Raw genomic sequence first — 115,343 nt, 5'->3', positions numbered from 1 at the left:
TTATAACGGGTCAAAATTTAAAACGTTCATCGAAAAAGAAGGTATATTATCAACCTATTATTTCGATTTTATTTTTGCACCGGTCTTCTCAGAACATAAGATAATCGGAATATCGCTTGTCGCAATCGATGTTACAGAACAAGTTGTTAATGAGATTAAATTAAGAGAAAATGAATTTCTTTTTCGCGAACTCATGGAAATTTCAGATTTCTCAACTGCAATTTATAAAGGCGAAAATTTAATCATTGCTTTTGCCAATGATCAGATGTTACAAACTTGGGGTAAAACAGCCGATGTAATCGGTATGAAATTAGAAGAGGCAATTCCTGAGTTACAGGGACAACCTTTTGCAGAGATTCTTCGTACGGTACTAAAAACTGGTGAACCGTATATTGCCACAGAAGATAAAGTAGACTTGTTTGTTGATGGTAGGCTACAAACATATTATTACAGTTTTTCTTATCGGCCGATGCGCGATGAATCGGGACAAATCTATGCGATTTGGAATATGGCCGTGAATGTCACCGAATTGGTAGAAGCCCGTATAAAAGCTCAAAAAGGGATAAAGGAATATCGTGAATTGGCGGAAGCTATGCCCCACATTGTTTGGACTGCAAATAATCAGGGTAAACTTAGTTATTATAATGAAAACCTGCTGAAACTTTTAGATATAACGGAAGAAGAGATACCTGAATTGGATTATAAGACCATTATTCATCCCGATGACTTAGCAAATTTTAAACGGTCTTGGGAAATCGCTGATTTAGAAAAGAAATCATTCGAGCTGGAATTTAGAGTTTACGATAAAACCAAAGAAAAATTCATCTGGTTTTTAAACCGTGCTACACCAGTGTTTGATGATTTAGGTACCATTATTCATTGGATTGGAGCCAGTACCAATATTGATGAATTTAAAATCCTTTCTGCCCAAAAAGATACTTTTTTAGGAATCGCAAGCCATGAGTTGAAAACACCACTCACGTCATTGAAATTGTACGCGCAAGTATTAGAAAGAATGTTGCGTAAATCAGGTGACGAAAAAAATGCAGAATTTGCTAAGAAAATGGATGTGCAGATTGTTAAACTGACCTCGTTAATTGGTGATTTGTTAGATGTTACTAAAATTAACTCTGGTAAAATATATTTAAATGAAGAAGCTTTTGACTTTCAAAAGTTAGTGATTGAGACTGTAGAGGATCAACAGATGTCTACTTCGTGCAAAATTGAGTTGCATACAAAACCCGTAGGTATGGTTTTTGCAGACAGAGACAGGGTAGGGCAAGTAATAACCAATTTATTAACGAATGCGATTAAGTATGCTCCAAATACAGACAAAATCGTGGTAGAAATTAAAGAGGTCAGTGGAAATCTAGAATTTTCCGTTCAAGATTTCGGAATTGGGATGCCAGAAGATAAGAAAGACAGAGTTTTTGAGCAGTATTACCGAGTAAGCGGAGATGAGCAAACAACATTCCCGGGGTTGGGATTGGGACTTTATATTTCTGCACAAATTATAGAAAGGTCTCATGGTAAAATTTGGGTCAATAGTGTTCTAGGTAAAGGTTCTACTTTCAGTTTTATACTGCCCCAAATAGAATTGTAAATTAAGGAAGATGAATTCAAAAAAAATAATAATAGTCGATGATGACATTGCTATTCTGGATTCTTTAGAAACGATGCTAGATTTTGAAGGTTTTCAGGTAAACACCTTCGAACGCGGTTCGGAGATATTCAGTTACGTAGAACATAGTGAGAAGCCTAATATTATCGTACTCGATATGTGGCTCTCCGGAGAAGATGGCAGAGATATTTGTAAGAAATTAAAAGAAAGCGACGATACCAAAAACATTCCCATTTTGATGATGTCTGCAAGTCGTGGATTAGCGCATACCGCGCTTGAAGCGGGCGCAAATGATTTTATTGCAAAGCCTTTCGAGATAGAGGATATTATAAATAAACTGAACCGCCTCACTGGTTAAATCATTAATATAAAGACATTGTATACGACTGTCTTTTTTATGTTCGGGGGTAAAACTTTTTTTTAAATTCTTACCACATCAAAATTAAATCCACTGGAAAAATTAAGCTGAAAATTAGAATTGAGACGATATTTTAGCTTTTTAGAAATTTCTGCAAGATAACACATCGTATCAAAAGACCCATTGGCAACGGCACGTGAAATTTCATATTCATTATTAATTTTAAAACCTGCATCATCACAACGAATAAATTCTAAACCAAATTTGGTATGCAAAATTTCTAAGAATTTTAAATCTTCTAAAGAAAGTATATTTTCAGACATGGTTTCTAATTTTAAAATGGTACAAATAACAGTTCTTCAATTTTTGTGCCTTTCTATTTCAAAATCACTCCTAATATTACTTATTCTTTAAGGTTTCTATCATCAAACATTGAGCGCGAGAAATCTCTAAAAATTTCCCTAAATTTGAACCTCAATTTATATATGCAGATGGATTATTTAAAAGGACTCAATGAACCCCAATACGAAGCCGTAACAACCCTAGAAGGGCCTTTGATGGTGCTTGCTGGTGCAGGTTCTGGTAAAACGCGTGTACTAACCATGCGCATCGCTCATTTGATTACCAATTTGGTGGATCCTTTTAATATTTTGGCGTTAACTTTCACCAATAAAGCCGCCAAAGAAATGAAAGAAAGAATAGCAAAAGTGGTGGGACAAAGTGAAGCAAGATCACTTTGGATGGGAACTTTTCACTCGGTGTTCGCGCGAATTTTGCGTTCAGAAGCACACCTGATCGGATTTCCCAGTAACTTTACCATTTACGATTCGCAAGATTCCCTCAATGTTATTAGAAAAGTCCTAAAAGAACTCAATATCGATGGTGATTTGTATAAACCCAAGAAAGTTCAGGCACGAATCTCTTCGTACAAAAATAATTTAATTACCGTAAAAGCCTACTTTAATAATCCTGAACTTATTGAAGCTGATGAACGTGCAAATATGAAAAATATCGGCCTCATTTACCAAAAATATGTCGAAGTCTGTTTTCGAAATGGCGCGATGGACTTTGATGATTTACTATTGAGGACCAATGAATTACTGACGCGCTTTCCGGAAGTGCTGGCAAAATATCAAGATCGTTTCCGCTATATTTTAGTGGATGAGTACCAGGATACCAATCATTCGCAATATTTGATCGTGAAAGCATTGGCTTCAAAATTTGAAAATATTTGCGTGGTCGGAGATGATGCTCAGTCGATTTATTCTTTCCGCGGTGCCAATATTTACAACATATTAAACTTTAAAAAAGATTATCCAGACGCCGTTACGGTTTCGCTAGAGCAAAATTACCGATCTACACAAAATATTGTTAATGCCGCCAATGTCGTGATTTCTAAAAATTTACAGCAGTTTAAAAAAAATGTTTTTAGCGATAATGAAGAGGGTGAAAAAATAAAAGTTTATCGTGCACTTTCCGATGCTGACGAAGCGAATTTCGTCGCTTCAAATATTTGGGAACAGCATAACTCTGCACAGAAAAAATTTACAGAATTTGCCATCCTGTATCGAACAAATTCGCAAACACGAGCTTTTGAAGATGCATTGCGCCGGAAAAATATTCCGTACCGTGTGTTTGGTGGGTTGTCTTTTTATCAACGAAAAGAGGTGAAAGACTTGGTCGCTTATTTGCGGATTTTAATGAATGAAAATGATTCAGAAGCACTTTCGCGAATTATCAATTATCCAGCTCGTGGTATTGGCGAAACCACACAAAATAAATTAATCGTTTTTGCTGACTCGCAAAATATTTCTGTTTCTCAGGTTTTAGATAATCTTGGTTTCTATGCACCAAATTTAAGTTTGAATAACGGAATTCTGACTAAACTCTCAGATTTTTGGTCAATGATTAAAGCCTTTCAGGTCTTATTAAAAACTGAAAACGCATATAATGTTGCCATGGAAGTGGCCAAACGAAGTGGGATCATAAAATTTTTAAAAGATGACCAAACCCCAGAAGGGATTTCACGCGTGGAGAATATTCAGGAGTTGATGAACTCCATGCAGGGTTTCATCGAAGAGCAGCAGCAATTAGAGGATGGCGATCCCTCTTTATCTAATTTTCTAGAAAACATTGCACTTTCTGCCGATACGCAAACCGATAAAAATGAGGATGGAGATCAAGTTTCATTAATGACCATTCACCTTTCCAAAGGTTTAGAGTTTCCGATTGTTCATGTGGTGGGTTTAGAAGAGAATCTCTTCCCAAGTTTTATGAGTTCATCTACCCGCGAGGAATTAGAAGAAGAAAGGCGGCTGTTTTACGTGGCATTAACCCGGGCGGAAAAACAAGTGTTTTTTACGTTTGCGGTCTCCCGTTTTCAATGGGGCAAAATTACCAGTGCAGAACCGTCGCGATTTTTAAGCGAAGTTGATGAACAGTATTTAGAATTTATTAATCCAGCGCAGGAAAATCGTTTTGTAAATCATTCCGGGCTAAAATCCAATATTTTTGATGATGAACCCTCCGAGCCAAGATTCTTTAAAAAGAAGGAACCCAAGAAAACCATTGAGCGAAATGAACCAACTCCGATACCGCAAAATTTAAAACCGGTTGCTACGGCGCGAATTATCAATCCAAGTGGAAATTCCTCTCAAGATATTGAGGTTGGCGATCGCGTTAGGCATGATCGATTTGGTGTAGGTGAAGTTATTTTCCTGGATGGAACTGATCCACAAAATATCAAAGCGAAAGTAAAATTTCAACACGAAGGTGAGAAAAATTTAATTTTGAAATTTGCCAAACTGACAAAAATTTAAGGTTTATTTAGTCCAAAATTGTAAGGACTATGGTAGCAAATCATTAGTAGAAAATTTATTTAAAAATATAATCAATAGGTTTTCGTTCTTTCAAAAAAATTCAAAAATGAGGAAAATAATTTTTGTTCCGTAATTTCAGGTATATTCAAATTGATTTGCAGTTTTTTTGACGAAAATAAAAACTACTGGTTTACAAAAATTCCTACTCCGAGTGAACTAGTGCTGGGATCACCAACTTTTTTAGCAACGCCATTTTTCCAGAATGTTGCTACACTATAGGTAGAAAATTGTTCATAGCCTGCGATGTACACCTCATTATTGACCACGATAATTTTGCTTGTAATATTAGAATTGGTGCCATCACTAAGGTTAGTTACGATGCCATTTTTCCAAAGTTTTGCAACAGATCTATTATCAGTGTTGTATTCATAACCAACTGCATACACATCATTTCCAACGATGCAAATATCGGACAAGAATGCGGTATTTGTACCATCCGTAAGTGCGACTTCTTGGCCGTTTTTCCAGTAGGTGGCGACGTTTTTGGTGCCGTTGGATTTGTAACCAGCAAGGTAAACATCGCTTCCAGAAACATCCATTGATATTCCGGCAGCATATTCGCTCTCAGAAGTTGCAAATATTTTTACCCCATTTTTCCAATATTCAGCCCTAGATTTTGAAGACGTATTGCTGGTTCCCCCCACGTAAACATCATTACCAATAACTTTTATAGAGCGAAGAATGGTATAATAAACCGCATCTGTATAATTGCTTGCAATACCGTTTTTCCAAACTTTGCCTACTTGTATGGTTCCGTTCAATTCATGTCCTACCACATATACATCACTTCCCACTACAACAACTTTATGCGCAGTGCCAGGATTTCCCACGTCGCTTAAGGTGGTAGGTTGCCCATTTTTCCAAAGTATTGGCATAAGCATCGTCCCAATTTGTTCGTATCCAGCGGCATAAACATCTTTTCCGGATACAAAAACGGAATTTGCTCTTGCGTGATTGGTACCATCTGTCAGATTTGTAGCCACTCCATTTTTCCAAATTACTGCCGCAGAAGAAGCGCCATAAGTGTGCTGTCCAGAAACATAAACAATATCTTCAGGAATTGTACTTTGATCTAACTCTTCGTCCTTTCTGCAGGAAATAGTTAAAAATAAAAATAGGATTATTACAAAAAAGGGGTTTATTAATTTCATTTTTTCTGAATTATTTGAGAAGTTTTGTCGATTTTATAGGGTAAGTGATTGAAATTATTTACGAACATACGGTTTTAAATTTTTATAAAAAATAATTCTAAAAAATTTAAAGAATAATGGGGAGCAGAAAATTCAAAAGAACATTCATTTCACCAATTCCTCAAATAACCTCTCAAAAGTCCCATCTAAATCCTTCGTTTTTCCCGGATGTGGTCGAGAAGTTTGCACTACAGAACTTCTTACTGCAGTTAACCAACGAAATCTTTCGGGAATATCAAGTTTTGCGATTTCGCCGCCATCTTTTGTTCCGTTTGCAACTTTTTCGAAACTTTCTAAGTTTTGTTGTAGGTCTTCGAAATCTATTTTGCTTTGCATCAACTGAAATTTTTTCGGACAAATATTAAATTCAATGCGAATATAATTCTGTTTTTTCGAAAACAAAACGAGCCCGATGTTGAAAAATTCTTCCCGCTCAACTTTTGGTACAAAGCGGATTACGGCGTATTCGTATAATTTATCCTCTTGCATTTTGGGCTTCTTTTAAAAAGATTTCGGAATTGGCTAATCTCGTTTTCAAAAATTGAAAATAAATTTCTCGTATTTCTTCTGGCGTTTCTTCGGCATCATTCCACTGTAACCAATCGTCGGGAATAAGATTCACCAAATTTCGGAAAAATTCATCGTTCAAATGTTCTTTTGCAAACAAATCTGCTTCTTCTAATTGAGTTGCTAGAGGAAGCAAAACGTGGTCTTTCACATATTTAAAAGGAGTTTTCGCAGCAGCATCAAAATTTTGCCAAGAATGATGAAAATAAAATGACGCTCCATTATCGATGACCCACAATTCTTTGTGCCACATCAAAAGATTGGTATTCTTGAAAGTGCGATCGATATTGGTAATAAAGCAATCTAACCAAACTATTTTTGAAGCTAAAAGTTCATCAATTTTTACGGAAGAATCATAAGCAATTGCTCCGGAAAGAAAGTGCATTCCGAGATTCAAACCTTCTGAAAATTTTAGCAAATCCTGAATTTCTTCATCAGCTTCAGTTCTTCCAAAATCGACATCCAGATTTGCGAACACCAGTTCTGGAATGGGCAAGCCGATTTGTTTGGCGATCATTCCACCTAAAAGTTCTGAGATCAACATTTTTACACCATGTCCGGCACCACGAAACTTCAAAACATATTTAAAATCGTCATCGGCTTCTGCAAGTGCGGGCAAAGAGCCGCCTTCTCGTAGTGGCAAAATATAGCGCATCACCGTAACTGTTCGAAGGGATAAATCTGGAGTCATGAGACAAAAATACGAAAATTTTGATGTGATAATGCAGTAATGTGATGATGAGATAATGAGTTGATGTGATGTGATGATTTGAAAATGATAGAATTACTCATCAACTGTCAACCATCAACTAATCATTATGATACGGTTTTCCCTGAAGAATTTGTTCGGCGCGGTAAATTTGTTCTACAAAAAAAAGGCGGATCATCTGATGGGTAAAAGTCATTTTGGAAAGTGACATTTTTTCATTGGCTCTTTCGTACATTTCCTCAGAAAAACCATAAGCGCCACCAATAATTAAGGAAACTTTCTTCACGGAGGAATTCATCCAATTGTCAATTTTGGAAGCAAATTCTCGGCTGGTAAATTGTGTTCCTTTTTCGTCTAAAAGAACGATGGTGTCAGAATTCTCAATCAGATTGAGAAATAATTTTCCTTCTTCTTTTTTGAGTAAATCGGGACTTAAATTTTTGGCATTTTTTACATCTGGAATTTCAATGATTTCAAAATTCCAATATTTTGGCAACCGGGATTGATAATATTTTACCAAGTTGGTAATTTCTTTATCGTCAGTTTTGCCCATGCAGACTAAATTAATTCGCATTTGTTATCTTTGTTTTGCAAATATAAAATAATGGGCATCAAAACTCCGCAATTCATTATCAAAATTAGAAATTTTCTGGATGAGATTCATATTCCTTTTTTAGGAATTTCTCTTTGGAAAATGTTTGAAATTTACGGACAAGGGGTTTTTAAAATGCAAATCGGAAGAAGTGCCGCCAGTATCTCTTGGAGCTTTTTTTTAAGTTTATTTCCCTTTATATTATTTCTACTTTCATTATTGCCATATCTTCCGCATTACGATAAATTGCAGTTCTATATTTTTGAAGTTTTATTGCAAAATATTTTACCCGCAAGGATGCAAAGCGATGTTTCAGACTATATTCAGAATTTTATTATTCCAAATATGAAGAACATTTCTAATTTAACTATTGTTTTTGCAATGGTTTTTGCGGTGAATGGCACGCATTCATTAATCAACGGGTTCAATATTAATACAAACTTGCAAAGAGGAGCCGTAAAAGAATACTTGGTTGCCTTTGTAATCACAATCGCCTTTATTGTACTGATCATTGCCTCTTTATTGGGGGTGTATTATAGTGAAGTGGTGCTGAAATTATTTACTCCAGAAATTAATATTTCCTGGTTGGTTGATAATATGTCGAGGATTATCGGATTTATATCGTTTCCGATTTTCTATTTTATTTTGTTGGCGTTATTTTATTGGGTAGGATGTTTGAAGATCACCACTTTTAAACAATCTGTTCCTGGTGCTATTTTAACCACGATTTTATTTATGTTGCTTACCTATTTTTTTGCTATCTACGTGAAAAATTTTGCAAGATATAATGTTCTTTATGGCTCGATTGGCACCATTATTTTGGTCATGGTGTGGGTAAACATCAATATTATTCTTATTCTTTTAGGAAATGAATTGAACATTGCGATTAAAAAAGTAAGAGTTGATAAAATGATTGCCGAAGAAATGCTTTCAAATGATTTATTGGTTGATGCTGAATTTATTTCTAGTGCTGATGAATTTGGCGAAAGCCATCATATTACTCTGGAGAAATAAACTTTTAGATGAAAGATTACTTCTCCATTACAATACGATAATACCTCAATTTAATCTTCTAATAATTCCTTGTTTTCTTTCTTTTTTCCTACAAATTTTAATAAAGAAAAACCAGCAAAACCTGAAATAACGGATGCAATTAAGATGGCAAATTTGGCTTCATCCTGAATTTCTGCTTGTCCTTTAAAAGAAAGTAAAGCGATAAAAATAGACATGGTAAAACCAATTCCTGCCAAAAGACCGGCGCCCAACATTTGAGACCAAGAACTCTTATCAGGTAAATTACTTATTTTTAATTTAATAAATACCCAAGAAAACAAGTTGATTCCTATGATTTTACCAAATACCAACCCGAAGATAATTCCATAACCAAAGTTGCTGAAAAGATCATCTACCATCCCATCTTTGAAGGTAATGTTGGTATTGGCCAAGGCGAAAATAGGCATGATTAAAAAATTGACCGGTAGGTGTAATTTTTGCTCTAGTTTTTCTAAAGGTGAAATTTCTGTTACCGAAACATTGGTCGGCACAGTGAAGGCCAGCAAAACTCCTGCAATTGTCGCATGAATACCCGAGTGATGCATGAAATACCACAGAAATAAACCGGGTATAATATAGAAAATGTGTTTCTTAAAATTAAAGAAATTCAGCAAGATTAAAATCACCACCATCACAGCACTTAAACCTAAATAATCCCAGTGAAGTTGGTCGGTGTAGAAAATGGCAATCACCATAATCGCACCTAAATCATCAACGATGGCCAAGGCCGCTAAAAATATTTTTAATGAAAGTGGCGCGCGTTTCCCCAACATGGAGATAATCGCTAAAGAGAAAGCAATATCGGTTGCCATCGGAATCGCCCAACCGCCTGCGTAGGCAGTCCCATGGTTGAAAAAATAGTAAATTAAGCCTGGAACGACCATTCCACCTACTGCTGCAACGATGGGTAAGGAAGCAGATTTAAAGGTAGAAAGTTCGCCTTCTACAATTTCTCGCTTGATTTCTAAGCCTACGAGTAAGAAGAAAATAGCCATTAGCCCATCATTAATCCAAATGCTTAAAGGGTAATTGAGATGAAAAATCTCCGTGCCAATTTTGGTATCTAAGATGTTTTGAAAGGAAGCCGCAAAAGATGAATTCGCAACAAGGAGCGATACAAGAACACAAAGAATCAAGATGATTCCGGAGGATTGGGAACTGTGGAGAAATTTTCTAAAATAGTCAGTTATAAGCATAGATTTTATTTTGTGGTAATTTTACATTCGCTTTACACGAGATACACCGTTAATATTTTTTAGTTGTTTAAATGTTTCATCAAGCTGAATACGGTTTCTAACTTCGAGGTTAATATTTCCTAAGAAAACCCCATTATTCGATTCGATCGACATGCTTTTCATATCCATGTTCATGTTATTGCTGATGACCGCCGTAATGTCATTAATCATTCCCATGCGATCCAAGCCTTCAATTTCGATTTTTATTCTGTTTTTAAAGCTTTCTTCATTCACCCATTTTGCTGGTAAAACTCGATAATCGTATTGTGCACGGAGGTTAATCGCATTAGGGCAATTGTCATTGTGAACTTTAATTCCTTCAGAAATCGTGATAAAACCGAAAATTTTGTCACCCGGAATTACGGTACAGCATTTTGCATACGAATAAGTCATGCTTTGCTCATCTTTCCCGAAAACAATCATGTCGAGATTTGTTTCTGGCGTTTCGGAAAATGCTACGTTTTTAGTAGGAGACTTTCGGAATCGCTGCATGATATTGCTGAAAATCCCTTTTCCCTCCGTATATTTTTTAATGTCGCCAATATCTAAATCACCATTTTGAAATTTCAGAAATAATTCCTGCGAGCTTTTTAACTCAAAAAATTTCTGCATTTTATTCAGTTCCTCATCATTGAAATTGAGTTTCGCATGACGCATCTTCCGTTGTAAAATTTCTTTACCTTCCTCAACCAAACTGTTTTTTTTCGGAATTAAGGATGGCTTTAATTTTCGATTTTGCTTTAGAAGTAACAACGAAGTCTAACCAGTCAACTTTGGGTTTTTGATTCTGCGACGACAGTATATCAACCTGATCACCATTTAATAAAACATAGGAAATTGGCACCAATTTTCCGTTTACTTTTGCACCTAGACATTTTGTACCCAAATCAGAGTGTACTGAAAAAGCAAAATCCAACGCGGTAGAGCCGATTGGTAAAATTTTTATTTCACCTCGTGGCGTAAAAACAAAAACTTCTTTGGAGTATAAATTAAGTTTAATATCATCTAAAAGTTCTGTTGTAGAAAGTGATTCTTGGTTTTCTAAAACTTCCCGAATTTCGGTTACCCACCGTTCAAAGTTTTTTTCATCAGAACTTTGGCGAAATCCTTCTTTATATTTATAATGAGCCGCAACCCCTTTTTCAGCAATATCGTCCATTCTTTCGGATCGGATCTGCACTTCAATCCACTTTTTGTCTGGACCTAAAATGGTGAGATGCAAACTTTCATACCCTGTAGAACGAGGTTGCGAAATCCAGTCGCGCATTCGCTGAGGATTACTGTGGTACAGGTCTGTAACAATCGAATAGATTTTCCAAGCTAGGAATTTTTCGTTCTTCGCGTCGGATTTATAAATAATTCGGATGGCGTAGTTATCAAAAACTTCATCGAAAGCTACACCCTGTTTGAGCATTTTCCGATAAATGGAAGAAATCGCTTTTGCCCGACCTTTAATAGAAACATTTAGGTTTTCGTCTTCTAACTGTTCGAAAACTTCTTTTCTGAATTCTTCAATGTATTTTTCACGACTTTCCTTGGCAAGTTCTAATTTCTGTGAAATATCAATGTACACTTCAGGATTATTAAACTTTAAAGAAAGATCTTCTAATTCTGATTTGATATTGTACAAACCCAGTCTGTGTGCAAGCGGTGCGTAAATATACACCGTTTCAGAAGCTATTTTTTTCTGTTTTTCCGGCGTCATGCTTTCCAGCGTTCGCATATTGTGAAGCCGATCGGCAATTTTAATTAAAATAACGCGGAAATCTTCGGAAAGGGTCAGCAAAAGTTTACGGTAATTCTCTGACTGTATCGATATGTTTTGATGGTTCATGACCGAAATCTTGGTCAGTCCATTCACAATATCTGCTATTTTTTTTCCAAATATTTTTTTTAGATCCTCGTAAGTGTAGTCAGAATCTTCGATAACATCGTGAAGCAGGGCACACGCAATGGATGTTGCGCCCAACCCAATTTCGTTGGCCACAATTTTTGCCACCTCAATCGGATGATAAATATAAGGTTCGCCAGTTTTTCTGCGCTGATCTTTATGCGCATCTAAGGCGATATCAAAAGCTTTTCTAATAAGCTTATTTTGCTCCTCATCTAAATTGCGATAGGTGTTCGTAATTAAGTCTTTGTATCGGGCGAGTATTTCTTTGTTTTCCTGTTCTAAATCGTAAACCATTTGTGTAAGCCAATTAGGACACGAAAATATGAAAAAAAAGTGCAATATTGGGGATAAAACAAAAAAAATATAAGGAATAACTTAGAGTTTTTGCAGCTGGGATTATTATTTTAAGAACTAATAATAAAGTTGTTAATTTAATAAACTTTCCGTTTTAACGGTTTTCCAGCAGACGGTTTCGAGGATCAATTTAAATCTTAAAGTTTAAAAACTATATGTTTTGTACGATTAAAATGTTAAATAGTGAACCTTTCGTTTCCAATGGCAAAAAACGACGAAACAAATCGAAGAGAATTAATCCTCTCAAAAAAATGAATTTTAATTAGAAAATTATTCTAAAAAACCTTTCCTGAAAGTTGAAACGGAATTATTACTCTGGCTTAGAATTACCAAAGGTAACCTCGGAATTAATGCCGGTCGATTGGCCGCGGTAATTAATGCCAGGTGAATTATAAATCTCAGCTCTGGCACGCAGGGCAACTATTTTTTTTAAATATTCCAATGATTGTGAGGCGCGAAATTTTATATTTTCAAAATAATTTTGATGAATACATTTGTTTTTGGAGAATACCTCTTTAATTTTTTCAATTTCACCAGGATCTTTAACTTTTACGCTAACCACTAAACTATCATCTTCTAGTTGGGTTTTATCTTTAAAAAAAGACTGCCAAACCGAGGTTTTTATATCCTTATTAATTTTTTCATCATGCATGTATAAGATGTAATCTTCATTTAGAATACCTGCATTTTCTAAGTCTTGGCCAATCGTGCTAGACTGATTTTGGCTTTGAAATAAGCCAGTGATTATTGATGCCATGGTTAATTATTTTAAATTTATAATACAAAGTTTACGAAAATTTTGTCAAATATGCAAGCGAAATTCATTCTTATTGTCTATTCATTAAAATAGCAATCTTCTAATGTTCTTTATTTTACCCCATAAAAAATTATATTTCTTTATATTTGAAATCAAAATATTCTTATGATGAAATTAATTCCATTTATACTGCTTATATCGCAAACTTATTTCACCCAAAATATTGCCCAAAATTTAGAGAGTACGACCAAGAAACTGTTAAGCTCTGCACCTGCCTACGCTGCAAATTTATCGATTTATGTCGCGGATGAAAATGGCAACCTCATCTATGAAATGAATGGCAACAAAGGTCTTTCTAGTGCTTCTACGCAAAAGATTTTTTCTGCTGCCGCAGCTTTAGAAACATTAGGTAAGGACTATCAATATGTGACTTCCGCCTATTATTCCGGCACTTTATCTTCTGGTTCTTTATCGGGTAATCTGTATATAACCTCGACCGGTGATCCCACTTTGGGAAGTTGGCGATATGACGGCTATAAACCTGAAAACTTTAAACAGAAATTAATTCAGTCTTTAAAAGAAAAAGGAATTTCTACCATCAATGGCGACTTAATTATCGATGATTCTTATTTTGATTTTCAAACCATTCCCGGAGGATGGCCTTGGAATGATCTCGGGAACTATTACGGAGCCGGAGTTTGGGGCGTAAACTGGCGCGAAAATCAGTTCGATATGCAACTGGTTGGTGGCGAAATTAAAAAAGTAAATGTAGAATTACCACAGGTAAGATGGGTGAATGAGGTTACAACGGGCGGAAGCGCTGATCAAAGCCTTATTTTTACTTCACCCCATTCTGAGGTCGCCTATATTAACGGAAAATTGCCAGCCAAATCGATAACTGTTTCGGGTTCTACACCAAATCCACCGTTAACTTTGGGAGTGGAAATTCAAAAGTGGTTGGAAGAATCGGGCATCGAATTCCAGGGGAAAATAACCTCTACGTCACAGCAAAAAATCGCGGGTGAAAATAAATTAATCATTCCGAAAAATAATCTTTTATTGGAGTATAAATCGCCGACTTTGGATAAAATAATCTTTTGGTTTATGCGAAAAAGCGTGAATTTTTATGGAGAAACTTTAATTAAAACCTTGGGTAAAGAAAAGAAAAATGAAGGGAGTTTTGAAGCCGGTATTTCTTATTTAAAAGAATTTTGGAAAGGCAAAGGAATTCATTCTTCGATGATCAACTTTGCTGATGGAAGCGGACTTTCTCCCCAAAATTATGTTTCCGCCAAAGCAGAAGTCCAGGCACTGTTGTGGAGTAAAAAGCAACCGTGGTTTAATGAATTTTTTGAGGGTTTCCCCACCCAAGGAAATGGTATGAAAATGAAAAGTGGAACCATGAAAGATACCAAATCTTTTGCAGGCTACCATAGCGCGAAAAATGGAAAAAAATATGTTTTTGCCATCATTGTTAATAATTACCAAGGCGGTAATATCAGTGATGCACTTTACCAAGTGCTGAACATTTTAAAATAGTTGTATTTTCGTACGATGAAGAAAAGAGGAATTTTTTCAAAACTTAACAATTGGATTATCTATATCTTGCTCACCTCTGCAATTGCTGGAGTCGTGGTTGCCTCGGTGATTCTAATCGATTATTTGCGTAAAGAGGAAATTAAAAGGATTGAACTTTTTGCGACGACTATAAAATATCAGCAAAACGAAATCATCGAAGATCCGATGACTTTAGATTTGATTTTACGAATCAATGAATCAAACAATACCATTCCCGTTATTGTAACCGACAAGAATAAAAAGCCACTAGGGTTAGACTTCCAAAGAAATATACCGGAAACCATTCAAAATAATCCCAAGAAAATGCAAGATTTAGTCAATAAAATGGCGGGATCCTATAAACCTATTGAATTGCAAATGCCCGATGGAAATAACCAATATGTTTACTATACCAACTCGGATTTATTGAATAATTTAAGGTATTCTCCTTACATTTTAGGCAGTCTTATTTTGGCGTATATTTTCTTTTCATTTTGGTTTCTTAGAACCATTAAAAAAACAGATGAAGGCTACGTGTGGGCTGGTCTGGCGAAAGAAACAGCCCATCAAATCGGAACACCACTATCTTCGATGATTGGATGGATCGAGATTCTAAGGATGGAAAATGAAAATAGCGACGGGGTAAAAGAAATTGAAAATGATATTAATCGACTTAAAACAATTTCTGAACGATTTTCTAAAATTGGATCTGTTCCGGAATTGAATGATCTTAATATTAATGAAACAATACAACAAAATTACGACTATTTGAAATCCAGAATTTCGAAAAAGGTCAATTTTATGCTCATCTTACCCAAAGAGCAATTGCTCATTCCGCACAGCAGAATCCTGCTAAGTTGGGTAATAGAAAATATCGTAAAAAATGCGGTTGATTCTATGAAAGGCGAGGGCAGGCTTGAAATAGAACTCTACGAAAAAAACAAAAATATCGTCATTGATTTCAAAGATTCCGGCTCGGGAATGTCCCGAAGTCAGGCAGGAAATGCTTTTAAAGCAGGTTATTCTACAAAGAAAAGAGGTTGGGGATTGGGCTTGTCGCTAGCAAAAAGAGTGGTTAAAGAATACCATCGAGGCGATATAAAAATAGCACATACTGAAATTGGGGTAGGAACCACTTTTAGAATTACCATGAAAAATTCTTAGGGCTCCATAAGATTTTTATTTTTTTAAAAATAGGGTTAAAAGACGGTGGTTTTTTCTGATTAATTTACATAATTTCGTAGCTAAGTATATTAAAACGAATTAATTATGAAAAAGTTTATACTTCTTTTTTTCCTTTTAAGTTCATTTTTCGCTAATTCTCAAATTTTCGATTTATTAAAAGACAAGGTAAAAGATAAAGCCACTCATCTGGTAGGAGACAAAGTAATAGACGCAATAACTACGGAAGCGATTACCACTAATTTTAAAGATTGCAATAAAGTCGATGTTAAAAATCCCGACTTTGGGGTCAATGAAAAATATACCAATCTGTGCAATGCCACTTTTTCTGCCACGGATGGATATGCTTTAAAACCTGGATTTTATACCATAGAACTGAAAAGCTTTTGTATGCATGCCGGAACGTATGCACCAAGCAAAGGAGACGGTTATTTGTATGCACCATTGAAAGGTCAGAAAAAAGACCTCATCAGTTCACTAATTAAAAATTGGTACACCAATCAAGATATTCCGCAACAAACCGTGCAGGCATTAGTTTGGGGAATTATCGCAAAATCTAGTTTTAAAAATATGAGCCCAGATATGCAGTTGGCAGCCACCCGCCTTTTAAGTAAAAACGAATTGCTTTCATTATCTAAAATGGGTTTAGACTTCGTTCCGCCAAGTGTGATGTCTAAAGCCAAAAGAAATTTGCCACCTGCTGTGCAAACGGTATTAGAAGCGGAAAATAAAATTAGAAATTTCTTCAGCTCCTCTTCATCCAGTTATGCAGAATTGGAGCGATTGGCCTTACTTGGCGGCGTAAATCCGGTAACATCTGAAATTTCATACGGAAGCTGGGGTTTGCACCCCAAAGGATACTGGACTTCTTATCAACCTCATGGTTACAAGCAAATGACGGTGCGGATTTACGTCCCAAGTTCTCTAAATTTTGTTAATTATATCCCTTCTGATGATGTTGCGGTGCCTGCAAATACAGGAAGTCAGCGGCTGAAAGTTTCAGATATTTTATATTGTAACAATTAAAAATCTTAAAAGAGAAAGAAAATTGCCGTTCATAAAAAGAGCGGCATTTTTTGTGGTATTTACGTCGGTAAGTTATCTTTTAAAGTTATTACTTTGCCGAATAATTAATATAATAATTGGAGTCAAATCGAACCAGACCAGCAGCAGATAATTTTATGGTTTGCCAATTCTGGGTGGGACTAATCTCTTGATTATCATTAATTCTAATTGGTAATTTTAAATTTTTTACCGTGTTCGTATATCGGTATTTGAGTTCATTTCCGTTCTGTGAATATTCTAAAGTTGGAATTGGTGTGGTTCTTAAATATTGATCAAAAACCGTAGAGAAATCAATGCCAGATTTTTCAGAAATATAATCTTCAACCTGTTTTGTAGTCACTGTTTGATGGTAAAAATCAGCGTTCAGGCCTCGCAATATTTGTCTGAACTTTTCATCATTATTGATGACCTGTCGAATAGTATGAATCATATTTGAACCTTTATAATACATATCGCTGCTCCCTGATTTCCCTAAGCCATAAGGCCCGATAATCGGTTTGTCATTGGCAATGTTTCTTCGGATCCCAACTACGTATTTTTCCGCCGACACTTTATCCATATACTGTTCTACAAATAATGTTTCAGAATAGTTGGTAAATCCTTCGTGAATCCACATATCCGCTTTGTCTTTGGCGGTGATGTTGTTGGCAAACCATTCATGCCCACTTTCATGTACGATGATGAAATCCCAATTTAAACCGACACCTGTTCCAGATAAATCACGACCCAAATACCCATTTTCATAATTATTTCCGTAAGCAACCGAACTTTGATGTTCCATTCCAAGATAAGGACTTTCTACCAATTTATAGGAATCTTCATAAAAAGGATAAGGACCAAACCAATATTCAAAAGCTTTCATCATGGGTTTTACTTGTTGAAATTGCTTTTTGGCTTTATCTAAATTATAATCTAAGACCCAATAATCTAAATCAAGCGGTCCTTTCTCACCTGAATAGGTTTCTTTAAAATTTACATATTTCCCAACATTAGGCACAATAGAGTACAGGTTAATAGGATTCTTTACCTCCCAAGTGTAGGTGCTTTTGTCTTTTTCCGTGGTTTTTGCAATCAATTTACCATTTCCAACACCGACCAAATCTTTAGGAGTAATAATTTTCATAATCATCCCATGATCCGGCTCGTCACTCCACAAATCTTTTGTAGGCAACCAAACCGAAGTGCCAATTCCTTCTTGAGCAACTGACATCCAGGGATTTCCCATATCATCTTTTTTGAAAACCCAACCACCGTCCCACGGCGCATTCTTAGCTACAATTGGATGCCCAAAAAATTGAAGGGTAAAGGTGTGAATTTCTCCTTTTTTGTAGGCTTTTTTCGTTTCAATGAAGATAAAATCACCTTCTCTTCTGGAAGCACATAGTTTCTCATCAGTAGCAATAATTTTATAATTCATGGGTTGCTGCAGATCAATTTGAAATACCGGGTTGGTTACATCTTTTGTAATTTCAAATGTAATTTTGTTTTGTCCAGAAACCGATTGGTCTACAAATTTGGGTTCCACTGTAATTTCATACTTCTTTACATCCCAGAAATTTCGAAATTCGGTATTAGAACCTTTCAAGGTATCTTGTTTCGTAAATTCTTGAGCAGATATAAGTCCCGAAACGAAAGTAAGTAGAGCAAGTGTTTTTTTCATTTTAAAATCAATAAGAAAACAAATATAATTATTATTTTGTTGGATAATTTTTTCATTTCATAATTCGCTCGCTAGGTGTTATTAAATTTCAGTATTTTTGAAAAAATTTTATTTAATGAAAATTAGACTGCTCTGCACCGTTTTTGCCCTTGTTTTTCTTAGTTCTTGTAATAAAGATAAAGAAATACTCAACACTTTAAATGACTATAACCTTTCGATGGAAAGCAAAGGATATCATTTTGGTGATGTACTGGAGCTGCCAAAAGAAGTTACTGAAAATGCAGAATCCATTTCCATTAGTTTCGGTGACAAGGAAACCTCGAAACTCGTGGTCGATCCTGCATTCTTTACTTTAGGCGACAATCCTGTTACGTTTAACATTACCAAAAAGGGAGGTGAAGTATTAAACCAAGATGCTACAATTAATGTTTTTGCCAAAAATCCAGAAGCGAATTTAACCTATGAAATCATTAAAGAATATCCGCACGATTCCAAAAGTTTTACCCAAGGTTTTCTATTGGAGGGCAACACCATTTATGAGTCAGACGGGCAAATGGGAGAATCCCGAATTTGGAAATATACTTTAGGAAATACCACGCCGATTGCAGAAACAAAACAAGGAAATGATGTGTTTTCTGAAGGCTGTGCAATTGTTGGCGACAAAATTTATCAATTAACATGGCGAAATAAAATAGGATTTGTTTACGATAAAAATTCTTTAAAATTAGTTAGCGAATTTCCTTATCCTAACGTGATGGGCGAGGGTTGGGGTTTAACTTATGATGGGAAAAATCTGATTGCCTCAGACGGAACCAAAAATATTTATTTCCTGAATTCTTCTGATCCTTCTAAAATGGTTCGTTATATTTCAGTTGCAGGTCATACAGAAGCTTTCGATCAACTGAATGAGCTGGAATATCACAAAGGATTTATTTATGCAAATGTGTGGCAGAAGCCAATTATTCTCAAAATTAATCCCGCGAATGGTGAAGTTGTGGGTAAATTTGATTTCACTGAAATTGCAAAAATTAATACCAAGGATGAAACCAATGATGTGTTAAATGGCATCGCCTTCAAAGGTGATAATATGTTGGTTACCGGGAAGCTATGGTCTAAAATTTATGAGATTTCGGTAAAATAATTAAATGCTGAACATTGCTAAAACGATCTGCTTATTTTTATTTTGTTCACTCGCTGCACAGAAAACACTCACGTTTGATACTTTTAGGTTAGAAACCTCTAAAGATCTTTTCGTAGATGATTACGGCAATATCTATCTCTATCAAAACAAAGATTTTAGTTTTATAAAATTTGATTCGCTTGGCAAACAGCAAGCGAAATTGATGTTAACCTTGCCCTTTCGTATTCAATCCGTACAAAATCCTTTAAATATTCCCTCGTTCTCAGAAAATGCTCAAGAATTAAAGTTTTTTGATCAAAATTTAAACGAAATTCAAACCCTCAATTTCCGACAGAAATTTGGTTTTATCAGCGCTGCATATGTTGAAGATTTACAACAAGCCTGGGTGTTGGATGAAAGCACAAAACGCTTAATCCAATATAATTTTCGAGACGATCGCGCAGTTCATTCTTTTACGATGAAGATCAATTTTGAAAATATTAGAGATTTTTTGGTTTTTGAAAAGAAGGTTTATATTTTATATGATGACCACTTGTTGGTTTATAATTTTAAATCAGAGAAAATTTTAGAATTTGCAACTCAGGACGCCCGAAAACTTCGTCGTGAAAATAATGAAATACTTATTATTTCTAAAAGCACCATCCGTAAAATCGAGCAACAAACTTTAAAAACAATTTTTACAGCTGAAAATTCACAAATTGTGGATAAAAACTCTGCTACTTATTTTGTTATCAAAGAGAACAAACTTTATCTTTACCCCATCGAGAAAGAGGTCGAAATTAAATAACAATTATTCTTTTAGTTGAATTATTAACTAATAATAAAAGTTGATTATTAATTTAATTCACCAACTTTTCGATAATAAATTACTGATTCATTAAATAAAATTTAGAAATGCATATTGCGGTTACAGGAAATATTGGCGCAGGAAAAACCACTTTGACGACCATGTTGTCAAAGCATTACGGTTGGGAAGCGCAGTTTGAAGATGTAGATCATAATCCCTACTTAGAGGATTTCTATGCCGATATGAGCAAATGGAGTTTTGCACTGCAAATATATTTCTTGGGAAGCAGATTTCGCCAAGTTAAAGAAATTCGCGACAGTGGTAAAAACATTATTCAAGACCGCACAATCTATGAAGATGCCCATATTTTTGCAGAAAATCTAAATGATATGGATTTGTTGAGTGATCGTGATTTCAAGAATTATTCTTCTGTTTTTAATTTAATGAAGAGTTTTGTTTCGGCACCAGATTTGTTAATTTATTTAAAGTCAGATGTTCCAAATTTGGTCAAGAAAATTTACAAACGAGGGCGTGATTATGAAGCTTCAATTTCAATAGAGTATCTATCGAAACTCAACCAGAAATATGAAAGCTGGATTTCTGAATATCAAGAAGGTAAATTATTAATTATCGAAGTTGATGATTTAGACTTTGTCGAAAGACCGGAGGATTTCGGCTTAATTCTTGAACGAATTGAAACTGAATTGCACGGATTATTTTAAAACTCCTTTGATATAAATCGACGAAGAATAAATAATCTGATTTTTTTGAACCTATCCAAATGGTAGGGCCAATCTTTTAAATCCCAAAAAAATGATTAAAATTCTTCATAATAATTCCTGTTCGAAAAGTCGAGGTATTCTAGAATATCTCGATGAAAATGGGGTTGCTTTTGAAATTATCGATATTATAAATGAACCTTTAAGCGAGCTGGAACTTCGAACAGTTTTGAAAAAACTCCATTGTTCTGTCCAAGATTTAGTAAGAACGAACGACAAAATTTACAAAGAGCAATTTCGCGATCAAAATCTAAGCGATGACGATTTAATTCAAATCCTGTTGCAACATCCAGATTTAATCCAAAGACCAATCATTATTAAAGGTTCTGTGGCAATGATTGGCCGACCATTAGAAAATGTAAAATTCTTTATTGAAAAATGATCGTTGTAAATGAAATAGTCTTAGAGATTTTTAAAATTTATTTTAAATCAGATCATCAAATGCGTCCTTAAGATGTGCATATTTAAAATCAAATCCCAGCGATTTGATTTTTTTATTGTCTGCGCGGGTACCTTCCAAAATGATTGAGCTCATTTCACCAAAAACCGATTTCATTACAAACGCAGGAACATTAAAAGGTAGAAAAAATTTCCGAGAAACTTTGGCAAGCTTTTTCATAAAATCTTTATTCGTAGGAATTTCGTCAGCCACTGCGTTATATTTTCCCGTAATTTCTACATTTTCAACCGCAGCCACGTAAAGATTAACCAAGTCGTCTATATGAATCCAATTCATCCATTGTTTACCTGAACCCACCGCAGAAGCAATGTTCAAATCGACGGTTTTTTTCAACATGGGAAAAGCGCCTCCTGATTTTGCCAGAACTACTGCTGTTCTTAAACAAACAACCCGGTCTGCTATCGTAGAAAACTGATCTGCAGCAGCTTCCCAGTCCTCGCAAAGTTTTGCCAAAAAGTCGTGTTGTAAAATCCCGGATTCTTCGGTTAAAATTTGATCAGAGGTAAATGTTCCGTAATAATTAATTCCCGAGGCAGAGAGGAACGATTTTAAGTGAATATTTTTCTTTACACAATATTTATAGAGTAAATTTGCAGAATCAATTCTACTAGAGAGCATTTCTTTTTTGTACTCTTCGGTCCATCTTTCACTGATATTTGCCCCTGCTAAATGAATGATGCAGTCTAAATTTTCAAACGCCTTTTCATCGATTTCTTTTTCAATGATATTCCAATAGAATTCATTTTCTTCTTCAGTTTTTGAGCGGGTTAAAATCCTTACCTGATGCTGCTTTTCTGTAAGTTTCGCAACCAAATTGCGGCCGACCACCCCTGTTCCACCGGTGATTAAAATATTCATACTGTAGATTTATAAAGACATTACGCCTTCGATTTCGCCCACTTTTTTATAGACCGAGATGACCTGTTCGGCATCGAGTACAAAAGCAGTAATACTCAGCGAGGTATACTTCGCATTTTTACTGTCTCTTGTTTTGAGTGTGAATTGCATATCATCAAAAACACGATAAATTTCTGTAATTTTTTTCTCTTCATTTAAAACAATGAATTTGAATTGGTAATCCTCGGGAAAGTTGTGGGTCGCCTCAAGTTTCTCTTTTAGAGAAGCGTAGAAATGATCAGGATTATTTGGGTCGCCCAAGTTACAACTGTTTGACATATTGTGATGGTTTATAGTTAAAAAAGTCTGGCTTACACCAGACTTCAAAGATAGTTAAAATATATTTTTATCTGGCTCCGGTAAGTGAATTAAGAATTGTGGTTGAGTTTTGCTGTTCGTGGTTTTCAATAATATTAAAAAGACCATTCACCATCTGCTGAGCGGCTAATTTACTAATGGCATTGGTGGCTAGATTATTGGAGTTTTGTCCGCCAAAAATACTTCCCAGGACATTTGTTCCTGATAATGCTGAATTTAAAGATTGTACCAATCCAAACTCATTCAGTTTTGCATCAACTTTCGGTGCAATCGCATCCATTAGTTGGGCTGAGGTTCGTTCTTTTAATATTTGTGTAGCTACGCCACTACCGCCTTGTACGATTCTTGCCGCATCTTCTGCGGTTAAAGAATTCACCGCATTTGTTAAAATGGGTCTCGAGGTATCAACCGTGAAGGCTGCAGCCCTAGCAATATATTCTTTTTCTTTTTGAACCAAATTTTTTAAACCAAATTTTTCTAAAGTTGAATTTATTTCTCTTAATTGTTGAGGTAAGGCCGCATCAATTAATTGATTTGCCATGAAACTGTCCTTATCACTGAAAATGTTTAAACCTTTTGTGATTCCACCTAATAAAATTTGTTTTAATACGGCTAAACCCACACTAGATGTAGCAAGTGCGACGCAAGATTGGGCAGTTGTTCCGATTGTCGTGATGGCCATGGCTGCGACTAAAATGGTGTTTTTTCTCATTGTTTTAAGTGTTTGTTTAATTTAATTATTGTTTTGCTGTCAAATAACACGCCATAAATTTAAATATATTTTAACATTACTTTAAATAAATTTATATTATTCTTAACATTGTTGTTGAAAAATAATTACATTTGATTATTAAAAGATCAGGTAATATTTTTTAGAAAACAGCAAAAGATAAAAATCTATATATGAAAAATCGCAATTTGAAGTACCCTTGCTTAATCGCTGCATTATACTTCGGTATCAATGTCAGTGCGCAGGAAACTCGAAAAGACACCGCAACCAAAGAGACACAAATCGAGGAAGTGGTGGTAATCGGATATGGAACCGCGAAGAAAAGAGACCTTACCGGTTCAATTGTTAAAGTAAAAGGTGAGGAGGTAAATGATAAACCTGCCTCTAACCCGATTAACTCTTTACAAGGTAAAGTCGCCGGACTTTCAATTGTGAATTCTGGGCAACCAGGTTCACAAGCAGACGTTAGAATTAGAGGAACCGTTACCATTGGTCAAACACAACCTGTTTATATTGTAGATGGTGTTTTTGCTTCTAATATTGATTTTTTAAATCCCGCAGATATCGAGTCGATAGAAGTGTTGAAAGATCCATCTTCGTTAGCGATTTTTGGTAGTAGAGGGGCCAACGGAGCAATTATTGTAACTACGAAAAGAGGGAAAAGTGGGAGGACTTCGGTTAACTTAACTTCATCTCTAGGGGTAAAATCTTTGGATAATAAACCCGATATTACCAATGGAGAACAATTCCGAACATTATATAATGAGGATTTGGCATATCAAGGGCTTCCTGCCTATAGTAAATTTGGACTATTTAATGCGGATACCAATTGGTTAAATGAAATTAGCAAAAAAAATGGAATCCTCAGCCAACATAATGTGACAATTTCAAATGGTAGTGAAAAAAACAGAGTGAGTTTCTCCTTTGGCTATCAGACAGAAGAGGGTTCCATTAAGTATGAGGATTATTCTCGTTTAACCATGAAATTTAATGATGATCTTAAAATTACCGATCATCTGAGAGCAGGTTTTGGGATGACAAGCTCATACGGAAAACTGCCACAACTAAGAGGGTTTGGTGGTGCATTAAATGCGACACCTGTCGTTTCTCCTATCAATATGGTTGCTGGCGATTTTTATGGTCTTTATAATTCTTTGCCTCAAGATATTGGTGCAGCACAGATCGGGAATCCTTTGGCATTAGTAGAAGGTTTTAAGAATACCCAAATTAACAGAAATTTACAATTCAATCCTAATATGTATATTGAATTTGATTTTTTTAAAAACTTTACCTTCCGGTCTAGTTATTTTGTGAATTATTCCACAAATAATGGCCGTGGCTATACTCCAATATTTAATATTTATATTCCTGAAACCAATACTGCCGCATTTTATTCGGGAAATTCTCGAACCAGCGTAAGTCAGTTTGAAAATAGAAATATAGAGTTTCAACAAAATCAATTGTTGACCTACAAGAATAAATTTGGGTTACATGACTTAACTGTTATGGTTGGATTCGAAACTTCGAATTTAGATTTTAACTCAATGTCTGGAGGTGCTAAAGCGAAAATTGGTGGAGCATTAGGACAAATACCTAATAACCCTCGCTTCTGGTATCTTGATAATGATTTTATTGATGATACTACCAAAACAGTAAATACGGCTCAATTTGGAAAAAGATCAACCGGATATTTAGGAAGGGTACTCTATAATTACGCCAATAAATATATTTTAAATGCGTCCTTAAGAAGAGATGGCTCTTCTGTACTGTCGCCAGGAAATCGATTCGATACCTTTTGGGCTGTTGGTGGAGCTTGGGATGTTTCAAAAGAGAGCTTCATGAATAATGTAAGTTTCATTAATACCTTAAAATTGAAAGGTTCTTATGGGGACTTAGGAAATCAAAATGCGATTTATAATTATTTTGGCTATCCTTATTATGTTGCAGGAGCTACAGGAATATTTGGTGGTGGTGCATATCCTGCATTAGAGCCCGCTTTTGTGGTTAATCCTGACTTAAAATGGGAGCATTTAAAATCGTACGAATTTGGTATAGAAGCTTCGGTGCTAAAAAGAAGACTTTCTTTGGAAGCAACCTATTATAACAAAAAAACCGACGGTTTACTCGATAGAGTGAATGGCATTAATAGTTTCTATTTAAATTCGGGTGCAATTGAAGCCAAAGGTTTTGAGTTTACTGCTGGCTGGAACGACCGGATTGCTGAAAACTTCACCTACTATTTTAATGGTAATTTAACAACCACTAAAACTCTTGTTAATCAAACATTAGAAGATGGTTACATCGGATATTATGGTTCCTCAATTTATCAACAAGGTTCACCAATTGGTTCTTTCTTTGGATATGAAGTTGAAGGAATATTTCAATCGTATGCTGATATTCTAGGACATGCTGCATCTACGATTGGAGATGTTGCTCCTGGAGATTTTAAATACAGAGACATCAATGGTGATGGGAAGATTTCTGCAGCGGATAGAACAGTAATTGGAAATCCAACACCAGACTTTACCTACGGGTTTAGTTTAGGTGGGGACTATAAAGGTTGGTTCCTCAATGCAGATTTCTATGGGGTTTACGGGAATGAAGTCTTTAGAAGTTGGGGGAACGGAAACACGTTCGCACCATTTAACTATAGAGAAGAAAGAATGGATCGTTGGACCGGAGCAGGAACATCCAACTGGGAACCAAGAAGTTTCTCTGGGTCTGGATACAATCAACAAGCATCAACTTACATGATCGAAGATGGTAGTTTCTTTAGAATTAGAAATGTTCAAATGGGATATAATTTTAATCGTGATCTAATTTCAGGTTTAAAATTAACCGCTTTGAAATTATATGTTAATGTACAAAACTTAAAAACTTGGGATCATGTAAATGGTTTCACCCCAGAAGGTGGTGGAGGTGCGGTACAGTTCGGCTATAATGGCAGTGGCTATCCTAATCCAAGAATATCAAGTGTTGGAATTAATGCAACTTTTTAAAAATTAAAAAAATGAATTATAAAATAATTAAAAATATAGTGCTGACCGGCGTATTATCTGTTGCAGCATTTTCTTTCCAAAGTTGTGGAGACGATTGGTTAGATTTAAAACCGGAAGGAAGACCAGTTGGCGAAGAAGTAGTCGTTGGTGGATTCGAAGCTAAGGTCTTTGGACTCTATGGTAGTTTAAGAACCAACGGCGGAGTAAGTGATTTTTCTTATGTGTGGACGCACTGTATACGTGCCGATGATAATGAAAAAGGAAGTACAGCTTCTGATGCCGCTACAGACGGTAACGTGTTCAATAATTTTGCCTACAGTGCAACCAATGGAAATATCGGTAGCAATTGGAACGGACATTATAAATTAATATTCGATGCCAATGCATTAATCAATGAAGCGGGGGCTTCAGGAGATACTTCTGCCGGAACAGCAATTAATATTGCGGAAGCCAAAGTGCTTCGGGCCTTTGCTTATTTCGAATTAAGAAGAGATTTTGGTGAAATTCCAATCAATCTAAAAACAATTACCGTACCTGCAGATGAGGTGGCTCCCAAAAGTACCGTAGCACTCGTTGATGCACAAATTATTAAAGATTTAACCGAAGCAAAAGATATTCTTCCTATTCAATGGCCAAGTTCATATACTGGTAGAGCAAATCAAGGCTTAGCAAATACCCTTTTAGCAAAATTATACTTGTATCAAAAAGATTATGCCAAGTCCTTACAATTTGCAAATGTGGTTATTAATTCCAATGTATATCAATTGAACCCATCTTACGACACAGAGTTTTCTAAAGATGGAAACAATTCCAAAGAATCTATTTTGGAAGTACAGAAATTATATGACACTCCAATAAAATATACCAATAATTTTTATGAATCTCAAGGCGTGAGAGGTTCTGGAGCTTGGGATTTAGGATGGGGCTTTAATGTTCCCTCTGCAGGCTTGGTCGCTGCCTACGAAGCAGGAGATTTAAGAAAGAAAACTACTATTTTAACTTCTGGTGGTCCAGATATTTACAATTCACCAGGTCTAACTCTGCCTGCTTTTCCAGTGGTGGTGGCACAACAATATTGGAATGGTAAAGCATATACTCGCCCAGCGGAAAGAGTATTTTATGGCACAAATAAAAACCATTGGGAAAATATTAAATTCATAAGATATGCCGATGTTTTATTAATCGCTGCGGAAGCTGCCAATGAATTGGGACAAACCGCTACCGCTACTGGCTATCTAAACAAAGTGAGAATCAGAGCAGGATTGGCAAATACTACCGCCTCCAATCAGATGGATATACGCAACGCAATCAAACACGAGAGAAGAGTTGAATTTGCCATGGAGTTTGAGCGATTCTATGACCTGGTTCGATGGAATGATGCGAATGTTGTGCTAGCACCTTTAGGCTACACCGATCGAAATAAATATTTCCCGATTCCGCAAGATGCAATCGATAAATCGCAAGGAGTACTCGTTCAAAATCCTAACTATTAATTATTATCACAATGAAAAATAAAATTATAAAAATACTCGGATTGTGCAGCATAACCTTTCTGGTTTTCTCCTGCCAAAATCTAGATCGACCAGATCTGGATAATTATCCGAAAGATGCAAACGTTCCTGGTGGACCATTAAAATTCTATGTCGCTTTTGATGGCACCTCTTCAAATGTTTTAATGAATGCCGTGGATAGTATTAAAGCAAAATTTCCGTCAGATAATCCGTTAGCGGCCATCGCTGGGATTTCAGGAAAAGCAGTCCAAGGAGAAAAATATAAATATGTAAAGTATACCAATGCAAATGATTTTGCACAAAATGCCGGCAGTTTTACCGTTTCAGTTTGGGCGAAAAAAGGAAATATGGGTACCGATCATATTTTCAGTATGCCCGCAGCGAGCGGATATCACTGGTCTGGCGGTTCTATGTTTTTGCTTACCGAAGGATCAGTTGCGGAACCAATCGTAAAATTCTTTGTAAAAGATGCATCAGGAGAAAAATGGTTTGAGTGGGTTCCTTGGGCTCCAACAGGGTTTGTAGCAGGAATATATGACGGTAATTGGCATCATTTAGCGTTTGTCTATAATGGCAGTACTTCTATAATGCAATTGTATGTAGATGGGCAACCAAAAACAACTTCTGAATGGACTGGACATGGAAATGTGCAGTTAGAATCTTCTAAAATTACTGGATTGAAAATTGGAGCTGGACCACAAGAGTTTTCTGCAGCTGAGGTGCAAAATGGTGCGTCAGATTGGTTGAAAAACTCATGGACTGGCGGCATTGACCAGTTTAGAATGTACACCACTGCTTTATCTGCTGCAGATGTTCAAAATTTGTATACTAAAAAGAAATAAATGATATTTAAAAAATACATCAACCTATTTTTAGCAACTGCCATAGTTTACAGCTATGGCAGTTGTTCTAGTGGGGAGCCTGATATACAACCTCCTAAACCAGAGATTATTGTTCCACCCAAAAATCCTGATTATACCGATGCCCAAATCCTCGATATGACTCAAAGAAGTGTAACCAAATATTTTTGGGAATATGCCGAATCAAATTCGAAATTAGCCAGAGAAAGATATCATACTGATAACCCTGGCTTAGATGCAGCGGTCATTACAACCGGTGGTTCAGGGTTCGGATTAATGACCCTTTTAACAGGCCTAAGAAATGGCTATATTCCTCGTGCAGAGGCAGTTTCAAAATTGTCAACTTCCCTAAGTTTTTTGCAAAATGCAGATCGTTTTCATGGAGCTTGGTCGCATTGGATTAATGGGAGCAACGGAAAGGTAATCCCTTTCGGAATGATGGATAATGGGGGAGATCTCGTAGAAACGGCATTTTTGGTACAAGGCCTCATTTGCGTTCGGGAATATTTCAAAAACTCCACCGATTCACAAGAATTAGCGCTAAGTCAAAAGGCAGATGACCTTTGGAAAGGGGTAGAATGGAATTGGTATACCCAAGGACAAAATGTGCTATACTGGCATTGGTCACCCAATTATAATTTTCAAATGAACCATAAATTGCAGGGATATGATGAAACTTTGTTAACCTATGTTTTGGCCGCAGCATCCCCCAATTATGCGATTGATAAAGCCGTTTATCAAGAAGGTTGGGCCAGAAATGGAGGTGTAAAAACCGCAACAGCACAATACGGAATTCCTTTGCTTGTTAATCATAATGGAGCAAGCGGAACCGTTGGGCCTATGTTTTTCTCGCATTATTCTTTCCTTGGTTTAGATCCACGCGGATTATCAGATGACTACGTAAATTATGGAGATGCCACCACAAATCATGCGAAAATCATGCATCAATACGCCATACAAAATCCAAAAAACTGGGCGGGTTATAGTACCAAAAACTGGGGATTAACAGCAAGCTACAGCCGCAATTCAGATGGAACTACCGGTTACTCTGCGCACAGCCCAAACAATGATTTGGGAGTGATTTCTCCGACTGCTGCAATCTCGAGCATGCCATATACTCCCGCAGAAAGCATGGATTACTTAAGGTTTTTATATAATGAAAATTATACAAAATATATCGGTGTTGCAGGTCCCTATGATGCCTATTCGGTTCATTTTAATTGGGTAACTCCAAGATATTTAGCAATTGACCAAGGGCCGATTTCTCCAATGATCGAAAACCATAAATCAGAGTTTCTGTGGAAATTATTTATGAATGCACCTGATATTAAAAATGGATTAATTAAATTGGGCTTCCATTCAACCAAGTATGGGTTTTAAATTTAAAAATATAATAGTAATGAGATATTCATGAAGAAAATTGTTCTTATTAGTAGTTTAGTAAGTGCGTTGTTTATTTCTTGTAAGAGTAGCACGCCTATTTCTAATGGTTCTGGCGCTACATTAAATAGTAAAACAGAGTTGCAATTGATGGATCAGGTACAAAAAGAAGTACTTACCTATTTTTGGGACTATGCTGAACCAAATTCTATGTTGGGAAGAGAGCGTTATCATGAAGATCATATCTATCCTCAAAAGGATAAACACGTGATCACAACTGGCGGTTCTGGTTTTGGCATGATGACCATTTTGGTGGGAGTTGAAAGAAAATTTATTCCCCGGAAAGAAGCTGTGAAAAGACTAATGACCATGGCCAACTTTCTCGCAAATTCTGACCGGCATCATGGAGCCTGGTCACATTGGATCAATGGTGAAACTGGAAAAACAGTTCCGTTTGGGAAAAAAGATAATGGTGGCGATTTAGTAGAAACTGCATTTTTAGTTCAGGGCATCATTTCTGTACGAGAATATTTTAAAAATGGTAATCAGGAAGAAAAAATACTTGCCAAAAAAATGGATGACCTCTGGAAAGGGGTAGAATGGAACTGGTACACCAGAGGTGGTGAAAAAACGCTATACTGGCATTGGTCACCAACCTATGGTTGGGATATGAATTTTCCTTTAAAAGGATATGATGAAACGTTAATAACTTATATTTTGGCCGCTTCTTCTCCTACACACCCAATCGATGCAGACACCTATTATAAAGGATGGACCAGAAACGGAACGTACACCACGGATCAGACCAAATATGGATTGCCGATGTATGTAAAACATAACGGTGCCGAAGAATATGGTGGGCCATTATTCTGGGCGCACTATTCTTATCTTGGCCTAGACCCCACAGGTTTGTCTGATCGATATGTTCCTAACTATTTCGAACTCAATCGAAATCAAGTCTTAATCGATTATAAATATTGTGTTGAAAATCCAAAAGGTTGGAAGGGATATGGAGCAAATTATTGGGGACTTTCCGCAGGATATACTAGAAATAATGATGGTGGTGTTGGCTACAAAGCACATACCCCCAAAAATGATTTTGGAGTAATTAATCCTACCGCCGCTCTGAGTAGTTTTCCCTATACCCCCAACGAATCAATGGGGTTTTTAAAATTCTTATATCAAGAAAAACCTGAATTTATTGGGTCAGCGGGACCTTACGATGCGACTTCAATCAACTATGACAACTGGTTTACACCAAGGTATTTAGCCATTGACCAAGGAACAATTTCGCCCATGATCGAGAATTACAGAACCGGTTTACTGTGGAATTTATTTATGAATGCGCCCGAAATTAAGCAAGGATTGAAAAAACTAGATTTTAAATCAACAAAGTATTCCTTTTAATTTTTTATTTTCTAACTTTGAGACAATAGAAAAAATGGTGCAATCCCTTTTTTAAAGTTAATAAAGAGGATGTACAAAATTTAAAATAATTAAAAATTGAAGGTTCATGAAATTAAAATATGCATTATTAGCAATTCCATTGTTTAATTTGACACTGAATGCGCAGGAAATAAAAGCTGAACTCAAAAAGGAAATCAAAAAGGAACAAAAAATTTCATATATTTTAGATTATCCGGAAAATGTGAAGGGAAAAGTACCGCTCATGGTATTTTTGCACGGATCAGGTGAAAGAGGTGACAATTTAGATTTGGTAAAAGCACACAGTCCTTTCACCTATAAAAATTTGTTTCCAGAGCCGGTGGCGATTTTAGCACCGCAATGTCCCGCAAATGTTTGGTGGGATACAGAAGCGGTTTATTATTTAATTAAAGAAATTCAGCAGAAATATCAAATTGATGATTCCCGAATCATGCTCACTGGTTTATCCATGGGCGGTTGGGGAACTTTAAAATTGGCGATGGAACATCCGGAAGTTTTTTCAGCAGTCGTTCCAGTATGCGCTCCCATCGACCGGTTGATGAAAGTAAGGTCCTCGCAATATAAAGACCTGCCCATGAAGATTTTTCATGGTGGTAATGATGATGTTGTTTCTCCTATGAATTCAATTGAAATTTATCAGGAAATAAAAAAAGTGAATAAAAATGTAGCGCTGACCATTTTCCCAGATGATAATCACAACTCCTGGGATTCCACCTACTCCGATCCGAACTTGTATCAATGGATGCTCGCTCAAAAGAAAAATAGAGAAAAGAAATAAACGAAATTTAATTAAAATGAAGAAATTAGTTCTGCTCGCAGCAATGGTTCTTGCACCGTTGGTCGTAGCCCAAGATATCGTAAATAAACCTGTACAGTCTTTCCAGACCAACCAATACAAAGCCAAGAAAAAAGCTTTCGTAGAATCGTTGTTGGCAAAAATGACCTTAGAAGAGAAAATTGGACAACTTAATTTACCAAGTGCAGGCGATTTTACAACGGGGCAAGCACAAAACTCTGATATAGGTAAAAAAATAGAAGATGGTTTGGTCGGTGGACTTTTCAATATTAAAGGTGCTGACAAAATCAGAGCGGTACAGAAAGTAGCCGTCGAAAAAAGCCGTCTAAAAATTCCCCTCATTTTTGGGATGGATGTGATCCACGGTTATGAAACAAATTTTCCAATTCCATTGGGTTTAGCTGCTTCTTGGGATATGAATTTGATCCAACAATCAGCTCGGGTAGCTGCTAGAGAAGCGACTGCAGATGGAATTTCCTGGACTTTTTCACCTATGACCGATATTTCCCGTGAACCACGATGGGGAAGGGTTTCTGAAGGTTCCGGTGAAGATCCATATTTGGGAAGTGAAATTGCGAAAGCAATGGTTTACGGGTATCAGGGGAAAGATTTGTCCCTCAGCAATACCATCATGGCTTGTGTAAAACATTTCGCCTTATATGGTGCTGGTGAAGCCGGTCGTGATTATAATACCGTCGACATGAGTCACCTTAGAATGTTCAATGAGTATTTCCCACCTTATAAAGCAGCGGTTGATGCTGGAGTAGGTACAGTAATGGCTTCTTTTAATGAGGTAGATGGAATTCCGGCCACGGGAAATAAGTGGTTACAAACCGAAGTACTCCGAAATCAGTGGGGGTTTGATGGATTTATTGTAACCGACTATACCGGTATTAATGAAATGATTGATCATGGAATGGGCGATCTGCAGCAGGTTTCAGCCATGTCTCTCAACGCTGGAATCGATATGGATATGGTGGGCGAAGGTTTCTTAAAAACATTAAAAAAATCTTTGCAAGAAGGAAAAGTAAGCCAAGCGTCCATCGATCAGGCAGCAAAAAGAATTTTGGAAGCGAAATATGATTTAGGACTTTTTGAAGATCCCTACCGATATGGAAATGCAAAATTAGCGGCCAAAGAAGTTTACAGTCTAGAAAACCGAAATATTGCCCGAAATACGGCGGCACAATCGGTCGTTTTAATGAAGAATGATCATCACGTTTTACCTCTTAAAAAATCAGGAACGGTAGCCGTAATTGGCCCATTGGTAAATAATTCTCTCAATATGGCGGGTACTTGGAGTGTCGCTGCCAAACATGCAAACGCAGTGTCTTTAATGAAAGGATTGCAAGATAATTTTGGAAAAGAGGTGAAATTTATTTCGGCCAAAGGTGCAAATATCGATTATAGCGAAAAACTCGAAAATATTTATGCTGCTCACGGCAAGTTAACAGATCGCGATGCTCGCTCCAAAGAAGAATTGCTAAAAGAAGCAGTATCTGTTGCAAATCAAGCCGATGTTATTGTACTGGCAATCGGCGAATCAGCGGAGATGAGTGGCGAATCATCTTCCAGAACAGAAATCGATATTCCAGCCTCTCAGGTGGATTTATTAATGGAATTAAAGAAAACAGGAAAGCCAATCGTAGTGGTACTATTTACCGGAAGACCTTTGGCCTTAACCAATATTAAAGAGGTTCCGGAGGCCATCTTAAATGTTTGGTTCCCAGGAACAGAAGCAGGTAATGCAATTAGCGATGTTCTTTTCGGAACGGTAAATCCTTCTGGTAAATTACCGATGACCTTCCCAAGAAGTCTAGGGCAGGTCCCTTTGTATTATAATCACAAAAATACAGGAAGACCTTTGGGCAAAGAACAAACCGATAAATGCGAATATCATAGATTCCGCTCTAATTTTATGGATGAATGCAACACGCCGCTTTATCCATTTGGTTATGGTTTAAGTTATACGCAGTTTAGCTATGGTGATTTATCGGTGTCCACAACAAATCCGAAAGGTAACCAGACCATTCAAGCATCGGTGACCGTTACCAACACGGGAAATTATGATGGTGCCGAAGTCGTGCAGTTATATATTAGAGATATGGTCGGCAGTATTACTAGACCAGTAAAGGAATTAAAAGGATTCCAGAAAATATTTTTAAAGAAAGGCGAAACTAAAAAAGTGACTTTCAATATTTCCCCAGAAGAACTGAAATTCTATAATAGTTCTTTGAAATATGATTGGGAAGCAGGTGATTTCGAAATCATGATCGGAACCAATTCCGAGGAAGTTCAAAAAGTAAAAATCACTTGGAATAAATAGATTTTAGAAAAAATAGAAAACCGTTTTCAAATTTTGAAAGCGGTTTTTTTTGTCCGTTTATTATTATTATTTTTGAAGCATTAATAAATAAATTATAATGAGAGAAAAATTCATCAGATGGGGAATCGTACTTTTGATTGTAACATGGGTCATTGCGATATTAATCAAGACTCATTATTGGATTCCGATACTGCTTTCCTGCATTTATTTGCTCGGGCTTTATAACAGTTTCCAGACCAAACATGCTATTCTTCGGAACTTTCCGGTCTTGGGATATTTCAGATATTTCTTTGAAGAAATTTCTCCAGAGATGCAGCAGTATTTCATCGAAAGAGAAACTGATGGAAAACCTTTTCCCAGAAACGAACGTTCTGCGGCGTATAGAAGAGCAAAAAACATCAGTGATACTGTCCCTTTCGGAACTCAATTAGAAATTAATAATCGTAAGTACGAAGGAATAAAACACTCCATTTACGCCCAGTCACCATCGGAAGAATTACCGACCGTTTTGGTGGGTGGCGACCAATGTACCCAAAAATACAAAGCTTCACTTTTCAATATTTCCGCCATGAGTTTCGGATCATTAAGTGATCGTGCACAGATGGCCTTGAACAGAGGCGCCAAAAAAGGTGGATTTTTTCACAATACAGGCGAAGGTGGGATTTCCCCCTATCATTTAGAAGGTGGTGATCTATGTTGGCAAATTGGGACCGGCTATTTTGGCTGTAGAGATGACAACGGCCGTTTCTCGCCTGAAATATTTAAGAAAAACGTAGCGCTTCCCGCCGTAAAAATGATAGAAATCAAAATTTCGCAAGGAGCAAAACCAGGACATGGCGGTGTATTGCCAGGTTCTAAAAACACGCCTGAAATTGCTGCAATTCGCCACGTACAACCAGGAATGACAATCATTTCTCCGCCCTCACATTCATCGTTTTCAGATGCTGCTGGCTTGTTAAGATTTGTACAGCAACTGAGAGAACTTTCCGACGGAAAGCCCGTTGGTTTTAAATTATGCATCGGTGATACCAAAGAGTTCGAAGATATTTGTGCACAAATGAATGTGTTGAAAATTTATCCAGACTTTATCACGGTAGACGGAGCAGAAGGAGGAACAGGAGCAGCACCACCAGAGTTTTCAGATGGAGTTGGAATGCCGTTAGAACCTTCCTTAATTTTCGTCAATAGAACCTTAAACAATTATAATGTTCGCAATAAATTGAAGGTAATCGCAAGTGGGAAAGTACTCACCTCACTTGATATTTTGCGAGCGGTTGCGATGGGTGCAGATATGTGTAATAACGCACGTGGATTTATGTTTGCGCTTGGTTGTATTCAAGCCTTAAGATGCAATACCAATACCTGCCCGACCGGTGTGGCAACCCAAGATAAAATGCTAATCAAAGGCTTAGATGTAACCGATAAGAGTGAGCGCGTATACCACTTCCACAAAAACACTTTGCGTACGTGTAACGAGCTAATCGGCGCTGCCGGAAAGACCTCTTATGCAGAAGTTGATGCAAGCATGTTTATGCGTGGTGATGAATTCGAGCACCTGGCGGATTTCTACTTCCCGGATATTTTAGGAAATGTAAAAACGCCGGTAGGAAAATATTAAAATTATCATATAAACCTTTTATACAACAAAAAACTTCAGCTTGATTTCTGAAGTTTTTTTATTTTAAGCAAAGAAAATATTCCAAACCTTAGTATTTGTAATTCTTCACTCATTTTCAATGGTTGAGTTTTCCATTACTATTTTTTATTACCTTTAAAAAGACTTAATTCACGTTAAGTCTTTTTATTTCCAACCTTTTTTAAAAATTTTGCATCTATACTATTAAAGAGCAAATTCTTATGAATGAACAATTATTTTTAGAATGCAAACGTAAAAACCGCAACGCGCAACGGCAAGTTTACGAAGAAATGGTGCACCAACTGAATACGGTTTGTAAACGCTATTTGAAGAGCGATGAAGATATAGAAGAAGTTTTGGCCGATACTTTTTATATCATCTTCACGAAAATGAATCAGGTAAAAGATTTCAATACTTTTGAAGCTTGGTCTAGAAAAATTGCAGTAAATGAATGTCTGCAGAAATTACGCAAAAAAGAACAATTTCATTATTCTTTAGATGAAGGAATTGCAGTGAAAATTTCTTCCGGAGAAAACGTTGTTTTTTCTTTAGAAAAAGACATTCTGAAATTGTTGAATTTTCTTCCGGAAGGTTGTAAAACAATTTTCAATCTTTTCGCCATTGAAGGTTATCCACACAAAGAAATTGCTTCGATGCTTTCGATTAGTGAAGGAACTTCAAAATCTCAACTCAATTTTGCCCGTAAGAAATTGCAGGAAATGATTCACCAACAAAATTTTTAAAAAAGTAAAAAATGGAAAATAATTTCGAAAATATAGATAAAAAATTCAGTGAAGCAAGTAAAGCTTCAGATGAAAAATTGAACACGCCAGAATTTGAAAATATCTGGAATAAAATAGAAGAAAAATTAGATAAAAAAGAAACTAAAAAAAGAATCCTACCAATTTGGCTGCCGTATGGAATTGCCGCAAGTTTACTAATAGGTTCTGGAGTTTATTTTTTTAATTCTAAAAATTCTGTTGAATTAGTGAAACCAAAAATTACCATCAATAAAAATTTACCAGTTGAAAAACCAATTGAGAATCCTGAAATTCGGAAAATTGATGAAACTATAAAATCAAATATTGCAAAGGAGAAAACAACTGAAAAAACCGAGGTTATTGCAATGCAAGTTCCGACTCCAACAAAAAGTCCAAAAATAATTGGTAATTCTTCACCTAAAGAAAATGTAGTTTATACCGAAAATGGAAAATATTTTACAGATGAATTTTTAGTTCCAAAGAAATCTACCAATAATTTAGAAGAAGTTGCAATTACTGCTTATGAAGCCAAGAAAAAACAGGCAGAATTAGCCGAAACTTCTAAAATGGCAAATTCTGAAAGTAGAGCAAAAGCGGAACAAAATGCAACTAAAAACATTCAGGGAGTTGTTGTAACCGCACTAGGAATTAAAAGAGAAAAAAAACCAATGGGTTATGCAACAAATATTTCTTCTCCACAACTTCCAAATTCTACAAATAATAATGTTTCAAATATGTTACAGGGAAGAGTTGCAGGTTTGGAAATTAGTCCTACCAAAGGAAATCCTGGTGGCAATTCCAGTTTAATTATTAGAGGAGTTGAATCATTAAAAAGCAATAATGAACCTTTGGTAGTAATTGATGGCGAAGTTTATAATTATGGAGCCTTAAAATCTTTTGATTCAAAAAAAATTAAAACTATAAATGTTTTGAAAGATGCTTCCGCAACTTCTTTATATGGAAGCAAAGCATTAAATGGTGTCATTGTTTTAACAACTAAAAATTTAAGTAAAAAAGAAAGAAAAGAATTAAGAAAACTTTCTGATGAATTTGAATCAAAAAATCCTCTTAAAATAAGAGGAAATATTGACATTAACAACGAAGAATACGACGCTTATATTGAAAACCCTTTCGAATCCACGAAAAACGAACCGCTTTCTACTTTTTCAATTGATGTTGATAAAGCCGCTTATTCCAACGTTAGAAGAATGATTAATAATGGACAAAAAGTAGATAAAAATGCAGTGAGAATTGAGGAAATGATTAATTATTTTAAATATTCTTATCAGCAACCAACAGATAATAAACCGTTTAGCGTAAATACAGAATTCAGTGGAGCAACATGGAATCCGCAACATCAAATATTGAAAATCGGTTTGCAAGGAAAAAACATTCCGATGGATAAACTGCCAAATTCTAATATAGTTTTTCTAATTGATGTTTCTGGCTCGATGAATGCCGCAAATAAATTACCACTTTTGAAATCTTCTTTTAAAGTTTTATTAAATAAAATGAAACCGGAAGATAAAGTCGGAATCGTGGTTTATGCGGGAAATGCAGGAATGGTTTTGGAGCCAACTTCTGTAAAATATAAAGAAAAAATTATCGCCGCTTTGGATAATTTGCAAGCCGGTGGAAGTACTGCAGGAGGAGCCGGAATTGAATTGGCGTACAAATTAGCCCAAGAAAATTTTATTAAAAATGGAAATAATCGGGTGATTATCGCAACAGACGGCGATTTCAACGTTGGAACTTCTTCCACCGCAGATCTTGGAACTTTAATTGAGGAAAAAAGAAAATCTGGTGTTTTCTTAACATGTCTTGGTTTCGGAATGGGAAATTATAAAGACAATACTTTGGAAACCTTGGCTGATAAAGGAAATGGAAATTATGCCTACATCGATAATTTGCAGGAAGCCAATAAATTTTTGGGAAAAGAATTTGCAGGAAGTATGTATGCGATTGCAAAAGATGTGAAAATCCAGATAGAATTTAACCCAAAATATGTAAAATCTTACCGCTTAATTGGCTACGAAAATAGAAAATTAAATAACGAAGATTTCGTAGATGATAAAAAAGATGCAGGCGAATTGGGAAGTGGACACACCGTTACTGCTTTGTATGAAATAATTCCGGTGGGTGCTCAGTCTGATTTTGATGTGAAGGAAATTCCTTTAAAATACACGAATGTAAAAGAAACTTCGCAAAATTTTGGCGATGAATTGGCCACTATAAAATTGCGCTACAAGAAACCAGATGAAGACAAAAGTGTTGAAATGCAGCAAATTGTAAAAAATTCTGCAACAAATTTTGCGAAAACTTCTGAAGATTTCAAATTTGCAACGGCTGTAAGTTGGTTTGGTATGGTAATTCGAGAATCTAAATATATTAAAAATAAAAATTTAGAGGAAGTTATAAATCTTGCAAAACAAGGCATTTCCAAAGATAAAGATGGCTATCGCGCAGAATTTATTAGATTGGTAGAAAGTTATAAAGGCATAAAATAATTGATAAAGCAGACTTTTTAAGGTCTGCTTTTCTATTTAAAATGGTTCTTAAAAAACAATTCCCAAAATCGTTTTTTTAAAAAACGTTCTAAAAAATTCTAATTTTTAAAATCATAAAATTTCCGTAAATTCGCCTTAAATTTAAAATTCATGAATTACGATATTATTGTCATCGGAAGTGGACCAGGAGGTTACGTTACCGCAATCAGAGCCGCACAATTAGGTTTTAAAACTGCTGTTATCGAAAAAGAAAGCTTGGGCGGAATTTGTCTGAATTGGGGATGTATTCCTACAAAAGCACTTTTGAAATCGGCACACGTTTTCAAATATTTGCAAAAAGCCGAAGAATTTGGTTTAAATAAAGTAGAAAATCCAGGTTTCGATTTTTCTAAAGTGATCGCAAGAAGTAGAGGAGTTGCCACAAAAATGAGTGGTGGAATCGCTTTCTTGATGAAGAAAAACAAAATCGATGTCATCATGGGAACTGCAAAAGTTGCCAAAGGGAAAAAAGTAAATGTTACCGATAAAGACGGAAAATCCACAGAATATTACGCACAACATATCATCATTGCAACGGGAGCAAGATCTAGAGAATTACCCAATCTTCCACAAGATGGCGTAAAAGTAATTGGTTACCGACAAGCGTTGAATCTTCCCGAACAACCAAAATCGATGATTGTAGTTGGTTCTGGTGCGATCGGAATTGAGTTCGCCGATTTCTATAATACGATGGGAACCAAAGTTACGGTCGTAGAATTTATGCCCGTTATTTTACCAGTGGAAGATGAAGATACGTCTAAACACATGGAGAAGTCTTTGAAAAAATCGGGGATCGAAATCATGACCAATGCTTCTGTAGAATCGGTTGATACTTCTGGAAATGGTGTGAAAGCTACCGTAAAAACCGACAAAGGAAACATCGTTTTAGAAGCCGATATTTTACTTTCCGCAGTCGGGATCGCTTCCAATATTGAAGGGCAAGGGTTCGAAGAAGTTGGGATTCAGACCGACAAAGGAAAAGTTTTGGTCAACGAATGGTACGAAACTTCCGTTCCCGGTTATTACGCGATTGGCGATATTTTGCCGACTCAAGCTTTGGCGCACGTTGCTTCTGCGGAAGGAATTACGTGTGTAGAAAAAATCAAAGGACTTCACGTAGAAAAAATCGATTACGGCAATGTTCCCGGTTGTACGTATTGTCATCCAGAAGTGGCGTCGGTTGGTTTGACGGAGAAACAGGCGAAAGAAAAAGGATACGAATTAAAAGTAGGAAAGTTTCCTTTCTCTGCTTCCGGAAAAGCTGTTGCTAACGGCGATACCGATGGTTTCATCAAAGTGATATTCGATGCAAAATACGGCGAATGGCTCGGTTGTCATATGGTCGGAGTTGGCGTTACCGATATGATTGCAGAAGCCGTTGTGGCGCGTAAATTAGAAACGACAGGACACGAAGTTTTAAAATCCATTCATCCACATCCCACGATTTCCGAAGCCGTGATGGAAGCAGTTGCAGCCGCTTATGGCGAGGTGATTCATATTTAAAATATCTCGAATAGAGTTATAGAAAACTTCAGTTTATTGCTGAAGTTTTTTTATTTGGGCAACTTTATCCGCCTTCCGTTCCCGCTTTTTTTCTTATTGCGATCGAAAAGAAGCAATCTGTTGAAAGATATCGAAATCGCAATAACAAAAAAGAGCTCCACTCAAGTCGGGTTGCAAAGTGGACGTTCTTACAAAACTGCTTTTTAATTTAGAGGACTTGTGTATATTTGAGAAGTAAAAATATCATCATCAATCAAATCGAGAAGAAATATGAATCAAGAAATCCCAAAGTTCCACGAAACTTTCAATCCCATTCTAGAAGTGTTATCTGACAAAGAGATTATTCATACACGAGAATTGCAAAAAAAAGTTATTGAAAAATATTACTCACATTTAAACAATACTTTGCTAGAAGAAAAAACTAAGTCCGGTGAAATATTAATTAATAACCGAATTGCATGGGGGAAATCATATCTAAAAAAAGGAGGTTATATTCATTATCCATCTAGAGGGAATGTCCAAATTACAGACAAAGGTTTAGCTCAAAAGTCACAGTTAAATTTAAGAGGTTTAGAAGAAGAATCTTCTTTATTAGATTTTTATCAAACTGAAAGTGATAAACATGCAAATTCTAGTGACATAAAAAGAATTTCAAGCGCATCTCCTCAAGATTTAATTGATGAAGGTTTTGATCAAATTGAAAGAGAAATTAAAAATGAACTTCTTGAAAAACTAAAAACAATTGATCCTTATTATTTTGAAAAAGTAATTCTTAAACTATTAAATAAAATGGGATATGGAGATTTTATAGAAACTTCTAAATCGGGAGATGGAGGAATCGACGGAATCATCAATGAAGACAAACTTGGTCTTGATAAAATCTATATTCAAGCAAAAAGATTTACAGAAAATAAAGTAAGAGAAAAAGATATTAGAAATTTTATAGGAGCAATGAGTGGAGATACAAATAAGGGAGTTTTTGTCACAACGTCATTATTTGATAAAGGTGCTACTGAAAAAGCTAAAAATGCACATCATAAAATAATATTAATAGATGGAAATAAATTAGTTGATCTTATGCACGAATATAATGTAGGTGTTCAGATTAAACAATCGTACGATGTAAAGCATTTAGATGAAGATTTCTTTGTTGAACAGTAAAAACGTCTGGCTCCACAAATTCTCCCCAACTTTGAGCAAGTTTTAGACAAAATCACAATCAATTTGTGATTTTTTATTTTTAAAAAAGTACTATCTTACCCACAAATTAAAATTAATGAAAGAGAAATTTAAAAGAAATGCTATTCTGTTTTTTCAACAAATCATTCCAGTAATCGCAGGTATTCTGATCGCACTTTTTATTGAAAATTGGAATTCTGAAAGAAAAGATAAAGCATATATTAAGCAAGCATTTTCAACGATAAATAGTGAGTTAAATGATTCAAAAGAAGATATTATTGCCACTATTCCTAGACAAAAATCTTTAATTGATTCATTGGATTTTTATGCTGATAACAAGGATGTGAAAGTTTTGGAAATTGTGATGAAAGTCAAAGGAATCTACGTTCCAAGTATTAAGCTCAATGGATGGAAAGCTGTTTCAAACACCAAAATCGATTTGGTTGATTACAATAAGATTATTACGCTTTCTAATATTGAAGACCTGAAATCAACTTTGAAATATAAAACGGAATATTTAATGACTTTTCTGTATGCTAACATAAATGAAACTGATAAAAATGTAAAATTTACTACAAAATTAATTCTATTAGATATTATACAAACTGAAGAAACGCTTCAAAAAACGATTGAATTATTTGATAAGAAATAGTAATTCTAGAACGAAAGATGTTTTTGCAAATGGGTTTGAAACTTGCTTCAAATACTTATACTACACACTAAATTTCTCTTCGTATCGGCTATGATAAGTCACTAACAAATTAGTTCAAACTATTTTCTAATAGTTAGCAAAAAAAATCCGCTATCAATTTAATGGTAACGGATTTTAATATTTTAAAAACGCTTATGCTTCTTCAGCAGGAGTTTCTTCTGTTTCTACAGCTTTAGGTTTTGCAACTGGTTTAGGAGCTTCTACCACTGGTGGAGCATCAGAAACAACTTCGAATTCGTAATTGTATTCTACCTCTCTGTGAAGTCTGATTAAGGCACTGAATTTACCAGTTCTCTTAATATTGTTCCCAGGGATTTTGATGTATTTTCTATCAACTTGTACCCCTACTTTAGATAATTCTTCAGAAAGGTTTGCATTGTTGATTGATCCAAACAATTTGTCACCTGAACCCACTTTCGTAGCGATGGTGATGTTTGTTTTTTTCAATTGATCTACGATGGTATTTGCAGCCGCTACCAATTTAGCTTCTTCATCTTTTCTAGCTTCTAGCGTTTCTGCTAAAGCTGCTTTGTTTTTTGGCGTAGCCAAAAGAGCGATTCCTTGTGGTAACAAGAAATTTCTTGCATAACCTGGTTTTACGCTTACGGTATCGAATTCAAGACCTAAGTTTTCTACGTCTTTTTTTAGGATAATGTCCATTGTTGTTGTCCTTTTTTAGTTAGAAGTTAGATTTCGGCGGTTAGAAGTTAGCGAACCAACGACCAACAACCAATAACCAACAACCAATGATTAATGTTATTTTAATAAATCTGCTACATATGGCAACATTGCCAAGTGTCTCGCTCTTTTGATTGCTGCAGAAACTTTTCTTTGATATTTCAAAGAAGTTCCAGTATATCTTCTTGGTAAAATTTTACCTTGCTCGTTGACGAACTGAAGAAGGAAATCTGCATCTTTATAATCTACATGCTTGATACCGAATTTTTTGAATCTACAGTATTTTTTGTCAGATTTTGTATTGATGTCTAGTGGAGTTAAAAATCTTACTTCAGATTCTCCTCCTGCTGAGGCTTGTTTAGCCATATCATCTATTGCCATGTCTTTTCTTTTTTTGAGGGGTTAAAATTAAGCTTTCGCAGTTTTCACTTTCGTTCTTCTTGTTACTGCATACTCGATCGCATGTTTGTCAAGTTTTGTAGTTAAGTAACGAAGTACTCTTTCGTCACGTTTGTAAGCAAGTTCTAAATCTGCTACTACAGTTCCTTCACCTTTGAACTCGATCAAAGTGTAAAATCCATTCTTTTTCAATTGAATAGGATACGCTAATTTTTTCAGTCCCCATTTTTCTTTGGCAACGATTTCGCAATTGTGTGAAGTCAATAAGTCTTCAAATTTTTTCACTGCTTCCTCCACCTGAGCATCAGATAGAACGGGAGTTAAAATGAAAACAGTTTCGTAATTGTTCATAATGTTAATTAATTTTGTTAATTATTTCGAGGTGCAAAAATATAACTTCTTTTGCTAACATGCAACAAAATGAAGGGATTAATAGCAGATTTTTATTGCTAAATACAAAGTTAGAACAATCACTGTGGTTGAATCTCAATAAAGTAACCTATCGGTCATTGTAAAAGATGAGATTTGTGTTTTAAAGGGATTAGTAGGATTTAATTTAATAGTTGCAATTCTTGAAAGTACTGTAGAATTATATTTTAAATATGATACTGATTCACGTTTATCAGAAATCATTTCCTTTTATGAAATGAGGCAGGTGTTTTTAATAATTAAATTCAAGATAAGATTACCAGCAGCAACGAAATTTACTAAAGTTCTTTGGAAACTAAATAAACGGTATAAGACAGGTAGAATCCAAGTAACAGAAAAGCCTCCCACCGATCCAGCATCTTTCTTTTTCCAGTCAACATCGCAAGCATCAAAAAGACTGTTCCTCCGATTAATATTAAAAATTCCTGATTAAATACCGCATTAAACTGAATAGGATTAACCAAGGAGCTTACGGAAAGAATTAATAGTACATTGAAGATATTTGAGCCGATCACATTTCCGATGGCGATGTCGCTGTTCTTTTTAAGAGCTGCAACAACTGAAGTTAATAATTCTGGTAACGAAGTTCCAGTCGCTATAATGGTAAGACCTATGATTTTTTGACTAATTCCCAAATCAGTCGCAATTCCGATGCTGTTGTCAACTACTAGTTTTCCGCCGCCAATTAAGCCGGTGAGACCGAGTGCAATAAGAGTCCAAATTTTAAAGTTAGATTTTTCCGTGTCTGTTATTTCTTCTGGATGTTCCGACTTCATATTTTTAAATAAGTAGATGAGGAAGCCCGCGAAACACACCAATAATATAAGTGCGTCCCATCTGGAAACTGCCAAAGTTCCGCCGAGATAAAAATTGTTTGCAAGAAGCAATAAGAGTAAAACCACTGTTAATGAAATCGGAATTTCTTTACGCACCATCGACGAACGAACAGAAATTGGATAGATTAATCCCGCAATTCCAAGAATGATAAACAGATTAAAATTGTTGCTTCCGATAACATTTGCCAGAACAATATCTGACAGGCCATCTATAGAAGCCACTGAATTCACAACCAACTCCGGGGCTGAAGTCCCGAAAGCGACAATCGTCAAACCAATAATTAAATCTGGAATATTATACTTTTTAGCTAAAGATGAAGCACCATCTACAAGCCAATTTGCGCCGAATATTAAACCGAAAAACCCAGCAACTATTAAAAAGGAAGAAAGAATCATTTGTGCTATCTTTTTAAAGTTCTACTAATAGATTTACACTGACCCAAAAGCTGTGACGGGTCTTATTTTGTAAGAAAGAATCAAGTCTATAATCCAGACCCATTTCTAACTTTTTCTCATTTTTAAAATTAAAGCCGAGCAAAGGAACAAGCCGAACTTCTAGATCATATTCTGAATCTTGCCAACTGTTCAGAAATTCATTACTCATTTTAAAATATAATTCATCAGCATCAACAGTTTCTCCCATCAAAGGAATCTCTGTAGCAATCCGATATCTTAGTCTAAATGAAGGTTTCTCTGCCGATGAAAATGTTTGATCGCTAGCAAACCGATGACTTAGTGGCAGTGAACGTAATTGATGGGTCAACGTATATTGCTGAATATACCTATGGGAAATTTCATCATCTTCAATTCGTAGAAGATAACCACCTGCTAATCGGGAGTGATGACTGATTTTTTTCGCGGCAAGCACAGAAAAATCTGTTAACGCGAATTCATATTTGTTATCAACAACACCTTCAATATTTCTTGTACTTAAAAGCTGTCGCGAGTCTATCTCATATATAACTGACCAATCATTAGACATTTTATCGGTCAAGACTACAGACGGTAATAAACCAACTTGAAACGTAACTTGAGCTTTAAAATAATCGATTGAAATGACGGCTATTAAAAAAAAGAAGATTTTCAATTTGAACATTTTTTTAATTTTAAGTTGGGATTAATTAGTACCAAGGATCTCTACAAGCTGTTCCGTGTTTCTGTGATTTTTTAGTAGTATTTTAAGAAGTTCAGCCGCATCGCCAATATCTTCAGAAATATTTTCCTCTGGAACGAGATTGGGAATAATTCCTATTAATTCTAATATATCTTTTGGCTGTGGTTGCAAACCGACCAAAATGGCGGTAATATTTTTGACTTTCAAATTAAAAAGAACATTTTCCAGCGCGTATAATCCAGACTGATCGATATAGGGGACCCGATCCATTCTAATAATTAATGCTTCCATTTCTAAATTTTTATTAGCAGTCATGGCTTGAAACTCGGAAGCAAAACCGAAAAATAATGGTCCATACAGATGTTTAATGTAAACACGGTCTTTAAATTCTGAATATAATAGTTGCTCATCTGCCCACAGGCCTTCTGGAATTGTTTCAGTTAAAGATCGCAATTGCGTTTTTTCCTCGGCCAAATCGCTTACTTTTTTCATGAATAGAACTGACGCCAACACAACTCCTATGCCTACTGCATAGATTAAATTTCCAAACGTAGTTATAAGTAATACAACCACAAGGACTACCGCATCTGCTCGCGGTACTTTCAATAAATGCTTGAGTGCTTTGTAGTCAATAATGTTTAATCCAACTGGAATAAGAATGCCTGCCAAAACGGTAATTGGAATGTACGAAGCTAACGATCCGGCACCTAATAATATAATGAGTAAAAACAATCCGTGGATTGCGCCAGATAAACGGGTAGTACCACCAGAATTTATGTTGATTACGGTTCCTTTGGTGGCGCCAGCACCAGGGATTCCGCCAAACATTGCCGCAACTGTATTACCAATTCCCTGTCCGATTAATTCTCTGTTGCTATTGTGCCGAGTTTTGGTAATATTATCTGCAATTACCGAGGTAAGCAAGGAATCAATAGATCCTAAAGCAGCTAAAATAATAGCAAATTCCAAAATTTGAGCGTACGCTTCAGAAGGTATCTCTAGGAAACCCATCATTTTTAATTCTGGTAATCCCGCTGGAATTGTTCCGATTAATGGAATGTCCAGCTTTAAAAAATAGGAAAGTAGAGTACCAGTAATTAACGCGACCAAAGTGCTCGGAACTGTTTTTGATATTTTGGGAAAGAAATAATACATAGCAATGGTGAAGATGCCTATGCCCAATGCAGCCAAATTAAATTCCGTAAAAATTTTGGGTAGTTCCTGCAGAACACTAAGAGTAGATTTCGGCGAGTTTAAACCAAATAAGGGAAAAAGCTGAAAAAAAATGATGATGAGTCCAACTCCGGTCATAAACCCTGAAATTACTGGATAGGGAAAATACTTGATAAAACTTCCAATCTTAAAGAATCCAAAAATTATTTGAAAAATTCCACCTAGAAAGAAGGTCAATAAAATTATCGGCAGTGCGTCTTCTATTCCACCAAATTTACTTACTGCCAAAGTTACAACCGCGGCGCAAACCACTGTCATTGGGCCAGTTGGTCCACTCGCTTGCGTTCTTGTACCACCCAAAATAGGGGCTAAGATTCCCAGAATTATCGCGCCGTATAATCCTGCAGTAGCGCCCATTCCTGATTGTACTCCAAAAGCCAGGGCGAGCGGTAAAGCAACAACTCCGGCAACTAGACCACCAGACAAATCGCCTTTTAAGTTCCTGAAATCATAAAATTTATTTACCATGGCTATCATTTTTAAAGTTTACTTATTTCCGGTGAATGAGGTATCAATTAGTAGAAAGTAACTTCTCCGCTTTTCACGTCATAAAGTCCACCCACAATCTTTAATTGTTTCTGTGCTTCTAATTCTGCGATGATTGGGCTTTCATTTTTTATCTGTTCCATCACCATCTTGATGTTATTGGTTGTTACACGTTCTACAAATTGACTGTTGCTGCCCGTTCTGTCGACTTCAGTCTGAACTTCTTGATCAATTGCAGGTTTTATTTTATTCAAAAGTTGAGTGAGTTTCCCCATTTTCACCGCATTACATGCGCCAACAATTGCTCCACATCCAGTATGTCCTAAAACAAGGATGATCTTGGTTCCTACCACCTTAGTTCCAAATTCCATGCTGCCCAAAACATCGTCATTTAATACATTCCCTGCGATTCTAATGCTAAAAATATCACCAAGGCCTTGATCAAAAATGAGTTCTGCGGAGGTTCGGGAATCCATACAACTAAGTATGGTGGCAAAAGGAAATTGGCCGTTGCTGGTTTCGTTCACTTGTTCTAAAAGATTTCTATTTGCTTTCAGGTTATTTACAAAGCGCAGATTTCCTTCTTTTAAAATTGAATAAGCTAATTCTGGAGTTAGATTTTTTTGCGTTTCTTGTGATTGTGTTTTCATCGTTTTGATTTTTTAAATCTGAGTTAAGTATATATTAAGGTCTCTATTCTACTAATTCTGCTGCTGAAATGATAGGAATGAATCACTGAGTATTAGAATCTCTATCGAAAATTATAGCATTTATATTTTTATTTAATGTGCCAAATATATAAATAATTTTTTAAATGATAGTAATACTATTATTAAAAAAAGTAAAATTTTTAATGATAGTATTTTTATTTCATTTTATATTGTTTAGCTTTGATTTATAATAAAATAAAATGGCGATAGAAATTAAAATATCTTTGAACGAAGGAATTTATTTAAAAGATCCGCAGGACTCTGCACTAGGCAGAAAAATTATTCAACACGGAATATTGTTGATTGATCAATTGGGTTTTGAAGCCTTTAATTTTAAAAAACTGGCACAAGAAATTGGATCAACGGAAGCCTCCGTTTATCGCTATTTTGAAAATAAAAAATCATTGCTTACCTATTTAGTATCCTGGTACTGGGTTTGGGTGGAGTATCTCATTCAGCGAAACACCATGAATATTACCGATCCAAAAAAGAAGCTTGAAATAATCATTCAATCGTTTGTATCTGCCTCAGAGGACAATGTGAATACAGAGTATATCGACGAAAATATTTTACATAATATCGTAATTGCAGAAGGAACGAAAGCCTACAAAACGAAAGATGTCGATGAGGAAAATGGAAAAGGTTTCTTCAAAAATTACAAAGAGTTGATCACCACCGTTGCAGAAGTTATTTTAGAAATTGACCCGAAATTTAAATATCCGTATGCACTTGCCAGCAGTTTGTTCGAGATGTCTAATGATCATATCTATTTCGCCAAGCATTTACCCAAACTGACAGATATTAAAGAACAAGAAAATAAATATGAGGAAGTTGAAAAAATGTTGAATTTTTTCACCGGCAAACTTTTGGGATTTTAAGTGAAGTACTAATTTGTACAAATTATAGAGAGACATAAGTGCTTGAATAAGAAAGGAGGGTGTTGCTCCTTATTTCCGCAATTCATCCAGATAGAGTACTTTTAACTGGTCGTATAAAGAGTGTTTGCTTACCAGCACAGAAATTAATGAGGAAACCATGCCGGCTAACATGAGATAAAAAATCAAACTGTGGCGGTCGGTCATTTCCAAAACAATGATGGACGAGGTGAAGGGCGCGCGCGTAATTCCGGTGAGAAAGGCGACCATTCCTGTTAAAATCACCACATTCGTTTCGTGGGGTGATAAATTAATCCATCCCGAAATCACGGAACCTAAACTGGCTCCTGCGGCTAAGGCTGGGGCAAAAATACCACCTGCACCGCCCGAGGTAAATGCCAAGGCAGGACCGATCATTCTAAAGAAAGGCATATACCACGCTTCGTTTTTATTGTCGGTGAAGAGCACTCTTTCCATAATTCCTTTTCCAGATCCTAAGATTTCTTGGTTGACGAAATAGGCCAGAGACGCGATGATTAAAGCGGAGATAACTAAAAAGATAATATTGGAACGATCTGTTTTAAGTCTTTTTTTCCAATTGCTAATTCCAATCATTATTCGGGATAACTGGCTGGCGAAAATTCCCGAAACCGCGGAGGTTAAAATCACGGGAAATATAATCATCATGCTAATATCACTGGTTTTTGGGTAGCCGAGATATAAATAGGATCCTGCAAAAGTTTGAGCCGTGAGGCCTGCAATGATGACTGCCGTAAATAAGGCGGTTTTGAAATAATTAATATGTGTTTTTGAAAGTTCTTCTACCGCAAATACAATTCCGCCAAGCGGGGTGTTAAAGGCAGCAGAAAGTCCGGCGGCGGCGCCGGTCATAATCATGTTTTTCTTTGAAATCTTGGGCCACCAATCGGGCAGGTATTCATTTACTTTTCTAAAAACCGAGCCAGCAATTTGAATCGTTGGACCTTCTCGACCTACAGCGCCACCACCAATTACTAAAATTATGGACGAAATAACTTTAAATAAAATAATTTTTATACTTAGTAAGAGTGATATTTTATGATGTTCTCTAGGATTTGCCAATTCTACAGCCGCCATGACTTGCGGGATTCCACTTCCTTTGGCATAGGGCGCAAATCTTTTGACCAACCACCAAGATGCAACGAAAGCCATAGGAGCGACGATGAAAATTACCCAGCTGTGCCAATTCATCATGGCATGCATTAGATTTTCTCCCCATTGAAACAATTGCGCGTAGAAAACAGCGAAGACTCCGGTAATAAATGAGCCAATCCAAAAGGGTACTGCCTGCAACAGATTGTGTTTCAGTTTTTCATTATGAATATTATCAAAAGACCGTTTGATGGAGCGGCGAATTAGAATAAATAGACTTCGCATGGTACAAAAGTAGATTTTTTTACTGGTTCTGATTGCTAAATCAGCTAAAAATTTAGACCAAAAAAAGGTCTGCATTTTTGCAGACCTTCTTAATATTGAAATTAATAAGAATTATTTTTTAACAATTTTTACCGATTGAATTCCTTTTTCTGTTTGAATATTAACAACATAAACTCCAGGAGCCAGTTTGCTAAGGTTCACTTGGTTTCTCACTTGGTTCAAATCAAATGAAGACACCGCTTTTCCAGAAAGATCAAATACTTGAACGTTGCTTACTTTAGAGTCCGCATCGATGTTTAGAACATCCACCACTGGATTAGGATATACCTTCACTTGTGATTTATTAACATTAGAAACGCCTAATGAAGTTACATTTAAGGTATAATCTTCAGCTTGTCCAAAGCTAGCTCCAAGACATGGGTCAGCAGCATTGGTAGTTCCAAATAATTTCTTAACTCTCATTCTGGTGTTTCCTAATGTTGCACCCGCAGGTACTACAAGAGTTTCAGTCGCTTGTATTGCATCTACTCCTGTAGATCCTACAATTGTTTGTGCAATTTGATAGATTTCTCCTGCATCATTCAACACTCCATTTTGATTCCAGTCTATAAATACAACGAATCGATTGGTAAATGGTCCATCTGTATTTCCTTTCAAGGTAATAGGATAAGAGCTGCCTTGGGCAACAGTTCCCGTGATTGTGGTAAAGTTTTCGTGACCTGCTCCACCGAGAGTTGCCGAAGTTGTATTATTAATTCCTGCAAAATTGACCAAGGTAATCGGTTCAACACTACTGCTGAATGGTAGTGGACCGCAATAAGGTGCGAAAGGATTTGCAGAAGTGGTAAACATAAATTCGCTACAACCTGTTGCTGAACCAGCAGCATTTTTAGATACTACTTTCCAATAATAAGTGGTTGAAGCCATAAGTCCGGTTGCATTAATCGTAAGTCCATTTACATTTCCTAATAACGTAGTAGGATTGGCAGAAGTTCCCAAAAACACATCATAACTATCAACTTGTGAACCTGCAGATGGAGCGGTCCATGATAGAGCGATTGGGGCGGTATAGTTTACGCCTGTTGCTGCGTTTGCAGGAGCAACTTGGGTGGCGCAATTTGGTGGCGTACTTGGCGGAACAGACACATTCACGTTGTCTAAATACAGTGCAGCCCCATCATTACCTACATATTGAAATGCAATTTTCACGTTGGGGTTTCCCGCGTAAGAATTTAAATTTACAGATACAGGATTCATAACCCAATTGGTAAACACGCCTAAATCATTTTCTGACCAGACCTGAGTCCACGTTGTGCCATTGTCGATAGAAACTTTTATGAAAACATCGTAATTGTTTTCAGGAGTTACAGACCAATAATAACTTAAACCAATCTGTGCTTTCAAGGTATAGCTAGAAGCTCCGGTTAGATCTAAAGTAGGAGTGATTAGCATTTCATCTTGTGCTGCCGGTGTGGCATCATAATTCACCGTCGCTTTTAAATCGGTTCCTAATAAGGGATCTTCAACATGCCAAGTTTCCAAGGCATTGGTTTGTTGGACCGTCCATGTGGCGGGAATACTACCTGACTGGAAATTTTCATCCAGAAGCGTTTGCGCAGTCGCAGTTAAAGGAAAAGCTGCCAAACTGACAATAAATAAAAGTTTTTTCATAATACTAATAATTTGGTTAAACGTAACCAAATGTAACGAATATAAAAGAAATAGGCAACAAATTAGGTATAAAATTATTTATTAGATACGATAATGCTGCAAACGCTGTAGAGATAATAATACAATTTCATTCTTCATTTTTTAAAATGCAAAATCTTTTATTCGTGCCGATGCCAATTCATTTTCATTCATCCAACTTAAAAATGCTTCCAGTTTATCATGTAATTTCTTACCCGAATTGTATTTTTTATAAAATTGAATTTCAAACGAATTGTTTTCAAAATCGGTAAACTGCCAAGAATTCAGGTAAAATAAAACAAACTCATCTTTTTTAATGGTTTCAATCACCATACTTTCATAATAGGAAAGGGGAAGAAGCTGAAAAACCAAATCGTTGTAAGGGATTTGGGAATATCTGGAAATGCTTTCGTGGAGAATACTCAAGCCATTTTGTTCACGAAAAGGGGCTTTTCGTTCAAATCTTTTAAAAGGAAAAATCAAAGCGGTATCTTCAATTAGCGAAACATAATTGAATCTTAGACGGTGAAGTTCACTTAAATCAAAGGCATTTTCTTTTATCCTAATTCCGCGAATTTGCTTGCCAATCAGAGCTTCAGTATTTTTTTTCAAAGAGTCTATTTCCTCTAAAGTAGAATCAATGTTATAAAAAGAGATTTCGTGACCTTCATTTATTATTTTCTTAATCAATTTTTCTAATTGTGAAACGAGCGAAATTTCAATAAAAAAAGTTCCCAGAATTTCTTTGCTTTCCAAACTTCTCAAAATCGCTTTGGTATTCTGAATCGTAATTTCCAAAAGTTGTTTCTCATTAAATGTACCAACATTTTTATATGCCCGCTCTGGATTGATAATATTAAAGGTTATTAAAATCATTTGTTCCTAGTATATTTTGGCGGAAATATAAAAAAAATCTGCAAAATCAGCGGAGGTATTTCCATTGATTTTGCAGACTTTAATTTTATACGATGACATTAATTTTTTGCGAGTTTCACTTTAAGGTTTTTCAGCATATCTTTTGTCATTTCGGTAATCCCATATTCATAAGAAAGTCCCCAATCTTTTTTGGCCACAGAATCATCAATAGAGGCAGGCCAGGAATCTGCAATTTGCTGCCGGAAATCCGGTTGGTAATCAATGGTGAAATCAGGCATTTCTTTCTTGATTTCTTCCGCCAGCTCTTTTGGGGTGAAAGACATTCCACCTAAATTATAGGCAGTGTGAACGGTTAAGCTTTCTTTTGGAGCCGCCATTAAATCCAGTGTTGCTTTAATAGCGTCACTCATATACAACATCGGCATTCCTGTATTTTCAGATATAAAACTGGTGTATTTTCCTTCCTCTACGGCTTCATAGAAAATTTCAACCGCATAATCTGTGGTGCCACCACCTGCGGGAGTTTTCCACGAAATTAAACCCGGATACCGAATGCTTCTCACGTCTACACCAAATTTAGAATGATAATATTCGCACCATTTCTCACCCGCCATTTTCGAAATTCCATACACAGTCGTTGGATTCAAAACCACGTCTTGTCCCACATTTTCTTTCGGAAGCCCTTTTCCAAAAACAGCAATAGAACTCGGCCAGAAAATTTTCTGAAGCAACCCTTCCTTTGCCATCTCGCAAAAGTGAAGCAGCGGTTCAATATTCAGTTTCCAGGCAAAAAGCGGTTGTTTTTCAGAAGTTCCAGAAAGGAGCGACGCAAGATGATAGACGGTGGTAATCTCGTAATCTGTAATCACTTGGCGAACCAATTGCGTATTGGTCACATCCATTCTTTCATAAAATCCTGCCGAAGTAAGGTTTTTATCCCACCGATCAAGTCCCGAGGCGACTACATTTTCTGCGCCATATAGTTCAACTAATTTATTGGTTAATTCGGTTCCAATTTGGCCGAGCGCACCGGTAATGAGTATTTTTTCCGTGTGGGATTCCATATTTTAATTTTAGATTTCGCACAAATTTAGCAAAATCGACTATCATAAAAAATAGAAGACTGAATTTATTTCTGCTTTTTTTTGGGCGCCTTTATCCGCCTTCCACTCCCGCTTTTTTTCTTTTTCCTAGGCTCAAGTCCACCCCACAAGAAAAAAGAGCTCCGTTCAAGTCGGGGCGCAGCGCAGGATTTATCTTAAAATAATCGTATTTGATGGGGATTTTCTTATTTTTGGTGAAAATCTTTGAAAAATGAAAAAACTGCTCTTGCTTTCGTTTGTTATTTCCCAATTGGCTTTTTCGCAGTTCACCGATATTAATATTGTAAAAGAAATCCAAACCAAAGACAAAGGATTGGTCGTATCGGCGCATCCTTTAGCCAGTGAAGTCGGCGCGAAGATTATGAAAATGGGTGGCAATGCTTACGATGCTGTAATCGCTACGCAATATGCGCTGGCAGTTGTTTATCCGCAAGCTGGGAATATAGGCGGCGGTGGGTTTTTGGTTGGTGTAAAAAATACTGGCGAAAAATTCACCCTTGATTATCGCGAAACCGCGCCGGAAAAAGCAAGTAAAAATATGTATCTCGATAACAATGGCAATGCGAATACGGATCTTTCACAAAATGGCAGATTAGCAGTCGGTATTCCCGGTTCTGTAGCAGGTTTATTCGCTACTTTAAAATATGCAAAACTTCCCATGGAAAAATTGATTCAACCCGCAATCGATTTAGCAGAACAAGGTTTTAGCATTACCCAAAGAGAAGCGAATTTACTCAACAGCGAAAAGAGGTATTTTGATAAGCACAATAGCACTAAAACGGTTTTTCAAAAAGATATTCCCTGGAAACAAGGCGATCTATTAATTCAAAAAGAACTGGCTCAAACTTTAAAACTTATTCAAAAACATGGAGCAAAAGGTTTCTATGAAGGTGAAACTGCGGAACTCATTACCAAAGAAATGAAACTTGGAAAAGGAATTATCAGCCTAAACGACTTGAAAAATTACAAAGTTGAACAACGAAACCCTATTGTTTTCGATTATAAAGGAAATGAAATCGTGTCGATGCCATTGCCTTCCAGCGGTGGAATTCTTCTTGCACAAATGTTGACCATGAGCTCTTTTCAAAAAATGGAGGATTACCAGCAAAATTCTACCGAAGCCGTACAGGTAATGGTGGAAGCAGAACGCCGTGCTTTTGCAGATCGTGCCGAATATATGGGTGATCCCAAATTTATAAGTGATCCTACGCACATGCTCATCTCTGAAGAATATTTAACAAAAAGATGGCGAACTTTTAGTTTTAATCAGGCAACACCGAGTGCTGAAGTTGGAAAAATAATTCCACAACCAAAAGAATCAACAGAAACAACGCATATTTCAATTATCGATAAAGAAGGCAACGCCGTGGCGGTAACCACCACTCTAAATGGGCTCTACGGAAGTAAAGTCGTGGTTTCTGGTGCCGGGTTTTTCCTAAATAATGAAATGGATGATTTTTCGGTAAAGCCTGGTGTTCCCAATATGTTTGGTGCCGTGGGTGGTGAAGCCAATGCCATTCAGCCCGGAAAAAGAATGCTGAGTTCAATGACGCCAACTATCGTCTTGAAAAAAGGAAAACCATATATCATTGTGGGAACTCCAGGTGGAACAACAATCCCGACCTCAGTCTATCAATCGATTGTAAATATTATTGATTTTAATTTAAGTCCGAACAGGTCTGTAAATTCTCCCAAATTTCATCATCAATGGTTGCCAGATTCTGTTTTGGTGGAAAAAGATTTTCCAGATACCACGATTGTAGCCTTAGAAAAGAAAAATTACAAAATACAAAAAACTGCACAAATCGGCAGAATAGAATTAATCGTTATTGACGACGAAGGAAATGCAACTGCAGTTGCAGACGGGCGTGGTGATGATTCAGTGGCTGTCGAATAAAATGAGAATAAAATGAGAAAAAAAATGGAAAAAACAAAATTTAAAGAAAAACTCCGACAAAAATTTTTGTCTTATAAACCTGATTTTGATTTAAAAGTTTTGGAAAAAGGGATCGATAAATTTCAGTTGATGGAATGTAAAGCAGGAAGTTTAATTGCTAAAAAAGGGGAAAAATGCCAAAAAATTTTTATTGCTGAAAAGTCAATCACAAGATGCTATTGTGTAGATGAAAAAGGAAACGAAAAGTCAATGTGGATCGAACCAGAAATGTCTCTTCTTACGGAATTTTATACCTTCAAAACTGGAGAGATCAGTAATGTAGACATTCATTTGTATGAAGATTCTATGGTGTATTTTATTGAACGGGAAGATCTTTTAAATCTTTATTTGGCTTATCACGATTGGTGTATCATTGGCGTTTTAATTTTGGAAGAGATTCTTCAGTATACGATGAAATTATCTCATATGTTGCATTTTAATGATGCTACTGAAAATTATAAATTGATAGAAAGTGATTATCTACGGTATTTACATGTAGTACCTCTAAAACATATTGCATCTCGCTTGAATATTTCGCCCGTTCATTTGTCGAGAATTCGAGCAAAACAGTATGATAAATAAAAATATAAACAAATGTTTAGTTCATTGAAGAAAGGAATGGGTAGATTTGCTAAATATTAATACACCTTACACCAATGATGAAAGAGAAATCTATTCTTTTTCAGATGCTCATCACTATTTTAGTGGTGAGCTTTTTTATTGAACCACGGCTATTATTATTATTATTTTGATTTTAGATTATTTCCCCGCCAGTTTTTTGAGCATTCCGTTAAATATTAAGCCATGAAACGGTAAAACCGAATACCAATATAATCTTCCTGATAAGCCCAGCGGACGAAAAGTAGCTTCCTGATGTAAAAACCCATCTTTGATTTTAAACGCTAACCAAGCTTCACCTGGAAGTTTCATCTCGGCAAATAGTAGCAAACGTTTTTCCTCGCGATTTGCATAAAGTACACGCCAAAAATCCACAGAATCGCCAGCTTCCAAATTGTTTAGATTTCTTCTGCCTCTGCGTAAACCTACGCCACCGAACAGTTTATCAAGAAAACCACGAATTCGCCAAAGAAAATCAGCGTAATACCAACCTGTTTTACCTCCAATGCTAAAAACACGGTCAAATGCTTTTTCTTCATCGTCCACTTTTTCCTCGCGAATGTCTTTGAAACAGCCTTCCTCTGGAACTTCCAAATATTGCCAAACTTGTCGACTGTGAAACTGATTGCTAAAAGAATCAAACCAACTCGATAAAACGTCATTCTGTTTGATTTTATCAAAAGCCTGGTTGATCGCCTCATGATAAGAAAAAAGATGAATATCTAACTGTTCAGCCAAATTATTTTCGTTGGCGACCACATCAATTTTCATACTGTGCACCAGATTTTTTGCCAGAAAATAACTGGTCGAGGTAACGAAATATAACCAATAAGAAGACAACTGCGGAGTCATCACCGGAACAATGAAAATATGTCGTTTCAATCCGCGGATTTCTGCGTACTGCAATAGCATTTGTTTGTACGTTACAATATCGGTTCCGGCAATATCATAATTTTGATTGTAGGTGAATTCTTGGCCTAAAACGCCCACCAAAAACTGCATAACATTCCGAATGGCAATTGGCTGACATTTGGTATTTAGCCATTTTGGGGTAATCATCACCGGTAATTTTTCGACCAAATCGCGAATGATTTCAAAAGAGGCGCTGCCTGAGCCCACGATGATGCCGGCACGAAGACTGGTGAGGCTGTAAACAGAACTTTTTAGGGCTTTTTCAACATTTTTACGCGATTGTAAATGTTTTGAAAGCTTTTCTTCATTAATAATTCCTGTAAGAAAAATGACTTGTTTTACTGCTGTTTTTTCTAAAGCTTTTCGGAAATTTTCTGCTGAAATTTTTTCCTTTTCCTGGAAATCTCCTTCGCTGGAAGACATAGAATGAATTAAATAATAGGCTGCATCAATATCTTTCGGAATATTATTTAGAGTCGATTCCTCTAAAAAATCATTTTCAATGACTTCAATTTGAGTCAGTCTTTCTTTAAACAACCGAAGACTGAAACGGTTTTGATCTCTTACCGAACAAACCACATGATGCCCTTCTTCTAATAATTGAATGAGAAGTCTTTTGCCGATATAACCGGTTGCTCCTGTAAGTAATATTTTCATGAGATCAGTGCTTTTTCTAAAATTTCAAACCGGCTTTCAAAAATAAATTTCACTTTATTGGTTACGAATTTACCAGCAAAAAAATCTCCCAAAATTCCCATGGGCAATTTAAAATTAACAAGGTCGGTCATCAAAACTTTTCCATCATTAAGTTCTTCGAAATGATGTTCGTGATGCCACATCGCGTAGGGTCCAAACCGTTGTTCATCTACAAAAAACTTTTGGTGTTCTAAGTGGGTAATTTCCGTAATCCAATTTGATTTAATCATGGGTAAAATGCCAATTTTATACGTTATAATTTGCCCTTTGTAGGTTTTGTTGGGCGGATTATTGGTAATCCGAAACTCCATTTCTTTTGGCGTTATTTTATCTAAATTGGTTGGCAAAGTAAAAAATTCCCAAGCTTTTTCTAGGGAAATTGGTAAGATTTGCTCGGAAGTCAAAGTGTAAATACCAGATTGTTTGGTGAGCTTAATTTTCATAGGTGGAACGGAAATATTTTTTGGTTTTTAAATATTCGAATAAGAGCGTAATCGAGTAGAGCAGCGCAAAGCAATAAAAGCTGTCTTCAATCGGAATAGTTCCCATTCTAATTCCAAGATTTTGGGTGTTATCATACGAAACAACAGGCAAATCGGAATAACTACCGGTTAATGCAGAATTGACGAAGAAAAAAGGAATGAAAATAATGATGAAACTTAAGTAAAATCTTTGCGCATATTTCCATTCAAAAATAATCTGAGATAACATTAATAATGTAAATAATCCCAAACAAACGAAGGTGTATAATTTATCGTAGTTAAAAATGGTCAACAGTAAACCAATGATAAATAGAACATAAGAAATCCATTTTGTGACCGCCGATGATAAGGCGATTTTGGGAAAGAAATATTGTAATGAATAGTGAATAAAAATACTCGCATACGGAATCAGTAAAAAGAAAAGCCATTCTTCAATAGGCAATTTCAGAATTCGAAAACCGATTAAATATTGATCGTTGAATGACCAAACACCTTGGTAGGCAAAATAGCTGTCCCATAAAATAAAGAAAATTCCCACCACCATAATCGAGGTAAAATACGCTTTCCAGTGTTGAATGAAATGCATTCTTTTCTTTTCAAAACTGTAGATAAACGGAATTAAAAAGCTGAAAACATCTAAAAGTAAATAGTAATAAGACTGCAAAATTTATTTTTTTAAGGTTGATAATCGGGCTTCTTTGAAGTAATGCAACGGCACGAAAAGCATTCCGAAACATTCGCCATGTTCTTTTCCTAGATGTTTGTGATGCATTTTATGTGCTTTTCTTAATCCACGAAAATACCAATTATTGGTTTTATCAAACCATTTGAATCGCCGGTGAATTAAAACATCATGAACAAGAAAATAACTGATTCCGTAAATTAAAATTCCCAGACCCACGAAAAACATCCAGTTGACTTCGCCACGCGTTCCAAAGTAAAAAAGTAAAATACTGGGAATTGCGAAAACGACAAAAAATGCATCGTTTTTTTCAAATACATGTGGATAACCCGGTTGATGATGATCTTCATGCAGATACCAACCTAATCCATGCATAATGTATTTGTGGGTGAGCCAGGTCACGCCTTCCATTGAAACCACGATGACCAGCGTTAAAAAAATATATCCTATTATTTCCATTTTATAATTTTAAGTACTCTTTAATGTAGATTTTTAAATCGTTATCTGCTGTATTTTTGTATTCCTTGGTCAAATAGCTGCGATCTTCTTTAATTTGCTTATTGTAACCGAGAATTGCCGGAGCGTTTTCTTGTGTTATCAAACGCATTAATCTAATTTCCAAATTTTTAGGATCTGATTGTAAAGCCGTTTCCATAAGTTCTTTTCCTTCATTAAAATAGGACATTTTCTTTATCGGATTAAACGCATGTTTTGCCATAAAAAAATTACCAACCGCTAAAAATCCCGCGTAGATAGGTTCTTGCGTGGATTTATAAGCCGTATTCGATTTTTTAATTAATGTTTTTGCAGATTTCTCAGATTGCTCACCTGTTTGCAAAAGCGTTCGGAATTCTTTTAAATTTTGAGAACTCATCAGTTGGCTGATTAACATTATTAAAAGTAAAAGCAGTCTGTTCATCACAGTAAATTCAAATTTTTATTCAAAACCATTTCACCGAAAAGATACATTTTTCTTGCATTTGAAACGCGTATTCTTTTGGTTAATAATAATTCTGGTTTCGTCTTTCTAATCTTTTTAAACAAATTATAGTAATATTTATACGCCATAAAAACGGCTAATTTGCTAGAGATAGGCAATATTTTAATCCCGAGTTTTGCATGTGCAAAATCTTTGGCGATATCTTTTTCAATTTCGATTTTATCAGCCGAAGAAAAATTCTTAAAATCAACGCCTGGAAAATACGTTCGGTTTAAATCGACAAAATCAGCGCTGATGTCGCGCAAGAAATTAATTTTTTGAAACGCAGCCCCTAAACTTTGGGCGTAGGGTTTTAACCGTTCGTATTCTGCATTATTTCCATTAACAAAGACTTTAAGACACATCAAACCAACCACTTCTGCGGAGCCGTAAATATACTCATTGTACTTTTCATCATTCAAATCTTTAATTTCACCCAAATCCATTTTCATAGAATGTAAAAAAGCATCAACCAAGTCCTGTGGAATATTTTTCTCGCGCTGGGTCAAGCAAAATGAATGTAAAATGGGGTTTAAAGAAATGCCATATTCTTGGGACTCTTTATAATTTCGTTCGAAATCCGACATGAGTTTTACTTTATCGTAATCATGAAAAGTATCAACAATCTCATCTGCTAAACGCACAAATCCGTAGATATTGTAAATGTGCTGCCGAATTTCGGGTTGAAAAAGTGAGGCTGCTTTGTAGAAAGAAGTACTGTATTTTTCGGTAACCATTTTGGAAGATTGTCCGCAAAATGAGTTAAATATCTCTAAATTATTCATGGGTGAATAGGGTGTTTTCATGTTTAAGAATATAATCTGTTACTACTTTTCCAGAGATCAAGGCAGGCGGAACGCCAGGTCCGGGAACGGTCAACTGACCAGTGTAAAAAAGATTTTTTATTTTTTTATTGCTGATGCTTGGTCTCAAAATCGACGTCTGCAATAACGTATTGGCTAAGCCGTAAGCATTACCACGACAAGAGTTATACCGTTCTTTGAAATCCTGCACGCCAAAACTTTTTTTGAAAAGGATGGAACTTCGTAAATCTACTCCAATGTTTTTTTCAATACGATCCATAATTAATTCAAAATATCGATCGTGTATCTCTTGATTGTCTTCCAAATCAACCGCTACTGGTATGAGGAAAAAACCGACTTCTTTTCCGTCCGGACATAAGTCTAAATCTGTTTTTGAGGAAAAATTGGCGTAAAACAAAGGTTTTTTTGGTAGTTTTGGTTCATCATAAATATCTACTGCGTGTTGTCCGAAATCGGTATCGAAGAATAAATTATGATGTTGAAGTTCTGGTACTTTTTTATCAAACGCAACATAGTATAAAAAAGATGATGGCGCGAATACTTTCTTTTGCCAATATTCAGCACTATAATTTTTTTCGTCGGGCTTTAATAATTTTTCGGTGTGTGCGTAATCCGCTCCAGAAATAACCAAATCGGTATCGAAAAATCCATGCTCAGTAATTACTCTGGTTGCCTGATTGTTTTCAGTTTGAATTTTTACTACATTTTGATTGAGGTAGAATTCTACGCCTAATTCTTTGGCAAGCTTTACCATTCCCATCGCTACAGCATTAAAGCCGCCTTTTGGATACCAAGTTCCTAATCCGAAATCGGCGTGATTCATAAAATTGTAAAACGCGGGTGTATTTTGTGGTTTTGCTCCTAAAAAAAGAACAGGGAATTCTAAAATACTTTGGAGTTTTGGATTTTTAATGTTTCGGCGTACCGTTTGTGATATATTTTGAACGAAGAGATTTAAGCGTGCCGCCGTTTCAAGATTTACCAGTTCCAGTAGTGATTTTCCTGGATTGTAAACCAAATCTTTCATGGCAATTTCATAATTCTTACGGGAGTTTTCCATGAATTTTCGCAAGTGCTTTCCGCTCCCAGGTTCTATTTCCTCAAATTTTTCGATTATTTTTTCAGGCTCATCAGAAATATCGATGTAATCATCTTTGCCGAAAATAACCCGATAGCCAGGTGATAATTTTTTTAATTCATAATATTCAGACACTTTTTTGCCAAAATCTGCGAAAAAGCGTTCGAAAATATCCGGCATCCAATACCAACTTGGGCCCATGTCGAATTTAAAACCATCAATTTCCAATATTGAAGCACGACCGCCGAGCTGCTCGTTTTTTTCTAAAACTTGCACTGAATAGCCTGCCTTAGCCATATAACAAGCAGCTGCAATCGCTGAAAAACCTGAACCAATAATTATAACTTTCTTCATTTGAATTAATAATAGAACAAAAGTATACTTTTATTTTTAAAATAGAAAATATTTTTACTAAATTTGTACTTTAATTTAAATGAAGATATGAAAAATACAGACTTAACTCAGGAAAAAATCTTAGAAATTTATTCTAAGTATGTCTTACGAAATAATAAAAAACCACTGAATGTATTTACTTTTTGTGACGATCATGAAATTGTTGAATCAGAATTTTATGCTTTCTATGCGAACTTTGAGCAATTAGAGGCCGACTATCTTAAATACTTTATGAAGCAAACGGTAATGCTTATTAGTGAAGAAGAATCTTATTTTGAAGCTCATGCGAAAACCCAATTGCTTTCATTCTATTTTACTTTTTTTGAACAATTAACCCTAAACAGAAGTTTGGTTACTTATCTGATTGGTTCGGATAAAAATAATCTTGAAAACGTAAAGAAATTATGGTCTTTAAAAAAAGAATTCCAGTTGTTTATAAAATCTTTAGCAATTTCTGAACCTTTAATGGAGAGTCAGACTGAAAACATGGTGAAGATTGAACGACTAAAAAACAAGGGCATCGAAGAATTATACTGGGGACATTTTATGGCCACTCTTAAATTCTGGCTGGAAGATACCAGTCCAAATTTTGAGAAAACCGATATTTTTATAGAGAAGTCAGTCGATACCAGTTTTGAAATTTTTGAAATCAAACCTCTAAAAAAACTCATTGATTTGGGTAAATTTCTCTTTAATGAAAAAGTAAAAAGCAGTACATGAAAACATTAGATAAAATACCAACCAGTAAAATCCAGCGCGCCAGTAAATTAATTTCTACCGGTGCTAAAGTTGGTGTCAACTACTTAAAATATTATGGTGAAAAAATCACCAAAACAGAAGAAGAAGCCAAAGAAAATCTCAATAGCAGCAATGCAGCCGATATTTATGATGGGTTGAAAGAGCTGAAGGGTAGCGCACTAAAAGTTGCCCAAATGCTCAGCATGGAAAAAAACATTCTGCCAGCCGCATATGTGGAGAAGTTTTCTTTATCGCAGTTTCAGGTTCCGCCATTATCAGCACCTTTGGTAGCCAAGATCTTTAAAACCTATTTTGGAAAGAAACCCAGTGAGCTTTTTGACCATTTCGAACCGGATTCTACCAATGCTGCAAGCATCGGACAAGTGCATAAAGCGCTGAAAGATGGTAAAGAGTTGGCAGTGAAAATTCAGTATCCGGGAGTTTCGGATTCGATCTCTTCCGATTTAGCGATGGTAAAACCAATTGCCATGAAGATGTTTAACATTAAAGGAAAAAACTCTGACCAATACTTTAAAGAAGTTGAAGATAAGCTCTTGGAAGAGACCGATTATATTTTAGAAATTAATCAAAGTTTAGAAATTCGTAAAAGTTGTGAATCACTACCAAATCTAGTTTTTCCCGATTACTATCCTGAATATTCCAATGACCGGATCATCACCATGGATTGGATGCACGGAAAACATCTATCTACGTTTTGTGCGGAAAATAAAGATCCGAAATTAGCCAATCAAGTGGGTCAAGCATTGTGGGATTTTTATATGTTCCAAATTCATCAGTTAAGAAAAGTACATGCAGATCCGCATCCGGGGAACTTTCTGGTTTCGAAGGAAGGAACATTAATCGCCATCGATTTCGGTTGTATGAAGGCGATTCCGGAGGATTTTTATATTCCTTATTTCGAATTGGCTTTGCGTGAAAATTTAGAAAACAAAGACTTTTTCGATCAAAAATTATTGGATTTAGAAATTATCAGACCAGACGATTCTTTGGAAGAGAAGGAATTTTTCACACAAATTTTCTATGAATTGTTGTATTTATTTACGACTCCTTTTCAACAAGAAAATTTTGATTTCTCGGATGGTAAATTCTTTGAAGCCATTGCAGATCTCGGACAGAAATATGCGAAAAATACGCAAATTAAAGGGAGAAATGCAAATCGTGGCTCGCGACATTTTATCTATATGAACCGAACTTTTTTTGGCTTATACAATCTGATGCACGATATTCAAGCGAATCATATTGTCATTAATAATTATAAAAATTTCGCAAAAAATTGAATATAACCCTCGCAAAGCTCGACCGTATTATAGAAATGGCGTGGGAAGACCGAACGCCTTTTGAAGCGATTTTCTATCAGTTTGGTCTGGCAGAAAAAGATGTGGTCGTTTTAATGCGCACAGAATTGAAAAGAAGTTCATTCAAGTTATGGAGAACACGTGTGAATTCGAGCGTAAGTCAGAAACATTTGTATAAACGAAGTGATGAAATAAGTAGATTTAAAAGTACGCGGCAAAGAACGATTTCTCACAATAAAATAAGCAAAAGGTAGATGGAAGAAGAAGAAATTTTGGCGATCAGTCTGGAAACCATTATGGAAACTGAAAAGCTATTCCGTACCAAATTAATTAACTCTTTGGCTGGAATTAGGCAGGTTGCGATGATTGGTACAAAATCTAAAGATGGTCACGAAAATTTGGCAATTTTTAATTCATTGATTCATTTAGGAGCGCATCCGCCACTATTTGGCTTGCTTTCCCGACCAAATTCTGTGGAGCGTGATACATTAAGAAACATCAAAGAATCTGAAAGCTACACTATTAATTTTCTCGATAAAAAATTTGTAAAAGAGGCCCATCAAACTTCAGCCAGATATGCGAAAAACCAGTCTGAATTTGAAGCAACTGGTTTTACACCAGAATATGTAGCAAATTGTTTTTCGCCTTTTGTTCAGCAGGCTTCAATTAAAATTGAAATGAAATTAAAACAAATTTTAAATATTGAAATTAATTCAACCATCATCATTATTGGTCAAATTGTAAAGGTGCATATTCCACAAGCAAGATTGGCGGAAGATGGATTGGTAAAACCTGATGATCTTTTATTGAGCGGCGGACTAGATGCTTATTATAGCAGTGAGTTTATAACGCAGCTGCCTTATGCAAAACCTTAAATTTTATTGAAAAATACTAAAAAAGAAAATTTCCCGCAGAAGGTTTGCCCGATCTGTGACAGACCATTTTCATGGCGAAAAAAATGGAATAAAGAATGGGAAAGTGTTCAGTATTGTAGTGAGAAATGTAAAAAATTAAATAATAAATCCAAGAAAAAATGAGTAATATATTAATTGTAGGCGCAGGAAAGGGGATTGGTTTGGAAACTGCTCGTCTTTTGGTCGATGAAAATTTGTTAACAATTTCCAGAAACGTTACGCCAGAGCTTACAAGTTTAGAAACAGCATTTTTTGAATTAGATGTTGCTAAAGATGATTTAAATCAAATATCTTTGCCAGACGAATTGCACGGCTTGGTTTTTTGTCCCGGTTCGATCAATTTGAGGCCTTTTAATCGACTGAGTGAAAATGATTTTTTAGCAGATTTTAATCAGAATTTTATGGGCGCGATCAGAATTGTTCAGAAATGTTTACCTGCTTTGAAAAAATCAAAATCAGCAAGTATCGTTTTATTTTCAACGGTTGCAGTGAAATTAGGAATGCCATTTCATACCTCAATTGCGGCCAGTAAAGGAGCGATCGAAGGTTTTGCCAAGAGTTTGGCTGCAGAATTGGCTACGGCAAATATTAGAGTTAATGTGATTGCACCCTCTCTTTCAGATACGTCACTCGCTGCTCAGCTGCTTTCAACAGAAGAAAAAAGAGTCGCCTCGGCGAAAAGACATCCTTTGCAAAGAATTGGTTTGCCGGAAGACAGTGCCCAGTTAGCTGCGTTTCTTCTCTCTAATAAAAGTTCCTGGATGACCGGACAAATTATTGGTGTTGATGGTGGTTTGGGAAATATAAAATTGTAAAAAACTAATCAATATGGAACTAAATTTAATCATAGATATCTTAACAGAACTGGATACTTTTCAGAAAATGCAACCAAGTACGCAAACCAGTTTAGAAGATTTTCGATTGTATTTAAACGAAAAAGCATACCATCAGGAAACGCCCAGAAATTTAACGAATAAGTATGATCTGGAGGTTTTCGATCTGGAAAACGAAATTGCCAAACAAGTGATTATGTTAGGAAGATACTCCAAACATTTGATCAAAAAATCCTTGGAAAATCATCCCGATTTGATAAATGAAGATTTTACCTATTTATTTAGGTTGATGGATTATCCGTCCTTAACCAAAATGCAGTTGATTGAAAAAAATGCCCATGAAAAACAATCGGGAATTGAAATTATTAAAAGATTGGTTCGCAACGGATTGTTTGAAGAAAGCCCAGATAAAGATGATAAGAGAAGTACCCGAATCTCGGTGACCAAAAAAGGAAAAAAAGTTTTTCAGGATTCCATGAAAGATATTACCATGGTTTCTAAAATCATGTGTGGAAAATTGAGTGAAACAGAGAAAGAAGATTTGTTGACTTCTCTGAAAAAACTCAATACCTTTCATCATACGGTTTACACCAATTTACGGAATGAAGAGCCAAAAGAAATTTTGAAAATGGTTGATAATGCCTAAAGAAGTTAGTGTTTTTTGGTTTCGGCGGGATTTAAGATTAGCTGATAATCACGGCCTTTTCAGAGCTTTAACCTCGTCGGAAAATGTTTTGCCGATTTTTATTTTTGATACCGAAATTCTTTCCAAACTAGAAAACAAAGAAGATAAAAGGGTAGACTTTATTGCACAAACTTTAGAAATTCTAAATCAATATTTGGCAAAATCCGGAAAAGCAATTCAGATTTTTCACGGAAAACCTTTGGATATTTTTCAGGAACTTACAGAAAATTTTTCCTTGAAAACTGTTTTTTGTAATGAAGATTATGAGCCTTCTGCCATTCAACGAGATCGAGCTATTAATGATTTTCTAAGCAAAAAAAACATTCAATTTCAATCATTTAAAGATCAGGTTCTTTTTCATAAAGATGATATTTTAAAAGCTGACGCAACACCGTACACTATTTATACACCCTATTCAAAACAGTGGTTAGCCAAATTTAACACGGAAAAAGTAGAATTTTACCCCAGTGAAAAACTTCTTCATCATTTCATTGGGGCAGAAAAGCCCATATTTTCTTTAGAAAAAATAGGTTTTAGAAAAACAAATTTTCAATTTAAAACGCCCATCATTGATCGTGATATCTTAAAGACCTACCATGAAACCCGAAACTTTCCGACCACGCCAACTTCAGAAATGAGTGTGCATCTACGTTTCGGAACCATTAGTATTCGAAAATTGGTGGTAGAAGCAAGCGTACTGAATGAAACTTATTTGAAAGAATTAATTTGGCGGGAGTTTTTTATGCAGATTCTATTTCATTTTCCCAAAGTGGTTCATGAATCATTTAAAAGAAAATACGACCAAATTTTATGGTTGTATGACGAGGATTTTTTGCAAAAATGGCAACAAGGAAAAACCGGCTATCCCATTGTGGATGCAGGAATGAGGGAACTCAATGAAACAGGTTTCATGCACAACCGCGTTCGAATGGTCTGTGCCAGTTTTTTTACCAAACATCTTTTAATGGATTGGCGGATCGGCGAAGCCTATTTTGCAGAAAAGTTGATGGACTACGATTTGTCTGCGAATAATGGAAATTGGCAGTGGAGCGCAGGTACAGGTTGCGATTCGGCTCCTTATTTTAGGGTTTTTAATCCAGAAGAACAACAAAGAAAATTTGATCCAGACTTTAAATATATTAAAAAATGGGTGGCAGAATTTGGAACAATAAATTATCCACAGCCTATTGTTGAGCATAAATTTGCCAGATTACGAGCTTTGGAAACCTACAAAAAAGGCTTGCAGGACTCCTAATTTATTACCGAAAAAGAGTTAAAAGCCTGAAGTGTATGTTCAATCAAAAAAACAGCATTTAATTTTATATTTCAAAATTAATCCTTAAGTTCTAATGAAGGAATTAAGGATTTTAAAATTATCTACGGAAAATATTAATCATCAAAACTTTACACTTTAGATTTAATCTTTGTGGCTTTGTAATTTATAAAACAATCAGATCAGAATTTTCAAACTTTTAGGCAATACCTTGAGGTGTATTGGTGAGGCGATTTCGTTGTATTCACCGTCCAAATGCCAATCATGAGTGTTTACCGTAAATTCTATTTCTGATACCGAAAGAAATGTGACAAATGCATTTTCTTTTAAGCTTTTCGTGAACATTCTGAATGCGAAAATCGCTCCGTAAATGAGCGGAAACTTTTTCACCAAAATGATTTCTGCCAAACCATCAATCGTACTTGCATGGGGCGCGATATACGCATTATTGCCAAACTGTCGGGTATTGGCGATGTTCAACATTAAATATTCTCCATCATATTTTTTAAATTCATCGGCGGAAAATTCTACTTGAATTGGCTGGTAACTAAAAAAAGTGGATATCGAAGTTTTAATATAATTTGCGAAGCCTCGGTTCGTTTTTTCAAATTCTTTGACTACTTTTCCATCAAAACCGGTTCCAGAGACATTGATTGATAATCGGTCATTTATTTTGAAGGTATCGATTTCTCGGTATTTATTGGCTTTTATTTTGGTTAGAAGTTCATCTAAGTTTTTGGTAAAATTGGTTTCATTAGAAAAACCATTTCCGGAGCCAGCCGGAAATATTCCCAGTATTTTTCCTGAATTAATCAATGATTTTGCCACAGAAGAAATAGTGCCATCGCCGCCTATGGCAACAAATATATCGGTGGTAAGAAAATTTTCTTTAATGAAGTTTTCTGTGCCAGCCAAAGATTCTGAGATATAGAAATTTGGATTTTCTACCTTTTTTTTAAGCGAATCTAAAAAAGGCTGATAATTTTTCTTAGCCGAGAACGGATTGATGATAAAGGCAACGTTTTTCATGGTGGACAAAAATAGAAAAAGCAAGTGATAAAACCTGCTTTTAGAAAATATTATAAATCTTGTCGTTTGATAAATTCGTCTGTTAAAAGAGGTTTAATATCCGACAATGGAACTTTAATTAAAACTGGACCCGCAGCGTATGCTGTGATTTCATATTGATTATAAAGAAAATAAAGGAATTTTTTATCGAAATAAAAATTAGAATTTAGCGGAATTTCTTTCACCAATAACATTTCAACTTGCCCTTTGTCTCCATCATTTTGAATAAAATTTTCCATTAAAATAGAATTCCATAAAGTAGAATTTTTTTTCGAAATAATATCGGTAAGTTGTACCGTATGATTGTTTTTTAAATCAAAAACTTTATAGCTTTCAACATAGTATCCATGAGCACCACCGGTGTATCCATCGGCGGTGTATTGAATGGTTAGGTAATCATTGTCTTGCGCAAATAGTTTCATATTAGAATTTTTTTCCCAATTTTGGGCAAACTCGGGTTGAAAATCTGCTAAAGAATTCTTCTCTTCCTCAAAAAAAGTGTTCTTCTTTACGTCTAATGCATTTTTCAGATTCTCTTTAGAATAATCAGGTAACCGAATTTCTGTTGGTGCATAAATAGAGTCCAGAAGCATATTGTTTTTCAAGGTGGTAAAAACCACTATTTTCGCTTTAAAATTAACGGTAAGATTTTCGTGAATTTTTAAGGAATCATGTACTTTTACCGAGTCGACCGCTAAGTTATTGTTGTTGTCCGCGATTTGTTCAACGTCTATGCTTGAAGCTACTTCGGTCGGCTTTTCTTTGTTGCAACTTACAATTGCTACTGCAAATAAAATTGATAAAGCTAAGAGATTTTTCATTCTGAAATTTAATAAATATATCTAAGGTATAAAAATAGTTAATTATTTTTTTACAAAATTAAAAAAACCGCCAAATTGACGGTTTTTATATCTTTTAAACGGTGTTATTTTCGATCGTCTGGCAAAGCATCTGGGTTGTACGCAGCATCTCCAAAAGCGAGAATTGGCAGCCCAATAAATGGTAATACGAGCAATAGTAGGGTCATTAAAATATCTTTTCCGAAGAATTTTGATAACCGATCGGTCAGCATGATTGCGAAAATAATATTAACGAACGGAATCATTAACAGAATAAACCACCAAATGGGCTTTTTAAGAATATCAACCAATACGATGGTGTTATAAATAGGTATAAATGCCGCCCAAGCATCATCTCTTCCGGCTTTTTGAAAAATTTTGTAGAGGCAGAATGAAAAGAATAAATAAACAATTAGGTAAAAAAATAGCATTCCTACGCCCATTGCCATTGCACCTGCAACATCACCAGAGTTCATCCCGTCATACGGGTTTGTTTGTAATAAGGTCATCATAATATTAATTTTTTAGTTTTATCAAATATATAATTTTATTTTAATAAAATGTAATATTAGTTATTAATTTGACATCAAAACCCTGAAATGCATAAAAAAACTGCTTAAATGATTAAGCAGTTTGAGTGCGTTTTTCAATAAAAATTATACATCAATTTTTGCATAAATTGCATTTTTTTCAATGAATTCTCGTCGTGGTGGAACTTCGTCACCCATAAGCATAGAGAATACGTTATCTGCCTCGGCTAAACTTTCGATGGTCACTTGTTTCAGAATTCTACGTTCTGGGTTCAAAGTGGTATCCCAAAGTTGTTCAGGATTCATTTCCCCAAGACCTTTGTAACGTTGTACTTCGACCCCTTTACCGTCTGGAGCCATTTCTAAGGTAATTTGTTCCCGCTCTTTTTCGTTATAGGCGTATATCTTTTTATTTCCTTTTTTCAAAAGATACAAAGGCGGTTGCGCAATATAAATATACCCGTTCTCAATCAATTCTTTCATATACCTAAAGAAGAAGGTTAAAATCAAGGTTGAAATGTGAGCACCATCAATATCTGCATCGGTCATGATTACGATTTTATGGTAACGTAACTTTGCAATATTCAATGCTTTACTGTCTTCTTCAGTTCCTACGGACACCCCAAGTGCAGTATAAATATTTTTAATTTCTTCGTTGTCATATACTTTGTGAACCATGGATTTCTCAACATTCAAGATCTTACCTCTTAAAGGAAGAATCGCTTGAAAATGACGGTCACGACCTTGTTTTGCCGTTCCACCTGCCGAATCTCCCTCCACTAAAAACAGTTCAGAAATTGCGGGATCTTTGGAAGAGCAATCGGATAGTTTTCCAGGAAGTCCACTTCCGCCCATTGGCGATTTACGTTGAACGAGTTCTCTTGCTTTTTTCGCGGCTTGTCTTGCTTTTGCAGCAAGCACCACTTTCTGCACGATTATTTTTGCTTCGTTAGGATGCTCTTCTAAGAAATTAGACAACATTTCTCCTACGATTTTATCCACCGCACCAGAAACTTCGGAGTTTCCTAATTTCGTTTTGGTTTGACCCTCGAACTGAGGTTCCATTACTTTTACGGAAATCACGGCTGTTAAGCCTTCACGGAAATCGTCACCGGTAACTTCTACTTTTTCTTTGGCTGGAAGTCCGAGTTCATCTGCGAACTTCTTCAAAGTTCTCGTTAAAGCTCTTCTGAAACCTGCCAGGTGCGTTCCACCTTCATGCGTATTAATATTATTCACATACGAATGCAGATTCTCATTGTAAGACGTATTGTATCTCATGGCAACTTCCACCGGAATATTATCTTTTTCGCCTTCCATGAAGATGACGTTGTTCATAATACTTTCTCGGTTTCCATCGATATATTCTACAAATTCTTTCAGACCACCTTCAGAATGGAAAAGATCGCTTTTAAAAACGCCTTCCTCCTCTTCAACTCTTTCGTCTGTTAAAGTAATGGTGATGCCTTTATTCAAATAAGAAAGTTCGCGAAGCCTGCTTGCTAAAGTATCATAGTTATAAATCAATTCCTGAAAAATCGTATCATCTGGTTGGAAGAAAACCTGGGTTCCTCTTTCATCTGTGGTACCGATTTCTTTAACATCAGCTAAAGCTTTTCCTTTGGAATATTGTTGTTCGTAAACTTTACCATCTTTATAAACCGTTGCAATGAGAAGGTTTGAAAGTGCATTCACACAAGAAACCCCCACACCGTGCAATCCACCAGAAACTTTGTAAGAATCTTTGTCGAATTTTCCACCTGCACCGATTTTGGTCATGACCACTTCAAGTGCTGATTTTTGTTCTTTTTCATGAAAATCTACCGGGATTCCACGACCATTATCTTTTACCGTAATCGATTCGCCTTCGTGAATGATTACAGAAATCGTGTCGCAATGACCGGCTAATGCCTCATCAATAGAGTTATCAATTACTTCATATACCAAATGATGCAGACCTCTGGATCCTACATCTCCGATGTACATTGATGGACGCATTCTCACATGCTCCATTCCTTCTAACGCTTGTATACTACTCGCTGAATATTCTTTTTGGCTCATATTTTTATCTGTTCATCAAAGCGATTTTGCTCTGAATTTTAAATACATTTTAATTAAAATTTTAGTAAAAATGGAGTCTAAATTTTCCATTTCAAAAGACCAACAAATATAGTGAATTTCACTGGAATATGAAAGTTAATGAACTCATAAAATTAGGCTGGTTTTCCACAAAAAAATCCTCAAATTTTGAGGATTCATATCATTATTTCAATTTGAATTAAATTAATTTCATCAAAACAACATCATCAATTTTCTCCACTTTTACCAAATTATATTTCGTTAAATTCTTGCTGGATTTGTCCCATTTTTTACCAGAAAGTTCGCTTTTAACTTTTACAAGTCCCAAAGTCATTGGTTCTTCCTGGCTTTTCAAAATTTCTAAAATCTTTTTTTCATCTTCATCTAATTCGAAGACTGGCGTTGGTTTTTCTGGTTTCATTTGCGGGAAGAATAAAACTTCCTGAATCGAAGGATTGTTCGTTAAATACATGATCAAACGGTCCATTCCGATTCCTAATCCAGAAGTTGGCGGCATTCCGTATTCCAAAGCACGCAGGAAATCTTGGTCGATGAACATGGCTTCATCATCACCTTTTTTACCTAATTCTACTTGTTTTTCAAAACGCTCTCTCTGATCGATTGGATCATTTAATTCTGAATAAGCATTTGCGATTTCTTTTCCACAAACCATTAATTCAAAACGCTCAGTTAAACCTTCTTTGCTTCTGTGTTTCTTTGTTAATGGGGACATTTCGATAGGGTAGTCGGTGATAAAAGTCGGTTGGATATAATTTCCTTCACATTTTTCACCGAAAATTTCATCAATCAATTTTCCTTTGCCCATCGTCTCATTCACTTCAACACCGATTGATCTAGCAAAATCGAAAAGTTCTTGTTCTGATTTTCCAGTAATATCAAATCCGGTGAAATGTTGAATGGATTCCGTCATAGAAACTCTTGGATAAGGCGCTTTCCAGTTGATGGTATGGTCGCCGAAAGTAGAATCAGTTGTTCCGTTGACTTCTATTGCAGAAAACTCTAACAATTTCTCAGTGAAATCCATCATCCAATTGTAATCTTTGTAAGCCACATAAATTTCCATTGCTGTAAATTCTGGATTATGCGTTCGGTCCATTCCTTCATTTCTAAAGTTTTTGGAGAATTCATAAACACCATCAAACCCACCAACAATCAATCTTTTCAAATATAATTCATTGGCAATTCTCAAATATAATGGAATATCTAAAGCGTTGTGATGCGTGATAAATGGTTTTGCTGCAGCTCCACCTGGAATCGCCTGTAAAATCGGAGTTTCTACTTCAAAATAACCTGCATTGTTAAAGTAAGTTCGCATGGCATTAAACAATTTTGTTCTTTTAATGAAAACTTCTTTCACTTGCGGATTCACCACCAAATCTACATATCTTTGTCTGTATCGAAGTTCTGGATCATTAAATGCATCGAAAATTTTTCCATCAGCATCCACTTTAGGCAATGGAAGCGGACGTAAAGATTTGGTTAAAATTTTGAAATTCTCGACTTTTACCGTCATTTCACCCACTTGTGTGTTGAACAATTCACCTTCAATTCCGATGATATCACCGATGTCTAAAAGGTGTTTGTACACTTCATTATACATGGTTTTATCATCTGTTTTGCAAATTTCATCTCTATTAAAATACACTTGAATTTTCCCTTCAGAATCTTGAAGTTCGGCGAAACTCGCTTTTCCTTGAATTCTTCGACTCATCAATCGACCTGCAATCGTCACTTTTTTACCTTCCTCAAAGTTTTCCTTAATGGATTTTGTGGTTGCTGTAATTTTATATTCTTCGGCCGGAAAAGCGTTGATGCCCATTTCTTCAAGGGATTGTAACTTTTCTCTCCTTATAATTTCCTGTTCTGATAACTGCATTTTTCTTGCTATTTTAAGTCTGCAAATTTAGTAATTTTTTTGGGAAGAAAAAGACCCGCTAAAGTTCAACTAAATCAATCTTTTTTCATTTTTCAACCGATTATTTTTATTTGTACTGATTCCAAATTTTTCATTTACAGGGTTTTGTAAACAATTTTCTTTAACTTTGTACTGTGAAAAAATGGTTCGTTTATTTTACGATTTGTATTTATCTCACTTCTTTTAGTGAGGTCAGACAATTAGTGAAAATGCCCAACTTGATCGAACATTTTATTTCCCATAAAATTTCCGACTCTGGAATGTCGATTTTTGCGTTTTTCAAAATGCATTATATTGATGAACAAGTGAAAGACAGCGATTACAAACAGGATATGAAATTGCCTTTCAAAACGCATGATTTTTCTAATTCCATTGTGAATCTCAATATTCCACCAGAAAGAACAACTTTTAATATTCTTAATCAATCAATTTACGTTGATTATTCTAGTAATTTTTCATATTCTGAAAAATTCTATCCTTCTGTATTTTCAAAAATTTGGGAACCCCCAAAAATTTAATTTAAAATTTTCAGTACAAATTATGATGTCAAATCTTTAGATTTCGACTGTAATTGACCTAACTTAAAGTTTAATTTTAAATTAAAAACAATGAACAATTCACACCTGCATCTGGTTGTAAACCATTTGCCTATCATATTTCCTATCGTAGGAATCATCTTACTTTTGATCGGAATTTTTACAAAATCCGAAGTCACAAAACGCAACGCATATATCATTTTTATTCTCGGTGCAATCGCTTCCATCTTGGCGATGGCAACAGGTGAAAATGCCGAAGATGCTATAGAAAAACTTCAGGGAGTTTCCAAAGATCTTATTCACACCCACGAAGAAGCAGCAGAACTTTTCGCTGGTTTTTCTTATGTTTTGGGTGGTTTTTCGCTAATTGCACTTTTTTCAAGTTGGAAAAATTATTCAATCTCCAAATTTGCTCCTTATGTTGTTGGTTTACTCGCAATAGGAACGCTATTTTTTGCTCAAAAAACCGGAACTAGCGGTGGAGAAATTAGACACACCGAAATAAGAAGCGGTTTCTCTGAAAATCAAAATGAAAATAGCGGAGATTCCAAAAAAGAAGACCTCGAAAAGAGTGATAAAAACCACGATTAATCCAATCGCTGTTAGAGTTTTTCGCTCTAACAGCGTTTTTAACTAAAAATAATATGCTTAATAAAATTATAGAATTTTCTATAAAAAATAAACTGATCATCATTTTGATGACGCTTGGTTTAATTATTTATGGATTATTCGAACTCAAAAATCTCCCTATTGATGCGGTTCCAGACATTACCGATAATCAGGTGCAGATTATTACCGTTTCTCCAAGTTTGGGTGCTCCAGATGTGGAACGCTTCATCACTTTTCCTTTAGAACAAATTAATAATAATATTCAGGGAATCAAAGAGATGCGAAGTTTTTCACGCTTTGGTTTATCTGTGATTACCATTGTTTTTGAAGATAATATCGATTTAATGTTGGCTCGTCAACAAGTTGCAGAACGGCTACAACAAGTTTCCAAAGATATTCCCACCAATTTAGGAGTTCCACAAATGGCGCCAATTACCACAGGTTTAGGCGAAATTTACCAATATGTTGTGCGTCCGAAAAAAGGATACGAGCACCGTTTTGATGCTATGGAATTGCGAACCATTCAAGATTGGATTATTCGCAGACAATTGCTGGGAACTCCTGGAGTGGCGGATGTTGCGAGTTTTGGTGGAAATTTAAAACAATATGAAGTTGCCGTAAATCCATCCGTTTTAAAATCGATGGGCGTTACGATTACCGAAGTTTTTGATGCTTTGCAAAATAATAATCAAAATACTGGTGGTGCATATATCGAAAAAGGTCCAAGTGTTCTGTTTATCCGAACGGAAGGTTTGATTAATAAAATCGCTGATATTGAAAATACGGTGGTAAAAAATTTGCCAGATGGAACACCAATTCTCATCAAAAATATTGGAACCGTTCAATACGGAAAAGCCATTCGTTACGGAGCGATGACGTACAATGGCGAAGGCGAAGTTGCAGGTGCAGTGGTAATGATGATGAAAGGCGCAAATTCTAATGAAGTAATCGCTGATGTAAAAACCAGAATTACGGAAATTCAAAAAACACTTCCAGAAGGCGTAAAAATCGATGCTTTTTTGGATAGAACCAAAATGGTGAACAACGCAATAAGCACCGTTAGCAAAAATTTAATGGAAGGCGCGCTGATTGTCGTCTTCGTTTTGGTCTTATTTCTCGGGAATTTTCGTGCAGGATTATTGGTTGCTTCCGTAATTCCTTTAGCAATGCTTTTCGCCATTATTATGATGAATATTTTCGGAGTTTCTGGAAATTTAATGAGTTTGGGCGCGCTGGATTTTGGGCTGATTGTAGATGGAGCCGTCATTATTGTAGAATCAATTCTCCATCGATTTCGGCATTTAACCAAGTTTCAAGACAAAAAAGTGTCGCAGGATTTTATGAATCGCGAAGTTTATACTTCTTCCAGCAAAATGATGAATTCCGCAGTTTTCGGGCAGATTATTATTCTCATCGTTTATTTACCAATTTTAACTTTGCAAGGAATCGAAGGAAAAATGTTCAAACCAATGGCACAAACGGTAATTTTCGCTTTGTTGGGTGCATTTATCCTTTCGCTTACCTACATTCCGATGATGAGTTCTTTGGTTTTGTCTAAAAAAATAGATTTAAAAAAGAATTTTTCAGACAAGATGATGGAAAAATTTGAATCTTTCTACCATCGATCATTAAATATGGCTTTAAAAATTCCCAACCTTATTTTCTTTAGTACCGTTGGTTTATTTTTCATCTCTTTATTTGTAATGAGCAGATTGGGTGGCGAATTTATCCCTTCATTACCAGAAGGAGATTTTGCGGTTGACACTAGAGTTTTGCCCGGAAGTAATTTGAAAACTTCCACCGAAGCCGTTCAAAAATCCGCTAAAGTTTTAATGAAAAAATTTCCCGAAATAGAAAAAATTGTAGGGAAAACTGGAAGCAGTGAAATTCCCACAGATCCAATGCCGATTGATGCAAGTGATATGATGATTATCTTAAAACCTCGCAAAGAATGGACTTCCGCAAAAACCTACGACGATCTCGCCGAAAAAATGTCCGCAGAATTGAAAAAAAATATTATTGGCGTTACTTATTCTTTTCAATATCCTGTAGCAATGCGGTTTAACGAATTGATGACCGGAGCAAGACAAGATGTAGTTTGTAAAATTTATGGCGAAAATCTGGATACTTTGAAAGTTTATTCCGAAAAATTGGGCGAAATTTCCAAGAAAATAAATGGCGCGCAAAATATTTATGTAGAACCCATTTCCGGAATGCCACAAATTGTAATTACATACAAAAGAGATGCACTTTCGCAATTTGGTTTAAATGTTTCCGATGTAAATAATATTGTAAACACCGCATTTGCAGGACAATCTACCGGTTCCGTTTTTGAAGGCGAGAAAAAATTTGATCTCGTCGTTCGTTTAGATGGCGAACAAAGAAAAAATGTGGAAGATGTAAATAATCTCCTCATTTCCACTCCTTCTGGCATCGAAATTCCTTTGAGCACCGTCGCAAATGTAGAATTAAAGGAAAGCATTAATCAAATTCAGCGGGAAAATGCGATGCGTAGAATTATCGTCGGTTTCAATGTCAGAGACCGAGACATACAATCTACCGTAGAAGATTTGCAGAAAATGGTGGAGAAAAATTTTGAACTTCCACCAGGATATTCCATCACTTATGGCGGAACTTTTGAAAATCTTCAGCAAGCGAAATCTCGTTTGGCAATCGCGGTTCCATTAAGTTTATTCTTAATTTTACTGATGTTGTATTTCGCCTTTAATTCTGTAAAATATGGATTATTGATTTTCTCCGCAATTCCACTTTCTATGATTGGAGGAATACTTTCCCTCTGGATTCGGGATATGAACTTCAGTATTTCTGCAGGAGTAGGTTTCATCGCACTTTTCGGAGTTGCAGTTTTGAACGGAATCGTTTTAATCGCAGAATTTAATCGTCAAAAAGAAAGCATTTCTGATCTAAAAGAAGTCGTGAAAATCGGTGGAAAAATAAGATTACGACCAGTTTTGATGACGGCTTTAGTTGCGTCACTCGGATTTTTACCAATGGCATTAAGTAACGGAGAAGGTGCAGAAGTTCAAAGACCTTTAGCAACCGTGGTCATCGGAGGTTTGCTGTTGGCAACTTTCCTCACGCTGTATTTATTGCCGTTAATTTACATTTGGTTTGAAGAACATTTCCCAGATCGTCGCAAAAAAATAGTGGAAATAAGCAATGACGAAGATGGTTTTCATGAGTAGAATAATAAAATCCTTCAAGGTCTTAAAAACCTTGAAGGATTAAATAAAAAATTAAAAAAAATGAAACATATAATAAAAATAGTAATCGCATTTTCAGTATTGATGGCTATTCAACTGAAATCACAAACACCCATTTCTCTTGAAAATGCCTACGAAAAAGCATTCAAAAATAATCTGAATTTGAAAAACGGAAAACTTCAAATAGATTATCAAGAAAAGATCAAAAAATCTTACGCTGTTGTAGAACCACTTCACGTTTCTGGAGAAATTGGGCAATTTGCATCTGCTTATACGGACAACAAATTTTCGGTAAGCCAAACTTTGAGATTACCCGGATTTTACAATTCCCAAAAGCAAGTTTTAATAGAAGAATGGAAAAGTTCTGTCCTCAATTTAGACCTTCAAAAATGGCAATTGAAACGGGAAATCGCTTTGATTTACAATGAATTAAACTATCAAAACGAAAAGCAAAAACTCCTTCTAAAAGCAGATTCCATCTACACCAATTATTACAAAAGAGCCGAACTTCGTTTGAAAAAAGGTGAAAGCAATATTTTGGAAAAAACCACGGCAGAAAATTACAGAAGTCAGGCAGAAATACAATTGGCAAACTTGAAAAAAGACCGAGAAACAACGCTTTTGCAATTCAATTATCTTTTGAATGATGAAACTTTTTACACCAATGAAAATTCAGATTTCTACCAATTGAGTTTTATAAACCAAGATGTAAAATATGCAGGAAATCCAGTAATTTTAAAAAAATTGGAACAGCAAAAAAGCATCGAACTCGCCAAATTAAAAGCCGAAAAATCTAAATTATTGCCCACTTTTAGCATTGGTTACAACAATTCTAGCATGTTTGGAACTGGAGCAGATGATCAATTTTACAATCGATCTGCACGTTTTCATTCCGGAATGATCGGTGTTGGAATTCCACTTTTCAATGGAGCGCAAAAATCTTTGATCGAAGGGCAGAAAATAAACCAACTGATTGCGGAAAATAATTATGAAGTAGGTTCCAGAAATTTGAAAAATCAATACAGTTCTCTTTTTAGCGAATATGAAAAACTAAAAAACGAAACCGATTACTACAAAACCAAAGGTTTGCAAAACGCTGAAACTATCTTCAAAACTGCAAATCGCCTCTATTATGAAGGCGAAATCAACTATTTGGAATGGTCTATTTTAACCAATCAAAGTTTAGACATTCAAAATAAAAATATCGACACTCAAAAAATGCTGAATGAAAAAATCATTCAACTCAATAATTTAACAGAAGAATAAAATGAAGAATATAATAATCATACTATTTGCAGGACTTTTAATAGGTTCTTGCTCCAAAGAAGAAACTGCGAAAGAAGAAATTGGAACCGTTTCTGGAAATCAGGTTAGTTTAACGGATCTTCAAATAAAAAATGCCGGTATTGAAACCCAAATTTTAAATAATTTGGACATCGCAAACAAAATAATTTTGACGGGACAAATAGATGTTCCGCCACAAGGAATGGCGAGTGTTTCTGCGCCAAGTGGCGGTTATGTGCGAGTTTCCAGATTTATGCCGGGAAATTTTGTGAAGAAAGGTCAAACTTTGGCGATGTTAGAAAATCCGGAATTGGTGCAATTGCAACAAGATTATTTGTTGGCAAAATCCAATTTAAAATATGCAAACCAAGATTATTCCCGACAAAAAGATTTGAATGAAAACAAAGCGAGTTCTGATAAAGTAACCCAAAAAGCATATAATGAAGCGCAAAATCAAAATATTATGATGAAAAGTACGGCGCAAAAATTGAGTTCAGTTGGAATCAATCCAAACACTTTGAACGCCAATAATATCCGACGGAGTTTCGCGGTTTCATCGCCAATTTCGGGATATATTTCCAGCGTGAACGTGAATATTGGGCAATATGTTTCGCCGATGGAAAAAATGTTTGAGATTGTGAATACTTCCGACATTCATTTGGCATTGAAGGTTTTCGAAAAAGATTTGAGCAAAATTTCTGTTGGTCAAAAAGTTTTTGCGTACACCAATCAAAACCCAAAAAAGAAATATGAAGCCCGCATTTTTCTTCTTGGAAAAGACTTTTCTGCAGATCGCAGCGTTTTGGTGCATTGTCATTTTGTAGATCAAGATGCGACTTTAATTCCCGGAACTTTTATGAATGCCGAAATAGAAGCAGATTCTGAAATTGGTTTTGTAATTCCCGATGATGCGATTGTAACTTGGGAAGAAAAACAATACATTTTTGAAGAAACAAAACCCAAAACCTTCAAAATGTTTCCCGTAGAAATTGGCAATTCCGAAAATGGTTTTACCGAACTTTTAAATTTCAAAGAAGAAAATAAAACCAAAAAATTTGTCACAAAAGGTGCCTATCAATTGCTGATGGCGTTGAAAAATGAGGAGGAATAAATTTTAAAATAAAAATTGCAGATTAAAAAAACATTTATATATTTGCTCCATGATTATAGCAACAAATAATACTTGGTGGTGGCATTCAAACTCCTTTAGGGTCTGAAGCAAATCTTGTATTCTGTTTGTAAAAACATATTTAAGACTTTGACGGGACTCGTTGAAGTCTTTTTTTATGCAAAAAAAACAAAATCAATAGAGTCCCACAGGGACGATTTAGCAAAGAATAGGATGAAATCTCATTAGAAATTCGTTGAAGTCTTTTTTTATGCAAAAAAAACAAAATCAATAGAGTCCCACAGGGACGATTTAACAAAGAATAGGATGAAATCCTATTATAAATCCAATTATAAATAAAGTAAAATGAATTTCAATAAAACCATAAAAATTAAAACCACGGTAAAATCCACATTGAGTGATCTTTACACGCCGGTTGGAATTTATCTTCGTTTGCGAGATCAATTTCGCGACACCATTTTGCTCGAAAGTGCCGGAAATCAAAACACCGAAAATAATTTTTCCTTCATCGCCGTAAATGCAATTGCTGGAATTGAAATTAGAAATTATACCGAAGCAGAAATCAAATTCCCCCTCGAAAATCCAGAGAAAATCAATATTGAAAATGAAAAATTGACGGATTTGCTTCAGAATTTTTCCCAAACTTTCGAATGTGAAAAACCGCTTTCCGAAATTGGTAAATCTGCACAAGGTTTTTTCGGATATACTTCTTACGACTCCATTCCATTTTTCGAAAATATAAAATTTAAAGAACTTTCTACTGAAAATAAAATTCCACTTTTGCGGTATCGTTTGTATCAATATGTCATTGCAATCAACCATCACAACGATGAAATGTTTCTTATTGAAAATAAAATTAAAGGGTTAAAATCTGAAATGTTCACTTTGGAAAATGTCATCCAACAGAAAAACGTACCTGTTTTTCCCTTCGAAAAAGTAGGTGAGGAATCGTCAAATTTAACCGATGAAGAATATCGCGGTTTGGTTGAAGTGGCAAAAAAGCAATGTTTCCGTGGTGATGTTTTTCAACTGGTTTTAAGTCGAAGATTCGAACAGAAATTTCGTGGTGACGAATTCAATGTTTATCGTGCTTTACGAAATATAAATCCATCTCCTTATTTATTTTTCTTCGATTATGGCGATTACAAATTGATTGGTTCAAGTCCCGAAAGTCAATTGATTATCAAAAATAAAAAAGCAATAATTCACCCAATTGCAGGAACTTTCAAGCGTACCGGAAATCTCGAAGAAGATTTAAAATCCGCCGAAGAATTAAAAGTCGATGCCAAAGAAAACGCGGAACATACGATGTTGGTCGATTTAGCGCGAAATGATTTAAGTATTTTGGGTAAAAACACCACCGTTTCGAAATTGAAAGAAATTCAATTTTTTTCCCACGTTATTCACATGGTTTCCGAAGTTACTGCCGAAATTTCCGACGACCAAAATCCTTATGAAATGATTGCAACCACTTTTCCACAGGGAACCTTGAGCGGTGCACCGAAATATAAAGCGATGGAATTAATCGATTCTTACGAAAAAACTTCACGCGGTTATTACGGCGGTTGTATCGGTTTTGTCGGTTTCGATGGGAGTTGCAATGTTGCGATTATGATCCGAACTTTTTTGTCGAAAAACAATACCCTTTTTTCTCAAGCCGGAGCAGGAATTGTCGCCAAATCTTCCGCCGAAAACGAGTTACAGGAAGTCAATCACAAATTAGGAGCCTTAAAAAAAGCCATTGCAAAAGCAGAAAAAATAAATTAATTTAACTATATGAAAATAAATTTTTATGACGACAAATTCCGTCTTCCGCTCCCAATCTTTTTGTTCCGCTTTGCTCCACAAAAAGGATTTCCGCTCAAGCCGGGTCGCAGATTTTCGTGAAAAACAAAATTTAGATATAATTTAGAAAAAACAACGAGCCATGAAATGGCGATATCAATAGCATAGGACAAAGAGAAAAAATAGAAGAAAATCCAACAAGCCATGAAATGGCGAAATCAACAACGTAGGACGAAGTCCTATGAAAAAGAAAAACGAACATAGGACAAAGTCCTATGAATAATACAAAACATGAAAATATTAGTCTTCGATAATTACGACAGTTTCACCTATAATCTCGTTCAAATGATCGAAAAAATCATGGGAGAAAAAGTGGAGGTCTTTAGAAACGACCAAATCACTTTGGAAGAAATAGAAAAATATGATAAAATCATACTTTCTCCAGGACCCGGAATCCCCGAAGAAGCCGGAATTCTTTTGGATTTAATTAAAAAATATGCACCTACAAAATCAATTTTCGGAGTTTGTCTTGGTCAACAAGCCATTGCAGAAGCATTTGGTGGAAGTTTAATTAATTTGACAGAAATCTATCATGGAGTTGCAACCGAATCCAAAAAAATAAAAGAACATTCCATTTTGAAAAATTTGCCCGAAGTTTTAGAAGTTGGGCGGTATCATTCTTGGGCGGTAAATCCGGATGATTTTCCCGAAGAATTAGAAATTACAAGTGTTGATAAAAACGGAATGATCATGAGTTTAAAACATAAAACCTACGATGTTCACGCCGTTCAATATCACCCAGAAAGTATTTTAACGCCGAAAGGTTTTGATATTTTACAGAATTTTTTACTCAATTAAAAAGAACGAAAGTTTCACACTATGAAAGAAATCTTACAATATTTATTCAATCACAATACGCTTTCAAAAGCCGAAGCAAAAGCAATTCTAATTGAAATTGCCCAAAATAAGTTCAACGAAAATGAAGTCACTTCTTTTGTTACGGTTTTTCTAATGAGAACCATCACTTTAGAAGAATTGCAAGGTTTTCGAGACGCACTTTTACAACTCGCAAAACCCATCAATTTAGGCGAAGATTTGGTCGATATTGTGGGAACTGGAGGTGATGGAAAAAACACTTTTAATATTTCAACTTTAGCGAGTTTCGTTGTTGCCGGAACTGGACAAAAAGTTGCGAAACACGGTAATTACGGCGTTTCTGCGATTTCAGGTTCATCGAATGTTTTGGAAGAATTGGGTTACAAATTCAAAGATAACGAAGCAGATTTACAAAAAGATTTGGACAAAGCCAATATTTGCTTTTTACATGCACCGCTTTTTCATCCTGCTTTAAAAACAGTTGCACCTTTGCGAAAAGGTCTTGGTTTACGAACTTTCTTTAATGTTTTAGGACCACTTGTAAATCCTGTAAAACCTCAATTTTCCTTGATTGGCGTTTATAATTTAGAAATTGCGAGATTGTACCAATATCTTTTGCAAAAACAGAAAAACAATTTTATGTTGGTTCATGGTTTAGATGGTTACGACGAAATTTCTTTGACAAGCGATACCAAAATTTTCGATAAAATGGGTGAAAATATATTTTCTGCCGAAGAATTGGGATTCAAAAATATTGAAATAGAAAGTATTTCAGGTGGAAAAACAAAAGCCGAAAGTGCCGAAATTTTTCTTCAAATTTTAGAAGGAAAAGGAAGTTTCGAGCAAAATGCAGTCGTACTTTCAAATGCAGCAAAAGCACTGGAAAATACGGAGAAATGTGGTAATTATGAAAATTGTTTAGCAATGGCAATAGAAAGTTTGGAAAGTGGAAATGCCTTGAAATCATTAAAACTTTTAATAGAATAAGCGATGAATATTTTAGATCAAATAATCAAGAGAAAAAAAGACGAAGTTGCATTTTCAAAGTCCAAAATATCGATCTCAAATTTGAAAGATTCTGAATTTTTCGGAAGAGAAACTTTTTCCTTAAAAAATTCCATTAAAAATAAATCGGGAATTATTGCAGAATTTAAAAGAAAATCACCTTCAAAAGGAATCATTAATGATAAATCTAATGTTTTAGAAGTCGCAAAATCTTATGAAAAATTTGGAGCGAGTGGTATTTCAATTTTAACCGATCAAGATTTTTTCGGTGGAAATTTTGAAGATATTTTAAAAGTAAGAAATGAAATTAAAATTCCAATTTTACGGAAAGATTTTATGATTGATGAATATCAGTTTTACGAAGCAAAATCAATCGGAGCCGATGTTGTGTTGTTGATTGCAGCTTGTCTTTCGCCGAACCAAGTTCAAGAATTCACCGAGCTTTCTCACGAATTGGGATTAGAAGTTTTACTTGAAATTCATACCGAAGAAGAATTGAATCACTTTAATAAAAACATCGATTTGGTCGGAATTAACAATCGAAATTTAAAGGATTTTAAAGTAGATTTGCAACATTCTGTTCATTTGAAAAACCAACTTCCAGGAGAAGTTTTATCAGTTGCAGAAAGTGGAATTTATAGGGTAGAAGATTATCAATTTTTAAAAGAAGAAGGTTTCGATGGATTTTTGATGGGAGAATATTTTATGAGAAATCAAAACCCGGAAATTGCTTTTGAGAAATTTATTTTCAATATAACAATTTAAAAATGTAACAATTTACCAATGGAGTTGCAGAATAATCAATTATCAATTATCAATCATCAACCAAAACTAAAAGTTTGCGGTTTAACTAAACTGAATCAAATCAAAGATTTAATTTCTTTGAAGACCGATTTTTTTGGCTTTATATTTTACGAAAAATCACCACGTTTTGTTTTAAATCATTTGACTTTAGAAGAAATAAAATCCATTGATCATCAAGGAAAAGTAGGAGTTTTTGTGAATGAAAATGTAGAAAAAATCATTGATATTTCGAAAAAAGCAGGATTAAATTTCATTCAGCTTCACGGAGATGAAAACAACGAATATATTTCAAATTTAAAGGAAAACTTGGAAAAAAATATAGAAATTATTAAAGTAATTAGAATAGGAAATAATTTGTTGGAAGTTAAAAATCAACTTAAAAAAATCTCAAATCTCAAATCTCAAATCTCAAATCTTTTGTTCGATACCGATTCCAAATCTTTCGGCGGAACAGGTAAATCTTTCGATTGGCAGATTTTAAATGAATTAAAAATAGACCAACCTTATTTTTTAAGTGGTGGAATTTCAGAAGAAAATATCACTCAATTATCAAGGATCAATGATCAACCATTTTCCCTCGATATTAATTCAAAATTTGAGATCGACCCCGGAAATAAAGATTTAGAAAAAATAAAGAAATTTGTAGATGAGTTGAGTCGCGAAGCGACGGATTAACAACGGATAAGATGAAATCCTATTAAAATAAAATTTTAAAAAAATGCCACAGTCATTAGTCAAAAATTACATCCATATCGTTTTTAGTACAAAACACAGAGTCGATTTTATTGATGAGAAAATTGAGGTAGAATTATTCAAATATATTGCAAGTATTTGTAAAGATTTTGAAAGTCCTGCTTTACAAATTGGAGGAACCGACAATCATATTCATATACTATGTTTGTTATCAAGAAAAATTGCTCTAATGAAATTGGTGCAGGAAATAAAAGCACATTCTTCAAAATGGATAAAAACGAAGGGCGAAAAATATAAAGCATTCTATTGGCAAGATGGTTATGGAGGATTTTCTGTAAGTCGAAGAAATTTGTTTGCGATGAAAAATTATATTATTAATCAGCGAAAGCATCATGAAACGGTTACTTTTAAATCTGAATTTCTGGATATTTTAGAAAAACACGAAATGGAATATGATGAAAAATATCTTTGGGATTAAATGGTATGAAATAGCAATAGGATTTCATCCTATTCTTTGTTAAATCGCCACTTCGTGGCTGGAAAAATTAAAATTATGAATTACAAAAACCCGGATAAAAACGGCTATTACGGAGAATTTGGTGGCGCATTTGTGCCAGAAATGCTCTATCCTAACGTTGCAGAATTACAGGAGAAATATTTAGATATAATCAATTCAAATGAATTTCAAGAAGAGTTTCGGGATTTATTAAAAGATTATGTTGGTCGCTCAACACCATTATATTTTGCCCAAAATTTAAGCGAAAAATACCAAACTCAAATTTATTTAAAAAGAGAAGATTTAAATCATACCGGAGCTCATAAAATCAACAATGCTTTAGGACAAGTTTTACTCGCTAAAAAATTAGGAAAAAAACGGATTATTGCAGAAACTGGAGCCGGTCAACACGGTGTTGCAACGGCAACAGCCTGTGCTTTGATGAATTTGGAATGCATCGTTTATATGGGCGAAATCGATATTGCGCGACAAGCTCCAAATGTTGCGAGAATGAAAATGTTGGGAGCGACCGTAATTCCTGCGACTTCAGGTTCGAAAACTTTGAAAGATGCGGTGAATGAAGCACTTCGAGATTGGATTAATAATGCAACGACAACGCATTACATTATTGGAAGTGTAGTTGGACCACATCCTTTTCCGGATTTGGTGGCAAGATTTCAATCCGTGATTTCGGAGGAAATTAAATGGCAGTTGAAAGAAAAAATTGGTAGAGAAAACCCTGATTATTTGATTGCATGTGTTGGAGGAGGAAGCAATGCTGCCGGGACTTTCTACCATTTTGTGAATGAAGAAAATGTACAATTAATTGCCGCCGAAGCAGGAGGTTTTGGTCTCGATTCTGGCAAATCTGCAGCCACCACTTTTCTCGGAACTTTAGGTGTTCTGCACGGTAGTAAAAGTATTGTGATGCAAACAAAAGACGGTCAAGTTATCGAACCACACTCGATTTCGGCAGGTTTAGATTATCCCGGAATTGGTCCTTTTCACGCAAATTTATTCAAAGAAAACCGGGCAGAATTTTTCAGTATTAATGATGATGAAGCCTTGAAATCTGCCTTTGAACTCACGAAAATGGAGGGAATTATTCCAGCGTTAGAATCTGCCCATGCTTTGGCGGTTTTAGATAAAAAGAAATTCGAGAAAACTGAAGTTGTGGTGATTTGTTTGAGTGGAAGAGGAGATAAAGACATGGAAATGTATCTGAAAAATCTTTCAAAATGAAAAGCAAAGAAATTTTAAATCTTTTAGAATGGTCGTTTTCGCTTTACGTTGCTGGAATGATGATCGTTTATGGCATCGGAAAGTATTACCAATTTGATGGCATCGGCGATGATGTATCAGACGGGATGAAAGTGATGTGGACTTTTTATTCGTTTTCAAAACCATTTGTTTTTATTTTGGGTTTTTTCGAAATTTTGGGTGCTATTTTACTGTTGATTCCTAAAACCAGAATTATTGGTTCTATAGTATTAACAACCATTCTTTTCAATATTATTTTGCAGGATTATTTTTATGAAATTCCTGCACTTTATACCGCAATCAGTCTGCAAATACTTGTACTTATTATTTTGTGGTTTAACCGAAAACCTTTGGTTAATGGAATTAAATCCTTTAGTTTAATCTCAACGAAAATCAATGCTGAAAATCGAATTTTAAAAATAATTGCGGTCTTAATCATGACCATCTTTATATTTTTTTTCGTCTCTTATTTAATAAAAAACCTTAATTCATTTAGCTATTAAAATGAAAAAACTCAATATTTATTTCACCGCCGGAATTCCCAATTTAGAAGATACCACGGAAATAATGAAACTCATTCAGCATTCAGGTGCAGAATATATCGAAATAGGAATGCCTTATTCTGATCCGGTTGCGGATGGTCCGGTGATTCAAAAAGCGCACGAAATTGCATTGAAAAACGGAATGACCATCGTTGAACTTTTTAGACAATTAAAATCGGTGAAATCAGAAATGAACATACCAGTTGTTTTAATGGGTTACATTAATCCCGTTTTAAGTTTCGGATTTAAAAACTTCTGCAAGGAATGTCGGGATTCGGGAGTTTCTGGGTTGATTATTCCTGATTTACCTCCCGTAGAATTTGAAAATAATTATCGCGCAATTTTAGAAGAATTTAAGCTCAACTTTATCTTTTTGGTTACCCCAGAAACTTCGGATGAACGGATACGATATTTGGATTCGCTTTCTTCTGGATTTTTATATGCGGTCTCAAGTTCCTCCACCACAGGAAATAATGCCAAAGAAATTAACAATGAAGAATATCTGAGCAGACTGGCTAATCTAGGTTTAAAGAATCCTGTGATGATTGGATTTGGAATAAAAAATAAAGTAGATTTTGATAAAGTCACCGAAAAAGCAGCTGGTGGAATTATCGGAACTGCATTTGTGAATATTTTATTGCAAAATAAAGATTGGAAAGCAAAAGGACAAGATTTTATCCGCAGCATCATAAACTAATTTTATAAATTTGCGCCAGAAAATTTATAATCTGCCTGCCAAGATCTAAGATTGATTAAAGACAAAGGCGATAAAGAAAATATTTAAAAGAAAACAAAAAATGCAAACCGATTCGTACTCCTCTTTTGTACTAAAATAAATTTTTGTTCTTAAAATAAAAGTTGAAAGGGAGCAGGATCTCGCAATAGGGATAGAAGTGGAAATCCCGGAGTAGAGGCGCNCGAAGCGAGCACCGAAACGAGGAATTGTAACGGATAGCCCGACCCGAATTGGGGTGGAAGACCTAAAAACGGTGCCAAGTAGTGAGGGGATTGCCCAAAAAATTGAATTTAAATGACAAGCACACAAAATAGAACGTTGGATTTTCAGGAATTAGGCTTGATGGCGTATGAACAGGCCTTTGAATTTCAGGAAAAATTAATGAAAGAAATCATCGATTTAAAACTTAAAAATCGACTTAGGACAGATGATGTTTCTGAAGAAACTCCGAACTATTTATTGTTTGTAGAGCATCCGCATGTGTATACGATTGGAAAATCGGGGGACGATCATCATATGCTTGCAAATGCTGAAAAGTTGAAGGAAATCAATGCCACTTTTGTGAAAACGAACCGCGGCGGAGATATTACCTATCACGGTTTTGGGCAACTTGTTGGATATCCGATTCTGGATTTAGATAATTTCAAATCTGATATTTTTCTATACATGAGAAATTTAGAAGAAGTAATTATTCGCGTTTTGGCAGAATATAATTTAATTGGTGAAAGAAGTGAAGGTGAAACCGGAGTGTGGCTGGATGTAGGAAAACCCTACGCCAGAAAAATTTGTGCGATGGGTGTGAAAACCTCTAAATGGGTGACCATGCACGGTTTCGGGCTCAATATTAATACGGATTTACGCTATTTTGAGTATATCATTCCATGCGGAATTAAAGATAAAACCGTGACTTCTCTGAAACGCGAATTGGAAAGAGAATTTTCTCCAGACGATATTTTGGAGCTCAAAGAGAAGATTAAAAAATATTTTTGTGAAGTTTTTGATGCGGAAATTATTTAATAATTACGCTTTGGGTTTTTTGCTAGGATCCTTGCTGCCGAAAAGGAAATACACGAATTTTTTCTTTATAAATATGATCTAATTCTTAAAGAAAAACTTTTTAACGTTTTTATGCTCACAGCACTTACAGATTTGAGGACAAATTAAAATCACCTTGCTAAAGGTGCCTTTTTTTGTTAAGTTACTGTAAAATTATACGCAAAATAAAGGAATGACCAAAAAAAATCTTTACAAGAATTTGTGTAAATCCGTGTGCTAAAATATCTAAAGCTCTTTGTACAATTCTATTTTTTCAAAAGTTTTCAATTTCTGATTCTCAATTTTGTCTGAAATTAAAATCCCTGAAAGATGATCGATTTCGTGTTGTAAAATTACCGCCGTAAAGCCTTCCACAATTTCAGTATGTTTTTTCCCGTCTAGGTCAAAATACTCTAACTGAATGACTTGACTTCTATAAAAAAGTTCTCTGAAAACCTCAATTGATAAATCTCCTTCTAGACCTAAATTTAAAACTTCTGAACGCCATAGAATTTTCGGATTGATAAAATATTCTAAGGGTTTTTCTGCTTTGTCAAAGCGTTTTGCCCAGACGATATTTCGGTTGATTCCGACTTGTGGTGCCGCAATGCCCACACCACTTTTTGTTGCAACTAAAGCTAATTTCATGCGGTTGACTAAAATTTTCGTATACCGATCTTTGGGTTTTACATCCCTGGATTGTGCTAATAATACCTGATGCTGTAAAGAATCTGCCGTTTGAAAAATAGGCAGGGCAGTATCAATATTTCCGTCGGTGATTATGGAAATTTCTTGCGTGGTGTACTTTTGTGAAAATACAAAAACTGAAAATAACAGCAACGCGAAAGAAAACTTTTTCATCTCTTAAAACGTTTTATAGCCTTTATAAACTTCAGCAGTCTTTTCTAGCAATGGTGCCGCTTGGTTTCTGAAACTCATTAGATGATCGCTGCTATTGTGCTGATGGTGATGTTCCTCACTTTCCCAAAGTTCAACAATAAAAAACACTCCTTTGCTGGTGCGATCTTCTACCAAATCATATTGTTTACAGCCTTCTTCTTTACGGGTTTCAATGACTAGTTTTTTTAATAATTCCAAAGCGTCTAGCAAATCACTTTCTTTAAAATGAAACAGAGCGATGATATAGAGGTTCTTCATTTTTTAAAATATTTATACAAAGGTAAATATTGCAGTTTTAAATATTGAAAAATAAGTAAAAAATAGAGGTGAAAATTCATTATTTCCTAATCGGTAAAAATTTTTATCTTTGTAAAAAGCGAAATTAAAAATGGCAGAATATAAACTACTACTTCCCTCAATGGGAGAGGGCGTGATGGAAGCAACGATTATCAGTTGGATGTTTAACGAAGGAGATACCGTAAATGAAGATGATTCTGTGGTGGAAATCGCTACGGATAAAGTAGATTCCGATGTGCCGACCCCTGTTTCGGGAAAAATAATTAAAATTTTGAAGCAGAAAGATGAAATTGCGAAAATCGGGGAACCCATTGCGATTTTAGAAGTCGCAGGTGCGGGTGAACTCATCGCGGAGCAAACTCAGGAACCAAAATCTGCGGAGGAAGTAAAAACACAGATTCCAACCATAGAACCAGAGGTCGTGAAAGGATTAGAAGAGGCAATGGCAAATCTAACTTCTTCTATTGGTGAATCTGATCTATATTTATCTCCACTCGTAAAATCAATAGCACAACAAGAAAAAATTTCTGAGAGTGAGTTGCAAACGATCAAAGGAAGTGGCTTAGAAGGAAGAATTACCAAGGAAGACATCTTATCATTTGTGGCCAACAGAACTGCGGCAGTAACGCCACAAGCTGCTGCACCATCAACTCCCGCTGTAGTTTCTGCTCCAGTAAAAGTTGCCGCAGGAGATGAAATTATACAAATGGATCGCGTACGAAAAATTATTGCCGATGCAATGGTGAAAAGTAAACATACCGCACCGCACGTTACTTCTTTTATAGAAACCGACGTTACGAATGTCGTAAAATGGCGAATGAAACACAAAGATCTATTCGAAAAACGAGAAGGTGAAAAACTCACTTATATGCCGATTTTCGTGAAAGCAATTGTAAAGGCAATTCAAGATTTCCCGATGATCAATGTTTCAGTTGATGGCGATAAAATCATCAAAAAGAAAAACATCAATATCGGAATGGCAACCGCACTTCCCGACGGAAATCTTATCGTTCCCGTCATCAAAAATGCAGACCAACTTTCCCTTTCTGGCTTAGCAAAAGCGATCAATGATTTGGCTTTCCGAGCAAGAAATAAAAAATTAAAACCCGAAGATACTCAAGGCGCAACTTACACCATTTCCAACGTCGGTGGATTCGGAAATCTCATGGGAACACCGATTATTCCACAACCACAAGTTGCGATTTTGGCAGTTGGAGCCATTGTGAAAAAACCCGCAGTTTTGGAAACCAAAGACGGCGATGTGATTGCAATTCGCAATCTCATGTTCATGTCGCATTCTTACGATCATCGCGTTGTAGATGGTTCTTTGGGAGGAATGTTCCTGAAACATGTTCATGATTATTTACAAAATTGGGATTTAGATACCGAGATATAAATATGAAATATAGGTAATAAGTATTTGGCAATAAATAATAATTGACCTTCGAATTTTTTCGGAGGTTATTTTATGAAAATGTGCGGTGTTAATTCCCCTCCTTTGGAGGCGTGGATTTTTCCGTAGGAAAAAGACGGGATGGTTAATTAGCAATTTTTTTAGAAGCTTTTTGACTCCGTCGAAAAGTAATTTAGTTTTTTTTATTTGAAGCTTTTTCCCGCTCTCCACTATATCTTTTTTGCCCAAAAAAATTGTAGCGAAAAAGAAAATTTTATTTCGGCAAAAAAGGATGCCGTTTCGATCGGGGCTAGTTACGACCCGATTTTCCAACAAAATTCTCGCAAAATTGAAAACTCTATTTTGCCAAATACATTAATATTTTAGGTCAGAAATATAATTGACAGAACAAGAAAAAAATTTGTGCATTCGTGGCTTTTTTAACTTTTGAATAACTTAAAAAGAAAAAACTTTTGTGACTTTTGTGGTTGAAAGAATTTTTGCGATACATTTCTCACAAAAACATTAACTTTGATTCTCATAAATTTTTTACCAAATGTTCCAAATTAGAAAAGCAAATCCAGAAGATTCACAACTTATTTTTGATCTCATCAAAAAACTCGCTGTTTACGAAAAAATGGAAAACGATGTTGTAACCAATGTTGAAGAACTCCTAGAAAATATTTTCACAAAAAAATATGCCGAAGTAATTATTGCCGAAGAAGACGAAAAACCAGTCGGATTTGCGCTGTATTTTTTCAATTTTTCTACCTTTGTTGGGAAGCCGGGTTTATACCTGGAAGATCTTTTTGTTGAACCAGAATACCGAGGAAAAGGCTACGGAAAAAAACTTTTTGTGGAACTCTCAAAAATTGCAAAATCCCAAAATTGTGGTAGAATGGAGTGGTCAGTGCTCAACTGGAATACGCCTGCTATTGACTTCTACAAATCTTTGCAAGCAAAACCCATGGAGGAATGGTCAGTTTATCGTTTGGATAAAAAAGGAATTGCCAATCTGGCAGAATAATATAATTTTATATAAAAAAAGGGTGGACTTGGAAAAATCCACTCTTTTTTAATTTAACGTAATCTTCTGATTACATTATCTTTGCTATTTCTTCACACAACCATTCCAGCATTTCGCGGTCTTCTGTGGTGAATGGATCTAATTCGTGAGAATCGATATCGATTTGACCGATATTCTGTCCGTCTTTCATAATTGGAACTACAATTTCTGCTTTGGTTGCGATGGAACAACTTAAGTAATTATCTTGCTCATGAACATTTGGAACGACGAAAGTCTCATTAGAAACTGCTACCTGTCCGCAAATACCTTTGCCATAAGGAATGATCGTGTGATCTGTTGGAGCACCAACGTAAGGTCCTAAAATCAGTTCTTCTTTATCGCCGTTTTTAAAATAAAAACCAGTCCAGTTGAAATAGGAAATTTCCTGATCCAACAAAGTACAAATTTTTTGAAGTTTCTCTTCCTTATTATCTTTTGGACTTTCTAATATAATGGAAAGACGTTTTTTTATTTCTGACATTTTTTTATTTTTAAGAAAATTCTTTTAATTTTAATTCCTCTTTATAACCAAACATTCCGCGTTCTTTAATTAAATCTGCAACACCTTCCGGCACTTCCTGTTCCCAACCTGGAATATGATTGGCAATTTTATCGAGAATAATTCGGGAATAGATTTCTGAATAATCTGGATTGAAATCCTCAATATCCACAATTCTTTTGTTGAGTTTAAAGTATTTATACAGTTCTTTCAAACTATCATTTACCTTCAAATTATTGGCGGTTAATAGCTGATGGGTTTCGGGATCTTTGTAAGGATAAAGATATACACGCATGCCTTTTCTAAAAAACTTGCCAAATGCTTCCAAGATTCCACCTGAAAGATTTTCGTAATAATTTTCATCAAATACATCGAGCATATTGTTTACACCCATTGCAACACCGATTTTTCCATTGGTGTACGGTGCGAAATAGTCAATTAATCGATAGTATTCTGAGAAGTTCGAAATAATTACCGTATAACCCAATTTTCCTAAAACATCTACGCGGTCGAGGAAATCTCGTTCATCGATATCTCCGGCAGCTCTTAAGTTTGCGATGGTAATTTCAAAGAGCACTTCTGTTTCATCTTCGCTACATCCCCAATCATTTTTAAACATTTTCAGACCTTTTTCAAACATATCGATGTTGACTAAGGTTACGGGTCTAAAACTCCCTCGTACAGCAAAAATGTTTTTTTTGTAAAGAATATCGGCAGGCAACATGTTGTTTCCTTCAGAATTGAAAATCACGGCATCGGTCATCCCGTTTTTCACAAGCTGGAGGCTCATTAAGCGATTGTCAACATATGAAAAGGCAGGGCCGCTAAAATCGATCATATCGATTTCTATATTGTCTTTGGAAATATCATCGAGAAGAGAATTAATCATTCTGCGAGGATTGTCGGAATAATTAAATGCTCCGTAAATAAGATTAACACCTAGACTACCGAGCGTTTCTTGCTGTAATGTAGCATCGTTTTCATTAAATTTTACATGCAACACAATTTCATTGTAATCTTCTTTTTCATCACATTGAAATCGTATACCCACCCAACCATGACCTTTCATGGTCTTATCGAAATTAATGGTAGTCACTGTATTAGCGTAGGAAAAGAATTTTCTATGCGGACAAGTCTCGCGAGAAACCCGCTCTTCAATTAAAGAAACTTCATACCGCAACATTTTACGCAGACGGTTTTGGGTCACGTATCTGTTTCGGGCTTCTTTTCCGTAAACAGCATCACTAAAGTCTTTGTCATACGCAGACATGGCTTTTGCAATGGTTTGGGAGGCACCGCCGGCTCTGAAGAAATAACGCACTGTTTCCTGACCAGCTCCAATTTCGGCGAATGTACCGTAAATGTTTTGGTCAAGATTAATCTCTAAAGCTTTCTGTTTGGGTGTTAATTTCTGGTGAATCACTGGCAATCGTAATTTTTTGTAAATTTACCAAAATTAAACCAACCTCGAAAAAAAATGAAGTTGAAATTTTTAGGGAGTGGAACTTCACAGGGAATTCCCGTTATTGCCTGCCATTGCGAGGTTTGTAATTCTTTAAATCCAAAAGACAGGCGATTCCGATCGTCTGCTTTGATAACGACTGCAGCAGCAGATAAAATTTTAATCGATTGTGGTCCTGATTTTCGACTTCAAATGCTTGAAAATAAAGAAGAACAAATTGATGCAGTGTTGCTTACACACGAACATAATGATCATGTTATTGGATTGGATGATTTACGTCCTTTAATTTTTAAGCGTAAAAAAAACATTGATCTTTATTGTCAGAAAAGAGTAGCCGATGAAATTAGGTTGCGTTTTCCCTATGTATTTGCAGATATGAAATATCCGGGTGCACCTGCATTTAATCTGCATGAAATCAATCAGAATTTCACAATACTTGGAACTGAAATTATCCCCATCGAAGTGATTCATGGAACTATTCCTATTTTTGGTTTTAAATTGAAGAAGCTCGCTTATATTACCGATGCCAGCTTTATTTCGACAACGGAAAAGAACAAATTGAAGGGTCTGGATTATTTAATTCTCAACTGTATTCGAAAAGAGGGGTTGCATTCTTCACATTTCATTCTACCACAGGTTTTAGAACTTTTTGAAGAGTTAAAACCGAAGAAATTATATCTAACGCATATTTCTCATCATTTTGGTTTATATGATGAAATAGAGCGAGAACTTCCCGAAAATGTACATCTTGCCTATGATGGTTTAGAACTGCAGTTTTGATAATCAAATAGTTAAGTTTACGTACGAAGGTAGGCTTCAAATATGTTGAAAATTTTAGCGAAAAGATTTCTCTTAAATAAAAAATAATTCTATATTTGCACACCAATTTAAGTAGCCCGGTTGGCGGAATTGGTAGACGCGCTAGACTCAAACTCTAGTATCGCAAGATGTGCCGGTTCGATTCCGGCACCGGGTACAAGAAACCTCTGTAATCTATGATTGTCAGAGGTTTTTTATTTCAAACTGATTTCTGCCTGTTTTTTCTTTTTACACGCAAAACGATTCTATTTTGTCGATCAATATTTTTTCTTTCAATATGAATTCAAAGAAAATAAGTTTGCTGCTTAAATAATAATTCATCTTAATATATTTATTTTATTTTACTTATTTCATATGTTTTCAATGATTTATGTCAACGTTTATCAAGGGTCTTGATTTGTACCATTAGTGAATAATAACATTTTTATTATATCGTTACATTAAAATAGTTAATGACGCGTGTTAATTATTAAATTATCTTTAATAATTATTTTTTTTTAGTTTATATTTAATGTTATTTTTAAATAAGATTTATATAATTAAAATATCACCTTTAATTCTATTGATTAAGTAATATTGATTTTATCTTTGTACTACAAAATGATGATCATTTCAACGATAAAACTTAAACTTAGATACAATGAAGAATTTAGTAAACATCAAAACATTATTTCTTGCTTTCGGACTGTTTTCAGTGATGTTAGGAGCACAAAAAATTACAGCGAATAATGTTAAAACTGTTGTAAGTGGTACCTCTACATTACATGCGTGGACGATGACATCAACAACGGGAACATTTTCTGGTACTGTGTCTGGAAATTCAATTCAAGATATTCGATATACCATGAATTCTAAAACTTTGAAAAGTGGAAAATCTGCAATGGATAATAATGCTTACAAAGCTATTCAAGCAGATAAATACCCAAATATCTCTTTTACGGCAACTGCTGTAAATATGGGTAAAGGAACAATGACCGGAAAACTAACGGTAACCAACACCGTAAAAACCATCACAGTACCTGTAAATGTAACTAAAAATGGCAATTCTTATACTGTTTGGGGTCAGGCCAATATTAAAATGTCTGACTACGGTGTAACGCCGCCAGCTTTCATGATGAACACGGTCAAAACAGGAAATGAGATTACCATAACTGTAAATGCAATAGCGAACTAAGCTACTGCATACAGACCGATAACAAACAAACAACAAACAATAAACAATTAAACTTGACAATATGAAAACTATGCTAATCAGAGCCTCAATGCTCACAATGTTCGTCGCAGGAATTAATTTCATCAGCGCACAAGACAATTCTAGCTCGATGAGAGATTATTTGGCTCCAGAAAAATCAGCGCGCAATGTGTTTGAAGATCCTAAAGGGGAATCTCCAGCGTATGATGGTGTAAAAGTAAGTGTTGGTGGGGACTTCGCCTTACAATTTCAAGCACTTGACCATGAAACTAAAGCACCATCACTCGGTATGGTTACAGGAACGGTGAATCCAAACACTTTGCAAGTAATGGGCTCAGATTTTAACCTTCCTACAGCTAACTTGGATATTAATGCCTATTTAGCAAAAGGGGTGAAAATGCATTTAAGAACATATCTTTCTGCGCGTCACCACAACGAAGCATGGGTCAAAGGGGGGTATATTCAAGTAGATGATCTTGATTTTATTAAAGAAGGTTTTGCAGCAAATATTATGAAGCATGCGAGAGTTAAAATTGGTATGGATGAAATTAACTACGGTGATACGCACTTTAGAAGAACCGATAACGCAAAAGCAATCAATAACCCATTTGTAGGAAACTATATCATGGACAGTTTCTCAACAGAAGCATTTGGTGAAGCCTACGGTTTCTATAACAACTTCATAGGGATGGTAGGGATATCTAACGGTAAATTAAACCAAACGGCCGTAAAAGGAGCAAACTGGAATTCGCCTTCTGTTTATGCAAAAATCGGTTACGACAAACAAATTAGCCAAGATTTAAGAGTTAGACTTACAGGCTCTTTCATTCAGACCAATGGATTGAGTACTGGTGGTTATCTATATAGTTCAGACAGAGCAGGAAGCCGCTACTATTATGTTCTCTTAACTCAAAATGATCTGATGGGAATGAACAATTACGCCACAGGTAGATTTAATCCAGGTTTCAAAAAAATGCAAGCGTTCCAAATTAATCCATTTATTAAATATCAAGGTTTAGAATTCTTTGGAGTTTATGAATATGTTTCTGGTAACAAAGCTAGTGGTTTAACAGAAAGACCTACTGATGGTAATTTCACGCAGTTAGGCGCAGAGTTATTATACCGATTTGGTGGAAAAGAACAATTCTACGTAGGAGGTAGATATAATGATGTGAGTGGTAAAGATGACGATGTTTCTGCTGAAAGAAAAATCGATAGACTGAACTTAGGTGGTGGTTGGTATATGACCAAAAACGTTCTTGCAAAAGTAGAATATATTTCTCAAAAATATAATGATGATGCAGTTTGGGGTGCAACAAGTGCGCTAAGAGGAGGGAAGTTCAACGGATTTATGTTTGAAGCAACCATCGGTTTTTAATTAATTAATATTGTAAAAAAAAGGGGTTGATTTTTTAACCCCTTTTTCTATCGATTATCATGAGAAATAAAATCATCATAGCATTACTTCTTTTCTTGTTCATTACTATTTCTGCTCAAAATAATGGCTTGGAAATTAATGGTTGGACCAATGTGAGTACCTTTAAATGCAGTATTCCCAACTTTAAAAATTCCAATTCTGTTATTTCTATCAATGGAAACAAAATACCAAATATCAGTTTGTTGATAGAAGATTTTGATTGCCGAAATAAAATGATGACCACTGATTTTAGAAAGGTATTGAAATCAGAAAAATATCCTCATTTAGATATAAAATTTTTAGAATTTACTAAAACAAATTCTAATAAATTTGAAGCAGTAGTAGAAGTGAAAATGATGACCGTAGCCAGAAAATACAACATCGATTTTTCCTACTATAATAACAGATTAGTTGGAAATAAAAGAGTAAAATTTTCTGATTTTAAAATCATTCCGCCCAAAAAAATGGGAGGGATCATCTATGTTAAAGATGAATTGGATCTTGTATTTAGCTTAGATACCAAAGAATGAAAATAGCATTTCAATCTTTTAAAGTTCCTGTCCGTGGGAATTTTTTTGTGGCTCGTCTAATTTTTAAAGGGAATATTTAAAATAATGATTTCATTTTGCTATAATCACCAATTAAACTTTACAATCATCTTAAACCAAATTGAAAATTTTGGTTTTTTTGCTTGAAATGAATCAGATTAACTGTATTTAAATACGGTTTTAGAGTACTATTTATTTGCCTAAATATTCTGCCGTAATTTCAGCAAGTTCTTGGTTTTCTGCCAATTCCAACAGCGTTCTATTAACGTTGTAAATTAATTTACTGTCTTTGGGAAATGCAAAACCGTAGCCTTGTTGGTAATACTCGGCGGTGGCTATTTCCAAATCTTCTTCTTTATGATTATTAATGTAATACATCAACTGCGGTCGATCATAAACAATAGCATCGACTTGCTTATTATTTAATAAAATAATTGCTTCTTCTAAGTTCTCAACAGCATTTATTCTAATATTATATTCCTTTAAAAACGAAATAGAAGGCGAACCCGAAATCGTTGCCACTCTTTTACCATTCAATTGTTCAATGTTTTTAATGTCACCAGATTGAAAATTTGAAAATGTTAAGACACTAGCAATTCCAGCAATCATCGAGGTCGCCGAAATAATCGACACAATCATCCACGTTCCCGCGATGATACGACCCATTAAAGTAACCGGTGCTTTGTCACCATAACCTGTGGTGCTCATCGTTACGATCGCTAACCACATTCCCGTGCCTATTCCTTTGGCAGCTTCGGCGGAGAATTGATCCGGCGAGGCTTTTCTTTCTGCCAGCCATAAAAGCGTGCCCACAATAGCGAGAATAATGAGGAAAATTCCAATAGCAAAAAGCAGTTTCACACTGAATAGTAACTTGAAAACGTTCCAAATGCTAAACTGCCCTTCTTTATAAGCGATGGCTAAACTTGATTGGTAAAAAGGCTGTGAAAATCTAAAGTGATCAAGCCGGTCAGAATTAATAGTCACTGGACCTACAACCATATCGATTTCTCCTTTTTTCAGTGCATCTAAAGCAAGATTAACCGTTTTATATGGTTTGTATTGATAATTCCATTGTAAATGATCTGCAATTTTATCCCAAATATTTACTGATATTCCTTGAGAATCAGGATTTCCTTTTTCCGTAAAAACAAATGGAGCAGTTCCTGCGACACCAACCCGTAAAGAATCTGTTTTTTGTAGAACGTTTTGGGCCGAGAGTATAGTAGTGAAGCTAATATTGAAAATTAAGACAAGAAAAATGGAGATTTGTAGTCGCTTCATATAAAGTATTGATTTAGGCTAAGCTTTAAAAATAAGGAAAATTTTACGTTTAGACAAATCTTAACCCTTTGATTTTAAGAAAATAAACGAACCAACGGTCTAAATGGTAAAGATTAGCAGGAATGTTGGTGGTTGGGATTAATGATAAATTCCTTCCAAAATGTGTAAAGTATACGCCTTTATTAATTTATTAATCACCTTTTTATTGATAATGATAAAATATGCCGAAATCAGTAGGAACCCAAAGTGCTGCTTTTTGTCCGGCCACTTTCAAACCATCATTCGTCCAAGTATTGCAGGTGTAAAGAAAACTATAGCTTCCTTTGGCCTCGTAAAAAGCGTCGTCTTTCCCATAAACTGCTTTTGTTGGAATCAAAATATTTTCGCCCTTCTTATTTTTATCAAATTTTGAGTCTATGAATTTAATTAAATCAGCATATTGGATCTCGGTAATCATTATTTTTTTACAGTCCTCACCTTCTGTCATTTCTTTATAAAAAGTACAATGCATGGCCGAATCTCCCAACCAAAAAGCAGCGTAAAAAGCGGTAGAAACTTTTAATTCCGCCCAAGTTGGGGTGTCCAAATAGAATCCTTTATCGCCCCAACCAATTCCAACATAATTGAAATCTGAACTTTTAGAAACCGTATTGTCGAACGGTATTTTTTTACTCCAATCCATTTGATCATTTTTAAGAGGAAGAACAATATCGGTATGAACACCATTGGTGTAAATATAAATCGGAATGGTGGACGGTTCTTTGGTTGCTTTTTTCTTAACCGGAATTAAAGGAATAATGAGCGCTGAAATCACATAGAGCAAAACCAAACCTAAAATGGTTGCTAAACTTTTAAGAATAATCTGAAGTGTTTTTTTCAAGGGTTGTGTATTTTTGATTAATGTTGATTATTTTTCAAAATTTAAATGCTCTGCATTAGTCAGAAAATCTATATTTCTTTTTAACCCTGCAAATTTCGTTCTCTTTACGGGAGATTTCCGAAATAGTTCCGAAAAAAGTTCTTGGGAAAGTTCTTGCCATTGCGATTTATCGATATTTTTAAGCACAGGATTTGGCGTAAACTTTTCTTGTTGATGAGGTTTGGCAAACCGATTCCACGGGCAGACATCCTGACAAATATCGCAACCAAACATCCAATCTTCCATCTTCCCTTTAAAATGTGCCGGGATTTCATTCTTCAATTCGATGGTGGCGTAGGAAATACATTTGCTGCCATCAATAACACGGTCTGAAACGATGGCTTGAGTAGGGCAGGCCTCAATGCATTTTCGGCAAGTACCACAGTGATCGGTGGTAGGGTGGTCTTCTTGTAAATTTAAATCGCAGATGATTTCCGCCAAAAAATAAAAAGACCCCGATTGTTTGGTAATAAGGTTTGCATTTTTTCCAACCCAGCCAATTCCGGATTTTCTGGCCCAACTTCTTTCTAAAATAGGTGCAGAATCCGTAAAAACCCGGTATTGAAAATCACCAATTTCTGCTTGAAGTTCTGCCACCATTTCCCGCAAAATTTCTTTTATGATTTCATGGTAATCCTCACCGTAAGCGTATTTCGAAATTTTTAGCTGCTCAAGGCCAAACAATTCTTCACCTGGGAAATAATTATAGGAAAGAGAAATTACCGATTTTGAACCTTCAACCAGCAAACGGGGATCCAAGCGTTTGTCAAAATGATTTTCCATGTAAGACATTTCCCCTTGAAAATTCTTAGTCAGCCAACTTTCAAACGGCTGCGCATCGTCTGCTAAAAAATCTGCTCGTGAAATTCCACAATTCTCAAAACCAAATTTTTTGGCTTTGGTTTTGATGAGTTTAGCGTTAAATTCTGGACTTTGTACCATAGATTAGGTTGCAAAACTAACAATATTTTATAAATTTGTCGCTTAATTTTATTTAACCTTTAAAAATACAAAAATGGCTATTGAAGAAATTTTGAAATCAGGAAACTACCACCTTATTGATGTTCGCGAACCAATGGAACTAGAAATGGATGGACAAATAGAAGCTGCGCAAAATATACCATTGGGGGAAATTGTTGACCGTAAGCAAGAGGTTGTAAAACTTGCCGGACCAATAATATTTTTCTGTAGAAGTGGCAACAGAAGCGGTAAAGCAGCAGAATTCTTTAAATCAGAAGGTTTAGATCAAGTTTATAATGGCGGCGCTTATTTTGATGTTCAGCAAGCTTTGGAAAATCTTTAGAATTTTCTTTACAATGCAAACGAGGAGTTGATCAATGATCAGCTCTTTTTTTGGTCAATGAAGAATTTTCCTACCTCTTTTTTTAATAAATACAGATTGAAATCTAAATGTACGTTTGAATTTATTGATGTTGTAAATCATTGTTAATTAGAATGTTGCGTTATTATCCGACTTAATTTCTAACAGTATTTTTTCATTTTGGCATGATTTTGACATGTAATCCACCAGTAAAATTAAAATTTAGAATTATGAAATCAATGAAAAAATCAATCCTTGCCTTAGGATTAATTGCAGCAGGACTGATGAGCGCACAAAGTGCAGACATGAACAACATGCTTAAAGTTGGAATCAATGGAGGTATTGCCGTTCCAGCAGAAAATGCAGGTGGAACTGTAGGGGTAGATTTATCTTATCAAAACTTAGTAATGCCAGGTTTTGGTTTAGGGATCGCAACAGGATATAACCACTTTTTCGGTAGAGAAAATAATGTTGGTGGCGTAAATTATGATAATAATGATTTTGGGGTAATTCCTGTAGCAGCATTAATTAGAGTATACCCGAAACAGACAGGTTTTTATTTAGGTACAGATTTAGGGTACGGTCTCATTGTTGGTGATGATAAAGTGGCTGCCAATGATGTCACAAACACTGCAAGACCTGATGGTGGTTTTTATATTAAACCGGAAATAGGGTACCACAACCAAGATTGGAACTTCTCATTAAACTATCAGAAAACCTTCACTGGAAGTACTGGAGAAATCGGAACGCAAAAGTATAACGCTGGCGCAATAGGGGTAGGTGTTGGCTACAATATTCCTTTAGGAAATTAATATCCTATTGTAAATACCATAACCTTCTCTTTAATTAGAGGAGGTTTTTTTAATTTTTAAGCTGTTTTTTAAAAACAATTATTATCTTTGGTTGATAACACTACAACATGGATACTAAAAATAAATTCAAACTTTTTTTACCTGGAATTACGGCGGAAATCAATGATAAAGTCGCATTAATTGCTGCCGATCTTAGAGAAAAAACAACGGTACTAGGATACTACAGTACAGAAAACAGAAATGTTTTTTTGAAAACAGAAAAAGCCTATGCTACCAAAGAATTCGATTCCTTTGCCGAGATGGTCAATCAATTTATTGCCGATCATTCTTTAGAAAATATAACTAAAATCGCGGTTGCGGTACCAGGTCCCGTTATCGGTGGTAAAAGCGCTCCACAACGTTTGCCGTGGGCATTAGATGCCGACGATATTAAAAATCAAACCGGAATTAAAGAGGTGTTCCTAATCAATGATTTAGAAGCTTCTGCCTACGGTTTGCAACATGTTGCCCAAGATGATTTTGTAAAAATTCACGATTCTGGAAATTTTACACCAGGAAATGCGGTCCTATTAGCTCCGGGTGAAGGATTGGGAGAAGCTGCGCTGTTTTGGGACGGTAGTTTTTTAAGACCTTTTGCTACGGAAGGTGGTCATTGCGAATTTTCCCCACGAACCAATGATGAAGTAGAATTTTATTCTTTTCTACAAAAAATTTATGGCATTGTAAGTTGGGAATCTGTACTGTCTACGGGTGGTTTGTTTAATGTCTATCGTTTTTTACGAGATGTAAAACGACAGGTGCAGCCAGAGTGGTTAACACAAGAAATAGAGGCCGGTAATTTTACAAAAGCAATTATTCAGGGTGCGATTGATAAACGAGATCGAATTTGCACCATGACCATCGAAACGTTTCTGGTTTTTCTGGCGCGCGAAGCCAATAGTTTGGTGCTAAAGATGAAAGCAACCGGAGGGTTATTTCTAAGTGGCGAAATCCCGGTAATGCTAGAGCAATTCCTCAACAACAGTGTCTTTTATAAAAATTTCATCATCAGTGATAAGATGGAAAATGTGCTAAAAGATATTCCAATTTATTTGGTGAAAGATGAAAAAACAATTATAAATGGCGCAGCAATTTACGCCGCTTTTTATAATAAATAATCCTTCTGATGATTCAAAAAACTCCGCCTCAACGCGGAGTTTATCTTTTCCCAAATTTTTCATTTTAAAGCTATTTTCATCTTAACGACGACTAGAAAATCGGGTTTTATTTAAATACAATAATACTTTCTTATCCTACATCAATTCATTATCATTGAAAATTTAGATACTTTTGCAATTCAAATTTTAATAAATAACAATGAAGAATTTAGTATTAGCGGCGCTTTTAGCCGGAGGAATAATGTTTGGTCAAACCAAAAAAGTGGTCAGTTCAAACATTCAATGGTTTGGGTATAAATTAGCAAAAACCGAAGCTTCATCGCACAACGGAAACCTTAATTTAAAATCTGGTGAGGTGGTGATGAAAGGGTATAATATCGTAGGCGGAACTTTTGCCTTGGATATGACCACCATCAATGCAACTGATCTTACCGGAGAGTACCAAACAAAATTAAACAACCACTTAAAAAACGGTGATTTTTTCGAAACGGATAAATTTCCCTCGGCGACGTATAAAATTACATCGGTAAAAAAGAACAATAACAAAGCATTCCCATACATGGTTTACGGAAATCTTACGGCAAAAAACAAAACCAATCCGGTGGCTTTCCCTGCAAAAATTTCTTTAAACAAAGGTGTTCTGACAATGGTTTCAGATAAATTCACTTTTGACCGTCAGAAATTTGATATCGCCTATGCATCTCCTGCAAAAGATGTTGTTATTAAAGATGATATCGATATGATTATTACTATTACAGCGAAATAAATTTCCTAAAATAATACGTTAGAAAGAGCAGCATTGTCTGCTCTTTTTTCTATTTTTGAGGGATGAAACTTTATGTGATCAGCGGCCTTGGTGCCGATTTTAAAGTCTTGGAAAAAATTACTTTTCCCCAACAACTCCAAGTTGTTTTTCTCGATTGGCTTATTCCCGAAAACCAAGAAGATTTCCTTCATTATGTGAACAGAATGGCGGATCGAATCGATGAGTCTGAACCTTTTTGCCTGCTGGGATATTCGTTCGGTGGAATTATCGTGCAGGAAATCGACAAGATTAAACCGGCAGAAAAAGTAGTCATTCTGGGAAGCATTAAATCTGATAAAGAAAAATCCAGGTTCATTAAATTCGGTGAGCGTACAAAAATTGCCAGGTATTTGCCTCAAAGCATGTTCAGCCTAAACTCTGCCGCAGCATACTCTTTTGCCAGAAAAATTGTAGATCCCAAAAACCCGAAACTCATGCAGTATTTGCAAGTCACCGATCCTTACTATTTAAAGTGGGGCATTGAAAAGGTTTCTGCTTGGAAATTTGATGAAAACCCAAAAGTAATCCAAATTTTGGGTAGCAAAGACATTGTATTTCCACCAAAATATTCAAAGCCCGATTATGTTGTTCAAAATGGAACCCATCTTTTTCCGGCGACCAAACCAAAGCAGGTTTCACAAATACTAGCAGAAATTTTTCAATAAACCAAAGGGACATAGAAAAGGCAAACCATGCTATTTTTTAATCCTTATTGTACTGCAACGGTTTGATTTTGGAATCTTAAAAATAGAATTATCTTTGTCAATAAGTCAATCTGGTTTAATGCTTAATGCGTATAAAATATAATGGAATCAATCAGCGTTTTTGAAATTATAAAAGTGGGAATAGGACCCTCCAGTTCGCACACCATGGGACCTTGGAATGCGGCCGAAAGCTTTTTAAGAAAAATAAGAACCGATTATCAGCTGCAAGAAGTTACAGAAGTCTTTGTAGAATTTTTCGGCTCGCTCGCCAAAACCGGAATCGGCCACGGAACAGATATTGCCGGTATGCTCGGGCTTTCCGGCGAAAATTTCAAACAGATTGACACGTCTAAAATTGAGGATAAAGTCGCCATCATCAAATCATCCAACTCCCTTAACTTGGGTGGTGAAAAAGTGATTCCTTTCGTTTACGGTCACCATCTTATTTTAAATAAAACCAAATCGCTGGACTTTCACCCGAACGGCATGATCTTCAAAGCGGTGTTCCAAAATGGCGAGGAATTAGTGCAGGATTATTATTCCATCGGTGGGGGATTCATTGCCACCCAACAAGCCAATTCCTACGAAAACAATTGTACCCGAACACTTTATCCTTGCCACAACGGAAAAGACATCGATAAAAATATGGCTAAATTAGGATTGGCTAAAATCTCAGATTTGGTCTTTCTCAATGAAGAATCGTGGCGCACCAAAGAAGAAACCGAGCAGGAAGCGCTATATATCTGGCAGCAAATCAAAGAATGTATTTACAAAGGCGTCAACAAAGAAGGCGTGCTTCCGGGTGGCTTAAATGTAACCCGCCGTGCTGCTGGATTAAACAGAAAATTACTGGGCGAAAATATCTATAAAAACATCGGCGAATGGTACCAATATCTTGTTGATGCAGACTTAAGCTTCACCAATATCAACAAATGGGTTTCTTGCTTTGCATTGGCCGTGAACGAAGAAAATGCCAGCTTTGGCCGCATAATTACCGCGCCAACCAACGGTGCAAGCGGCGTCATTCCGGCGGTACTCATGTATTCACAGGTTTTTACCGAATTTAAAAGCGATGAACATGTGATTCGTTTTCTCTTGGTTGCTGGTGAAATTGGAACCCTTTTCAAGAAGAACGCCACCATTTCTGCAGCAATGGGTGGTTGTCAGGCAGAAATCGGTGTTTCCTCTGCCATGGCTGCTGCGGGCTTAACCGAAATTATGGGCGGCTCGCCAGGGCAAGTTCAAATGGCCGCCGAAATCGCCATGGAGCATCATTTGGGCATGACCTGCGATCCGATCGGGGGTTTAGTGCAAATCCCGTGTATCGAGCGCAATTCAATGGGAGCGATGAAAGCCATTACGGCGGCAAATATCGCGCTGGAATCTGACCCAACCAAAGCGCGCGTCACCTTAGATGAGGTGATCCAGTCGATGTGGGAAACTGCGCTGAGCATGAACGATCGTTTCAAAGAAACCTCAGAAGGAGGACTCGCCATCGCAGTGAACGTCGCCGAATGTTAGATTTCTTTAGTTGATTCTTTGGAGCACGCCAGTTTTTGCTACTTACCATAACCCGTCCAGCTCTTCATTCCAATCTGTCATTGCCACCCAGGAAGCGCTCCCTAGAAAAACTTGGTCAGCAATGACAGGATTTTCCCTTCGATCTGGGCTAAAACCCAGGGCATTGTTCACTCTAAAAGCTTAAAACAGTTTGTTTATATAAAAGGATATTGTAGATTTCTCTATTTTTTTACACGAAAACACTATTAAAATTTCCAAATGAAGAATATTTTTCAATTTATAAAGAAAAAAATATATCTTAGTAATCAGAAATAAGTCTCATGAAAATCCGACAAATACCTACCAAATACGTTGTATTTGTCTGACAAAGTAAGACCTATAAACAAGTTACAGGCAAGCGTAGAACGACCGTGCTAAAAAAAGAACTGAAACAGAAATGACTGAAAAGCTAAAAAATATAGCTTCTGAATTGATTGAGAAATATATCGACATTTTAGAAGAAAACGGAGAACCAAACGAAGCATATAAGTATTTAGCGATAAATAAATTTCAGCAAAATTGGAATTTAGAAGCGGACGATTTTTATCAGATGTTTCGGGTTTCTTTTAGCAAAGTATCTAACTTACTTTATCAGAACTCTTGGGGTTTTATCGAAAAATCAGCCCAAAACTTCCCCGAAGAAACAAAAGAAATATTTCGGAATCTATATGACGAATCGGCAGAAATTACTCAAAGAATAAAAACCTTTCAAGTCGAATCAGAGAAATTATTGCCGAGAATTAAACAAGTATTAAACCGAACCAATATCAACGCTCAACAAGATGAACGAACAATTTCCGTTTATCTTGCTTTTCGTTTTCCTGAAAAATATATGTTGTACAAGGCAGATTATTACAAAAACTTCTGTGAACAACTGAATATCAAATCTAAAAAATCGGGAGAACGTTTTTTGCATTTACAAGAGTTCTCGGAACAAATCATCAAAGAAAATTTATTGGACGATAATTTCATTAACACGTATCGAAAATTCTATCAAAAACCAAATTGGGACGATAAGTATTTAATGATTCAGAATATTTTGTATGTCGTTTTTAGAGAAGATTTTAAAGAAACAGATTTAGTCAGTCTATTGAAGGATTTTAATCGAAAAGATTTGGAGGAATACTATGAATTTTTAGATAAAATCATTGAAAAATTCGATTTACAACAAAATGACCAAAGATTGGTTTTTAATTTTAGAAACAAAAAATTTATTGTATTTACAATAGGTCAAAGATACATTCTCCAAGTTAACAATTCGAATAGTACTGAATTAACATTTGGTGCTATATCTACTGAAGCTTTAACTAAGAAGCATTCTAATTTTAACGGGAATCCAACTGCATTTTGGAACGGCACAGATAATATTTTAGAAATTGCTAATCATCAAGCAAAGGTGTTTGATGCAGTTGAGCAAGTACTTAATCGCACGCAAATTTCAGGATATTCCAAGTACAACAAAAAAGATTTGGAACAAATGGCTTTTGATATAGATTTCAGAAAAGAAATTTTGAGCCAATTGGATTATCAAACAACAACGGAAAAACCAATGAAAAGCATAAAATCCAATAAAAAAACTCCACTCAATCAAATTTTGTTTGGTGCTCCAGGAACAGGAAAAACGTACACGCTAAGAAATGAGTATTTTCCTAAGTACACAATTTCTGAAAAAAGTATAAGTCCTGAATCCTATTTTGAAGAAATTGTAAGTGGATTGACTTGGTGGCAAGCCATTGCTTTGGCTCTTTTAGAAATGGGAACGAGTAAGGTCAATGATATTTTAGAAAACAGATGGGTTTCCAAAAAAGCGATTTTATCAGAATCAAAAAATGTTCGGGCAACGCTTTGGGGCAACTTGCAATTTCACACCATAATTGAATCAGAAACGGTTAATTACACACAAAGACAAACACCGTACATTTTTGATAAAACAAAAGAAAAAAAATGGGAATTGCTCGAAACCGATTTAAAAGAACAAGCTCCCGAAATTTACGGTATTCTTGATTCTGTCAATAACTTCAAACCGAATCCCAATAAAGAAATCAAACATTATGTATTTACAACTTTCCACCAATCATTTTCTTACGAAGATTTTATTGAAGGCATAAAGCCTGTTATGGAAGAAGGTAAAGAAGCTATTTCATATCAGATTGAAAATGGAATCTTTAAGGATCTATGCCTGAAAGCTCAAAGCGACCCGGAAAATCGCTATGCCATTTTTATAGATGAAATCAACCGAGGAAACGTTTCGGCTATTTTCGGAGAATTGATTACGTTGATTGAATCCGACAAGAGAATTGGTGCAGCCAACGAACTTAAAGTGAAACTTCCTTATTCAAAGAGAGAATTTGGAGTTCCAAAAAATGTAGACATCATCGGTACGATGAACACAGCCGACCGAAGTGTAGAAGCCTTGGACACCGCTTTGAGAAGACGTTTTTCGTTTACGGAAATGCAACCTAACCCCGAAATCTTGTTGGATTCAGAATATCAAGACGTGAATTTGAAACAATTGTTGGAAACAATAAACCAACGCATTGAAGTATTGATTGATAAAGACCACCAAATCGGTCATTCTTATTTTATCGGAATCCAAAATTTAGACGATTTGAAGTTGGTTTTCAAAGACAAAATCATTCCACTTTTGGAAGAATATTTTTATGGCGATTTCGGAAAAATTGGTTTGGTTTTGGGTGGAAATTTCATTTTTCAAGAAGAAAACACGGCAAAATTTCCTAAAAATTTCGCTTATGAAAATGACTTTTTGGAAGATAAAAAAGTGTATCGCTTCACGCCTTTTGAGTATTGGAACGAAAGCACATTTATTTCGGTTTACGAGGATTAACGTATGAATAATAAAAAGTTTATACAAGTATTCGAGTATCAAAAATTACGATACGATGATTCGGGAATTTTCCGAAAACATCATTTTGATGCAATGGTAAAATTCAATGAATTGCACCAAAACAAATACTTTACGATTATTCACAAAGGAATTCGTTTCGGGAGTTACGTTGGTGTGATTCAAATTGGTGGCTTAACGATTGAAATTCTTCCAAAAGCAGACAACAACGAAAATGCAGACAAAAATCTTTGGCAAAATGTGTTGCTAAATATGCTCAAAGTCTGCAAACACATTCAAGTCGAATCTATTTCCGAAACTCAACTCAAAAAACGGTATCAATCGATTTTAGATGTTTATTTTGAACTTTATTTAAACGAAGTCGAACGATTGGTAAAAAAAGGTTTGATAAAGAAATACCAAAAAAAACAATCCAATCAAAATTCACTGAAAGGCAAATTACTTTTCGCTCAAAACATTCAGCAAAATTTAGTTCATAAAGAACATTTTTATTGTGAACATCAGGTTTATGACAAAAACCATTTGTTACACCAGATTTTGCTCAAAGGTTTATTGGTTTTAAAGACTTTCGTAAATGACTCATTAAAAGACAAATTGAATCGTTTACTTTATGAATTTCAAGACTTTGAAAATATCAATATTCAAAAAAAGCATTTTGACAAAATCATAATCGACAGAAAAAATTACGATTATCAAAAAGCGATAGATATTGCCAAAATTATCATTTTGAATTATTCGCCAAGTTTGAATTATGGTAACGACAATTTACTCACGCTTTTATTTGATATGAATGCGTTGTGGGAAGAATATATTTTCCGCATTCTTCAAAAACACAAAAAAGATAAAATCGAAGTATCATTTCAAAATTCCGACAAGTTTTGGGAAAACAAACGCATTCGTCCCGACATTGTTTTGAAAACAGAATACGAAACTTTTGTAATCGACACAAAATGGAAAATTATTGAAGCCAATAATCCTTCAGACGATGATTTAAAGCAGATGTTCGTTTATAATCTGCATTGGAGAGCCGAAAAAACATTATTGCTTTATCCGAAAACCAATCAAATAGACAGCAATTTCGGGATATTTCATTTTGACAATTTAGGTAAAAAATGTAAGCTCGGATTTGTGGATATTACAAACGAATCGACAATTAAAAACAGTAAAATTGTGGCGACAGAAATTTATGAGAAGCTATAAACAAAGAACGCCAGCTTGTAACAGCACCTATAAGAAATTGGCGGTTCAGTGGTTAAATGAAGTTTATTTTTTCAATCAAACTTTCGTGCAGGTTGACAGTTTTGTGCTTCGAAATCGCCAACTTCTTATAGCTGCGAAACGTTAGCAGACATATCAGAAAGTATCGCGTAAAATAAAAGTTGTTTAATTGAACAACTTTTTGTATTTTTGTTTATAGAATGAATGAACCTAAAGTCAGAAATGTTTTTATTTATAAAAATTATTTTAATGAATTTTTTGACAAGCAAAATCAGAAAGTAAAACATAAAATAATTTGGACATTAAAAATAGTTGAAACTATTGACAAAATTCCTGCTGAATATTTTAAACATTTGGAGGGAACAAACGGACTTTATGAAATCAGGGTTCAAATTGGAAATAATATTTTCAGAATATTTTGCTTTTTTGATGAAGGAAAATTGGTTGTCTTAACGAATGGATTTCAAAAGAAAACTCAAAAGACACCGAAAAGGGAAATTGAAAAAGCATTAAAGATTAAAATGGAATATGAATTGGAAAAATTTAATTCTTAAAATTAAAATAAAAATTATGGCAACGGCAAAAAATAAAAACCTAACTTCTTTGGACGAACTTATCGACAAAGAATACGGAAATAAAGGAACAGAAAAAAGAGATGAATTTGAAAAAGGTTTTGAGGACTTTAAATATGGAGTTTTAATTCATCAAGCCCGACTTGACCAAGGAATGACCCAAGAACAACTCGCCAAAAAATGCGGGACAAATAAAGGTTATATTTCAAAAGTAGAAAATAACATAAATGATGTTCGACTTTCAACTTTGCAAAGAATTGTGGAAATCGGACTTGGTGGAAAATTAGAACTCGGAATTAACTTGTAGAAAGATACGCCTGCTAACATCGGTAACCGTTGCACAACCCCAATATTTTCGAGATTACCCAAAATTTATAACAAAAAACGACCTCTTTTAAAGCGATTTAAGGGAGCTTTGTTTTTGGT

Annotated in this window: 108 protein-coding genes, 1 tRNA gene and 1 pseudogene (1 of these 110 running past the window's edge); 67 read left to right on the top strand and 43 right to left on the bottom strand. The window is 35.4% G+C overall.

Translation table 11 applies throughout. From position 1 onward, the window contains the following. Together QWY78_RS02710 and QWY78_RS02705 are read left to right on the top strand one after the other, a co-directional pair. Nucleotides 1-1,603: the 3' portion of a PAS domain-containing sensor histidine kinase gene (locus QWY78_RS02710; RefSeq protein ID WP_290216336.1), read on the top strand. 245 nt of this gene lie to the left of the window's left edge; only the last 1,603 of its 1,848 coding nucleotides appear in the window; the start codon falls outside the window, past its left edge; it ends in the stop codon at nt 1,601-1,603. A 10-nt stretch (nt 1,604-1,613) separates the two neighbouring features. Next, on the top strand, nt 1,614-1,979 hold the full coding sequence (locus tag QWY78_RS02705; RefSeq protein WP_290216334.1) for a response regulator: 366 nt from the start codon (nt 1,614-1,616) through the stop codon (nt 1,977-1,979). A 62-nt stretch (nt 1,980-2,041) separates the two neighbouring features. Here the strand turns inward: QWY78_RS02705 and QWY78_RS02700 are convergent, their stop codons facing one another. Then, the gene (locus QWY78_RS02700) at nt 2,042-2,302 is read right to left on the bottom strand and encodes a hypothetical protein (RefSeq protein WP_290216331.1); all 261 of its coding nucleotides are present in this window, start codon (nt 2,300-2,302) and stop codon (nt 2,042-2,044) included. A 168-nt stretch (nt 2,303-2,470) separates the two neighbouring features. Between QWY78_RS02700 and QWY78_RS02695 the strand changes: the two genes are divergently transcribed. After that, nucleotides 2,471-4,798: an ATP-dependent helicase gene (locus tag QWY78_RS02695; RefSeq protein WP_290216329.1), complete on the top strand. Its 2,328-nt coding sequence runs from the start codon at nt 2,471-2,473 to the stop codon at nt 4,796-4,798. 182 nt (nt 4,799-4,980) lie between these two features. On the opposite strand, the gene QWY78_RS02690 is transcribed toward QWY78_RS02695, so the two are convergent. From QWY78_RS02690 to rlmH, 4 genes are all read right to left on the bottom strand, one after another. Next, nucleotides 4,981-6,009, bottom strand: a complete 1,029-nt coding sequence (locus QWY78_RS02690; RefSeq protein WP_290216327.1) for a hypothetical protein — start codon at nt 6,007-6,009, stop codon at nt 4,981-4,983. Between the two features lie 144 nt (nt 6,010-6,153). Then, nucleotides 6,154-6,537: a DUF3037 domain-containing protein gene (locus QWY78_RS02685; protein WP_290216324.1), complete on the bottom strand. Its 384-nt coding sequence runs from the start codon at nt 6,535-6,537 to the stop codon at nt 6,154-6,156. Next, on the bottom strand, nt 6,524-7,306 hold the full coding sequence (locus QWY78_RS02680) for a HipA family kinase (RefSeq protein WP_290216321.1): 783 nt from the start codon (nt 7,304-7,306) through the stop codon (nt 6,524-6,526). The genes QWY78_RS02685 and QWY78_RS02680 overlap by 14 nt, the downstream gene beginning before the upstream one ends. A 118-nt stretch (nt 7,307-7,424) precedes the next feature. Further along, nucleotides 7,425-7,898, bottom strand: a complete 474-nt coding sequence (gene rlmH, locus QWY78_RS02675; protein ID WP_290216318.1) for a 23S rRNA (pseudouridine(1915)-N(3))-methyltransferase RlmH — start codon at nt 7,896-7,898, stop codon at nt 7,425-7,427. 30 nt (nt 7,899-7,928) lie between these two features. Here rlmH and QWY78_RS02670 point away from each other — a divergent pair, with 30 nt between their 5' ends. Beyond that, on the top strand, nt 7,929-8,930 hold the full coding sequence (locus QWY78_RS02670) for a YihY/virulence factor BrkB family protein (protein ID WP_290216316.1): 1,002 nt from the start codon (nt 7,929-7,931) through the stop codon (nt 8,928-8,930). Between the two features lie 50 nt (nt 8,931-8,980). Here the strand turns inward: QWY78_RS02670 and nhaA are convergent, their stop codons facing one another. From nhaA to QWY78_RS02655, 3 genes and pseudogenes are all read right to left on the bottom strand, one after another. Beyond that, nucleotides 8,981-10,165 (bottom strand): Na+/H+ antiporter NhaA, encoded by a 1,185-nt coding sequence (gene nhaA / locus QWY78_RS02665; protein WP_290216314.1) that lies wholly within the window; start codon nt 10,163-10,165, stop codon nt 8,981-8,983. A 21-nt stretch (nt 10,166-10,186) separates the two neighbouring features. Further along, nucleotides 10,187-12,392: pseudogene (locus QWY78_RS02660) on the bottom strand (RelA/SpoT family protein). Between the two features lie 370 nt (nt 12,393-12,762). Beyond that, nucleotides 12,763-13,209, bottom strand: coding sequence for a hypothetical protein (locus QWY78_RS02655; RefSeq protein ID WP_290216312.1), 447 nt, complete (start codon nt 13,207-13,209; stop codon nt 12,763-12,765). A gap of 165 nt (nt 13,210-13,374) precedes the next feature. Between QWY78_RS02655 and dacB the strand changes: the two genes are divergently transcribed. The 3 genes from dacB (at nt 13,375) to QWY78_RS02640 (ending at nt 16,974) form a co-directional block, all read left to right on the top strand. Beyond that, nucleotides 13,375-14,748, top strand: coding sequence for a D-alanyl-D-alanine carboxypeptidase/D-alanyl-D-alanine endopeptidase (gene dacB / locus QWY78_RS02650; RefSeq protein ID WP_435389035.1), 1,374 nt, complete (start codon nt 13,375-13,377; stop codon nt 14,746-14,748). A gap of 15 nt (nt 14,749-14,763) precedes the next feature. Then, entirely contained in the window at nt 14,764-15,930 is a 1,167-nt protein-coding gene (locus tag QWY78_RS02645; protein WP_290216310.1) for a sensor histidine kinase, read from the top strand. A gap of 105 nt (nt 15,931-16,035) precedes the next feature. Further along, entirely contained in the window at nt 16,036-16,974 is a 939-nt protein-coding gene (locus QWY78_RS02640; RefSeq protein WP_290216308.1) for a hypothetical protein, read from the top strand. 88 nt (nt 16,975-17,062) lie between these two features. Here QWY78_RS02640 and QWY78_RS02635 read toward each other — a convergent pair whose 3' ends face one another. Then, nucleotides 17,063-18,673 (bottom strand): M1 family metallopeptidase, encoded by a 1,611-nt coding sequence (locus QWY78_RS02635; protein WP_290216306.1) that lies wholly within the window; start codon nt 18,671-18,673, stop codon nt 17,063-17,065. Between the two features lie 115 nt (nt 18,674-18,788). Here QWY78_RS02635 and QWY78_RS02630 point away from each other — a divergent pair, with 115 nt between their 5' ends. The 4 genes from QWY78_RS02630 (at nt 18,789) to QWY78_RS02615 (ending at nt 21,762) form a co-directional block, all read left to right on the top strand. Further along, complete coding sequence (locus QWY78_RS02630; RefSeq protein WP_290216303.1) at nt 18,789-19,814, top strand: glutaminyl-peptide cyclotransferase; 1,026 nt, start codon at nt 18,789-18,791, stop codon at nt 19,812-19,814. Nucleotides 19,815-19,818: 4 nt separating this feature from the next. Further along, complete coding sequence (locus QWY78_RS02625; protein WP_290216301.1) at nt 19,819-20,601, top strand: hypothetical protein; 783 nt, start codon at nt 19,819-19,821, stop codon at nt 20,599-20,601. A gap of 107 nt (nt 20,602-20,708) precedes the next feature. Then, nucleotides 20,709-21,323: a deoxynucleoside kinase gene (locus QWY78_RS02620; RefSeq protein ID WP_290216299.1), complete on the top strand. Its 615-nt coding sequence runs from the start codon at nt 20,709-20,711 to the stop codon at nt 21,321-21,323. A gap of 91 nt (nt 21,324-21,414) precedes the next feature. Further along, complete coding sequence (locus tag QWY78_RS02615) at nt 21,415-21,762, top strand: ArsC/Spx/MgsR family protein (RefSeq protein ID WP_290216297.1); 348 nt, start codon at nt 21,415-21,417, stop codon at nt 21,760-21,762. A 42-nt stretch (nt 21,763-21,804) separates the two neighbouring features. Here the strand turns inward: QWY78_RS02615 and QWY78_RS02610 are convergent, their stop codons facing one another. The 3 genes from QWY78_RS02610 to QWY78_RS02600 all read right to left on the bottom strand — a co-directional run bounded on the left by QWY78_RS02610 (nt 21,805) and on the right by QWY78_RS02600 (nt 23,767). After that, entirely contained in the window at nt 21,805-22,698 is an 894-nt protein-coding gene (locus QWY78_RS02610; protein ID WP_290216295.1) for a TIGR01777 family oxidoreductase, read from the bottom strand. Between the two features lie 9 nt (nt 22,699-22,707). Beyond that, on the bottom strand, nt 22,708-23,016 hold the full coding sequence (locus QWY78_RS02605) for a DUF493 domain-containing protein (protein ID WP_290216293.1): 309 nt from the start codon (nt 23,014-23,016) through the stop codon (nt 22,708-22,710). A 67-nt stretch (nt 23,017-23,083) separates the two neighbouring features. Then, nucleotides 23,084-23,767, bottom strand: a complete 684-nt coding sequence (locus QWY78_RS02600) for a DUF4197 family protein (RefSeq protein WP_290216291.1) — start codon at nt 23,765-23,767, stop codon at nt 23,084-23,086. A gap of 191 nt (nt 23,768-23,958) precedes the next feature. On the opposite strand from QWY78_RS02600, the gene QWY78_RS02595 reads away from it, so the two are divergent. The 13 genes from QWY78_RS02595 to QWY78_RS02535 all read left to right on the top strand — a co-directional run bounded on the left by QWY78_RS02595 (nt 23,959) and on the right by QWY78_RS02535 (nt 43,380). Beyond that, nucleotides 23,959-26,784: a SusC/RagA family TonB-linked outer membrane protein gene (locus tag QWY78_RS02595; RefSeq protein ID WP_290216289.1), complete on the top strand. Its 2,826-nt coding sequence runs from the start codon at nt 23,959-23,961 to the stop codon at nt 26,782-26,784. 11 nt (nt 26,785-26,795) lie between these two features. Continuing rightward, a complete protein-coding gene (locus tag QWY78_RS02590; protein WP_290216287.1) occupies nt 26,796-28,277 on the top strand; it encodes a RagB/SusD family nutrient uptake outer membrane protein in 1,482 nt (493 codons plus the stop codon). An 11-nt stretch (nt 28,278-28,288) separates the two neighbouring features. Next, the gene (locus QWY78_RS02585) at nt 28,289-29,137 is read left to right on the top strand and encodes a LamG domain-containing protein (protein ID WP_290216286.1); all 849 of its coding nucleotides are present in this window, start codon (nt 28,289-28,291) and stop codon (nt 29,135-29,137) included. Continuing rightward, nucleotides 29,138-30,535 carry a glucoamylase family protein gene (locus tag QWY78_RS02580; protein ID WP_290216285.1) on the top strand — a complete coding sequence of 466 codons (1,398 nt, stop codon included), beginning with the start codon at nt 29,138-29,140 and terminating at the stop codon, nt 30,533-30,535. It abuts the gene before it with no gap. Between the two features lie 30 nt (nt 30,536-30,565). Next, entirely contained in the window at nt 30,566-31,942 is a 1,377-nt protein-coding gene (locus tag QWY78_RS02575; protein ID WP_290216284.1) for a glucoamylase family protein, read from the top strand. Between the two features lie 106 nt (nt 31,943-32,048). Next, the gene (locus QWY78_RS02570) at nt 32,049-32,759 is read left to right on the top strand and encodes a carboxylesterase family protein (RefSeq protein WP_290216281.1); all 711 of its coding nucleotides are present in this window, start codon (nt 32,049-32,051) and stop codon (nt 32,757-32,759) included. 16 nt (nt 32,760-32,775) lie between these two features. After that, the gene (gene bglX / locus QWY78_RS02565; protein ID WP_290216279.1) at nt 32,776-35,103 is read left to right on the top strand and encodes a beta-glucosidase BglX; all 2,328 of its coding nucleotides are present in this window, start codon (nt 32,776-32,778) and stop codon (nt 35,101-35,103) included. Nucleotides 35,104-35,200: 97 nt separating this feature from the next. Then, nucleotides 35,201-36,721 (top strand): FMN-binding glutamate synthase family protein, encoded by a 1,521-nt coding sequence (locus QWY78_RS02560; protein ID WP_290216277.1) that lies wholly within the window; start codon nt 35,201-35,203, stop codon nt 36,719-36,721. A gap of 239 nt (nt 36,722-36,960) precedes the next feature. Beyond that, complete coding sequence (locus QWY78_RS02555; protein WP_290216275.1) at nt 36,961-37,482, top strand: RNA polymerase sigma factor; 522 nt, start codon at nt 36,961-36,963, stop codon at nt 37,480-37,482. 11 nt (nt 37,483-37,493) lie between these two features. Continuing rightward, the gene (locus QWY78_RS02550) at nt 37,494-40,007 is read left to right on the top strand and encodes a vWA domain-containing protein (protein WP_290216273.1); all 2,514 of its coding nucleotides are present in this window, start codon (nt 37,494-37,496) and stop codon (nt 40,005-40,007) included. Nucleotides 40,008-40,157: 150 nt separating this feature from the next. Beyond that, a complete protein-coding gene (lpdA, locus tag QWY78_RS02545) occupies nt 40,158-41,549 on the top strand; it encodes a dihydrolipoyl dehydrogenase (RefSeq protein ID WP_290216271.1) in 1,392 nt (463 codons plus the stop codon). A 270-nt stretch (nt 41,550-41,819) separates the two neighbouring features. Beyond that, the gene (locus tag QWY78_RS02540; protein WP_290216270.1) at nt 41,820-42,710 is read left to right on the top strand and encodes a restriction endonuclease; all 891 of its coding nucleotides are present in this window, start codon (nt 41,820-41,822) and stop codon (nt 42,708-42,710) included. Between the two features lie 115 nt (nt 42,711-42,825). Beyond that, nucleotides 42,826-43,380: a hypothetical protein gene (locus QWY78_RS02535; protein WP_290216268.1), complete on the top strand. Its 555-nt coding sequence runs from the start codon at nt 42,826-42,828 to the stop codon at nt 43,378-43,380. 192 nt (nt 43,381-43,572) lie between these two features. Here the strand turns inward: QWY78_RS02535 and rplI are convergent, their stop codons facing one another. From rplI to QWY78_RS02500, 7 genes are all read right to left on the bottom strand, one after another. Continuing rightward, a complete protein-coding gene (gene rplI / locus QWY78_RS02530) occupies nt 43,573-44,100 on the bottom strand; it encodes a 50S ribosomal protein L9 (protein ID WP_290216266.1) in 528 nt (175 codons plus the stop codon). Nucleotides 44,101-44,196: 96 nt separating this feature from the next. After that, nucleotides 44,197-44,499, bottom strand: a complete 303-nt coding sequence (gene rpsR / locus QWY78_RS02525) for a 30S ribosomal protein S18 (RefSeq protein ID WP_290216264.1) — start codon at nt 44,497-44,499, stop codon at nt 44,197-44,199. Between the two features lie 27 nt (nt 44,500-44,526). Next, the gene (rpsF, locus tag QWY78_RS02520; protein ID WP_290216262.1) at nt 44,527-44,868 is read right to left on the bottom strand and encodes a 30S ribosomal protein S6; all 342 of its coding nucleotides are present in this window, start codon (nt 44,866-44,868) and stop codon (nt 44,527-44,529) included. Between the two features lie 356 nt (nt 44,869-45,224). Further along, nucleotides 45,225-46,178 (bottom strand): calcium/sodium antiporter, encoded by a 954-nt coding sequence (locus QWY78_RS02515; RefSeq protein WP_290216259.1) that lies wholly within the window; start codon nt 46,176-46,178, stop codon nt 45,225-45,227. Nucleotides 46,179-46,191: 13 nt separating this feature from the next. Further along, a complete protein-coding gene (locus tag QWY78_RS02510) occupies nt 46,192-46,878 on the bottom strand; it encodes a DUF2490 domain-containing protein (RefSeq protein ID WP_290216257.1) in 687 nt (228 codons plus the stop codon). Nucleotides 46,879-46,899: 21 nt separating this feature from the next. After that, nucleotides 46,900-48,597, bottom strand: a complete 1,698-nt coding sequence (locus QWY78_RS02505; RefSeq protein ID WP_290216255.1) for a SulP family inorganic anion transporter — start codon at nt 48,595-48,597, stop codon at nt 46,900-46,902. A gap of 47 nt (nt 48,598-48,644) precedes the next feature. Continuing rightward, on the bottom strand, nt 48,645-49,265 hold the full coding sequence (locus QWY78_RS02500; protein WP_290216253.1) for a carbonic anhydrase family protein: 621 nt from the start codon (nt 49,263-49,265) through the stop codon (nt 48,645-48,647). A 260-nt stretch (nt 49,266-49,525) separates the two neighbouring features. On the opposite strand from QWY78_RS02500, the gene QWY78_RS02495 reads away from it, so the two are divergent. Continuing rightward, nucleotides 49,526-50,203 carry a TetR/AcrR family transcriptional regulator gene (locus QWY78_RS02495; RefSeq protein WP_290216252.1) on the top strand — a complete coding sequence of 226 codons (678 nt, stop codon included), beginning with the start codon at nt 49,526-49,528 and terminating at the stop codon, nt 50,201-50,203. A 69-nt stretch (nt 50,204-50,272) separates the two neighbouring features. Here QWY78_RS02495 and QWY78_RS02490 read toward each other — a convergent pair whose 3' ends face one another. The 4 genes from QWY78_RS02490 to QWY78_RS02475 form a co-directional block, all read right to left on the bottom strand. Next, nucleotides 50,273-51,616 carry a chloride channel protein gene (locus tag QWY78_RS02490; protein ID WP_290216486.1) on the bottom strand — a complete coding sequence of 448 codons (1,344 nt, stop codon included), beginning with the start codon at nt 51,614-51,616 and terminating at the stop codon, nt 50,273-50,275. A gap of 111 nt (nt 51,617-51,727) precedes the next feature. Then, nucleotides 51,728-53,287, bottom strand: a complete 1,560-nt coding sequence (locus tag QWY78_RS02485; protein WP_290216250.1) for a GEVED domain-containing protein — start codon at nt 53,285-53,287, stop codon at nt 51,728-51,730. A gap of 141 nt (nt 53,288-53,428) precedes the next feature. Beyond that, nucleotides 53,429-54,181, bottom strand: coding sequence for a polysaccharide deacetylase family protein (locus QWY78_RS02480; RefSeq protein ID WP_290216248.1), 753 nt, complete (start codon nt 54,179-54,181; stop codon nt 53,429-53,431). A 98-nt stretch (nt 54,182-54,279) separates the two neighbouring features. Beyond that, nucleotides 54,280-55,245 (bottom strand): NAD-dependent epimerase/dehydratase family protein, encoded by a 966-nt coding sequence (locus tag QWY78_RS02475; RefSeq protein ID WP_290216247.1) that lies wholly within the window; start codon nt 55,243-55,245, stop codon nt 54,280-54,282. Between the two features lie 250 nt (nt 55,246-55,495). On the opposite strand from QWY78_RS02475, the gene ggt reads away from it, so the two are divergent. After that, on the top strand, nt 55,496-57,181 hold the full coding sequence (ggt, locus tag QWY78_RS02470) for a gamma-glutamyltransferase (protein WP_290216245.1): 1,686 nt from the start codon (nt 55,496-55,498) through the stop codon (nt 57,179-57,181). A 12-nt stretch (nt 57,182-57,193) separates the two neighbouring features. After that, complete coding sequence (locus QWY78_RS02465; RefSeq protein ID WP_290216242.1) at nt 57,194-57,802, top strand: Crp/Fnr family transcriptional regulator; 609 nt, start codon at nt 57,194-57,196, stop codon at nt 57,800-57,802. A 177-nt stretch (nt 57,803-57,979) separates the two neighbouring features. Here the strand turns inward: QWY78_RS02465 and QWY78_RS02460 are convergent, their stop codons facing one another. From QWY78_RS02460 to crtID, 7 genes are read right to left on the bottom strand one after another with little or no spacing between them, the layout of a single operon-like run. Next, the gene (locus QWY78_RS02460) at nt 57,980-59,407 is read right to left on the bottom strand and encodes an SDR family oxidoreductase (RefSeq protein WP_290216240.1); all 1,428 of its coding nucleotides are present in this window, start codon (nt 59,405-59,407) and stop codon (nt 57,980-57,982) included. Beyond that, entirely contained in the window at nt 59,404-59,889 is a 486-nt protein-coding gene (locus tag QWY78_RS02455) for an SRPBCC family protein (protein ID WP_290216238.1), read from the bottom strand. The genes QWY78_RS02460 and QWY78_RS02455 overlap by 4 nt, the downstream gene beginning before the upstream one ends. Continuing rightward, nucleotides 59,879-60,592: a lycopene cyclase domain-containing protein gene (locus QWY78_RS02450; RefSeq protein ID WP_290216236.1), complete on the bottom strand. Its 714-nt coding sequence runs from the start codon at nt 60,590-60,592 to the stop codon at nt 59,879-59,881. The genes QWY78_RS02455 and QWY78_RS02450 overlap by 11 nt, the downstream gene beginning before the upstream one ends. A 3-nt stretch (nt 60,593-60,595) precedes the next feature. Continuing rightward, on the bottom strand, nt 60,596-61,069 hold the full coding sequence (locus QWY78_RS02445) for a sterol desaturase family protein (protein ID WP_290216234.1): 474 nt from the start codon (nt 61,067-61,069) through the stop codon (nt 60,596-60,598). A gap of 1 nt (nt 61,070) precedes the next feature. After that, a complete protein-coding gene (locus tag QWY78_RS02440; RefSeq protein ID WP_290216232.1) occupies nt 61,071-61,529 on the bottom strand; it encodes a hypothetical protein in 459 nt (152 codons plus the stop codon). After that, a complete protein-coding gene (locus QWY78_RS02435; RefSeq protein ID WP_290216230.1) occupies nt 61,529-62,395 on the bottom strand; it encodes a phytoene/squalene synthase family protein in 867 nt (288 codons plus the stop codon). Before QWY78_RS02435 ends, QWY78_RS02440 begins: the two co-directional genes overlap by 1 nt. Then, nucleotides 62,367-63,845, bottom strand: coding sequence for a bifunctional phytoene desaturase/3,4-desaturase (crtID, locus tag QWY78_RS02430; RefSeq protein ID WP_290216228.1), 1,479 nt, complete (start codon nt 63,843-63,845; stop codon nt 62,367-62,369). Before crtID ends, QWY78_RS02435 begins: the two co-directional genes overlap by 29 nt. An 87-nt stretch (nt 63,846-63,932) precedes the next feature. Here crtID and QWY78_RS02425 point away from each other — a divergent pair, with 87 nt between their 5' ends. From QWY78_RS02425 to QWY78_RS02390, 8 genes are read left to right on the top strand one after another with little or no spacing between them, the layout of a single operon-like run. Further along, nucleotides 63,933-64,604 carry a TetR family transcriptional regulator C-terminal domain-containing protein gene (locus tag QWY78_RS02425; RefSeq protein WP_290216226.1) on the top strand — a complete coding sequence of 224 codons (672 nt, stop codon included), beginning with the start codon at nt 63,933-63,935 and terminating at the stop codon, nt 64,602-64,604. Then, a complete protein-coding gene (locus QWY78_RS02420) occupies nt 64,601-65,920 on the top strand; it encodes an ABC1 kinase family protein (protein ID WP_290216224.1) in 1,320 nt (439 codons plus the stop codon). The genes QWY78_RS02425 and QWY78_RS02420 overlap by 4 nt, the downstream gene beginning before the upstream one ends. Nucleotides 65,921-65,955: 35 nt before the next feature. Then, nucleotides 65,956-66,192: a TIGR03643 family protein gene (locus QWY78_RS02415; RefSeq protein ID WP_435389039.1), complete on the top strand. Its 237-nt coding sequence runs from the start codon at nt 65,956-65,958 to the stop codon at nt 66,190-66,192. Further along, entirely contained in the window at nt 66,193-66,813 is a 621-nt protein-coding gene (locus QWY78_RS02410) for a flavin reductase family protein (protein WP_290216220.1), read from the top strand. 6 nt (nt 66,814-66,819) lie between these two features. Continuing rightward, nucleotides 66,820-66,975, top strand: coding sequence for a DUF2256 domain-containing protein (locus tag QWY78_RS02405; RefSeq protein ID WP_290216218.1), 156 nt, complete (start codon nt 66,820-66,822; stop codon nt 66,973-66,975). Continuing rightward, nucleotides 66,972-67,667, top strand: coding sequence for an SDR family NAD(P)-dependent oxidoreductase (locus QWY78_RS02400; protein ID WP_290216216.1), 696 nt, complete (start codon nt 66,972-66,974; stop codon nt 67,665-67,667). Before QWY78_RS02405 ends, QWY78_RS02400 begins: the two co-directional genes overlap by 4 nt. A gap of 13 nt (nt 67,668-67,680) precedes the next feature. Next, complete coding sequence (locus tag QWY78_RS02395) at nt 67,681-68,331, top strand: MarR family winged helix-turn-helix transcriptional regulator (RefSeq protein WP_290216214.1); 651 nt, start codon at nt 67,681-67,683, stop codon at nt 68,329-68,331. After that, nucleotides 68,324-69,625: a cryptochrome/photolyase family protein gene (locus QWY78_RS02390; RefSeq protein WP_290216212.1), complete on the top strand. Its 1,302-nt coding sequence runs from the start codon at nt 68,324-68,326 to the stop codon at nt 69,623-69,625. Before QWY78_RS02395 ends, QWY78_RS02390 begins: the two co-directional genes overlap by 8 nt. A 195-nt stretch (nt 69,626-69,820) precedes the next feature. Here QWY78_RS02390 and QWY78_RS02385 read toward each other — a convergent pair whose 3' ends face one another. The 5 genes from QWY78_RS02385 to lysS form a co-directional block, all read right to left on the bottom strand. Next, on the bottom strand, nt 69,821-70,672 hold the full coding sequence (locus QWY78_RS02385; RefSeq protein ID WP_290216211.1) for a diacylglycerol/lipid kinase family protein: 852 nt from the start codon (nt 70,670-70,672) through the stop codon (nt 69,821-69,823). 50 nt (nt 70,673-70,722) lie between these two features. Then, on the bottom strand, nt 70,723-71,532 hold the full coding sequence (locus QWY78_RS02380) for a DUF3298 and DUF4163 domain-containing protein (protein WP_290216209.1): 810 nt from the start codon (nt 71,530-71,532) through the stop codon (nt 70,723-70,725). Between the two features lie 104 nt (nt 71,533-71,636). Beyond that, nucleotides 71,637-72,062: a DUF5684 domain-containing protein gene (locus QWY78_RS02375; RefSeq protein ID WP_290216207.1), complete on the bottom strand. Its 426-nt coding sequence runs from the start codon at nt 72,060-72,062 to the stop codon at nt 71,637-71,639. Between the two features lie 144 nt (nt 72,063-72,206). Then, nucleotides 72,207-74,141 (bottom strand): DNA topoisomerase (ATP-hydrolyzing) subunit B, encoded by a 1,935-nt coding sequence (gene gyrB, locus QWY78_RS02370; protein WP_290216205.1) that lies wholly within the window; start codon nt 74,139-74,141, stop codon nt 72,207-72,209. A gap of 217 nt (nt 74,142-74,358) precedes the next feature. Beyond that, on the bottom strand, nt 74,359-76,056 hold the full coding sequence (lysS, locus tag QWY78_RS02365) for a lysine--tRNA ligase (RefSeq protein WP_290216202.1): 1,698 nt from the start codon (nt 76,054-76,056) through the stop codon (nt 74,359-74,361). Nucleotides 76,057-76,229: 173 nt separating this feature from the next. Here lysS and QWY78_RS02360 point away from each other — a divergent pair, with 173 nt between their 5' ends. From QWY78_RS02360 to lipB, 15 genes are all read left to right on the top strand, one after another. Then, a complete protein-coding gene (locus tag QWY78_RS02360; protein WP_290216200.1) occupies nt 76,230-76,613 on the top strand; it encodes a hypothetical protein in 384 nt (127 codons plus the stop codon). A 90-nt stretch (nt 76,614-76,703) separates the two neighbouring features. Next, nucleotides 76,704-77,222, top strand: coding sequence for a DUF2231 domain-containing protein (locus tag QWY78_RS02355; protein ID WP_290216198.1), 519 nt, complete (start codon nt 76,704-76,706; stop codon nt 77,220-77,222). A gap of 53 nt (nt 77,223-77,275) precedes the next feature. Then, nucleotides 77,276-80,446 (top strand): efflux RND transporter permease subunit, encoded by a 3,171-nt coding sequence (locus QWY78_RS02350; RefSeq protein WP_290216196.1) that lies wholly within the window; start codon nt 77,276-77,278, stop codon nt 80,444-80,446. A 60-nt stretch (nt 80,447-80,506) separates the two neighbouring features. Beyond that, nucleotides 80,507-81,730, top strand: coding sequence for a TolC family protein (locus QWY78_RS02345; RefSeq protein WP_290216193.1), 1,224 nt, complete (start codon nt 80,507-80,509; stop codon nt 81,728-81,730). A 1-nt stretch (nt 81,731) separates the two neighbouring features. Further along, on the top strand, nt 81,732-82,859 hold the full coding sequence (locus QWY78_RS02340; protein ID WP_290216191.1) for an efflux RND transporter periplasmic adaptor subunit: 1,128 nt from the start codon (nt 81,732-81,734) through the stop codon (nt 82,857-82,859). Nucleotides 82,860-83,222: 363 nt separating this feature from the next. After that, entirely contained in the window at nt 83,223-84,644 is a 1,422-nt protein-coding gene (locus tag QWY78_RS02335; RefSeq protein ID WP_290216189.1) for an anthranilate synthase component I family protein, read from the top strand. Nucleotides 84,645-84,953: 309 nt separating this feature from the next. After that, nucleotides 84,954-85,520 carry an anthranilate synthase component II gene (locus tag QWY78_RS02330; protein ID WP_290216187.1) on the top strand — a complete coding sequence of 189 codons (567 nt, stop codon included), beginning with the start codon at nt 84,954-84,956 and terminating at the stop codon, nt 85,518-85,520. A 21-nt stretch (nt 85,521-85,541) separates the two neighbouring features. Then, nucleotides 85,542-86,525, top strand: a complete 984-nt coding sequence (gene trpD / locus QWY78_RS02325) for an anthranilate phosphoribosyltransferase (RefSeq protein ID WP_290216184.1) — start codon at nt 85,542-85,544, stop codon at nt 86,523-86,525. A 3-nt stretch (nt 86,526-86,528) separates the two neighbouring features. Beyond that, nucleotides 86,529-87,308, top strand: coding sequence for an indole-3-glycerol phosphate synthase TrpC (gene trpC / locus QWY78_RS02320; RefSeq protein ID WP_290216182.1), 780 nt, complete (start codon nt 86,529-86,531; stop codon nt 87,306-87,308). 18 nt (nt 87,309-87,326) lie between these two features. After that, nucleotides 87,327-88,022 (top strand): phosphoribosylanthranilate isomerase, encoded by a 696-nt coding sequence (locus tag QWY78_RS02315; RefSeq protein ID WP_290216180.1) that lies wholly within the window; start codon nt 87,327-87,329, stop codon nt 88,020-88,022. A 43-nt stretch (nt 88,023-88,065) separates the two neighbouring features. Then, the gene (gene tnpA, locus QWY78_RS02310) at nt 88,066-88,518 is read left to right on the top strand and encodes an IS200/IS605 family transposase (RefSeq protein WP_290216157.1); all 453 of its coding nucleotides are present in this window, start codon (nt 88,066-88,068) and stop codon (nt 88,516-88,518) included. Nucleotides 88,519-88,593: 75 nt separating this feature from the next. Beyond that, the gene (trpB, locus tag QWY78_RS02305; RefSeq protein WP_290216155.1) at nt 88,594-89,778 is read left to right on the top strand and encodes a tryptophan synthase subunit beta; all 1,185 of its coding nucleotides are present in this window, start codon (nt 88,594-88,596) and stop codon (nt 89,776-89,778) included. Then, nucleotides 89,775-90,299, top strand: a complete 525-nt coding sequence (locus QWY78_RS02300) for a DoxX family protein (RefSeq protein ID WP_290216154.1) — start codon at nt 89,775-89,777, stop codon at nt 90,297-90,299. The genes trpB and QWY78_RS02300 overlap by 4 nt, the downstream gene beginning before the upstream one ends. 1 nt (nt 90,300) lies before the next feature. After that, nucleotides 90,301-91,035, top strand: a complete 735-nt coding sequence (trpA, locus tag QWY78_RS02295) for a tryptophan synthase subunit alpha (protein WP_290216152.1) — start codon at nt 90,301-90,303, stop codon at nt 91,033-91,035. Between the two features lie 333 nt (nt 91,036-91,368). After that, nucleotides 91,369-92,091: a lipoyl(octanoyl) transferase LipB gene (gene lipB / locus QWY78_RS02290; protein ID WP_290216150.1), complete on the top strand. Its 723-nt coding sequence runs from the start codon at nt 91,369-91,371 to the stop codon at nt 92,089-92,091. 264 nt (nt 92,092-92,355) lie between these two features. Here lipB and QWY78_RS02285 read toward each other — a convergent pair whose 3' ends face one another. Continuing rightward, nucleotides 92,356-92,970 carry a peptide deformylase gene (locus tag QWY78_RS02285; protein ID WP_290216148.1) on the bottom strand — a complete coding sequence of 205 codons (615 nt, stop codon included), beginning with the start codon at nt 92,968-92,970 and terminating at the stop codon, nt 92,356-92,358. 3 nt (nt 92,971-92,973) lie between these two features. Then, complete coding sequence (locus QWY78_RS02280; protein ID WP_290216146.1) at nt 92,974-93,267, bottom strand: putative quinol monooxygenase; 294 nt, start codon at nt 93,265-93,267, stop codon at nt 92,974-92,976. A gap of 130 nt (nt 93,268-93,397) precedes the next feature. Here QWY78_RS02280 and QWY78_RS02275 point away from each other — a divergent pair, with 130 nt between their 5' ends. Together QWY78_RS02275 and QWY78_RS02270 are read left to right on the top strand one after the other, a co-directional pair. Further along, complete coding sequence (locus QWY78_RS02275; protein ID WP_290216143.1) at nt 93,398-94,702, top strand: dihydrolipoamide acetyltransferase family protein; 1,305 nt, start codon at nt 93,398-93,400, stop codon at nt 94,700-94,702. A 553-nt stretch (nt 94,703-95,255) separates the two neighbouring features. Next, nucleotides 95,256-95,726: a GNAT family N-acetyltransferase gene (locus QWY78_RS02270; protein ID WP_290216141.1), complete on the top strand. Its 471-nt coding sequence runs from the start codon at nt 95,256-95,258 to the stop codon at nt 95,724-95,726. Nucleotides 95,727-95,796: 70 nt separating this feature from the next. Here the strand turns inward: QWY78_RS02270 and QWY78_RS02265 are convergent, their stop codons facing one another. Together QWY78_RS02265 and QWY78_RS02260 are read right to left on the bottom strand one after the other, a co-directional pair. Continuing rightward, nucleotides 95,797-96,246: a GAF domain-containing protein gene (locus tag QWY78_RS02265; protein ID WP_290216139.1), complete on the bottom strand. Its 450-nt coding sequence runs from the start codon at nt 96,244-96,246 to the stop codon at nt 95,797-95,799. Nucleotides 96,247-96,256: 10 nt separating this feature from the next. Next, nucleotides 96,257-97,693: a TonB-dependent receptor gene (locus QWY78_RS02260; protein ID WP_290216137.1), complete on the bottom strand. Its 1,437-nt coding sequence runs from the start codon at nt 97,691-97,693 to the stop codon at nt 96,257-96,259. A 48-nt stretch (nt 97,694-97,741) separates the two neighbouring features. Between QWY78_RS02260 and QWY78_RS02255 the strand changes: the two genes are divergently transcribed. From QWY78_RS02255 to QWY78_RS02235, 5 genes are all read left to right on the top strand, one after another. Beyond that, nucleotides 97,742-98,506, top strand: a complete 765-nt coding sequence (locus QWY78_RS02255; RefSeq protein WP_290216135.1) for an MBL fold metallo-hydrolase — start codon at nt 97,742-97,744, stop codon at nt 98,504-98,506. A gap of 114 nt (nt 98,507-98,620) precedes the next feature. Beyond that, nucleotides 98,621-98,702: transfer RNA gene (locus tag QWY78_RS02250), tRNA-Leu, on the top strand. Between the two features lie 483 nt (nt 98,703-99,185). Then, nucleotides 99,186-99,719 carry a YceI family protein gene (locus QWY78_RS02245; RefSeq protein WP_290216132.1) on the top strand — a complete coding sequence of 178 codons (534 nt, stop codon included), beginning with the start codon at nt 99,186-99,188 and terminating at the stop codon, nt 99,717-99,719. Between the two features lie 61 nt (nt 99,720-99,780). Continuing rightward, nucleotides 99,781-101,115, top strand: a complete 1,335-nt coding sequence (locus tag QWY78_RS02240; protein ID WP_290216131.1) for a hypothetical protein — start codon at nt 99,781-99,783, stop codon at nt 101,113-101,115. Between the two features lie 59 nt (nt 101,116-101,174). Continuing rightward, nucleotides 101,175-101,684 carry a hypothetical protein gene (locus QWY78_RS02235; RefSeq protein WP_290216129.1) on the top strand — a complete coding sequence of 170 codons (510 nt, stop codon included), beginning with the start codon at nt 101,175-101,177 and terminating at the stop codon, nt 101,682-101,684. A 210-nt stretch (nt 101,685-101,894) separates the two neighbouring features. Here QWY78_RS02235 and QWY78_RS02230 read toward each other — a convergent pair whose 3' ends face one another. The 3 genes from QWY78_RS02230 to queG form a co-directional block, all read right to left on the bottom strand. Then, a complete protein-coding gene (locus tag QWY78_RS02230; RefSeq protein WP_290216127.1) occupies nt 101,895-102,986 on the bottom strand; it encodes a transporter substrate-binding domain-containing protein in 1,092 nt (363 codons plus the stop codon). A gap of 202 nt (nt 102,987-103,188) precedes the next feature. Continuing rightward, nucleotides 103,189-103,866: a TIGR02117 family protein gene (locus QWY78_RS02225; protein WP_290216124.1), complete on the bottom strand. Its 678-nt coding sequence runs from the start codon at nt 103,864-103,866 to the stop codon at nt 103,189-103,191. A gap of 27 nt (nt 103,867-103,893) precedes the next feature. Then, the gene (queG, locus tag QWY78_RS02220) at nt 103,894-104,847 is read right to left on the bottom strand and encodes a tRNA epoxyqueuosine(34) reductase QueG (RefSeq protein WP_290216123.1); all 954 of its coding nucleotides are present in this window, start codon (nt 104,845-104,847) and stop codon (nt 103,894-103,896) included. A gap of 73 nt (nt 104,848-104,920) precedes the next feature. On the opposite strand from queG, the gene QWY78_RS02215 reads away from it, so the two are divergent. The 6 genes from QWY78_RS02215 (at nt 104,921) to QWY78_RS02190 (ending at nt 110,225) form a co-directional block, all read left to right on the top strand. Further along, nucleotides 104,921-105,208 carry a rhodanese-like domain-containing protein gene (locus tag QWY78_RS02215; RefSeq protein ID WP_290216121.1) on the top strand — a complete coding sequence of 96 codons (288 nt, stop codon included), beginning with the start codon at nt 104,921-104,923 and terminating at the stop codon, nt 105,206-105,208. Nucleotides 105,209-105,456: 248 nt separating this feature from the next. Then, the gene (locus tag QWY78_RS02210) at nt 105,457-106,038 is read left to right on the top strand and encodes a putative outer membrane beta-barrel protein (RefSeq protein WP_290216119.1); all 582 of its coding nucleotides are present in this window, start codon (nt 105,457-105,459) and stop codon (nt 106,036-106,038) included. Nucleotides 106,039-106,145: 107 nt separating this feature from the next. After that, on the top strand, nt 106,146-107,195 hold the full coding sequence (locus QWY78_RS02205; RefSeq protein WP_290216117.1) for a glucokinase: 1,050 nt from the start codon (nt 106,146-106,148) through the stop codon (nt 107,193-107,195). A 199-nt stretch (nt 107,196-107,394) separates the two neighbouring features. Then, nucleotides 107,395-107,961, top strand: a complete 567-nt coding sequence (locus tag QWY78_RS02200; RefSeq protein WP_290216115.1) for a YceI family protein — start codon at nt 107,395-107,397, stop codon at nt 107,959-107,961. A 62-nt stretch (nt 107,962-108,023) separates the two neighbouring features. After that, nucleotides 108,024-108,665 (top strand): alpha/beta hydrolase, encoded by a 642-nt coding sequence (locus QWY78_RS02195; RefSeq protein ID WP_290216112.1) that lies wholly within the window; start codon nt 108,024-108,026, stop codon nt 108,663-108,665. A 141-nt stretch (nt 108,666-108,806) separates the two neighbouring features. After that, nucleotides 108,807-110,225 (top strand): L-serine ammonia-lyase, encoded by a 1,419-nt coding sequence (locus tag QWY78_RS02190; RefSeq protein ID WP_290216110.1) that lies wholly within the window; start codon nt 108,807-108,809, stop codon nt 110,223-110,225. 42 nt (nt 110,226-110,267) lie between these two features. Here QWY78_RS02190 and QWY78_RS02185 read toward each other — a convergent pair whose 3' ends face one another. After that, nucleotides 110,268-110,396, bottom strand: coding sequence for a hypothetical protein (locus QWY78_RS02185; protein WP_290216108.1), 129 nt, complete (start codon nt 110,394-110,396; stop codon nt 110,268-110,270). 265 nt (nt 110,397-110,661) lie between these two features. Here QWY78_RS02185 and QWY78_RS02180 point away from each other — a divergent pair, with 265 nt between their 5' ends. From QWY78_RS02180 to QWY78_RS02165, 4 genes are all read left to right on the top strand, one after another. Beyond that, on the top strand, nt 110,662-113,109 hold the full coding sequence (locus QWY78_RS02180) for an McrB family protein (RefSeq protein WP_290216106.1): 2,448 nt from the start codon (nt 110,662-110,664) through the stop codon (nt 113,107-113,109). Between the two features lie 3 nt (nt 113,110-113,112). Beyond that, complete coding sequence (locus QWY78_RS02175) at nt 113,113-114,327, top strand: McrC family protein (protein WP_290216105.1); 1,215 nt, start codon at nt 113,113-113,115, stop codon at nt 114,325-114,327. A gap of 218 nt (nt 114,328-114,545) precedes the next feature. After that, on the top strand, nt 114,546-114,899 hold the full coding sequence (locus tag QWY78_RS02170; RefSeq protein WP_290216103.1) for a type II toxin-antitoxin system RelE/ParE family toxin: 354 nt from the start codon (nt 114,546-114,548) through the stop codon (nt 114,897-114,899). A gap of 16 nt (nt 114,900-114,915) precedes the next feature. Continuing rightward, complete coding sequence (locus QWY78_RS02165) at nt 114,916-115,224, top strand: helix-turn-helix domain-containing protein (protein ID WP_290216100.1); 309 nt, start codon at nt 114,916-114,918, stop codon at nt 115,222-115,224. Nucleotides 115,225-115,343: the final 119 nt, after the last annotated feature.

Origin of the sequence: Kaistella yonginensis (assembly GCF_030409525.1) — a bacterium.
GTDB lineage: Bacteria > Bacteroidota > Bacteroidia > Flavobacteriales > Weeksellaceae > Kaistella > Kaistella yonginensis.
This window is presented reverse-complemented; position numbering and strand designations above follow the sequence as displayed.

Bases quoted from the DNA above. Each gene is read 5' to 3' on its own strand.
- QWY78_RS02705 (WP_290216334.1), top strand. From the start codon at position 1,614: ATGAATTCAAAAAAAATAATAATAGTCGATGATGACATTGCTATTCTG.
- QWY78_RS02700 (WP_290216331.1), bottom strand. From the start codon at position 2,302: ATGTCTGAAAATATACTTTCTTTAGAAGATTTAAAATTCTTAGAAATT.
- QWY78_RS02695 (WP_290216329.1), top strand. From the start codon at position 2,471: ATGGATTATTTAAAAGGACTCAATGAACCCCAATACGAAGCCGTAACA.
- QWY78_RS02690 (WP_290216327.1), bottom strand. From the start codon at position 6,009: ATGAAATTAATAAACCCCTTTTTTGTAATAATCCTATTTTTATTTTTA.
- QWY78_RS02685 (WP_290216324.1), bottom strand. From the start codon at position 6,537: ATGCAAGAGGATAAATTATACGAATACGCCGTAATCCGCTTTGTACCA.
- QWY78_RS02680 (WP_290216321.1), bottom strand. From the start codon at position 7,306: ATGACTCCAGATTTATCCCTTCGAACAGTTACGGTGATGCGCTATATT.
- rlmH (WP_290216318.1), bottom strand. From the start codon at position 7,898: ATGCGAATTAATTTAGTCTGCATGGGCAAAACTGACGATAAAGAAATT.
- QWY78_RS02670 (WP_290216316.1), top strand. From the start codon at position 7,929: ATGGGCATCAAAACTCCGCAATTCATTATCAAAATTAGAAATTTTCTG.
- nhaA (WP_290216314.1), bottom strand. From the start codon at position 10,165: ATGCTTATAACTGACTATTTTAGAAAATTTCTCCACAGTTCCCAATCC.
- QWY78_RS02655 (WP_290216312.1), bottom strand. From the start codon at position 13,209: ATGGCATCAATAATCACTGGCTTATTTCAAAGCCAAAATCAGTCTAGC.
- dacB (WP_435389035.1), top strand. From the start codon at position 13,375: ATGATGAAATTAATTCCATTTATACTGCTTATATCGCAAACTTATTTC.
- QWY78_RS02645 (WP_290216310.1), top strand. From the start codon at position 14,764: ATGAAGAAAAGAGGAATTTTTTCAAAACTTAACAATTGGATTATCTAT.
- QWY78_RS02640 (WP_290216308.1), top strand. From the start codon at position 16,036: ATGAAAAAGTTTATACTTCTTTTTTTCCTTTTAAGTTCATTTTTCGCT.
- QWY78_RS02635 (WP_290216306.1), bottom strand. From the start codon at position 18,673: ATGAAAAAAACACTTGCTCTACTTACTTTCGTTTCGGGACTTATATCT.
- QWY78_RS02630 (WP_290216303.1), top strand. From the start codon at position 18,789: ATGAAAATTAGACTGCTCTGCACCGTTTTTGCCCTTGTTTTTCTTAGT.
- QWY78_RS02625 (WP_290216301.1), top strand. From the start codon at position 19,819: ATGCTGAACATTGCTAAAACGATCTGCTTATTTTTATTTTGTTCACTC.
- QWY78_RS02620 (WP_290216299.1), top strand. From the start codon at position 20,709: ATGCATATTGCGGTTACAGGAAATATTGGCGCAGGAAAAACCACTTTG.
- QWY78_RS02615 (WP_290216297.1), top strand. From the start codon at position 21,415: ATGATTAAAATTCTTCATAATAATTCCTGTTCGAAAAGTCGAGGTATT.
- QWY78_RS02610 (WP_290216295.1), bottom strand. From the start codon at position 22,698: ATGAATATTTTAATCACCGGTGGAACAGGGGTGGTCGGCCGCAATTTG.
- QWY78_RS02605 (WP_290216293.1), bottom strand. From the start codon at position 23,016: ATGTCAAACAGTTGTAACTTGGGCGACCCAAATAATCCTGATCATTTC.
- QWY78_RS02600 (WP_290216291.1), bottom strand. From the start codon at position 23,767: ATGAGAAAAAACACCATTTTAGTCGCAGCCATGGCCATCACGACAATC.
- QWY78_RS02595 (WP_290216289.1), top strand. From the start codon at position 23,959: ATGAAAAATCGCAATTTGAAGTACCCTTGCTTAATCGCTGCATTATAC.
- QWY78_RS02590 (WP_290216287.1), top strand. From the start codon at position 26,796: ATGAATTATAAAATAATTAAAAATATAGTGCTGACCGGCGTATTATCT.
- QWY78_RS02585 (WP_290216286.1), top strand. From the start codon at position 28,289: ATGAAAAATAAAATTATAAAAATACTCGGATTGTGCAGCATAACCTTT.
- QWY78_RS02580 (WP_290216285.1), top strand. From the start codon at position 29,138: ATGATATTTAAAAAATACATCAACCTATTTTTAGCAACTGCCATAGTT.
- QWY78_RS02575 (WP_290216284.1), top strand. From the start codon at position 30,566: ATGAAGAAAATTGTTCTTATTAGTAGTTTAGTAAGTGCGTTGTTTATT.
- QWY78_RS02570 (WP_290216281.1), top strand. From the start codon at position 32,049: ATGAAATTAAAATATGCATTATTAGCAATTCCATTGTTTAATTTGACA.
- bglX (WP_290216279.1), top strand. From the start codon at position 32,776: ATGAAGAAATTAGTTCTGCTCGCAGCAATGGTTCTTGCACCGTTGGTC.
- QWY78_RS02560 (WP_290216277.1), top strand. From the start codon at position 35,201: ATGAGAGAAAAATTCATCAGATGGGGAATCGTACTTTTGATTGTAACA.
- QWY78_RS02555 (WP_290216275.1), top strand. From the start codon at position 36,961: ATGAATGAACAATTATTTTTAGAATGCAAACGTAAAAACCGCAACGCG.
- QWY78_RS02550 (WP_290216273.1), top strand. From the start codon at position 37,494: ATGGAAAATAATTTCGAAAATATAGATAAAAAATTCAGTGAAGCAAGT.
- lpdA (WP_290216271.1), top strand. From the start codon at position 40,158: ATGAATTACGATATTATTGTCATCGGAAGTGGACCAGGAGGTTACGTT.
- QWY78_RS02540 (WP_290216270.1), top strand. From the start codon at position 41,820: ATGAATCAAGAAATCCCAAAGTTCCACGAAACTTTCAATCCCATTCTA.
- QWY78_RS02535 (WP_290216268.1), top strand. From the start codon at position 42,826: ATGAAAGAGAAATTTAAAAGAAATGCTATTCTGTTTTTTCAACAAATC.
- rplI (WP_290216266.1), bottom strand. From the start codon at position 44,100: ATGGACATTATCCTAAAAAAAGACGTAGAAAACTTAGGTCTTGAATTC.
- rpsR (WP_290216264.1), bottom strand. From the start codon at position 44,499: ATGGCAATAGATGATATGGCTAAACAAGCCTCAGCAGGAGGAGAATCT.
- rpsF (WP_290216262.1), bottom strand. From the start codon at position 44,868: ATGAACAATTACGAAACTGTTTTCATTTTAACTCCCGTTCTATCTGAT.
- QWY78_RS02515 (WP_290216259.1), bottom strand. From the start codon at position 46,178: ATGATTCTTTCTTCCTTTTTAATAGTTGCTGGGTTTTTCGGTTTAATA.
- QWY78_RS02510 (WP_290216257.1), bottom strand. From the start codon at position 46,878: ATGTTCAAATTGAAAATCTTCTTTTTTTTAATAGCCGTCATTTCAATC.
- QWY78_RS02505 (WP_290216255.1), bottom strand. From the start codon at position 48,597: ATGGTAAATAAATTTTATGATTTCAGGAACTTAAAAGGCGATTTGTCT.
- QWY78_RS02500 (WP_290216253.1), bottom strand. From the start codon at position 49,265: ATGAAAACACAATCACAAGAAACGCAAAAAAATCTAACTCCAGAATTA.
- QWY78_RS02495 (WP_290216252.1), top strand. From the start codon at position 49,526: ATGGCGATAGAAATTAAAATATCTTTGAACGAAGGAATTTATTTAAAA.
- QWY78_RS02490 (WP_290216486.1), bottom strand. From the start codon at position 51,616: ATGCGAAGTCTATTTATTCTAATTCGCCGCTCCATCAAACGGTCTTTT.
- QWY78_RS02485 (WP_290216250.1), bottom strand. From the start codon at position 53,287: ATGAAAAAACTTTTATTTATTGTCAGTTTGGCAGCTTTTCCTTTAACT.
- QWY78_RS02480 (WP_290216248.1), bottom strand. From the start codon at position 54,181: ATGATTTTAATAACCTTTAATATTATCAATCCAGAGCGGGCATATAAA.
- QWY78_RS02475 (WP_290216247.1), bottom strand. From the start codon at position 55,245: ATGGAATCCCACACGGAAAAAATACTCATTACCGGTGCGCTCGGCCAA.
- ggt (WP_290216245.1), top strand. From the start codon at position 55,496: ATGAAAAAACTGCTCTTGCTTTCGTTTGTTATTTCCCAATTGGCTTTT.
- QWY78_RS02465 (WP_290216242.1), top strand. From the start codon at position 57,194: ATGAGAAAAAAAATGGAAAAAACAAAATTTAAAGAAAAACTCCGACAA.
- QWY78_RS02460 (WP_290216240.1), bottom strand. From the start codon at position 59,407: ATGAAAATATTACTTACAGGAGCAACCGGTTATATCGGCAAAAGACTT.
- QWY78_RS02455 (WP_290216238.1), bottom strand. From the start codon at position 59,889: ATGAAAATTAAGCTCACCAAACAATCTGGTATTTACACTTTGACTTCC.
- QWY78_RS02445 (WP_290216234.1), bottom strand. From the start codon at position 61,069: ATGGAAATAATAGGATATATTTTTTTAACGCTGGTCATCGTGGTTTCA.
- QWY78_RS02440 (WP_290216232.1), bottom strand. From the start codon at position 61,529: ATGAACAGACTGCTTTTACTTTTAATAATGTTAATCAGCCAACTGATG.
- QWY78_RS02435 (WP_290216230.1), bottom strand. From the start codon at position 62,395: ATGAAAACACCCTATTCACCCATGAATAATTTAGAGATATTTAACTCA.
- crtID (WP_290216228.1), bottom strand. From the start codon at position 63,845: ATGAAGAAAGTTATAATTATTGGTTCAGGTTTTTCAGCGATTGCAGCT.
- QWY78_RS02425 (WP_290216226.1), top strand. From the start codon at position 63,933: ATGAAAAATACAGACTTAACTCAGGAAAAAATCTTAGAAATTTATTCT.
- QWY78_RS02420 (WP_290216224.1), top strand. From the start codon at position 64,601: ATGAAAACATTAGATAAAATACCAACCAGTAAAATCCAGCGCGCCAGT.
- QWY78_RS02415 (WP_435389039.1), top strand. From the start codon at position 65,956: ATGGCGTGGGAAGACCGAACGCCTTTTGAAGCGATTTTCTATCAGTTT.
- QWY78_RS02410 (WP_290216220.1), top strand. From the start codon at position 66,193: ATGGAAGAAGAAGAAATTTTGGCGATCAGTCTGGAAACCATTATGGAA.
- QWY78_RS02400 (WP_290216216.1), top strand. From the start codon at position 66,972: ATGAGTAATATATTAATTGTAGGCGCAGGAAAGGGGATTGGTTTGGAA.
- QWY78_RS02395 (WP_290216214.1), top strand. From the start codon at position 67,681: ATGGAACTAAATTTAATCATAGATATCTTAACAGAACTGGATACTTTT.
- QWY78_RS02390 (WP_290216212.1), top strand. From the start codon at position 68,324: ATGCCTAAAGAAGTTAGTGTTTTTTGGTTTCGGCGGGATTTAAGATTA.
- QWY78_RS02385 (WP_290216211.1), bottom strand. From the start codon at position 70,672: ATGAAAAACGTTGCCTTTATCATCAATCCGTTCTCGGCTAAGAAAAAT.
- QWY78_RS02380 (WP_290216209.1), bottom strand. From the start codon at position 71,532: ATGAAAAATCTCTTAGCTTTATCAATTTTATTTGCAGTAGCAATTGTA.
- QWY78_RS02375 (WP_290216207.1), bottom strand. From the start codon at position 72,062: ATGATGACCTTATTACAAACAAACCCGTATGACGGGATGAACTCTGGT.
- gyrB (WP_290216205.1), bottom strand. From the start codon at position 74,141: ATGAGCCAAAAAGAATATTCAGCGAGTAGTATACAAGCGTTAGAAGGA.
- lysS (WP_290216202.1), bottom strand. From the start codon at position 76,056: ATGCAGTTATCAGAACAGGAAATTATAAGGAGAGAAAAGTTACAATCC.
- QWY78_RS02355 (WP_290216198.1), top strand. From the start codon at position 76,704: ATGAACAATTCACACCTGCATCTGGTTGTAAACCATTTGCCTATCATA.
- QWY78_RS02350 (WP_290216196.1), top strand. From the start codon at position 77,276: ATGCTTAATAAAATTATAGAATTTTCTATAAAAAATAAACTGATCATC.
- QWY78_RS02345 (WP_290216193.1), top strand. From the start codon at position 80,507: ATGAAACATATAATAAAAATAGTAATCGCATTTTCAGTATTGATGGCT.
- QWY78_RS02340 (WP_290216191.1), top strand. From the start codon at position 81,732: ATGAAGAATATAATAATCATACTATTTGCAGGACTTTTAATAGGTTCT.
- QWY78_RS02335 (WP_290216189.1), top strand. From the start codon at position 83,223: ATGAATTTCAATAAAACCATAAAAATTAAAACCACGGTAAAATCCACA.
- QWY78_RS02330 (WP_290216187.1), top strand. From the start codon at position 84,954: ATGAAAATATTAGTCTTCGATAATTACGACAGTTTCACCTATAATCTC.
- trpD (WP_290216184.1), top strand. From the start codon at position 85,542: ATGAAAGAAATCTTACAATATTTATTCAATCACAATACGCTTTCAAAA.
- trpC (WP_290216182.1), top strand. From the start codon at position 86,529: ATGAATATTTTAGATCAAATAATCAAGAGAAAAAAAGACGAAGTTGCA.
- QWY78_RS02315 (WP_290216180.1), top strand. From the start codon at position 87,327: ATGGAGTTGCAGAATAATCAATTATCAATTATCAATCATCAACCAAAA.
- tnpA (WP_290216157.1), top strand. From the start codon at position 88,066: ATGCCACAGTCATTAGTCAAAAATTACATCCATATCGTTTTTAGTACA.
- trpB (WP_290216155.1), top strand. From the start codon at position 88,594: ATGAATTACAAAAACCCGGATAAAAACGGCTATTACGGAGAATTTGGT.
- QWY78_RS02300 (WP_290216154.1), top strand. From the start codon at position 89,775: ATGAAAAGCAAAGAAATTTTAAATCTTTTAGAATGGTCGTTTTCGCTT.
- trpA (WP_290216152.1), top strand. From the start codon at position 90,301: ATGAAAAAACTCAATATTTATTTCACCGCCGGAATTCCCAATTTAGAA.
- lipB (WP_290216150.1), top strand. From the start codon at position 91,369: ATGACAAGCACACAAAATAGAACGTTGGATTTTCAGGAATTAGGCTTG.
- QWY78_RS02285 (WP_290216148.1), bottom strand. From the start codon at position 92,970: ATGAAAAAGTTTTCTTTCGCGTTGCTGTTATTTTCAGTTTTTGTATTT.
- QWY78_RS02280 (WP_290216146.1), bottom strand. From the start codon at position 93,267: ATGAAGAACCTCTATATCATCGCTCTGTTTCATTTTAAAGAAAGTGAT.
- QWY78_RS02275 (WP_290216143.1), top strand. From the start codon at position 93,398: ATGGCAGAATATAAACTACTACTTCCCTCAATGGGAGAGGGCGTGATG.
- QWY78_RS02270 (WP_290216141.1), top strand. From the start codon at position 95,256: ATGTTCCAAATTAGAAAAGCAAATCCAGAAGATTCACAACTTATTTTT.
- QWY78_RS02265 (WP_290216139.1), bottom strand. From the start codon at position 96,246: ATGTCAGAAATAAAAAAACGTCTTTCCATTATATTAGAAAGTCCAAAA.
- QWY78_RS02255 (WP_290216135.1), top strand. From the start codon at position 97,742: ATGAAGTTGAAATTTTTAGGGAGTGGAACTTCACAGGGAATTCCCGTT.
- QWY78_RS02245 (WP_290216132.1), top strand. From the start codon at position 99,186: ATGAAGAATTTAGTAAACATCAAAACATTATTTCTTGCTTTCGGACTG.
- QWY78_RS02240 (WP_290216131.1), top strand. From the start codon at position 99,781: ATGAAAACTATGCTAATCAGAGCCTCAATGCTCACAATGTTCGTCGCA.
- QWY78_RS02235 (WP_290216129.1), top strand. From the start codon at position 101,175: ATGAGAAATAAAATCATCATAGCATTACTTCTTTTCTTGTTCATTACT.
- QWY78_RS02230 (WP_290216127.1), bottom strand. From the start codon at position 102,986: ATGAAGCGACTACAAATCTCCATTTTTCTTGTCTTAATTTTCAATATT.
- queG (WP_290216123.1), bottom strand. From the start codon at position 104,847: ATGGTACAAAGTCCAGAATTTAACGCTAAACTCATCAAAACCAAAGCC.
- QWY78_RS02215 (WP_290216121.1), top strand. From the start codon at position 104,921: ATGGCTATTGAAGAAATTTTGAAATCAGGAAACTACCACCTTATTGAT.
- QWY78_RS02210 (WP_290216119.1), top strand. From the start codon at position 105,457: ATGAAATCAATGAAAAAATCAATCCTTGCCTTAGGATTAATTGCAGCA.
- QWY78_RS02205 (WP_290216117.1), top strand. From the start codon at position 106,146: ATGGATACTAAAAATAAATTCAAACTTTTTTTACCTGGAATTACGGCG.
- QWY78_RS02200 (WP_290216115.1), top strand. From the start codon at position 107,395: ATGAAGAATTTAGTATTAGCGGCGCTTTTAGCCGGAGGAATAATGTTT.
- QWY78_RS02195 (WP_290216112.1), top strand. From the start codon at position 108,024: ATGAAACTTTATGTGATCAGCGGCCTTGGTGCCGATTTTAAAGTCTTG.
- QWY78_RS02190 (WP_290216110.1), top strand. From the start codon at position 108,807: ATGGAATCAATCAGCGTTTTTGAAATTATAAAAGTGGGAATAGGACCC.
- QWY78_RS02180 (WP_290216106.1), top strand. From the start codon at position 110,662: ATGACTGAAAAGCTAAAAAATATAGCTTCTGAATTGATTGAGAAATAT.
- QWY78_RS02175 (WP_290216105.1), top strand. From the start codon at position 113,113: ATGAATAATAAAAAGTTTATACAAGTATTCGAGTATCAAAAATTACGA.
- QWY78_RS02170 (WP_290216103.1), top strand. From the start codon at position 114,546: ATGAATGAACCTAAAGTCAGAAATGTTTTTATTTATAAAAATTATTTT.
- QWY78_RS02165 (WP_290216100.1), top strand. From the start codon at position 114,916: ATGGCAACGGCAAAAAATAAAAACCTAACTTCTTTGGACGAACTTATC.